Source organism: Caulobacter sp., from assembly GCF_017744445.1.
Classification (GTDB): Bacteria; Pseudomonadota; Alphaproteobacteria; order Caulobacterales; family Caulobacteraceae; genus Caulobacter.
Map to the genome: position 1 here is coordinate 288,358 of NZ_JAGIBH010000005.1, position 105,587 is coordinate 393,944.

Here is a 105,587-nt window from a genome sequence, read left to right on the forward strand (position 1 = left end):
CAGACCGTCCGCGCCCAGGTCATAGGCCATGATCACCGGCCGTTTCGGGTCCGAGATGGCGACGTAGAGCCGCTTGTTGTCTGGCGACAGGGCGACGCCGTTCGGGAACGACAGCGTGTCGTCGATCAGCGCCACCTCGCCGTTGGGCCGCAGCAGGTAGACGCCGTTGAACGGCAACTCCTTGGCCGGCGAGGCGTCGCCGCCTTCCAGGCCGTAGGGCGGATCGGTGAAGTAGTACGACCCGCGCTGGCTCTCCGAGCCGCGCAGCTCGACCAGGTCGTTGGGGCTGTTGAACTTCTTGCCCTTGTAGGCGCCGGCCAGGATCGTCTTCTTCTTGGTGGCAAGATCGATCTTGGCGATCCCGCGGTTGCCGCAATCGGCGACCACCAGCTCGCCGGCCAGGCTGATGATCGCGCCGTTGGTGCCGGCCTCGCGGAAGATCGTGGTCGGCGGGCCGTCATAGCCCGACGGCCGCAGGAAATCGGTCTTGCCGCTCTTGGCGTCCCAGCGGTGCATGACGTTGCCTGGCACATCCGAGAACAACAGGTATTTGCCTTCCCAGACCCAGGTCGGCCCCTCGGCCCACTTGATGCCGTCGGCGATCTGCTCGATCGGGGCGTTGGCGTCGATGATCGCGTCCAACTCCGGCGACAGGCGGCGGATACGGCCGATCTTGGGATAGGCCGGGGCGGCGGCGAAGGCCTGGCCCGAGGCGATCAGGGCGGCTCCAGCGCCCAGCACGGCGCGGCGGGTTGTCATGTCGAGTTCCGCTTCTTGATTGGTCTGACCCTTATGCGGAGACAGCGTTGTCGCCGCAATCCGGCATACGACTAAAGTCGTATGCGTGGCACCGCGTCCAGCCACCGCGCATAGGCGGCTTCGCGCTCGTGGTCCTTGATCGAAGGCGTAAGGGTCTCGGCGGCCGGACTGACTTCAGCGGCTTCCTCGACCGAGGCGTAGAGCCCTGCCCCGACCCCAGCGAACAGGGCCGCGCCCAGCGCCGTCATCTCCTGGTAGCTGGCGCGACGCACCGGGATGCCGGTGAGGTCGGCCAGGCGCTGCGAGAACCAGGCGCTCTTGGACATGCCGCCGTCGATGCGCATCTGCGCGGCCTCGCCGAACGCCGTCGGCGCGTCGGCCCGCATGGCCTCGATCAGGTCGCGACTCTGCAGGGCGCAGCTGTCGAAGGTGGCTGCCGCGATCTCGGGCAACCCTGCGTCGCGGGTCAGGCCGAAGATGCCGCCGCGCGCATTGGCGTCCCACCACGGCGCGCCCAGCCCCGTGAAGGCCGGCACCACGACGACGCCGTGATCGGCCTTGGCCGCTCGCGCCAGAGCCTCTGCCGCACGCGGCCCGCCGGTTATGCCCAGACCCTCGCCCAGCCACTGGATCGCAGCGCCCGCCACGAAGATCGAGCCCTCCAGGGCATAGGTCGTCTTGCCGTTCACCCGCGCCGCCACCGTGGTCAGCAGCCTCGAGCGCGAAACGGCGCGGTCCTCGCCGGTGTTGATGAGCATGAAGCAGCCGGTGCCATAGGTGGCCTTCATCTGGCCGGGGGCGACACACCCCTGCCCCATCAGCGCCGCCTGCTGGTCGCCCGCCACGCCCCGGATCGGCACGGGCCGCCCCAGCACCTCGGCGCCCGTCGCGCCATAGTCATCGACGCAGTCCAGCACCTTGGGCAGCAACGCGCCCGGCACGTTGAAAAGGTCCAGCATCTCGGCCGACCAGGCCTGCTCGGCGATATCGAACAGCAGGGTGCGCGAGGCGTTGGTGGCGTCGGTAGCGTGCACAGCTCCGCCGGTCAGCCGCCAGATCACCCAGGAGTCCATGGTGCCGGCCAGAAGTTCGCCTGCCTCCGCCCGAACCCGCGCGCCGGGAACCTTATCCAGGATCCAGGCGATCTTGGTGCCCGAAAAGTACGGGTCCAGCAGCAGACCGGTCACCTCGGTAACGCGCGGCTCGTGGCCCTCGTCCTTGAGCTTGGCGCAGACCTCGGCGGTGCGGCGGTCCTGCCAGACGACGGCTGGATGGATCGGGCGGCCCGTCTTGCGGTCCCAGATCACCACCGTCTCGCGCTGGTTGGTGATGCCGATGGCGGCGATGCGTTCGGCGCTACCGGACTTTTCCGAGGCCTCGCGCAGCACCGCCACGCAGGCGGCGTAGATCTCTTCGGCGTCGTGTTCGACCCAGCCGTCGTGCGGATAGCTCTGACGCAGCGGCCGCGAGGCCTCGGCCAGAGGCTGACCGGCGCGGTCGAACAGGATGGCCCGGGTGCTGGTCGTGCCCTGGTCTAGGGCCAGGATCAGGTCTTGGACCACAGGTTACCTCCGCTCAAGCTTGCGACATCTCGACGCGAAACGGCGCATCGGCGTCTTCGTTCTGTTTAAGCATGTTTTCATTTGGGAGCGGCAAGGTCATCCTCATCCGGTCTTCCGGATTCGAAGGAGGCGGGCCATCCAAGCCGTCGAGATCGCATCGCTCATGAAGCTGGCTCGCAGTCGCGAGGCAGGCGACCGCGAACGCCTGCTCACTGGCATCATTGACCTGTGCGAAGCCGGCCAGGCCAGTGGCGAGCCGACCCACCCCGACATTCAGGCCCTGCTGAACTCGATCTTCATGACCCTGGTGGTCGAGGCCGAGCGCGACATTCGCCATCGCCTGTCCGAGCGCCTGGCCGACGCCGACTGGGCCCCCTCGGCGCTGATCAACATCATGGCGCTGGACGAGATCGACATCGCCCGGCCGATCATCGCCCGCAGTCCGGTCCTGCAGGATCACGACCTGATCCGCCTGCTGGTCCAGGCGACCCTGGAACACCAGATCGAGATCGCCCGCCGTCCGCGCCTGCCCGGCGCCGTGGTCGAGGCGATCATCAGCCGTGACGAGCCGGCGGTGCTGACGGCTCTGGCCTCAAACGAAACCGCCGAGATCTCGCCCGACGCCATGGGCCGCCTGGTCGGCCGCTCGCGTGAAGTGGTCGCCCTGCGCTCGCCCCTGGCCCGCCATCCGAAACTCTCCAGCGATCTGGCCGAGCAGCTCTATCTGCTGGTCGGTCGCGCCCTGCGCGATGCGCTGGCCAGCCGCTTCCATCTGGATCCCGCCAAGATGCAAGCGGCGGTCAACGACGCCCTACGCGCCGCCCACCGTGGCGAGAACGACGACGAGGTCGGCCCCGTCGAGCAGGACGAGGACCGCGAGGAGATGGAGCGATCTCTGATCGAGAAGCTCGACTCCGCCGGCCAGCTTCGGCCCGGCTATTTGTTGCGCGTCCTGCGTGAAGGCCGGCTGCAGCTGTTCGTCATGGCCCTGGCGCGCCTGGGCAAGTTCGAGTCCGCTCAGATCCGCCGCGCCATCGACAGCGGCCGCCCCGAACTGCTGGCCCTGGCCTGCTCGGCCGTGGGCATCGACCGCAGCGTCTTCCCGACCATCCTGGAGCATGTCCGCCAGCTGAACGGCGGGCGTCCGGGCGGCGGCGAAGAGGGCGTGCGCCGCGCCGCCAGCGCCTTTGGCCCCTTCACGCCGGACATCGCCGGCATGGCCTTCCGCCAGGCCGTCGGCCAGGTCTGATCTGTAGTTTGACAAGGCGGCGGCCTTCCCGCCACTTGGCCGCATGTACCAGCCGCAACCGATCGTGACTCGCCTGGCGTTCAAGGCCAGCGACCGGCCTGAGGCCATCGAAGCGCGTGAACGCCTGACCGCGCGTTATGGCGACGTCGGCGACGAGAACGCCCAGGTCATCGTGGCCTTGGGCGGCGATGGCTTCATGCTGGAAACGCTGCACGAGGCGATCGCCACCCAGACGCCGATCTACGGCATGAACCGCGGCTCGGTCGGCTTCCTGATGAACGAGTACAGCGAGGACGACCTCCTGGAGCGGATCAACGCCGCCGAGCGCGCCGTCATCCATCCGTTGGCCATGGTCGCCATCGATTCGCGCCGGACCCAGCACCGGGCTCTCGCGATCAACGAGGTCTCGCTTCTGCGCCAGACCCGCCAGACCGCCAAGCTGCGCATCTCGATCGACGGCAAGGTGCGGATGGGCGAGCTGGTCTGCGACGGCGCCCTTCTGGCCACCCCGGCCGGCTCGACCGCCTACAACCTGTCCGCCCACGGCCCGATCATCCCGATCGACGGCCAGGTGCTGGCCCTCACCCCCATCTCGGCCTTCCGCCCCCGCCGCTGGCGCGGCGCCCTGCTGCCGCAGTCGGCCCGCGTGACGTTCGAGGTGCTCGAGGCCGACAAGCGTCCGGTTAGTGCGGTGGCGGACAATTTCGAGGTCCGCGACGTCATCGAGGTCCATATCTCCGAGGATCGCGGCACCTCGCTGTCGATGCTGTTCGACGCCGGCCGCAGCCTGGAAGAGAGAGTGTTGGCCGAGCAGTTTTCCGCTTGAGTTGAAGACCTCGTCGCGCCCCCTGAGACGTTGGGTCGCGGGAAACGACTGTCTCATCCAATGTTAACGCCTGCTATGTTAGCGTTCTCCAACTATCCGCCACTGGGGAGGCGCTCCGTGACGAACAAGACCGCTGAAGTCATTCAGGTTCCGAATATGCTGAAGCTCAAGGTGGGCGGACGCGGGGGCATCGACATGGCGGCGATCGCCAAGGCCGAGGCCGCGCTGAAGAGCCTGTCCGGCAACTTCGCCCAATGGCTCAACGACGAAATCGTCAAGCTGGAAGCCGCTCGCCAGGGCGTGCGCACCGAGGGCCTGAACGCCCAGACGGTCGAGACTCTGTATCTCCGCGCTCACGACCTGAAGGGCCTGGGCGCGACCTACGAGTTCCCGCTGATCACCCGCCTGGCCGCCTCGCTGTGCAAGCTGATCGACGATCCGGACACCCGCCTGTCGGCGCCGATGTTCCTGGTCGACGCCCACATCGACGCGATCAAGGCCTGCGTCCGCGACGACATCAAGGTCGACACCCACCCGGTCGGCAAGGCTCTGGTCACCGAGCTGGAAGCCCGGGTCACCGAGTATCTGGGCGCCGCGGCCTAACCCCTCAGGTTAGGCCAAACAGGCCCTTCAGGTACGGGTTCAGCATCCGGCCCTCCGGATCCAGTTCCTGGCGCACGGCCAGGAAGTCCTTCCAGCGCGGATAGATCGCCGCCAGCTGCCCGCCGTTCAGCGTGTGCAGCTTACCCCAATGCGGCCGCCCGTCGTAGCGGCGGAAGATCGGCTCGATCAGCTCGTACAGGAACGAGAAGTCGTCGCGGTAATAGGCATGCACCGCCACCGAGCCGCGCACCCCGCCCTGGAACGGCGACAGCCAGGCGTCATCGGCCGCGATGCGCCGCACCTCGATCGGGAAGAAGACGTCGGGACGCTCCTTCTCGATGGTCGCCACCACCTCGGCCAGTGCCTTCAGCTGGTTCTCGACCGGCAGATGGAATTCCATCTCGTTGAAGCGCACAGGCCGCTCGGTCGACAGCAGCTTCCAGCCCTCGTCGACAGCGGTCTCGGGCTTGGCGGTCGACAGCAGCGCCTTGGCGGCGGCCTTGCGCAGCGGCGTGGCGAAGCCCAGCAGGTTCCGCAAGCCTCGCAGCGCCAGCAGGAACTCGGTGTCCTGGTCGGGTCCGCGATCCAGGGCTGGATCGTCGGTCTCGTCGTGGCTGATATTGGCGGCCAGGCCGGTGAACGGCACGGCGTAGAACTCGAAATTGCGATGCTGGGCCCAGCGGCCCTCAGCGTTCGCGAGGGCCTCGTCGAACGGCTCCAGCCAGACCTTGCGGCGTAGGCGGCGGTTGGCGCTGGTGCGCATCCGCACTTGGCTGATCACGCCCAACGACCCCAGCGAGACGCGAGCGGCCTGGAAGACCTCGGGGTTCCTGGTCGCGTCGGCGTCGATGACCTTGCCCGAGGGCGTCACCAGCCGCAGGCCGGTGACGTCGCCGTGCATGGCCGGGATCTTCATGCCTGTGCCGTGGGTGGCCGTGCCCAGAGCCCCGCCCAGCGACTGCTTGTTGATGTCGGGCAAGTTCGGCAGGGCCCGGCCCTTCTGCGCCAGCAGCGGTCCTAGAGCGCCCAGCCGCGTGCCGGTGCGGATGATCGCCTCGTCGCCTTCCCAGCCGACGATGCCGGACATGGCGTCCAGCGAGACCAGGGTCCCGTCGGTGGGCGCCAAAGCGGTGAACGAGTGGCCAGCGCCCACGGGCCGGATCGGGGCCTGGGCGACCTTCAGGGCCGTGGCCAGCTCGCCCTCGTCCTTGGGGGCCAGGCGGGCGGCGGGATAGGCGTTCTGGATACCCGACCAGTTGCGCCACAAGAGCTTGCCGTCGGCATTGACCGAGGCCGGCGACGGCGGTTCGGGCTTGTCCCCTGTGGCGACCTTGTAGGCGGCGACGCCGCCCCCAGCGACCACAGCCGCTCCGGTTCCGCCTGCGATAAGCGCCCCACGCCTCGAGATCATGCCGCCTCCCGGTGCTATTTCGCGGAGTCTTCGCGCCCCGCCATGAATCGGATCAGACCCTGGAAATCGCCTGGTGTGCAAGCCACGCACTGGCCGGTAGCCGGCATGGCGTTGAAGCCCTGGATGGTGTGGTCCAGCAGCACGGCCTCGCCCTGCTTCCAGCGCGGGTCCCAGGCAGCGCGGTCATGGACCAGCGGCGCGCCTGTGCCGGGCGTCGCATGGCAGGCGTGGCACGAGGTCTCGTAAAGCCCGGCCAGCTTGGCGTCGGCCGGACGCAGCGCCGCCGCCTGTTCAGGCGTAGGCGGCGGCGGAGTCTTTGACCCGCAGGCAGTGAGAAGAAGGGCGGACGCGACGAAGACGAACGCCCTCCGCATCAGGCGATCCCCGACAGGCGCTTGGCCGCCGTCAGCGTGTTGGCCAGCAAGCAAGCGATGGTCATCGGCCCGACTCCCCCCGGAACCGGCGTGATGGCGCCGGCGATTTCCCTAACCTCGTCGAAGGCGACGTCGCCGACAAGTCGGGTCTTGCCCGCCGCGGCGGCTTCGGGATCGCGGGCCGGGAAGCGGCTGATGCCGACGTCGATCACCACCGCGCCCGGCTTGATCCAGTCGGCCTTGACCATCTCGGCCCGGCCGACGGCGGCCACGACGATGTCGGCCTGGCGCACGATGCCCGGCAGGTCCTGGCTGCGCGAGTGGGCGATGGTCACGGTGCAGTCGGCGGCCAGCAGCATCTGGGCCATCGGCTTGCCCATCAGGTTCGAGCGACCGATGACCACGGCGGTCTTTCCCTTCAGGTCGCCGCCGATCGCGTCCTTGATCAGCATCATGCAGCCCGTCGGCGTGCAGGGCGCCAGGGCCGGCAGGCCGCTGGCCAGGCGCCCGGCATTGGTCACGGTCAGGCCGTCGACGTCCTTGTCCGGCGACAGGGCCGCCACGACGTCCATCTGGTTGATGTGGGCCGGCACCGGGAACTGGACCAGCACGCCGTGGATCTTGGGGTCGGCGTTCAGCTTGGCGACCACGGCCAGCAGCTCGTCCTGCGTCGTCTCGGCCGGCAGGCGGTGGGTCTCGGAGTACATGCCGGCGGCCTCGGTCTGCTCGCCCTTGTTGCGGACATAGACCTGGCTGGCCGGATCCTCGCCGACCAGCACCACGGCCAGGCCCGGCGTCACGCCGTGCTGCGCCTTCAGCGCCGCGACCTCCTCGGCGACCTTGGCCCGCAGATCGGCCGCGAAGGCCTTGCCGTCGATGAGTTTGCCCTGGGCCATGGTCGTTCTCCTGCTTGGCCCGTCCCTACCGTTTGGCGACGAGACTCGCAACGCCGAGGGGTTGACCATCCTCTGGCGCCGGCGTGTCCTCGGGCCATGACCCAGCCCTCTCCCGCCGCCCATGCCCGCGAGTTGCTGACCAAGCTCGGCGTCCCCGCCCTGCCCGCCGACGCCGGCCATCCGGTGCGCAGCCCGATCGACGGCGCCGTCCTGACCCACGTGGCCTTCGACGACGCCCGCGAGATCGGCGCCAAGGTCTCGGCCGCCTGTCACGCCTTCGCCGCCTGGCGCACGGTTCCCGCCCCGCGTCGGGGCGAACTGGTCCGCCTGTTCGGCGAGGAACTGCGCGCGGCCAAGGCCGACCTCGCCGCCCTGGTCACCCTGGAGGCCGGCAAGATCGCCTCCGAGGCGGCCGGCGAGGTCCAGGAGATGATCGACATCTGCGACTTCGCCGTCGGCCTCTCCCGGCAATTGCACGGCCTGACCATCGCCTCGGAGCGCCCCGGCCATACCATGCGTGAGACCTGGCATCCGATGGGGCCGGTGCTGGTGATCAGCGCCTTCAACTTCCCCGTCGCCGTCTGGGCCTGGAACGCGTGCCTCGCTTTGGTCTGCGGCGATCCGGTGATCTGGAAGCCGTCCGAGAAGACGCCCCTGACGGCGCTGGCGACCCACGCCATCCTGCAGCGCGCCCTGGAGCGCGTCGAGGACGCGCCCGAAGGCCTGTGCAGCGTCGTCTTGGGCGGCCGCGACGCCGGCGAGCGCCTGGCTCGCGATCCGCGCATCCCGCTGGTCAGCGCCACGGGCTCGACCCGCATGGGCAAGGCCGTCGTGCCACTGGTCGCCGAGCGCTTCGGCCGTTCGATCCTGGAGCTGGGCGGCAACAACGCCATGATCGTCACGCCATCGGCCGACCTGTCGCTGGCCCTGCGCGCCATCGTCTTCTCGGCGGCCGGCACGGCGGGCCAGCGTTGCACCAGCCTGCGCCGGCTGATCGTCCATGAGAGCCTGGTCAACAAGGTCAGCGACGCGGTGGACGCCGCTTTCCAGCGCCTGCCGGTCGGCGATCCGCGCGACGCCAAGACGCTGCTGGGCCCGCTGATCGACAAGGCCGCCTACGACGCCTTCGTCGAGGCCATGAACCAGGTCCGCGCCGAGGGCGGGACCGTCAGCGGCGGCGAGCGTCTGCTGATCGACCAGCATCCGGACGCCTTCTACGTGCGCCCCGCCCTGGCCCGCCACGCCGCGCCGGCGCCCTGCATGCAGCGCGAGACCTTCGCGCCGCTGCTGCACGTCGTGCCGTACAACAGCCTGGACATGGCCGTGGCGATCCAGAACGACGTCCCGCAAGGCCTGTCCTCCTGCATCATGACCAACGACGTCCGCGAGGCCGAGGGCTTCCTGTCGGCCGCCGGCAGCGACTGCGGCATCGCCAACGTCAATATCGGCCCCTCGGGCGCCGAGATCGGCGGCGCATTCGGCGGCGAGAAGGAAACCGGCGGCGGCCGCGAGAGCGGCTCCGACAGCTGGAAGCAGTACATGCGGCGGCAGACGGCGACGGTGAACTATTCGGGGGCGCTGCCGCTGGCCCAGGGGGTGCGGTTTGATCTGTGAGGCACAGCTCCGCCCCTTCACGCGGCCAGCCGCTGAAGTCATGGAAAGGGATGCGGAGCGCCGGACAGCGTCCGGAGTGTCTGAATAGAATACCGTTTCGACGAAGCCCGACGCTCCGCGCAGCCGTTATTCGCCAGCGTCCCGGGAAGGTGGCCCTATTCAGGCCTTGCCGGGATCCGGGCGCTTCCGTTTCCGGAAAAGCCCGGTGATCAGGGAGGGACGAACCCTTTCCCCCAACCACGCCGACGGCGGGCGGGCCTGGCAGCGAACCAGGTCCCCGGACCGTCCGAGTATCCCCCTCGGACCTTCACCGCTCGACCACACCCCGCCGCCACGTTCGGTCGCTGGCCACGCGCCCTTTCCTCGCGACGAGGTGCGTAGACTGTACGGCAGGTTTTAGGGCCGAGGATAAGTTGGCGCGAATGCTCGTGCCTTGCTCACCCTCTCCCGTGGGAGAGGGCGGGGCCCATGCGCAGCATGGGAGGGTGAGGGTCAAACCGCTAACCGATAGAAATCTCGAAAAGACAGAAGCTTGCGCGGCCTGGATGACTGGCTTCGCCTATCCCCTCACCCTCCCACCGCTGCGCGGCGGGCCCCGCCCTCTCCCAAGGGAGAGGGTGACAACGCCCATGCCCCGACGGGTATTGCCGTCCGCCCCGGCAAACGGCATAAGCCCTGACCTCGGGTCGTCGACCCGTGAAACGCCGGCTTAGCACAGCGGTAGTGCAGCGGTTTTGTAAACCGAAGGTCGGGGGTTCGATCCCCTCAGCCGGCACCATTCTTCTCCAGGTACCGCCTCGATGGCCGCCATCCTCTTCATCGACGCCGACGCCTGCCCCGTGAAGGACGAGGCCTACAAGGTCGCCGCCCGCCACGGCTTCAAGACTTTCGTCGTGTCCAACAGCTGGATCCGCGTCCCGCAGACGCCGGTCATCGAGCAGATCGTCGTCGACGCCGGTCCCGACGTCGCCGACGACTGGATCGCCGAGCGCTGCGGGCCGGGCGACGTGGTGGTGACCAACGACATTCCCCTGGCTGACCGCGTGCTGAAGGCCGGCGGCGCGGCCGTGGCCCCGAACGGGCGGGTGTTCAGCCCCGATATGATCGGCTCGGCCCTGGCCTCGCGCTCGATCGGCGAGCACCTGCGGTCGATGGGCGAGGTCACCAAGGGTCCCGCCGCCTTCGCCAACGCCGATCGCTCGCGCTTCCTCCAGGCCCTGGATCAGCTGGTGGTCAAGGCCAAGCGCGCGGTCCCTCCTCGATGATCGAGATCACCTCCTGGCTGCGGATCGACGAGGACGAACTGGTCTGGAAGGCCACGCGCGCCTCGGGTCCCGGCGGTCAGCACGTCAACAAGACCTCGACCGCGGTGGAGCTGCGTTTCGACGTCAGGAACTCCCCCGCCCTGCCCGAGGATGTCAAGGCGCGGCTCGAGACCCTGGCCGGCAGCCGCCTGACCCAGGACGGCGTGCTGATCCTGTTCTCGCAAGGCTCGCGCTCACAAGAAATGAACCGCCAGGATGCGCTGGGCCGCCTGGTCGACCTGATCCGCCGCGCCACCGAACGCCCCAAGCCCCGCAAGGCGACCAAGCCGACCTATTCCAGCAAGCTGAAACGCCTGGACACCAAGGCCAAGCGCGGGACGGTGAAGTCCGGACGCGGACGGGTGAAGTTTGACGACTAATCGTCCCACCGCACCCCCACAATCAGGCATTGCACAATAGCTCTACCCATGTAGAGTTATTTCATGAACCTTCGCCAACGTCGCCCGTCCGCCCAGACTTTGGCCGTCCTCGACGCGCTGCGTGACGGCGGATGGTCGTACGGGCTGGAGATCGCGCGCATCACGGGCCTGAAGTCCGGCAGCCTGTATCCGATCCTCGTCCGCCTCGACGAACGCGGCCTGCTGGAAAGCCGCTGGCTGGAGCCGGAACGCCCCAACCGGCCGCCGCGCCACGCCTACCGCCTGACCGCCGCCGGCCATGCCGTGCTGCGTGACAATCCCCTGCCCGTCCCCACCATCTCGGCCCTGACGCCGAAGGGAGCCGTCTGATGTCGATGACCGCCTCGCTGTCCCGCGCCATCCTGAAGCTGGCCGGATGGGTCGCGCCGCCGAACCGGCAGACGATGTGCCAGGCTATGCGGGCCGAACTGGACATGCTGGACGAAGGCCGCCTGTCCTGGGCATTGGGCGGTCTGGCCAGCGCCATGGGTTGGCGTGTGCGGGTAGACGGATTGTTCTGGGCCGCCGTCCTGACCGCCGCCCTGCCGATCTGGAGCCGCGTCACCTTCCGCGCCGAGCTTCCGATCTACGACTTTCTGGAGGGCCTCAACGCGATCGCCACCTACGGCTACTGGCTGCTTCAGAAGGCCTTATTGTGCGCCCTGCTGGCCGCGTGGCGCCCACGCCTGGCCGTCCCGGCCGCGATCCTCTACGTGGTCGTAAGCCAGGCCGGCGCGGCCCTGTATTGGATCCATGTCCTGCACTGGACGTGGGACGACAGGGTCCACATCATGGACGCCCCGCCCGTAGTCGGCATCAGCGCCAACCTGTGCTGGTGCCTGATCGGCGCCTGGGCCGGCGCGACACTGCGCCGGACGCTGGCTAAGCCGTCTCCGGCGGCGCGGGCGTAGAGAACCCGATCACGTCCTGCTTCCAGTCGGGTTCGACGATCAGGCCCGTCAGCATCTTCTGCAGGTAGCGGGTCATGGCCGCCTGCTCTTCCGCCGTGAGATTGGAGCAGATCTCGCGGTTCAGCGGGCGGATCTCGCTGCGGATCTTTTCCAGCAGGCTGCGACCGGTGTCCGTCAGGCACACGACGACGATGCGGCGGTCGCTGGGCGAAGCTTCCCGGGCGACCAGGCCATCGGCGATCAGGCTGTCGATCGAACGGGTCAGGGTCGTGCGGTCGGTGGCGGCCAGCTTGGCCAGCCGGGTCATCGACAGGTCGCCGAACCGGCGCAGCGAGATCATCGCTACCCACTTGGCGAAGGTCAGGCCGTGTTGCGCCAACAGGTCGGCGGCGACCGCGCGGCGGTGCTGCTCGGTCTGATAAAGCAAGTAACTCAGATAGCTCGGCAGCGGCAGGGCGTGGTCCTCGACCAAGCCGGCGCGCTCTTCCCCCTTACGCATAGTCGTTTCCGCCCCCCAGAACGGCGCTCTGTGTCTCATAAGGTTAACGGTCACGCAATCTGCGGCGCCCATAGCCAAACGAAAAACCCCGCGAAAGGCTTCGCGGGGTTTTGTCTTTCAATTTATACGGGAAAACGCGACTAAGAAATGCGCGCCTCCAGCCCCTGCGTCAGGCAGCGGCCGCGCGATTGCGCGTGACGCCACGGGTCAACCAATCGTCCGGGTACGTCTCGCGCACGGTGATCGACTTGAACTGGGTGACGGGGATGCTGGCGTGGTCGCCGGGGTTGAGGTCGCGCGACACCGAGTGGCCGGCGAACTCCTCGATGATGGTGATCACTTGGCTGCTGCCGGCGGCGTTCTCGATCAGGACCATGTTCATGGGGGTCTACTCGGTGATCTCGAGGAAAATGAGAAACTCGTGCGGAAGGAAGGTCGGGTCAGCCTAGATCTGGCTGGGCTGGACGCGTTCCTTGAGGCCCTTCAGCGCCCAGGCTTCGACGGCCTTGGCGTTGCCCAGGCGGCGGAAGGCGCCGGCCGTGTGCTGCTCGCAGTAGGAGCCGCGGGCGGTCAGCTTGGGGCGGCCGCAGAAGCCGAAGTCGTCGCCTTCCGGATTGCCGATCGGCCAGCGGCACGAGTGGGAGCCCAGCTCCAGGATGCCCGAGGTGGGCAGCAGGTCTTCTTCGGTGCGCTCCAGACGCGGCGCGACGTGGGGCGCGGCGGTGGTCTCACGGGTCGGCCGGCGGGCCGGGATGCGCGAGGGGACGCGGACGCTGGTGACGCGCTGGCGCACCGGAACTTCGCGAACGGTGATGCCGAGGCGGTGAACCTTGCCGATCACCGCGCTGCGGCTGACGCCGCCCAGCTGTCGCGCCACCTGGCTCGCGCTGAGGCCTTCGAGCCACAGCTTCTTGAGGGTGGCGGTCCGCTCTTCGCTCCAGTCCATGGTCGTAATTCCCTGCCCGTCCGGAGCCAGCCCGCTCCGTGAGGAAAGTGGTAGATTTTATGGTTAACGCCCGTCAAACGGTTATGTGCAGACCCACGGTTTGCGATTTCACTTTTTGTCAGAAGAATCACGTAGATACCGGCGATTGTCGCAGGGGCGTGGCCAAGCTTGGATTAAGGAACATTGTTCCGTGACAAGCCCACGGCCCTGATTTTATAAGGGTTTGGAATGCGTCGCGCTGTCGCGGACCGTGCGGCGAAACGTCAGTCGGGGACCATCATGCGTACTGTGAAACTGGCCGTCGTCGCGGCCCTCTGCCTGGCCGTTTCCGCCTGTTCGAAGGACGGCGGCAGCTCCGCTGAAGCCCCCGCCGACGCGCCGGCCTCGGCGCCCAAGGTCACCGACGCGGCCAAGGCCGCGGCCCTGGCCGCCCTGCCCGCCCCCTACAACACCGGCGACCTGTCGAACGGCCAGAGCAAGTTCGCCTTCTGCCGCTCGTGCCACACCATCACCGAGGGCGGCCCGGACATGACCGGCCCCAACCTCTACGGCGTGTTCGGCCGCAAGGCCGGCTCCAAGCCCGGCTACGCCTATTCCGAGGCCGTGAAGGCCGCCGGCTTCACCTGGGACGCCGAGCACCTGGACAAGTGGCTGTCGAGCCCGCGCGAATTCCTGCCCGGCACCAAGATGACCTTCGCGGGCATCCACGACGCCAAGGACCGGATCGACCTGATCGCCTATCTCAAGGTCGAGACCGGCTACAAACCGGCTCCATAAAGCCATGCGCCCGGCCCCGCCCGAGATCGAGGCGCTGGTCCAGCGTCTCTACGACGCCAACCAGCGGCGCGACTTCGAGGCGTTCAGCGCCCTGGTCGCGCCGGACCTGCAATGGCCGGACGTCACGCGGGGCGGCGTGCTGACCTCGCCCGAGGCCGTCCGTGAGTACTGGGCCTATAACGACGCCGCGATCCGGGTGGAAACCACGCCGGTGGAGATCCATCTGGATGAGGACGGCCGCATCGTGGTCGACGCCAACCAAGTGGTCTGGAACCGCAATGGCCAGCTGTGGTCCGACATGTGCGTGCGGCATTGTTACACGCTCCGTGACGGCCTTTTCTGGCGCATGGATATGGGTTCCAGGGGGGACTCGGACTGAAGGCCCATGACGCCCGACGAAGATCGGATCGCGCAGCTCTACGCCGCCTTCAACGACCGCGCCTTCGATCGCTGCGTCGCGATGATGGCCGACGACGTCGCCTGGCCCAATGAGGTCGAGGACGGCCTAGTCGAGGGCCGCGAGGCGGTCCTGGTCTATTTCAGCGAAACCACCGCGCCGCTGCTGGCGCGCTATGACTTGCTCAGCCTGCACACCGGCGCCGACGGGCGTGTCAGCACCCTGACCCGTCAGACCATCGTCAGCGCCAATGACGGCACGACCTGGTCCAGCACCCGGGTCGCACACACCTTCTCACTGCGCGACGGCTGGATCACCGGCATGGAAGCCCAGCAGGACTGGCAGGGCCAGAGCTTCCCCGGTGTCGATGCCCTGTTGGCTCGGCTGCACGCGGGGCTGAACGCCGGCGATGTCGAAGCGGTCGCGGCCTGCTACGCCCCCGACGCCCGCTTCGCCGATACCTTGGAAGACGGCGAGATCCACGGCGCCGAGGCGGTTCGCGCGCACTTCAGCCACCTGTTCGAGACCGTCCGCCTGCAGGTCACGGTCGAAGGCTACGCGCTCGAGCCCGACGACCGCGTCCGCGCTCGCCTGCACATAGTCACGCGCGGCCTCGGCGGCGGGCTTTGGCAGGACGACGTTCTCACCGTCTGGTATCGTCTGGACCGGGGGCTGATCGCCGAACAGGATATCGACGACAGCAGTCGGGACGCGGGCGCGCCATGAACACCATGCCGGCCATGAAAACCATGCCAGAGGTCCTGGAAGAGGCCTTTCAGGCCTTCAACACGCGTGACCTGCCGCGCCTGCGGACAACCCTGCATGTCCAGGGCGTGTGGCCTGACACCCTGGGCACGGGCGGCGACGTCGTAGGCATCGAGGCCGTCATGGCCCACTTCGCCCAGCTGTTCGCCATGGCCCGCCCCGACATCCAGCTGATCCAGGTGCTGGAGACCACGCCCGACAGCGTGACCGTCGAGGCCCAGTACCTGGTCGAGGATCCCCAGGGGAACGTCTGGTCCGACACCCGCGCGACGCTGATCTACCACCTGCGCGAGGGGCTGCTGTCAGGGATGACGATCGTGAGTGGGTTCTAGCCTTCCCCCCCCCCCGATCTTCCCGGCGAAAGCCGGGACCCAGATTCATCCCCGGAAGCTGGTGTGGTCGCGCCAACGGCATCGCCACATCACCAGAGTCAGCGGGCTCGATCTGGGCTCCGGCTTTCGCCGGGGAAATCGGATTTGAAGAGCTTCTAGGCCAACAGGTCCGCGCAGGCGTCCAGGATGGCTTCGGCGTCCAGGCGGTACTTCCCATAGAGGTCCGGCAAGTCGCCGGACTGACCGAACACCTCCAGGCCCAGAGCCCGCACGCGCTGCCCACGCACCGAGCCCAGCCAGGACAGGGCCAGGGGCGCGCCGTCGGTCAAGGTGACGAGGCCGGCGTCGCGGTCCAGCGAGGCCAACAGGGTTTCAATGGTCGAAGCCTTCGCCCCCTCCCCGGTCCAGCGGGCGCGGCCAGACGCCGTCCATTCGCGGTGCAGGACGTCGGCCGAGGTCACGGCCAGCAGGCCAGCCTCGGGCATGTCCTCGGCCAGGGCCTCGAACGCCGCCAGAGCCTCTGGGGCCAGGGCGCCGCTGTAGACCAGGGCCAGGCGCGCGCCGGGCGCCGGGGCTTTGAGCCAGTAGGCTCCGTCGATCACGCCCTGGCGCCAGGCGTCGTCCGTGCGCTCGGGCTGCTGCAGCACCCGCGTCGACAGGCGCAGATAGGTCGAGCAGCCGTTCGTCGCCTGGATGCGGTCGAAGGCGTGGGCCATCAGCACCGCCGTCTCGTCGGCGAAGGCCGGCTCGTAGGTGTCCAGGCCCGGCTGGGCCATGCCGATCACCGGCGCGTTGATCGACTGGTGCGCACCGCCTTCGGGGGCGAGCGTCAGGCCCGAGGGCGTAGCGACCAACAGAAACCGGGCGTCCTGGTAGCAGGCGTAGTTCAAGGCATCGAGGCCGCGAGCGATGAAGGGGTCGTACAGGGTCCCGACCGGGAACAGGCGCTCGCCGAACAGCGGCGCGGTCAGGCCCAGCGCGGCCAGGGCGATGAAGAGGTTGTTCTCGGCGATGCCCAGCTCGACATGCTGGCCCGTCTCGGCCTTGGACCAGACCTGGGCCGAGGGGATGCGGCGGCGCTTGAAGACGTCGTCGTGGGCGCGGCGCTGGAACACGCCCCGGCGGTTCACGAAGCCGCCCAGGTTGGTCGACACCGTCACGTCCGGCGAGGTGGTCACCACGCGGCCGGCGAACTCGTCCTTCCGGGCGGCGATCTCGAACATCACCTTGCCGAAGGCGGCCTGGGTCGACTGCGCCCCGCCGCCGGTAACGGCCGCCAGCAGTTCGTCGGCCGTCGGCGTCGGGATGGTCGGCGCGACGTGCTGGCGCTCGATCTCGGCGGCGAACGGCGCGCGGGCGACCAGGCCTTTCAGCGCCGTGCGCTCGGCGGCCGACAGGCCCGACAGCGGGTCCCACTCTTCGCCCTCCACGACGCCCAGGCGTTCCCGCAGTTCGGCGATCTGGGCCGGAGTCATCAGGCCGGCGTGGTTGTCCTTGTGGCCCTGGAACGGCAGTCGCAGGCCCTTGACCGTATAGGCGATGAAGAAGCGCGGCCGGTCGTCCTGTCCCGCCTTCTCGAAGGCCTCCAGCAAGGTCTCCAGGCAGTGGCCGCCCAGCTCGGTCATCAGCTCGGCCAAGTCGACGTCCTTGTAGGCCGCGATCAGGGCCAGGGTCTTGGGACTATCGGCCAGGTCGGCGTTCAGCCGCTCGCGCCAAGCCGCCCCGCCCTGATAGGTCAGGGCCGAGAACAGGTCGTTGGGCGCCGTCTCGATCCATTCCCGCAACTTCTCACCGCCCGGCTTGGCGAAGGCGTCGCGCTGCCGCTTGGACCATTTCAGCGTCTCGACCGTCCAGCCGGCGGCCTCGAAGATATCGCCATAGCGGGTGAACATCCGGTCCTGGGTGGTCGCGTCCAGGCTCTGGCGGTTGTAGTCGACGATCCACCAGGTGTTGCGGATGTCATGCTTGCAGGCCTCGATCAGGGCCTCGTAGATGTTGCCCTCGTCCAGCTCGGCGTCGCCCAGCAGCGAGATCATCCGGCCCATCTTCTCCGGCTTCACCGCCCCGCGCGCGGCCAGGTAGTCCTGGGTCAGCGAGGCGAAGGCCGTCATGGCCACGCCCAGCCCCACCGAACCGGTCGAGAAGTCGACGTCGTCCACGTCCTTGGTGCGCGAAGGATAGGATTGCGCCCCGCCCAAGGCCCGGAATCGCTTGAGGTTGTCCAGGCTCTGGCGGCCGAACAGATGCTGGATGGCGTGGAAGACGGGGCTGGCGTGCGGCTTGACCGCCACCCGGTCCTGCGGCCGCAGCGCCTTCATGTAGAGCGCCGTCATCAGGGTGGTCATCGAGGCGCTGGACGCCTGGTGCCCCCCGACCTTCAGACCGTCTCGGCTTTCGCGGAGATGGTTGGCGTTGTGGATCGTCCACGCCGCCAACCACAGAATCCGTTCCTCGAGACGGCGCAGCAGAGCGATTTCCTGCCGCTTGGCCGTTAGATGGCCATCAGCCATGCTTCCTCACCTGCGTTATGCGGGCGAGGTTTGCCCCTCGCCGCTCTTTTCGCGGGCTTCATACTCTTCGATCTGCCGGGCCGTCCACTCCGGAGACTTCGTGAAGCGCGCCAGGAGGTCATAGAACACCGGAACGATGAACAGCGTCAGCAGGGTCGCGAAGATCGAGCCGGTGAAGATCACCGAACCGATCGTCTTGCGGCTGCCCGCGCCAGCGCCTGCCCAAAGCATCAGCGGCAGCGCGCCCATGGCCGCGGCGATCGAGGTCATGATGATCGGACGCAGGCGCAGGGCCGCCGCCTCGATCACCGCCTCGCGCACGGTCAGGCCTTCGTCGCGCAGCTGGTTGGCGAACTCGACGATCAGGATGCCGTTCTTGGTGGCGATGCCGACCAGGATGATCAGGCCGATCTGGCTGTAGGTGTTGATGGTCGAGCCCATGACCAGCAGGCCGAACAGGCCGCCCAGCGCCGCCAGCGGCACGGTCAGCATGATCACGGCCGGGTGGATCCAGCTCTCGAACTGGGCCGCCAGCACCAGGAACACCAGCAGCAGGGCCAGGCCGAAGGCGATGGCGATGCCGCCCGAGCCTTCCAGATAGTCCTTGGCCTGGCCGCCCCACTTGATGCTGACGCCGGGCGCCTGGCGCTCGTTGGCCTGCTCCTGGAAGAACTGCACGGCGTCACCGACGGTGTAGCCGGGGTTCAGCTGGGTGGTCAGGGTCACCGAACGCAGACGATCGACGCGCGGACGGTCCGGGGTGTCGCCGCGCAGCTGTGTGGTCACCACAGTCGACAGCGGCACCAGGGCGCCGGAGTTGGTGCGGACGTTCAGCCGGTTCAGGTCCTCGACGCTGCGACGCTGCTCCAGATTGGTCTGCAGCAGGACGTCATACTCCTGGCCGTTCTTGATGTAGGTCGTGACCTGGCGTGAGCCGAACATGGTCTCCAGGGCGCGGCCGACCGACTGGGCCGAGACGCCCAGGGTGGCGGCCTTGTCCAGGTCGATCTGCACCAAGAGGCGCGGCGCGGTCGGTTCGTAGTCCAGGCGCGGACGCGACAGGCCGGGGTTGTCCTGGGCCTGCGCCAGGATCGGTTTCAGCCAATCGGCCAACTGGATGTAGTCGTTGCCGACGGCGATCAGGTCGACATTGGTGCCGCCGCCACCGCCGCCACCGCCGCCGCGCTGGAACGGACCGCGCACGCTGGCGATGGCGCGCACGCTGGTGATCTTCGAGAGCTCCTTGTTCAGCTCGGCGGCCACCTGGTCGGCGGTCTTCTTCCGCTCGCCCCAGGGCTTCATGACCACGACGCTGCTGCCGCTGTTGAACGAATTGCCGCCAAAGCGCGGAATGGTCAGCAGGATGCGTTCGGCGACGCCTTCGTCGCGGTACTTGGCGACGATCTTCTCGACCTTCAGGCCAATGCCTTCGATGTAATCGTAACCCGCGCCTTCCGGCCCGTTGACCGCCACATCGACGCGACCACGGTCCTCCGGCGGCACCAGTTCCTTGGGGATGTGGGTGAACAGAAAGAAGGCGAAGGCCGCCAGGATCACCACCAGGCCGCCGGCCAGGGCCGCAGACCAGCCGCCCAGGATGCTTTCCAGCGAGGCGCGGTACGAGTTCTTCAGCGCGTCCATGGCCTTGTCGACACGGCGCGCCAGCCAGCCTTCGCCGTGGGCGGGCTTCAGCAGCTTGGAGGCCATCATCGGCGACAGGGACAGCGCCAGCAGGGCCGAGAAGCCGACGGCGGCGGCGATGGCCACGGCCAGTTCGACGAATAGACGGCCGATATAGCCGGGCAGGAACATCAGCGGCGCGAACACCGAGATCAGCACGATCGTGGTGGCGACGACGGCGAAGAACACCTGGCGCGTGCCCCGCTCGGCGGCGACCAGGGCCGGCTCGCCCTCGTCCACCCGGCGCTGGATGTTCTCGACCACGACGATGGCGTCATCGACGACCAGGCCGACGGCCAGCACCAGGGCCAACAGGGTCAGCAGGTTCAGCGAGAAGCCCAGCGGCGCCAGGACGATGAAGGTCGACAGGATGCAGATCGGCGCGACGATCGACGGGATCAGGGCCGAACGCCAGCTGCCCAGGAACACCAGGTTGACCAGCACGACCAGGCCGATCGACAGGCCCATGGTGATCCAGACCTCGTGGATGGCCTCGGCGGTGAACATCGAGTTGTCCACGGCCACGACCATCTTGGTGCCGGGCGGCAGGCTCTGGTTGATGGTCTCGACTTCCTTGCGCACGGCCTCGGAGATGGCGACGTCGTTGGCCTGCGACTGACGGGTCAGGCCGATGCCGACCTGATCGACGCCATTGCCGCGGAACAGACGGCGGCGCTCGTCCGGGCCTTCCTCGATACGGGCGACGTCGCCAAGCCGCAGCACGAAGCCGGAGGCGTCGGCAGGCCGCAACGGCAGGCGGGCGAAGTCCTCGGGCTTGGCGTAGCTGCGAGCCACGCGGATCGTGTAGTCCTTGGCCGCGCTTTCCAGCGAGCCGGCCGGCAGTTCCAGGTTCTGGGCGTTCAGCGCGGTCTCGACGTCGTCCACCGAGACGCCGCGAGCGGCCATCTCGTTGGCGTCCAGCCAGATCCGCATGGCGTAGATCTTGGCCCCGAACAGGTTGGCCTGGGCCACGCCGTCGATGGTCGACATCCGCTCGACCAGGTAGCGGTCGGCGTAGTCGGCCAGCTGCAGCGGATCCAGTGTGGTCGAAGTCAGGTTCAGGATGATGATCGGCGCGCTGTCAGCGTTGGCCTTGGCGATCTGCGGCGGATCGGCCTGGTCCGGCAGGTTACTGGTCACCCGGCTGACGGCGTCGCGCACGTCGTTGGCGGCCGCATCCAGGTCGCGGTCCAGGTTGAAGGTGATGGTGATCTGCGAGCGGCCGTCACGGCTGCTGGAGTTCACGCGGTCGATGCCCTGGATGCCGGCCACCTGGCGCTCGATCACCTGGGTGATGCGCTCTTCGATGACTTCGGCCGAGGCGCCGCGATAGCTGGTCGAGATCGAAACGACGGGCGGATCGACATTGGGCAGTTCGCGGATCGGCAGCGACGTGAACGCCGCGAAGCCGATGACGCAGAGGATGATCGCCGCGACGGCGGCGAAGACGGGGCGACGGACGGAAAGATCGGACAGCATCAGCCGGCCTTGCTTTCGTTTTTCTGGCCTTCGCGCTTCTTGCCTTCGCCCTTGCCACCGCCTTGGCCGCCGCCGATCGGGGCGCCGTCCTGGACGCGGTTCAGACCGTCGGCGACGATCTTGTCACCGGCCTTCAGGCCACTGCGGATCTCGACGAAGCCGTTTTGGGTGATGCCGGTGTCGACGTCGGTGCGACGCGCGACCATGCCCTTGGGACCCTTGGCGATGCGATAGACCGAGGCCTGGGCGCCTTCGAACTGCACGGCCGCTTCCGGCACGGCGGGAGCGTTGCGCACGCCTTGGTCGATGGCGACCTTGACCAGCATGCCCGGCTTCAGGCGGCCACCGGCATTCGGGAACTCGGCGCGGGCCTTGATGGCGCGGGTGGCGGGATCGATGCGGGTGTCGATCTGGGCGATCTTGCCCTGGAAGGTCTCGCCCGGCAGCGCGTCGGGACGCGCGGCGATGGGCAGGCCCACGCGCAGGGTCTGCAGGTAGCGGTCCGGCACCGAGAAGTCGACGCGGATGACCGAGGCGTCGTCCAGGCTGACGATCGGGGTGCCCGCGGCGATCAGCATGCCCGGCGCGACGTCCGAAATGCCGACCCGGCCCGAGAACGGCGCGCGCAGCACGCGGTCCAGCTTCTGGGCCTGGGCGGTGCCGACCGAGGCGCGAGCGACCTCCAGGGCCGACAGGTACTGCTCGGCCGTGGCGCGCGGGGCGATGCCCTTGTCGGCCAGGGTCTTCCAGCGGGCGTAGTCGCGCTCGGCCTGGGCCAGGCGGGCCTTGGCCTCCGAGACGCCGGCGTCTTCCTGGTCGGCCTTCAGCGTGACCAGCACCTGGCCGCGCGAGACGGCCTGGCCGTCGCTGAAGTGCACCGAGGTGATCAATTCCGGCGTGTTGGAGGTGATCGTCACCGACTGACGGCCCTTGGCCGCGCCCAGCACCTCGATGCGGTCGGTGAACGGCTTTTCGCCGACCACCGTCTGCGAGACAGCCGTCGCCCGGCCGCCGCCGCCCGCGCCCTTGGCTTCCTTATCGGCGAAGGCCAGCTTGAAGCCACCCACGACCAGCATGAGGACAACGGCGGCCAGCGCCACCACGAGGAAGAAGTGCCTGCGGATCAAGAAAACGCTCCGGGCGCCGATGACTCGGCGAAGCTAATAAGTGCGGCGAGATATGCACCGCAGCCTAAAGCGGCGTCCAGTGACACGCGGATGACCAACTGTTTCAGTTCTGAAACAAGCTACAGACGTCGCCACAAAGCGAGCACGACGCCGCGATCGCGGGCGGTTTCGCGCCCCGAAAGCGTATCACGCCATCCGGCCTGGACGCTCCAGATTCCCAACGATCGGACGACGGAGAGTTCGGCCTTCAGCCAGCGCGCCTTGATCGTGTCGCGGTCGGTCTGGCCGCCATAGGTTTGCGCCAGCAAGAGCCAGCCCTTGGCGGGTCGCAGGCCCAGCGTGGTGTCGATGCGGGTCTCGTCCGCCAGCCCCTGGCGCTGCAGCCGCGCGGCCTGCAGGTCGACATAGACCTCACGGCCCTTCCAGACGCCCGAGCGGCCGTAGAGGACGCGGGCTTCCAGATCCAAGCTCCCCTGCCCTGGCGCGGCGTAGCCAGCGTTGCGACCCGCCCCCGCCTCGCCCGCGCCGACATAGACGGCCAGGGCCGAGCGGTCGTCCTGCCGGACCGTCCAGCGCAACCCGGCCTCGACCGGTCCGCGCCCGGAGTACTTCACCCACTGATCATGCCCACGCGTGACGCCAGCCTTGGCCTGCAAGGTCAGGCGCGGCGACAAGCCGTGCTCGACGAACACCGAGAAGTTCTCGTCGCGGCGATGGCCGATGTCGACCATCACGCCATCGGGATCGAAACCCTGGTCGGCGGTGGAGCCCTCATACTTGACGATGACCAGCGTGCGCCCCTTCTCCACCGGCCAGGCGCCGGCCAGCGCGGCAGCCGGGCACAGAAAAGCCGCCGCGATCGCCAGGACCGCGACGGCTTTCCAAACCTTCGAAACAAAGCCTAGTCCGCGTAGCCCGGCAGCTCGCGATCCAGCTTGCGCAGGCAGCCCGGCCACGCCAGGCCGCCAATCAGGCCCATGCCCATTCCGGTCTGCTTGCGCACCTCTTCCTGCGCCGCATCGGGCGCCAGGAGGACGTTGTCGCGTCCGATCGAAAGCGCCATGACCTGCTGCGCGCACGCCCGCTCCAGGAAGAACATCCCCAACCAGCACTCGGCCGCCGAGCTGCCCACCGACAGCGTGCCGTGGTTGCGCAGCATCATCAGCTTCTTGGTCTCGCCCAGGTCGGCCACCAGCCGCTCCCGCTCGTCCAAGTTGAGAGCAATGCCTTCATAGTCGTGATAAGCGAGCTGAGGCAAGACAATCAGTGAATGTTGCGTCAGCGGCAGCAGGCCTTCCTTGTGCGCCGACACCGCCACGCCCTGGTCGCTGTGCAGGTGCATGACGAACTGGGCGTCCTCACGCGCGGCGTGGATGGCCGAGTGGATCGTGAAGCCCGCCGGATTGATGTAGTACGGCGTCTTGTCGATGACATTGCCGTCCAGGTCGATCTTGACCAGGCACGAGGCCGTCATCTCGCCGAAGAACATCCCGTACGGATTGATCAGGAAATGATGCTCGGGACCCGGGATGCGGGCCGAGATGTGGGTGAAGATCATGTCGTCCCACCCGTGCAGGGCCACGAGACGATAGAGGGCGGCGAGATCGACCCGCGCCTGCCACTCCGCTTCGCTGACCTTGCCCTTGAGGGACGTGATAGGCAGGGCGCCATCGGCCATGGTGAGCCTCCCGTAGGTTATCATTGTTACCTTGAGGGTCGCGCCGAGGCGAACAGCCGTCAAGAGGCCCGATAAACCCGCCTCTCCGCTTGCCAGCCTGATCCCGCCGTCGGACCGTGCCTTCGAACTAAAGGGGACGAGTCGGAATTCATGCTGACCCTGCTGGGCGTGGCGGTGATCGTGCTGGGCTTTGCCTTGCGCTTCAATCCGCTGCTGGTCGTGATCGCCGCGGCCCTGACCTCGGGCCTGGCCGCCGGTCTCGCGCCGCTGGAGGTGCTGGCCGCCTTCGGCAAGGCCTTCACCACCAACCGCTATGTCACCGTCGCCTGGCTGGTCCTGCCGGCCATCGCGGTGCTGGAGCGGGCCGGCCTGAGGGAACAGGCCCGTCGGACGATCCAGGGGCTGAAGGCGGCCACGCCGGGCAGGCTGCTGATCGCTTATCTGGCCCTGCGCCAGATCTCGGCCGCCCTGGGCATGACCCAGGTGGCCGGCCACGCCCAGACCGTCCGCCCCCTGGTCGCCCCCATGGCCGAGGCCGCCGGCGAGCCTCTCGACGACGAGCAACGCGAGCGGGTCAAGGCGATGACCGCCGCCACCGACAATGTCGGCCTGTTCTTTGGCGAGGACATCTTCCTGGCCATCGGCTCGATCTTGTTGATCGTCGGCTTCCTGGACCAGAGCGGCATCACCGTCGAGCCGCTGCACTTGTCGATGTGGGCCATCCCCAGCGCCATCGCCGCCTTCGCCATCCACGGAGGCCGGCTGATGCTGTTCGACCGCAAGGTCCGCGCATGATCGGCCTGCCGCTCGTCTACCTGCTGGCCGGCCTGATGTTCGCCGCCTTCGCCGTGCTCAGCGCCCTGGACCGCGAGAACCGCAAACGCTTCGGCAACGCCGCCTTCTGGGGCCTGTTCGCGGCCAGCTTCCTGTTCGGCGATCGCTTCGGAGACCTGGGCAACGGCTTCCTCGCCGTAGCCCTGGCCCTGATCGCCGGAACCGGCCAGTTGGGCGTCGGCGCTCCGAAGACCACCAGCGCCGCCGAGCGCGAGAGCCTGGCGGCGACCTACGGCGCGCGCCTGTTCATCCCGGCCCTGGTTATCCCGGTGCTGGTCCTGGTCGGCTCCCTGACCCTGAAGCGCCTGCCGTTCGTCGATCCCAAGCAGGCGACCCTGGTCTCCCTGGCCCTGGCCGCTTTGGTCGCGGCGATTCTGGCCAAGGTCATGTTCCGCCAGCCGGCCCCTGCCCCACTCCAGGAAGGTCGCCGCCTGATGGACCTGGTCGGCTGGGCCGCTCTGCTACCGCAGATGTTGGCCGCCCTGGGCGCGGTCTTCGCGCTGGCCGGGGTCGGCAAGACCATCGGCGAGATCGCGGTGCAGCTGACGCCGGTCGACAGCCGCTTCGCCGTCGTCGCCGCCTACTGCCTGGGGATGGCCGCCTTCACGGTGATGATGGGCAACGCCTTCGCGGCCTTCCCGGTGATGACCGGCGGCATCGCGCTGCCCCTGGTCATCGGCCGCTTCGGCGGCGATCCGGCCGTGGTCTGCGCCATCGGCATGCTGTCGGGCTTTTGCGGCACGCTGCTCACGCCCCTGGCCGCCAATTTCAACCTTGTGCCGGCCGCCCTCCTACAGTTGAAGGACCGCTACGCCGTGATCCGCGCCCAGGCGCCAACCGCGGTGTTGATGCTGGTCGTCAACGTGGTCCTGATGAACGCCCTCGCTTTTCACAAATGAGCCTCGCCCGCTCCACCGCCTCGCGCTTCGCCAAGATCGCCCTGGGCCACCTGACCCGCGAGTATCCCAACAAGCTGGACCACGTGATGGGCAGCGCGGACGACGTCCGCTCGCCGCGTGAGCTGCATCCGATCTTCTTCGGCAGCTTCGACTGGCACTCGTGCGTGCACGGCTACTGGCTCTTGGCCACCCTGTTGCGCCTGCGCCCCGAGATGGCCGAGGCCGAGACCATCATCGCCCTGTTCGACGACGCTTTCACCGACGAGAAGGTCGCCGGCGAGGTCGCCTACCTGGCCCGCCCGGAAAGCCGCGGCTTCGAGCGCCCCTACGGCTGGGCCTGGAGCCTGATGCTGCAAGCCGAACTGCTGCGCCACGACCGTCCCTGGGCCAAGGCCCACGCGCCGCTGGCCGCCGCCTTCAAGGCGCGGTTCGAGACCTTTCTGCCGATCGCCGACTACCCGGTCCGCACGGGCACGCACTACAACACCGCCTTCGCGCTCGTATTGGCCTACGAGTTCGCCGAGATGACCGGCGACCAGCCGTTCTTCAACCTTCTGCAGAGCCGGGCATTGATCTGGTACGGCCAGGACGCCGCCTGCCCGGCCTGGGAGCCGTCCGGCGACGACTTCCTCTCCCCCGCCCTGATAGAGGCCGAGGCCATGCGTCGCCTGCTGTCGCATGAGCGCTTCCAGATCTGGTTCCCGCGCTTCCTGCCCGACCTTGGCCAGAAACAGCCCGCCACCCTGTTCAATCCGGTCCGGGTCAGCGACCGCAGCGACGGCAAGATCGCTCACCTGGATGGCCTGAACCTGTCGCGCGCCTGGTGCTGGCGCACCCTGGCCAGCGCCATGTCCGAGGCCGATCCGGGCAAGTCCCACGCGGTCAACGCGGCCCTGAACCACCTGGCCGCCGCCATCCCGCACGTGTCCGGCGACTATATGGGCGAACACTGGCTGGCCACCTTCGCCCTGCTGGCCCTGGAGAACGGCTAGCGGAGCCATGCAACCCAGGCGATAAGAGCGCTTGCACGAATGTCCGCACACGGTTTACAATCGTTGACAATGCAAGGCGACAAGCACGCGTTAAGGATGAACGCGCGCTCGAGCTCAGGGGCGCGATTCTAGTTCGGGGAGTTCGTCGTCATGCCTGACGCCGCCCACTGCCAGCGTATAGAAATCGCCCACGTCTCCGAAGGTTGGGTCGTCACCGAGGACGGTCGACTGGCCGGACACTTCGACAGCGTCGAAACCGCCTACAAACAGGCCCTCGCTATCTGTGGCGACCTGTTCGAGCGCGGTGTGGCGTCGAAGGTCTACGAGATCCCGGCGCTGGCCTGAGGCTGAACCACGGCGGCGGCCAAGACTCGACGCGCGACCACCGCGTTGGTCGAGCTCGTGCCGCCCTTCGCCAGCCATAGCCGTATCTGGCTGACTAACTTCGCCCGGCGTCGCGGACCTTCACGGGATAAAGCGCGGCCTGGCGGTCCTCGGTCAGGAATACGGCGTCCTCGACGATGGCTTGGGCGATCAGCAGATGGTCGAACGGATCGCGGTGATGTATTGGCAGGCCTCCCAGCGCCCGCAGGTGCGCCGACGCGATACCTAGGAGCGCTACTCCCTCCTGGTTCAAAATCCGCTCGATCTCCTCCAAATCAGCCTCAAGCTTGCCTATTCGGACCTTGATGGCGATCTCCCACAGCGAGACCACGCTGACGATCACTTCGTTTTGGGGCCCATTGATCGTGGCCGTGGCCGCGTCATCCAGTCGAACGTCGTCCAGCAGCCACCACAGCAAAACGTTCGTATCGAGTAGGACCTTCACTCGTTTCGACCTTCGATCGCATCCAGCATGTCATCCGGGAAACGATCGAAGTCATCGGCCATGACGATGCGGCCTTTCAGCAGTCCCGAACGGCGGGGACGGATGGCTATTTTGGTCGGAGCTCGCAGCTCCGCCACGACCTCGCCACGCGACATCACGACAAACGACGCCCCTTGCTGCGTCCGGCGGAGATAATCGCTGAGGTTCTCGCGCAAGGCGCGGACACCCACGGGGATCGCATCGTCAGCCATAATCGGCCTTCCTGTGTACACAAAAGTGTACACCAAGACGCCACAGACCTCAACGCGCCGCACGAGCCCCTGTCGCCACCGCCCATCGAGGCTGCCAGCGACCCTACGGCTGTGTCACAGAAAACAGTACTGCACTCGACCGATGACCAATGTCATTCCCCCTATCGCGTCCTGAAGGTCGCCCCCATCACGTCAATTGGCCTTGTCTTCCTTCTCCTTCTTGGCCTGGTCATGATGCCATTTGATGGAGAAGAACATGCCGACGCCCAGCACTATGATCTTCAATGGGAAGAAGACGATAGGAAACCAATCCACCCAATTCACGATGTCACTCCAGGATGGCATAGAAATAATGCGCATCGCTATTTTCTAAGTGACGGGCTCTCTACCAGCTTCCTTCGCTTGGACATCCTGGACAAAGTGTCCAAGCGCTACATTCAGTTTGATGCTGACTCTGCACGCCTGCTTCTCAGCGGCTGCGGGACCATGCCCGCCGCCAAGAGCGACATGGCGCATCCGGTAGCGCGCAACGGGGATGCGCGCCCCCACCCAACCCTTTACAATCGTTGACAATCGCCAGGCGCTGGTAGGGCTAACATATTCATCAGGGACTGATTTGACGCGCCCGGGAAGGCGCGGACAGCCGGAGCCGCACCATGGCCCAGACCACGCGTAACCAGTTGCGTACCGAAATCCGCACCTACCTGCTGGTCAGCGCCGGCGCTTTCGCCCTGGGCCTGGCTATCGGTTTCGTGGGGCTGGGCGGCCTCTCCTAGGAGAGGCCCCTCAATCGCCAAGGCTAGTCGTCCCGGCCGCCGCTCTTCATCAGGCGCGCCTTGTCGCGCTGCCAGTCGCGCGCGGCTTCGGTTTCACGCTTGTCGTGGTTCTTCTTGCCCTTGGCCAGACCGATCTCCAGCTTGGCCAGGCCCTTGTCGTTCCAATAGAGCTTCAGCGGGATCATCGTCCGGCCGTCGCGCTGCACCGCGCCGATCAGCTTGTCGATCTGCTTGCGGTGCAGCAGCAGCTTCCGGTGACGGCGCGGCTCGTGGTTGAAGCGGTTGGCGTGGCCATACGGCGGGATGTCGGCGTTGATCAGCTTGATCTCACGCCCTTCCACCGAGGCATAGGATTCGGCGATGTTGGCCCGGCCGACGCGCAGCGACTTCACCTCGGTGCCGGTCAGCATGATGCCGGCCTCGAAGACCTCCTCGATGAAGTAGTCGTACCGGGCGCGCCGGTTCTCCGCGATCGGCTTGGTCATTACTCGAGGCCAGCCTCGCGCATGGCGTCCAGGATCGTCGGACGCACGGCGTCGGCGCACGGGACGATCGGCAGGCGAACGTCTTCCGAGCACAGGCCCAGATGCGCCAGGGCGAACTTGGTCGGGCCAGGCGACGAATCCAGGAACAGGGCCTTGTGCAGGCGCACCAGGCGGTCCTGCCAGTAGAGGCCGGTTTCCCACTGGCCCTGCATGCAGGCGTTCATGAAGGCCGCGCAGGCGTCCGGGGCGACGTTCGAGGTCACCGAGATCACGCCGTGGCCGCCATGGGCCATGTAGCCCAGGGCCGAGGGGTCGTCGCCCGTCAGCAGCACCCAGTCGGGACCGCACAGCAGGCGCTGCATGCTGATGCGGGTCAGGTCGCCGGTGGCGTCCTTGATGCCGATGATGTTGGGCAGCTTGGCCAGGCGCGCCAGGGTCTCGTTGGAGATGTCCACGCCCGTGCGGCCCGGCACGTTATAGACGAACACCGGCAGCTCCACGGCGTCGTTGATCGCCTTGTAGTGCTGGTACATGCCCTCTTGGCTGGGGCGGTTGTAGTACGGGGTCACCACCAGGGCGGCGTCGGCGCCGACGGCCTTGGCGTGCTGGACCAGCATGATGGCTTCGTCGGTCGAGTTGCTGCCCGCGCCCGCGATCACCGGCACGCGGCCGGCGGCGGTCTTCACGCACAGCTCGACGACGCGCTTGTGCTCCTCGTGCGACAGGGTCGAGGTCTCGCCGGTGGTGCCGACCGGCACCAGGCCGTGGACGCCGCCCGAGATCTGGCGCTCGACCAAAGCCACGAACGCTTTTTCGTCCACCTCACCGTCGCGGAACGGCGTGACGAGGGCCGGAATGACGCCCTTGAAGTGAGACTGGACCATGACTTGCAAATTGCCGTGAGGAGACGCCGCTTTGCTTGCGGCTGGATGATGGGGGCGGACAATATGTCCCTGCCCCTCGGTCCCGCAATGGGCGCCGCTGGGCAGGTGCGGGATTTGATGGGCCAAGCCGGTCCGGTCAAGCCCCGCCAACCGGTCTTTAAACCTATTAGGGCCTGAATCGTCGCATAGGGGACGGCCTGAGATTCGAGTACAAGCTCTTCGGGGGCTTGGTTAGGAGAGCGTTTTGGCTTCAGTGACGCGTCGGATTCTGCTCGGAGGAGCCTGCATCGTGGCCTTGGTCGTGGGCGCTGCTGACGCCCAGACGACGACGGGCTATGCGACTCCCTACCAGAGCCAGGCCGGCCTGATCACCACGCCGCCGACCGCCGTGACCGGCGCCCTGTCCGACACCGACAGCGCCAACCTCCAGACCGCCCTGGCCGCCGCCAAACGCGGCGACGTCTCGGGCGCGCGCATGGCGATGGATAGCCTGCAAGATCCGATCGCCAAGAAGATCGCCCAGTGGCAGCTGGTCGACAGCAATGCCGAGGCCTTGAGCTTCTTCGAGCTGGACGCCGCCCGCCGCGACCTGGCCGGCTGGCCGCGCGGCGCCCGTCGCGATTCCGCCGCCGAGAAAGCCCTGTCGACCTCGGGCCTGGACCCGGCCCGCGTCATCGCCTGGTTCGGCGGGTCCCAGCCGGCGACGGCCGACGGCGCCATGGCCCTGGCCAGCGCCTGGCAGGCCACGGGCCGAAGCCAGGACGCCACCAACCTGATCCGCCGCACTTTCCGCGACAAGGTGTTCGAGGCCGATGCCCAGCGCAGCATGATCGCGCGCTTCGGCGGCATGCTGACCGCCGACGACTACGCCCGCCGCGCCGACATCCTGCTGTACGGCCAGCAAGGCCCGGCCGCCCGCGACATGGTCGCCATGCTGTCCGACACCGGCCAGGCCGCCGCCCGCGTGCGCATGGCCTATCGCTCGAACTCGGCCAGCGCCAACACGCTCTACAACGGCCTGACGCCGGACCTGCAAGCCTCGCCCGGCGTGGTGTTCGAGCGCGCCGCCTATCTGCGCCGCGCCGGCATGGACAGCCTGGCCCTGCCGATGGTGGTCAACTTTCCGGTCCCGCCGACCGAAGAAGCCTCGACCGCCATCTGGAAGGAGCGCAAGCAGCTGATCGTCGGCGCCCTGAAGGCCGGCAATAGCGCGGGCGCCTATGCCGCCGCCGACAACACCCACGCCTTGGCCCCGGCCGACATCGCAGAGAGCGAGTTCTACGCCGGCTGGATCGCCCTGACCCGCCTGAAGAACCCCGACGCCGCGGCCGCCCACTTCGCCGAGATCGCCGCCGTCGGCGCCTCGCCGATCACCAAGGGCCGCGCCCTGTACTGGCAAGGCCGCGCGGCCGAGGCGCAAGGCGACCCGATCGCCGCCCAGGCCTTCTATGGCGAGGGCGCGCGCTACATCACCACCTTCTACGGCCAGCTGGCCGCCGAGAAGGCCGGCATCAAGGAACTGCGGCTGGACCGCGACCCGGTGATCACCCAGGCCGACCGCGCCCGCTTCTATGGCCGCGAGCAGGTGCGCGCCGCGCGGATCCTGGCCGACATCGGCCAGCGCGACCTGTTCCGCAGCCTGGTCCTCTATATCGACGACACTTTGCCCAACGCCGAGGAGTCGGCGCTGCTGGTCGACATGGCCCGCGGCTATGGCGACCAGGACCTGGCCATGCGCGCGGTCCGCACCGCCGCCCAGCGCGGCATGCAGCTGCCCGAGCGCGGCTATCCGCTGCTGGACCACCATTTCACGCCCGGCGCCGGCGCGGCCGAGACGGCCTTCGTCTATTCGATCTCGCGCCAGGAAAGTAACTTCGACCCGGCCGCCCGCTCGGGCGTCGGGGCGCGCGGCATGATGCAGCTGATGCCGGCCACCGCCGCCATCGTCGCGCGCAAGCTGGGCGAGGCCCACACCGTCGATCGCCTGTCGGACGCCCCCTACAACATGCGCCTGGGCTCGGTGTATCTGGGCGACATGGTCCGCAGCTTCAGCGGCTCGTACATCATGGCTGCTGCGGCCTACAACGCCGGCCCCGGCCGTCCCGCCGCCTGGGCGGGCCTGTGCGGCGACCCGCGTGGCGCGGGCACCGACCCGCTGGACTTCATCGAGTGCATCCCGTTCTCCGAGACCCGCAACTACGTGATGCGGACCCTGGAGACGACCATGGTCTATCGCGCCCGCCTGAACGGCGGCGTCAGCCCGCTGACCCTGTCGTCCGACCTCAAGCGCGGCGGTTATGTCTACACGCCGTCGGTGGCCTCAGCGGACATCGGATCGGCGCAGCCCTAGTCTCCACCATCCGTTTCCCCGGCGAAAGCCGGGGCCCAGATGAAGAGCGCTGCGGCGGGCTCTAGAAGTGCTGCGTCATTCCGGTCAGTCCTGCGCCTTGAGATCTGGGTCCCGGCTTTCGCCGGGAAGATCGGATTGGGGTTAAGCCCGGCGGGCCGCCAGCACCGGCCCGACCTCGGTCTCGACCAGCTCGCCATCCAGCCGGAAGACGTGGCTGAGGATGAACCGCGACAGCGCCTCGCGCGGCTTGCCTTCGGCGACGATGCGGCCGTGATCGACGACGATGATCCGGTCGCAGGACCGGGCCGCCAGCCCAAGGTCGTGCAGGGTCACCACGACGGCCGCGCCGCGCTTGGCCTCGGCGCGTAGCAGATCCAGGGTCAGCAGTTGGGCGTCCGGATCCAGCCCCGCCACCGGCTCGTCGGCGACCAGCAGCGGCGCGCGGGTGGCCAGCAAGCGGGCGAGCAGCACCCGCGCCCGCTCGCCGCCGGACATGTCCAGCACGCCGCGATCTGCCAGGTCCCTGGCGCCCACCCGATCCAGGCATTGCAGCGCCAGAAGGTCGGCCGCTGTGTCGGCCAGGTCGCTCGCGCCCAGGGCCGCGACCATGCGGGCCGGCAGGTTCCAGGCCACACGGCGGTCTTGCAGCAGGTAGCCGACCAGCTTGGCGCGTTCGTCCGGCTTGAGGGTCGCCAAGGCCTTGCCCGACAGCCTGGCCTCGCCCGCCGTCAGCGCCAGCAGGCCCAGGCCCGCGCGCAGCAGGCTGGTCTTGCCCGCGCCGTTGGGGCCGACCACGCCGACCACCTCCCCTGCGGCGACGCTCAGCGAGGCGGCTTCCAGCACCGTCTTGCGCCCTTGGCGGGCGGAGAGGTCCATGAGGGTCCAGGCGCTCATGCCCGCCAGCTCCGCGAGGCGCGCCAGGCCAGCAAGGCGAAGGCCGGAGCGCCGAACAGAGCCGTGACAACGCCCAGCTTCAGCTCCTGCTCGGTCGGGATCAGGCGGGCGGCCAGATCGGCCAGCACCAGCAGGAGCGCCCCGGCCAGGGCGGAGGGCCACAAGATCCGGCGAGGATCATCCTTGACCAGCGCCCGCACCAAGTGCGGCGCGGCCAGACCCACGAAGCCGATCACGCCCGCCGCGGCCACAGCCGCGCCGGTCAGCAGGGCCGAGCCGGCCACGGCATAGACTCGCAGGCGCGACATCGGCAGGCCCGACATCCGCGCGGCCTCCTCGCCCAGGGTCAGCATGCGCAGGCCCTGCCCAGCCCGCACGCACAGAGCCGCCCCCAGGGCCATCGGGACCAAAGCCCGAGCGGCGTCGGTCCAGTCGCGGTTCTGCACCGAGCCCATAAGCCAGGCCAGGATCTCGGCCGTCGCCACTGGCGAGGGCGAGAGGTTGAACACCAGCGCCGTCAGCGCCCCGCCGAACGCCGACAGGGCCACGCCGAACAGGATCAGCGCCTCGGGCTCGCGGAAGCGCGCGGCCAGGGCCACGACCATCGCGCCGGCGGCCAGGGCGCCGACCAGGGCCGACAGCTCGATGCCGCCCGGGACCAGGGCCAACCCCGCCGAAATGGCCAAGGCCGCGCCCAAGCCGGAGACGGCCGAAACACCCAGCACGCCGGGATCGGCCAGCGGATTGCGCAGCAGCCCCTGCATGGTGGCGCCCGCCAAGCCCAGGGCCGCCCCGACCAGGGCGGCGACAGCGACGCGCGGCGCGCGGATGGTCCACAGCACCTCGCCCGGCGGCGAGGCCGGATGGCTCAGCGCCTGGGCGTACTGGGCCAGGGTCAATGGCGTCTCGCCCAGCAACACGGCCAGGATCGCCGCGCCAGCCAGGGCCAGCAGCATCAGGAGACAGAGGCGCACCAGGCTCATCGCGCCGCCCTCGCCAGGGCCTCGGTTCCATCGGCGGCGAACCAGCCGGCGCAGCCGACCACCGACGCCGGCAGCGAGGCCACGGTGCGGGTCTTCACCGCTTTCTGCAGCGCGGCGTGACGGCCAGGCCCCCAGCGGTCGGCGCCGGCCCGGACCATGTCGAACAGCCCCAGCACCACCGCCGAAGGCGGCTGCATGACCATCCGCTCCAGCGACACCGGCGCGAAGTACGGGTCCTTGGTCGCGTTCGTGTAGCCAGCGGCCTTGAACATGGCGTCGACCAGCGTGCCTGAACCGGCCGTAAAACCGCCCGGCGTCAGATACAGCGCCGCCCGCCCCTGCCCCGCGCCCGCCGAGCGGGCCAGTTGGGCGTCCATGCGGGCGATCAGCGCCTCGCCTTCGGGTCGACGGTCCAGGGCGACGGCCACCTTGCGAACATTGGCCCGCAGGCCGTCGAAGTCGGCGGCATCGTCCAGGGCGACGGTGGTGATGTCCTTCTTTTCCAGGGCCTTGGACAGCCGCGCGTCACCGCCCCACAGGCGCACCACGACCTCAGGTCGGGCAGCGATCAGGCTCTCAAACGTCGCGCGCCGCAGCGGCAGGCCAGCGGCCCGGTCACGCATGTAGCTGTCGCGGGAAGCGGCCCGATACGAGAGGCCGACAATCGTCTCGCGCGGCGCCAGGGCCAGAACGTACTGGTCGGCGCACGAGTCGAGCGACATCACGCGCGGCCCAGCCACCGCCACGCCGGGCGCAGCCGCCATCACCGCCAGAAGCGCTAGCAAGGCCTTGGCGGCGCTCATGAAATCAGTCCGTGACCAGGCCGTGCAGCAGGCCGTCCAGCATCACCTTCATCAGTTGGTCGGGATCCGACCACCCACGTCCGGGCTTGGTGATCAAGAGCGAGACCAAGCCGTGGCAGCCGCTCCACAGCACCTCGGCGGCCTCCTTGGCCGAGCCCGAGCGCAGGCGGCCCTGGGCGGCGATCTGGTGCACCGGTTCACTGAACTTCTCGAAGCACCGGTCGCCCAGCGCCATGACATCGGCGCTCTTGTCCTGCGAGATGTGGTCGCCCGTGCTGCAGAACACCAGCTGATAGGTGTTGGGATTGTCGAGGGCGAACTGCATGTACGCCTCCAGCATCACCCGCACCCGCGACACCGGGTCGATCGGCTGGGCGGCGATCTGCGTATTCAGTTCCAGCAGACGCTCGATGGCGTCGTTGCTGATTTCCAGCAGGATCTGGTCCTTGTCGCGGAAGTGCATGTAGAGCGCCGTCGACGACACCCCCACCGCGTCGGCGATCTTGCGGATCGTCGCGCCAGCATACCCCTCGGCGATGAAGATTTTCTCGGCCGCCGCCAGGATCTCGCCTCGGCGCAAGTGCCCGTCACCCTTGGGCTTTCGCGCGGACTTGTGAGGCTTCTTCAGAACGACCGTCACGGACTTGGCTTCCCCTGCATTTCCCCGGTCCGACACTAAACGGGAATCACCCAGCCGTCGCAAGAACGTGCGTCGCAGGAGAATTTCGGGCGAGTCTCGCCTCGCGCGCGCGAGGAGCGCGTCGCAAAACGCGCATTTTTCCATTTGACAGCTTTTGGTTGCGATTCCGTTATGCGCGCCGTTGGGGCGAGCAGCGTTCAGGGAAACTCCATGGCGCGCGAGGAAAGACGGCTGGACTTCGGGTCCAGGCCGATGGGCGGACCTGTGCCTGTCGCACAGGAAGGACCGGCGGAGACCGCCGCGCGGCCAGAGGGGCGTGACGGCGCTCACCAGACGCTTTCGCGCGGCCAGGCGGCCTTCGTGGCCCTGGCCGGGCTGCTGGCGGCCTTGGGCGTGGCGCTGGATCCGAACGGCGCCATGACCGTGATCCATCACCTGTTCTTCGGCGTCTTCCTGCTGGGCGGCGCGACACGCCTGGCGGCGGCCTGCACGCCACTCCCGCCGGTCGGCGTTCCGCCGCTGGCCGAGGCGGACCTGCCGACCTACACCATCATCGCCCCGCTCTATCGCGAAGCCGAGGTGGTGGCCGAACTGATCGAAAACCTGATCGCCATCGACTATCCGCGTGACCGGCTGCAAGCCCTGATCGTGCTGGAGGCCGATGACGAGGTCACCAAGGCCGCCGTGCGCGCCATCGACTTGCCCGCCCTCGTCCAGGTGCTGATCGCCCCGCCGGGCGTCCCCAAGACCAAGCCGCGCGCCTGCAACCACGCCCTGGACCGGGCGCGCGGCGAGCTGGTGGTCATCTACGACGCCGAGGACATGCCCGATCCCAGTCAGCTGCGCGAAGCGGCCGCCCGCTTCGCCGCCTCGGACCCGCGCACGGCCTGCCTGCAAGCGCCTCTGCGGATCGAAGATCCGGGCTTTTCGCTGTTCCTGCCCCACCAGTTTCGGCTGGAATACGCAGCCCATTTCGAGGTGCTGCTGCCGGCCCTGGCCCGCTGGGGCCTGGCCTTTCCGCTGGGCGGCACCAGCAACCATTTCAGGACCGCGCCGCTGCGGGCGATCGGCGGCTGGGATCCCTACAACGTCACCGAAGACGCCGATGTCGGCTTCCGCCTCGCCGCCGCCGGTCATCGCCTGGGCGTGATCGGACGGCCGACCTGGGAGACCGCGCCGACCACGATCGAGCAGTGGTTCCCGCAGCGCGCCCGCTGGATCAAGGGCCACATGCAGACCCTGGCGGTCCACGCGCGCGGCCCGGTTCCGCGCCAGCCACGCAACGCTGTGGCGCTGGTCCTGACGCTGGCCCAGTCGGTGGCGTCTTCCCACCTGCACGGGCCGGTGATGGTCATCGCCATCACGGCGGCGGTGATCGACTACATCCCTGACGCGGCGTTCGGCATCCCTGCCTGGGACCTGATGCTCTACATGCTGGGCTGGGGCTCGGCGGCCATCGCGGGCGCGCGCGGCGTGATGCGGGCCGGCGGCCAGCCCAAGTCGCTACACCTGCTGGGCATGCCCGCCTACTGGCTGCTCCAGAGCGCGGCGGCGGTCAAAGCCCTGCACCAGTTCATCACCGCGCCGCATCGCTGGGACAAGACCCGGCACACGCCCCGCTCTGGACCTCACCACCTCTAAAAAGGTATGGGCGGGCGATGGCTCCCAAGATCGCTCCCGCCCCTCTCGTCATGCGCACCACCGGCTGGGCCGACTACGCCCTGCTGGACAGCGGAAACGGCAAGAAGCTGGAGCGCTACGGCCGCTACACGGTCGTGCGTCCCGAGCCGCAGTGCTTCTGGGCCCCGCGCCTGGACCAGAAGGTCTGGGACAATGCCGATGCCGTCTTCGATCCCACCGACGAGGATGAGGCTGGCCGCTGGCGCTTCAAGGGCAAGCCGATCGAAAAGTTCGATCTGGGCTGGGGCAAGGCCAGGTTCCACGGCCAGTTCACGCCCTTCCGCCACCTGGCCTTCTTCCCCGAGCAGGCGGCCAACTGGGCCTGGCAGGACGAACGGGTGCGGGCGCTGTGCAGCGTGTCAGGCCCTCAGCCGAAGATCTTGAATCTGTTTGGCTATACGGGCGTGGCCTCGCTGGTCTGCGCCGCCGCCGGCGCGGCCGTCACCCACGTGGACGCTTCCAAGAAGTCGGTCGGCTTCGCGCGTGAGAACGCCGCCTTCGCCGGCCTCGCCGACAAGCCGATCCGCTGGATCGTCGAGGACGCCCGCAAGTTCGTGGCCCGCGAGGTTCGGCGCGGCAACACGTACGACGGCATCATCCTTGACCCGCCGAAGTTCGGCCGCGGCGCTGATGGCGAGGTCTGGCGCCTGTTCGAGGACCTGGCCGCCCTGACCAAGGACTGCGCCGCCCTGCTCAGCGACGACGCTTCGTTCCTGCTGATGAACGCCTATGCCGCCCGCGTCTCGGGCGCGGCGATGTCGGGCCTGCTGGCGCAAGAGCTGGAAGGCCGCGGCGGCGTCATCGACTGGGGCGAGCTGTCGCTGGTCGAGGAAAAGGGCGACCGCCAGATCGGCCTGTCGTTCTTCGCCCGCTGGTCGTCGGAGGGGTAAGGGATATGAACGCCAAGACCGTCACCTCTCTGACCAACAACACCGTCAAGGCCGTCCGCGCCCTGCACATGCGCAAGGAGCGCGAGGAGAGCGGCCTGTTCCTGGCCGAGGGCCTGAAGATCGTCATCGAGGCGATCGACTGCGGCCACGCGCCCAAGATCGTCATGTACGGCCCCGACGCGGCCGACCACCCGATGCTGAAGAAGGCCGTCGCGTCTTGCGTGAAGGCCGGCGGCGAGGTCATCGAGGTCAATCGCGAGATCCTGGAAAAGGTCTCGCGCCGCGATAACCCCCAAGCGGTCGTCGCCGTCTTCCGCCAAGTCTACACGCCGCTGTCGGCGATCGTGCCGGAAAGCGCGCCGTGCTGGGTGGCGATGCAGGCCGTCCGCGATCCGGGCAATCTGGGCACCGTGATCCGCACCGCCGACGCGGCCGGCTGCGGCGGGGTGATCCTGGTCGGCGACTGCGTCGACCCCTACTCGGTCGAGGGCGTGCGGGCGACCATGGGCTCGATCTTCGCCGTGAAGATCGCCAAGGCCACGGTGGCCGAGTTCCTGGCCTGGCGCGAGACCTGGCCCGGCAGCGTGGTCGGCACCCTGCTGACCGCCACGGTCGACCACAAGAGCGCCGACTATGTGAAGCCGTCGCTGATCCTGATGGGCAACGAGCAGCAGGGCCTGCCGCCCGAACTGGCCGCCGCCTGCGACGTCAACGTCAAGATCCCGATGCGTGGTCGCGCCGACAGCCTGAACCTGTCGGTTGCCACGGGGATCATGATCTACACGGTCACGGGGTAGCGCTGATGCGGTCGAGGATCCTGACAGGCGCGCTGCTGGCCATCGCCCTCTCCTCCTCTGCCCACGCCAACGACACCTCGGCCGAACTGGCGGCCGGCGGGCTGGTCATCACCAAGAACGACGCCATCGAGATGCGGTCGGAAGACCTCTTCATCTCGCAGGAGGCCGTGCGGGTGACCTACGGCTTCCTCAACACCAGCGGCCGCGACGTCACCATCCGCGTAGCCTTCCCGATGCCCGACATCGGCGGGCCGTACGCGTTCGAGAGCGACATCGCGATCCCTGTGGAGAGCGCGCCCGCCAATATCCTGGCCTTCTCGACCCTGGCCGACGGCAAGCCGGTCAAGACCGAGCTGGAACAGAAGGCCCTGGCGGATGGCGTCGATCGCACCGCCTGGCTGGCCGCCAACCACGTGCCGCTGGCCGTGCACCTGCCCAGCGCGGCCAAGGCGATCGAGGCGCTCTCCCCGGCCAAGCGCGACGAGGCCCGCAAGCTTGGCCTGATCGACGACAATGACGGCCCGGCCTGGGTGTTGCGCTCGACCTATCACTGGCTGCAGACATTCCCGGCCGGAAAGCCGGTGACCATCCAGCACCGCTATACGCCCTCGGTCGGGGCCACGGTCGGCACCATGCTGGGCATGGGCAAGGACACCGACCAGGACACCGTCAAGAAGTACTGCGTCGACAGTTCGATCCAGAGCGCCGTGGCCCGCACCGTCCGCAATGGCGAAGGTCCGCGTTATTTCGAGCGCTGGATCCAGTACGTGCTGGTCACCGGCGGCAACTGGAAAAAGCCGATCGGCGACTTCCGCCTGACGATCGACAAGGGTGCGACCGGCAACCTGGTCAGCTTCTGCGGCGATGGCGTACGCAAGGTCGGGCCGACCCGCTTCGAGATACGCAAGACCAATTGGCGGCCGGAGAAGGATCTGTCGATCCTGTTCCTGATCCCGTTCGAGCAGGCCCGGTAGGAGACACGCGATGCGTTGGCTGGTTCTGTCCCTGGCGCTGCTCGCCTCGCCTGCCCTCGCCCAGCAGATGGCTGACGGCAAGGCCGATGTCAGCGTCGCCGCGCCCGCCTGGGCCAAGGACGCCGGACCGGTGCTGGCCATCGACGCCGCGCACAAGAACTTCCACACGATCGATGGGCGATACGCCCCGTTCGCGGCCCTGGCCCGTAACGACGGCTTCCAGGTGGTCGGCAACGACGCGCCATTCACCGAAGCCAGCCTGGCCAAGGTCCAGTTGCTGGTCATGGCCAATGCGGCGCAGGACCTGAGGCCGGACGAGATCAAGGCCGTCCGCGCCTGGGTCGAGGACGGCGGATCCCTGCTGATCGCCGACCACATGCCCTTCAGCCGCGCCGCCGACGGCCTGGCGCGGGCTTTCGGCTTCCAGTTCGAGAGCAGCTTCGCCTTTGAGCCGGTGCGTGGCCCGGAACTGTTCTCCAGGGCCAACGGCCGGCTTGCCGACAGCCCGGTGACGCCGAAGGACATCAATGCGGTCTACGCCTTCACCGGCACGGTGCTGCATGCGCCGCCAGCCGCCACCGTCGTCATGCGCCTCGGCGCGGGCTGGTCGATCCTTTACCCCACCGAGCCCTGGAAGTTCGACGGCGTCCCGTCCCGCCCTTCTGACGACAAGGACCTGCGCGGCGCGCTCATGGCCGTCGGCAAGGGCCGCGTTGCGATGTTCAGCGAGGCGGCCATGTTCAGCGCCCAACGCCAGGCGGGCGACAAGACCATGGGCTTCAACTATCCGCCGGCCAGGCAGAACAAGGCGTTCATCCTGAACATTCTGAACTGGCTGGGCGGCGCGCCCTAGGTTCCCAGACTACGTCCCTCTGGGCTTGGCCCGCGTGGTCGGCGCCGTGTTGGCCGGATCGTCCGGCCAGACGTGGCGGGGGTAGCGGCCCTTCATCTCGACCTTCACCTCGCGCCAGGAGCCCTTCCAGAAGCCCGGCAGGTCGCGGGTGATCTGGATTGGCTTGTGGCCGGGCGACAGCAGCGACAGCACCAGCGGGACCTTGCCGCCGGCGATGCTGGGATGCTCGGTCAGGCCAAACAGCTCCTGCACGCGGATGTCGATGCGCGGCCCGGCCTCGGCGGCGTAGTCGATGGCCACCGTCGTGCCGGTCGGGGCCGTGAAGCGGGCCGGCAGCATGGCGTCGATCTTCTGCTGCAGGTCCCAAGCGACCAGCGACCGGATCGCGCCGTCCAGGCTGCTTTCGTCGAGACTGGCCAAGGACGAGCGGCCGTGCAGCAGCGGCTCCAGCCACTCGTCCAGGCGGGCGATCAGGGCGGCGTCCGACAGGTCGGGCCAGGCAGCTTCGTCGAGCGCCCGCAGGAAGGCCACCCGGCTGCGGAAGCTCTCGACGCCTTTGCCTAGCCGCAGGGCCGAGAGGCCGTCGGCGCGGACCTGGTCCATCAAGGCGCCGGCGATCATGGCCGGGTCGGGATTCTCGATCAGCCGCTCTTCCAGCACCAGCCGGCCCAGGCGCAGCAGGCGCTTGGCGCGGACCTTGCCGCCGGCGGTCTCCAGGCGGTCCTCGGCGACCAGGCGATCGGCGAAGGTCTCGCGCAGGTCGGCCTCGTCGACGGCGGCGGCCAGCAGGATGCGGTCGCGGCTGTCGCCCCCGCCTAGTTCGCCGACGGCCAGCCACGCCTCGCGGGCCAGGGGATCGGTCGGTTCCAGATAGACGCCGCGCCCGCCGGCCAACTGGAACTCGCCGGGCTTGCCTCGCGCCTTGGCCACGCGCTCGGGATAGGCCTCGGCCAGCATCAGGCCGGTTTCGAGCGTCTTGGCGCCGGAGGGACGACCAGCGGCGCGCGACCAGCGTTCGACCAGGGCCATGGCGTCGCGGCTTCTCGGCGAGCGGTCGCGGTGTAGGTTCTCGAGTCGTCGACGCAGGTCGACATCCTTGCCGCCCAGGCCCTGCTCGGTCAGCACGGCGGCGATCTCGGCCGCCTCGCGGGCCTGCCCGGACGCGGCGGCGCGGACGACCATGTGCGCCAGGCGCGGCGGCAGCGGCATCTCGGCCAAGGCCTTGCCGTGGGCGGTCAAATCGCCCTGCCCGTCCAGCGCCTGGATGCGGGTCAACAGGGTCCGCGCCTCGGCGAAAGCGGCGGCCGGCGGTGGGTCCAGGAAGGTCAGTCCCGAGGGATCCCGCGAGCCCCAGCGGGCCAGGTCCAGGGCCAGGCGCGAAAGGTCGGCCTCCAGGATCTCGGGCCGCGCGAAGGCCGGCAGCGACCGGGTTTCCGGCTCGTCCCACAGGCGATAGCAGACGCCGGGCTCGGTGCGGCCGGCGCGGCCCCGGCGCTGATCGGCGGCGGCGCCGCTGACGCGGACGGTCTCCAAGCGGGTAATGCCCGAGGCGGGATCGTAGCGCGGCACACGCGCCTGGCCGGCGTCGATGACGACGCGGACGCCCTCGATGGTCAGGCTGGTCTCGGCGATCGAGGTGGCCAGCACCACCTTGCGACGCCCGGCCGGCGACGGGCTGATGGCGCGGTCCTGGGCGGCGGGCTCCAGAGCGCCATACAGCGGAGCGATGTCGACATCCGGCCGACGCAGGCGCTCGTTCAGCCAGCTCTCGGCCCGGCGGATCTCACCCTGCCCCGGCAGGAAGACCAGGATCGAGCCCCCCTCCTCCGCCAGAGCCCGCTCGACGGCGCGGCCGACGCGCTCTTCGAGTCGCTGCCGTTCGTCGCGACCCAGATAGCGGGTGTCGACCGGGAACATCCGCCCCTGGCTCTCGACCACCGGCGCGTCGGCCAGCAGTGCTGAGATCCGTGCGCCGTCCAAGGTCGCCGACATCACCAGCAGACGCAGGTCGTCGCGCAACACGCTCTGCACGTCGCGCGCGAAGGCCAGGCCCAGATCCGCGTCCAGGCTGCGCTCGTGGAACTCGTCGAACAGCACCGCGGCGACGCCGTCCAGGCCCGGATCGTCGAGAATCATCCGCGTGAACACGCCCTCGGTGACCACCTCGATCCGCGTCCTGGCCGAGACCTTCGATTGCAAGCGCACGCGGAAGCCGACCGTCTCGCCGACGGATTCGCCCAAGTTGGCGGCCATGCGCGAGGCGGCGGCGCGAGCGGCCAGGCGTCTGGGCTCCAGGACGATGATCTTGCGGCCCTGAACCCACGCCTCGTCCAGCAGGGCCAAGGGAACGGCCGTGGTCTTGCCCGCGCCGGGCGGCGCGACGAGAACAGCGGTTTCCCGTTGTGCGAGGGCGCCTTTCAGCGCCGGAAGGGCCTCGAAAATGGGCAACATCGCGCTCGCTTTAGCGTCAGGCGCACGCGCCGCCAAGCAGCGCTGGACTAGCCAGGGGCGCGGAGAACATTTACGCGCATCCGCTGCTCCACCTTGACCCCATGCTCATAAACGGGTCACGGTCCGCAAAATTTTCTAAAGGCGACCCCCGGGGGGGATCCTTGCCTATCAGGAGGAACTATGTGGCGCGTTAAATCGCTCGATGCGATCCTAGCGACGGCTGAGAAAAAATCCCTTCACCGCTCGCTTGGTCCCATCCAGCTGACGCTGCTGGGTGTCGGCGCGATCATCGGTACGGGGATCTTCGTTCTGACCGCCGCCGCCGCCCAAAAGGCCGGCCCGGGCATGATGTGGTCCTTCGTGATCGCCGGCGCCGTCTGCGCCTTCGCCGCCCTCTGCTACTCCGAACTGGCCTCGATGGTCCCGGTGTCGGGCTCGGCCTACACCTACTCCTACGCCGTGATGGGCGAGCTGCTGGCCTGGATGGTTGGCTGGGCGCTGATCCTGGAATACGCCGTGGCGGCCTCGGCCGTGTCGGTCGGCTGGTCGGGCTACTTCTTGGGCCTCATTGAGAACGCCCTCGGCTTCCACTGGCCCGACGCGCTTCGAGCCGGTCCGGCCTGGTCGATGAACGGCTTCATGCCGGTGGCCGACTTCAGCGCCGGCATCGTCAACGTCCCGGCCATCATCGTGGCCCTGACCGTGACCGCCCTGCTGGTCATCGGCACCACCGAAAGCGCCCGCGTCAACGCCATCCTGGTGGCCATCAAGGTCACCGCCCTGACCGTGTTCGTCGTCATGGCCCTGCCGGTCCTGAAGACCGGCAACTTCTCGCCCTTCACCCCGAATGGCTGGTTCGGCCCGGCCGGCACCACCGGCATGGGCGTGGTCGGCGCCGCCGCCTCGATCTTCTTCGCCTATGTGGGCTTCGACGCCGTCTCGACGGCCGCCGAAGAGACCAAGGACCCGCAACGCAACGTTCCGATCGGTCTGATCGGCTCGCTGGCGCTCTGCACCGTCTTCTACCTGCTGGTCGCCGCTGGCGCGATCGGCGCCGTCGGCGCCCAACCGGTGCACGGTCTGGACGGCTCGGTCGTCCAGCCGGGTTCGGCCGCCTTCACCGCCGCCTGTAACCTGGCCGCCAACAAGGAAGCCCTTGTCTGCTCGAACGAGGCCCTGGCCCACGTCCTGCGCCAGATCAACTTCCCGGTCCTGGGCAACTTCCTGGGCCTGGCTGCCAACCTCGCCCTGCCCTCGGTCATCCTGATGATGATCTACGGCCAGACCCGCATCTTCTTCGTCATGGCCCGCGACGGCCTGCTGCCGAAGAGCTTCGCCACCATCCACCCGAAGTGGAAGACGCCCTACGTCGTCACCATCTTCACCGGCCTCTGCGTCGCCCTCGCCGCCGCCTTCTTCCCGGTGGGTCAGCTGGCCGACATCTCGAACTCGGGCACGCTGTTCGCCTTCTTCATGGTGTCGATCGCCGTGATGGTGCTGCGCGTGAAGGATCCGAACCGTCCGCGTCCGTTCAAGACGCCGCTGGTCTGGGTCATCGCCCCGATCGCCATGGTTGGCTGCGCGGTGCTGTACCTGAACCTGCCCTTCGAGGCGATGGCCGTGCTCCCCGTCTGGGGCGCCATCGGCCTGGTGATCTACTTCGCCTACGGCTTCCGCAAGAGCCACGTCGGCAAGGGCCTGCGCGGCGAAGTCCACGAACTGGACGACGACGCTCCGCCCACCGGCCTGCCCGGCGCGGAATGATCTTGATCTAGGGCCAATAGCCTTTAGGTCGGAAAGGGCGGGCGCTTCGGCTCCCGCCCTTTTTCTTTGGAGGTCGGTCTCATGACCATGCCTATCGGCGCCGTGATCGCCCCGGTCACCCCGCTGCAGCAGAACTGCACGATCGTCTGGTGCACGAAGACCATGAAGGCCGCCGTCATCGACCCGGGCGGCGAGGTCGACCGCCTGCTCAAGGCCATCGCTGACAAGGGCCTGACCCTGGAGAAGATCTGGATCACCCACGGTCACATGGACCACGCCGGCGGCGCGGCCGAGCTGAAGGTGCGCACCGGCGTCCCGATCGAGGGCCCGCACGAGGACGACCAGTTCTGGATCGACCAGATCCAGCAGTCCGGCGAGATGTACGGCATGCCCGAGGCTCGGATCTTCGTCAGCGACCGCTGGCTGAAGGACGGCGACACCGTCACCCTGGGCGAGACCGAGTGGGAGGTCTTCCACTGCCCCGGCCACACGCCCGGCCACGTGGTGTTCTTCCACCGCGAGACCAAGTTCGCCCAGGTCGGCGACGTGCTGTTCCAGGGCTCGATCGGCCGCACCGACTTCCCGCGCGGCAATCACCAGGACCTGATCGACTCGATCACCCAGAAACTGTGGCCGCTGGGCGAGGACGTGCGCTTCGTGCCGGGCCACGGGCCGATGTCGACCTTCGGGGCCGAGCGGCGCAGCAATCCGTTCGTCGCGGATCGGGTGGTCGCAGCGATGCAGGCTCAGGGAAGCGCCTACCAGGCTCCGAAGAACCATTCGCCAGGCTAGCGGGATCATCGAGACCCGGCCCGTTCAAGGGGGGCTAAAACGGGCCAGGCCTCAACGCCGTCGGCCCGCTTAGGGTGGGGGAAAGCGGCCCGCCGGTGCGACACTGGATCGCACGAGCGGGTTGCGTCGCTGTTTCAGGCGTGAAATCTGAGCGTGACGGGGGCGTGACAGGAACGATCCATGGAAAATGTCCAGAACACCGCCCCAGGCGCCATCGGCCAAGGTGACCTCGACGCTCCCCGCGGCGCGGCCCCGCGTATCCTGATCGTCGATGACGATCCCGGCATCCGCGACGTCGTTTCCGATTTCCTGACCCGCCACGGCTACGCGGTCGAGACGGCCCAGGACGCCCGCACCATGGAGCAGGTCCTGGCGCGCGGCCCGATCGACCTGATCGTGCTGGATGTCATGCTGCCCGGCGAAGACGGTCTGGCCATCTGCCGCCGCCTGTCGGCCGCCGCCGACGGTCCGGCGATCATCATGCTGTCGGCCATGGGCGAAGAGACCGACCGCATCGTCGGCCTGGAGCTGGGCGCCGACGACTACCTGCCCAAGCCCTGCAATCCCCGCGAACTCCTGGCCCGCGTCCGCGCCGTGCTGCGCCGCCGCCAGGAGCCGCGCGCGGTCGACGACGCCATGGGTGCGGCCTGCGAGTTCGCCGGCTGGCGCTTGGACCTGGTGCGCCGCGAACTGCGCTCGCCCCAGTCCGTGGTCGTGAACCTCTCCAGCGGCGAGTTTTCGCTGCTGCGCGCCTTCGTCGAGCGTCCGCAGCGGGTCTTGACCCGCGACCAACTGCTGGACCTGGCCCGCGGCCGCGACAGCGACGCCTATGACCGCGCTATCGACGTTCAGATCAGCCGTCTTCGCCGCAAGCTGGATGACGGCGGCGGCAGCGAGCTGATCCGCACGATCCGCAGCGAAGGCTACATGTTCACCGCAAAGGTCGTCCGCACCCCATGACCCTGCTCCGGCGCGGCGCGCCGCTGTTCGTCCAGGCCCTGGGCCTCGTCATCATCACCCTGGTGGCGGCCCAGCTGATCTCGATCGCGGTTATCTTCAACCTGCCCCCGCCCCCGCCGGAGTTCTACCGGTCCAGCGAGATCGCGCGCGCGATCAAGACCGGCCAATCCGTGCCCAGCCGCGACGGCCGCGCCCTGGTCGTCCGCCACCACGGCTCGGTCCGCGCCATCGGCCCCGACAACCCGCGCCGCGCCGAGTTCAAGGCCGAGATGAGCCGTCTGCTGGACGTGCCGGTCAACCGCATCGAGATCCAGATCGACAACGGCCCGCGCTTCTTCGTGCGCCGCCAGCCGGTCACCCCGCCCAAGACCGATCCCGCGCCGCCGCCGAACCGCGCCCGCGAGCCCTTCGCCCGCGAGCCGGGCGGCAAGCCGCAGGGCAAGGACGAACAGCTGATGTTCGGCGACTTCAAGCTGGGCGTGCGCCAGAGCGACGGCCACTGGCTGATCGTCGAACCCAAGCCGACCTTCTTCCGTTTCGACAGCTGGCAGCAGCGCGTGCTGCTGATCCTGTTCCTGTCGGTGGCCGCCGTGACGCCGCTGGCGTGGCTGTTCGCCCGCCGCCTGGCCCAGCCGATCACCGCCTTCGCCGACGCCGCCGAGCGCCTGGGCAAGGACCCGCGTACGCCGCCGCTGGCCATGTCCGGCTCCAGCGAGGTGCTGGCCGCCGCCACCGCCTTTAACATGATGCAGGAGCGCCTGCGCCGCTACGTCGAGGACCGCACGGCCATGGTCGGGGCCATCGCCCACGACCTGCGCACGCCCCTGACCCGCCTTAAGTTCCGCATCGAGGCCGCGCCAGACGATGTGCGGCCCAAGCTGGCCGCCGACATCGACCAGATGGAGGCGATGATCGCCGCCACCTTGGGCTTCGTGCGCGACACCAGCCGTCCGGCCGAACGCACCAAGCTGGAACTGTCCTCGCTGCTGGAAAGCGTGATGGACGAAGCGGCCGAGACCGGTGGCGACACCACGGTCGATCGCTCCGAGAAGGTGGTGATCGAAGGTGACCCTGTGGCCTTGAAGCGCCTGGTCGCCAACCTGGTCGAGAACGCCCTGAAATACGGCGGGACGGCGCGCGGCCGGGTCTATGCCGAGGGCCACATGGCGATCATCGAGATCGAGGACAACGGCCCCGGCGTGCCGCCGGCCGAGCTGGAGCGGGTGTTCGAGCCCTTCTATCGCGGCGAACCATCGCGCAACCGCGAGACCGGCGGCATCGGGCTGGGCCTGGCGGTCGTCCGCTCGCTGGCCCGCGCCCATGGCGGCGACGTGACCCTGCACAATCGCACGGGCGGCGGCCTGCGCGCCTGCGTCTTCCTGCCGGCCTGATAGCCGCCAGCAAGGCTGAGTGGCGCTTTGCGGCGAAAGCTGGGCGGATGTTGCCGCCTGGCAAGGCTCTAGGCCAAGCCTGACATCGCCGGGAAATCCAGACGAGCTTCAAAGCTCGGCTGACAGGAGACCCCATGCGTATGACCCTTCGCTCGCTCGGCCTGACCGCCCTCCTCGCCGTCTCGCTGGCCGGCTGCGCGTCCGCGCCGCCGGAACGGCCGCACGGACGAGGCGGCCCTCCGCCAGGCGAAGGCGCCGGCGCCATGCGTGGCCCGCAGCTGTTCATCAGCCCGGCCGGCGAACCCTTCCGCGCGCCGCCCGGCGCTCCCTACCCGGTCAAGACCTGGTTCGACGGCGCCGACGCCAATCACGACGGCGCGCTGAGCCGGGACGAGTTCGTGGCCGACAGCCTCCGTTTCTTCGCCGTGGTCGATGTCGACAAGAACGGCGTCATCGACGGCTTCGAGGTCTCCAACTACGAAACCCGTATCGCGCCCGAGATCATCGGCGGCGTGGCGCCCGGCTCCATGCGACGCGGGCCGATGGGCCAGGGTCCGGACGGCGACGACGACGCCCCACGCCGGCGCCCGCAAGGGACCAACGTGCTGCAGGGCGCGGCGCTGTTTGGGCTGATCGCCGAGCCGGAACCGGTCATGGCTTCGGACGGCGACTTCGACCGCCGGATCACCCAGGCCGAGGCGACCAAGGCGGCCAAGACCCGCTTTGCCCTGCTCGACACCGACAAGGACGGCGTCCTGAAGCTGGAGGAGCTGCCCAAGACCCCCGCCCAGACGGGCCTGCGCCCCGGCGCCAAGGGCAGCAAGGGCAAGGGCGGCGGCATGGGCCGTCGCGGCGGTGGCGGCGGTCGCGGGGGCGGTCACCGCCGTGGTTAGCCGCCGATCAGGCCCGCGATGATGTTGATGCCTAGAGCCAGGATGGCGGTGTTGTAGAAATAGGCCGCCGCGGCGTGGGCGGTGACCAGCTTGCGCAGCTTCGAGGTCAGGATGCTGTTGTCCGACACCTGGAAGGTCGCCCCCACGCTGAAGGCCAGATAGGCGAAGTCCATGTAACTGGTGGGCGGCTCGCCCGGAAAACCGATGCCGCCCTTGCCCTTCCCGTCACCGAAGTGGCGATGGGCGTAGTGCAGGACAAAGGCCGACTGCAGCACCAGCCACGACAGCACCAGGGTCACCCCGGCGCAGGCGCCGATGAAGGCCTTCGTCGCGTCGGCAGCGCTCTTGACAGCGATCATGGCGTCGACCACCGCGCCCAAGCTCGCGGCGATGGCGGCCAGGACGATCAGCAGCAGAATCGGCACGCCCTCGTCTTCCTGCGCCGCCCGCGAACGAACCTCGGCCTCATCGGCCTTGAGAAACAGCAACCACGTCGTGAACAGATAGACCAGCGCGGCGGCGTCCCAGCCCAGCAACAGGTGCGATCCCTTCGGCGCGCCAAAATATTTCGCCGCGCTCCAACTGATTATTCCGGCGGCGAGACCGGCGGCCAAACGCCAGTGGGACGCGGCGCGATCGACCATCTGCTTGGACTTTCGGGTCATTCTCCGACGACTCCTTAATGGCCGGTCTGTCTCGGTGCGGCGTAATTAGTGTGATCCGCGTGTGAACCGAAAGCGTCTTCGCTGGTTACTTCACCGGAACGATCAGGAAACGACACCAGTGACCGACCCAGACGCCCCGCCTCCGCCCGAGCCTAAACCGCCCGAGTACGAGCCTGGCGTCATCCCCGTCGAGGAGCCCCCCACCTCGCCGCCGGTCGATCCAGGGGACGACCGTCCCTATGGCGCCGCGACCTGAACATCCGTCCAGTACAAGACCCGACCAGGAGCCCCCACATGGACATCGATAGCGAACGTCCCCGCGGTCGTCGCGGTTTCGCCGCCATGGACCCGGAACGCCGCCGCGAAATCGCCAGGAAGGGCGGAGCTAGCGTGCCCAGCGAAAAGCGCAGCTTCGCCAAGGATCGAGACCTGGCGGCCAACGCCGGACGCAAGGGCGGTTCGTCCTCGCGCGGCGGTCGTCCCGGCGAACGCCTCTAAGGGGCGACAAGCGGAACACGATCCAGACGCGCCGGTCCCGATCTTCGGAACCGGCGCGTTTTCGCGCGTGTGTGGGAGGCTTAATGCCTGACCGTCGCCCTAGGCGGTCAGGGCGTAAACCGCGAAGGTGGGATTCTCGCTGACCCAGCGCTGGGCCACGGTCCAGCCGGCGCGCTTGGCGATCTGTTCGAAGGCTTCGGCCGGATACTTGTACGAGTTCTCGGTGTGGATGGTCTCGCCGGCGGCGAACCGGAAGCCGTAGTCGCCGACCATGACGATCTGGTCGCGCGTGCTCTCCAGATGCATCTCGATGCGGCTCTCCTGCGCGTTCCACACCGCCTTGTGAGTGAAGGCGGCCGGGTCGAAGGTCCCGCCCAGCTCGCGATTGATGTGCACGAGGACGTTGCGGTTGAACGCCGCCGTTACGCCCTGCGCGTCGTCATAGGCCGGGATCAGCACGGCCGGGTCCTTGGCGACATCGGCCCCGACGATGAACAACGAGCCCTCGCCCAGCAACGTCCGCGCCTGGCGCAGCAACGCCTCGGCCTCGTCCGGCGCGAAATTGCCGATGGTCGAGCCGGGGAAGAACCCGACGGGCGTGTGGCCCTTGGCGCCTTCGGGCAGGGTCATGGCCTTGGTGAAGTCGTCAACCAGCGGGGCGACAGCCAGGTTCGGATAGGCCTTGCGCAGGCTGGTGGCGGCCTCGTCCAGGGCGGTCGGGCTGATATCGATCGGGGCGTAGACGGCGATCTGCGGCGCGGCGTCCAGCACGATGCGGGTCTTGGTGCTGGCCCCGCTGCCGAACTCGACCAGGGCCGCGCCATCCGGGATGCGCGCGGCGATCTCCGGCGCGATCTGGCGCAGCAACGCTGTCTCGGTGCGGGTCAGGTAGTATTCCGGCAGCTCGCAGATCGCCTCGAACAGGCGCGAGCCTTCGGCGTCGTAGAAGTACTTGGCCGGCAGGGTCTTGGGCGAGGCCGACAGACCTTTCACCACCTCGTCCAGGAAGCTGTCGCCCGGCTTGACCTCGCTGAGACGATCATCGTCGGCCAGGCGCACCCCGCCGAACATCCAACGGCTGCCCGGATGGAAGAAGTTGCGGTAGGTCGAGCGCGTATGCCCCGGCGGCGTGGCCTCACAGCCGCCGCGCAGGGTCATCTGGCTGACCATGAACTTGCCGTTGTACTCGCCCAGCGCGCCGGGCCCGGGCTTGAAGCCGGGATACGCGCCGTAGGCGCTGGCGGTCCACTGCCACGCGCCGCCATAGAGCTGGCGCAAGGCGGTCATGCCGCTGGCGGTGGCGGCGGCCTCCCACTCAGCCTCGGTCGGCAGGCGGCGCCCGCTCCAGGCGGCGTAGGCGGCGGCCTCGTAATAGCTGACATGGACGACGGGCGCGTTCGGATCGACCGGATGGCGGCCGCGCAGGGTCATGGTGGTCCAGGCGCCGTCCTCGTCGCGGCGCCAGTAGCCAGGAGCTTCCCAGCCCTCGGCATTGACCGTGGCCCAGCCCTCGGACAGCCACAGGTCGGCGCGGCCATAGCCGCCGGCCTCGATGAAGGCTAGCCACTCGCCATTGGTCACCAGGCGGTCCGATAGCCGGAACGGCGCGACATAGGTCTTGTGGCGCGGGCGCTCGTTGTCGAAGGCGAAGCCGGCTTCGCAAGCGCCGATCTCGACCAGGCCGCCGGCGAAGCGGTGGAAGCGCTGCGGGCCGGGATCCGGCCGCGCCGGCGCGGCGCCGGGCTGGTAGGCCGGGCTCAGCGGCGACTGGGCGAAGAGGTGCAGGATGTCCATCAGGATCAGCTCCTGGTGCTGCTCCTCATGGTTCAGGCCCAGCTCCAGCCGTTCACGGATCTCGGGCGTCAGCGGACCTTCCAGCAGGCGGACCATGGCCGCGTCGACATGGGCGCGATAGGCGCCGACTGCCTGGGCCGACGGACGGGTCAGGAGGCCCCGCTGCGGGCGCGGCTGACGCGGACCGACGGCCTCGTAGTACGAATTGAATAGGTAGCCGAAGGCGGGGTCGTAGACCGTGTAGCCCGGCAGGAACGGCGTCAGCAGGAAGGTCTCGAAGAACCAGGTCGTATGGCCCCGGTGCCATTTGGTCGGGCTGGCGTCGGGCATCGACTGGGCCGATTGGTCCTCGGGAGACAGCGGCGCGGCCAGGGTCTCGGTGCGTCGGCGCACCATCTGATAGCGATCCACGAGCGCTTCAACGGAGCATTCCGCGACAGTCATCGCGGGCATATCGTCCGGGGTCATGAGCACTCCTGCGGGAACCGGCGGGCCAAGCTTAAGCCCAGGCGACGACAACGTTCCCGGAACTTCGGTGTTCCGCCGCGCCCTGACAAGGACGCTACCCGCGCGCTGCTGCCAGGATGTGACAGGAGCAGACACGCAAGGCTTGAACGGAAAAACTCAAATCGAGCGCAGAAACCTTGGAGGGCGCCGGTTTGCGGAGACGTCTACCTAGTGGAGGACGTCGGCAGCCCCTTACGTCGACGGACCTGCCGGTCGGGGAATTGAGCAGCTCCGACCGGCGATCCCACCCAGCAAAAGCTAATCTTGCCCCTCACTCTTCGAGCGGCGCGTCCAGCAGAGCGTCGATCATCGCCTGCAGCACTTCGGTGGCGCGCTTGGGCGAAAGCTCCTGGTCGCGGCGCAGCCGGTTCCAGGCGTCGAAGCTGAGCAGCAGGTCGATGGCCTCGAAGCGGACGCGATCCTTGGCCAGTTCCGGCGGTAGCTGATAGCGCAGGATCTCGCGCGAGATCTCGACCATCTTGGCGCTGTCCAAAGCCAGGGCCGGCGAATGATGGCGATGAGCTTCAGAGGCCCGCTTGAACGGCCCGACCTTCTCGTAGGCCCCGCCCCGGCGCTCGACCAGCTCCAGCACCCGCTCGCGCCAGGTGACACCCTTGAAGGGGGTGTGGACCAGGGCCATCAGCTCGGCCTCGATCACCGCCGACATCTCGCGATACAGGCTCTCGAGATCCTTGAAGTGACGGAAGACCGTGCGCAGACCGACATCGGCGCGGGTGGCCACCAGCTCGGCCGACGGCGAGGGATCACCCTCGCGGACCAGTTCCAGCATGGCGGCGACGATGCGGGCCCGGCTGTCCTGCGAGCGCCGGCGGCGGCCATCCGCCTCCACGATCTTTGGGGACGGCGCCTCGACGTCTGGATGGACTTGGCGCTTGGCGGCGCTCACGATCCGGCTTCTCCCTGCTGCTCCGCTTGAGTAGACCGCCCGCGCGCGCTCGGCCACCTAAAACGGAAGAAGGTTCAGCCGGTTCGACCATAGGACGTCCTGGCCGCCCACTGGCAGCGAGGCGAAATCGCCGTCGTGGCCGACCTTCAGAGGTCCGCCGAAGATGGCCCTCGAGCGCCCCAGGAACGGCCCCTCCAGCGCCTTGACCGGCAGCGGCGGGATGACGTGGTAGAACATCAGCGCCTTGACCCCCGCGTCCTTGGCCTCGCGCGCGGCCACCTCGGGCGGGGTGTGGTAGCTGAGGATGTCGTGGAAGATACGGGCGTAGTTCTCGCGCCCCGCGGCCAGGGCGGCCGCGCGCTGGTCGGCCACCAGGTTCGGAGCCAAACCTTCGTGCAGCAGCATGTCGGCGCCCTTGGCGGCGCGGACCAGGCGCTCGGACGGCCCTGTGTCGCCGCTGATCACGACGCTGCGCCCTTTGTATTCGAAGCGGTAGCCGACCGCGCCCTCGACCGGATGGTGCGAGACCGGGAAGGCCCAGACCTTCAGGCCGGGCTTTTCCAAAACCAGCACGTCGGGCCCATTCGGATCCGCGACGAAGGCGTGCGGCGTCCCGCCGAAACCCGACGGCGGCGCGACGGTCTCGCCATGGTGGGCGATGCGATAGCCGCGATCGGGGCCATAGGCTTGCTGGAAGCCCTGGACGACCGGCTCCAGGCCCGGGGGGCCGTGGATCGGCAGCGGCGCCCTGGCCGCCCCGGCCGCCCAGCGCTGCAGCATCAGCTCGCCCAGGTCGCCGATGTGGTCGGAGTGGTAGTGGGTCAGGAAGACGCCCGAAACGCGTGGCGGCGGGAGGTTCATCAAGAGCAGGTTGCGGGTCGAGCCCGGCCCGGAATCGACGACGAACAGGTCCCTGCCCGCCACTACCGCTACGCAGGGTCCGCTTCGCGTCGGATCGGCCATGGGCGAGCCCGAGCCGCACAGGCCGACATGCAGCCCGTCCGGCAGCGCCGCGATCGGATCCTCGGCCATGATCTGCCGATAGACCTTGCTCATCCCCGCCTCGGCCAGGCGACCACGCAGCAGCCAGCCGCTTCCTGCCGCCAGCACGGCGATGGCGCCCACGACACCAAGACCGATCCAGACCTTACGCATATTCCGCCTCCCCTCGTCTTCATCGCGAGCCTTGACCGAATGACCACATAATGACACTCGTAGTGTCAATATGAATCCGCGATGCGGACGGGAGGAAACGCCATGGACGTGTTGCGGACGCCGGACGAGCGGTTCGAGGGACTGGCAGACTGGCCCTATGCGCCGCGCTACACCCCGGTATTCGACGCCGACGGCACGGCGCTGCGCATCCATCACGTGGATGAAGGCCCCAAGGACCAGCGGCCGATCCTGCTGATGCACGGCGAGCCGTCCTGGGCTTACCTCAATCGCCACGTCATCGCCGACCTGACCAAGCGCGGCCGGCGGGCGATCGCGCCGGACCTGGTGGGCTTTGGCCGCTCGGACAAGCCGGCCGCCCGCACCGACTACACCTATGAGCGGCACGTCGCATGGATGAGCGACTGGCTGGTCCGCAACGAGCTGACCGACATCGTCCTGTTCTGCCAGGACTGGGGTGGCTTGATCGGCCTGCGCCTGGTGGCGGCCTTCCCCGATCGGTTCGCCGCCGTGGTGGTGTCCAACACCGGCCTGCCGATCGGCGTGGGCAAGAGCGAGGCCTTCGAGGCCTGGCTGAACTTCAGCCAGAACGTCCCGGAGCTGCCGATCGGCCTCCTCCTGAACGGCGGCTCGGCGCGTGAGCTGACGGAGGCCGAGCGCGCCGCCTACGACGCCCCCTTCCCCGACGAGACCTACAAGGAAGGCGCGCGCATCTTCCCGGCTCTGGTGCCGATCACGCCCGAGCACGCCTCGGTGGCCGAGAACAAGGCCGCTTGGGCCGTGCTGGAGCGGTTCGACAAGCCGTTCGTCACGGCCTTCAGCGACGCCGACCCGATCACGCGCGGCGGCGAGACGGTGTTCCAGGCCCGCGTGCCGGGGGCAAAAACGGTCGCTCACACGACGCTCAAGGGCGGGCACTTCGTCCAGGAAGACAGTCCGGGCGAAATCGCCGCCCTGCTGGACGCCCTGGCGGGGTCATTACCCGTTTCCAGTTCGGATGCGCTGGAAACCGTCTAACTTCACCTTATACCCCGTTTTGGGGTCGCGCCGCTCACCGCGCGATCCGAAGCGTTCGCGGAGCCCGCTGAATGAAGGTTGTCAACGCCGTCTTCCCGTCCTCCGACCAGTTCGAAGACTTCTTCGGCGCGCCGGATGATGGTCCCTTCGTGATGGTCAACCTGTTGAAATTCAAGGACAAGGCTGAGTACGCGGACGGCTCGGACGCCGACCTGTCGGGCCGCGAGGCCTATGGCCGCTATGGCGCGGTCGTCACCGGCCTGATCGAGGCTCTGGGCGGGCGAATCCGTTACAGCGGCGCGGTCACCGGCCTGCTGCTGGGCGAGGTCGACGACCTGTGGGACGCCGTGGCCCTGGCCGAGTACCCATCCCTGGCCGCCTTCCAGGCCATGGCCGTCTCGCCCGAGATGCACGCCATCGAGCACCACCGCAAGGCGGGCCTGGCCGGCCAGCTGAACATCCGCACGCGCCCGGCCCAGGGCTATGAGCCGCGCGGCCTGCACAACGACGACCGGATGTGGAAGCCGGAGCTGGCGGGTGCGCTGAACTAGTCCCGCAATACCGTGCGGAAGCCCACGTGCGAGGCCCCGGTGTCGGGTGGCCCCGGCGTGCGCGCGGCTGGCCGGTAGCGGAAGCAGAAGTCGTCCGTGCACAGGAATGAACCGCCCTTGACCACGTGCTTGGGCGTATTGGGCTCGTCAGGATCCAGGGCGCGCGCCTGCGGCGGACCGCCGGTCTCCACGACCTCCGGCGCTTCCAGGCCCGGCCGGAACCAATCCTTGGTCCACTCCCAGACATTGCCGGCCATGTCGACCAGGCCAAAGCCGTTGGGCGGATAGCAGCCCACCGGCGCGGGACTGGCCTTGTAGCCGTCGGTCCCGAGATCCTCCGCCGGGAATGGGCCCTGCCAGGTATTGGCCTTGGGATGCGCCTCGTCCTGCGGCTGGTCGCCCCAGGCGTAGCGCTTGCCGACCAGGCCGCCGCGCGCGGCGTATTCCCACTCGGCCTCGGTCGGCAGGTCGCGGCCCAGCCACCGGGCGTAGGCCATGGCGTCCGCCCAGGCGATGTGGACGACCGGCCAGGCGTCCTTGCCGCGAATGTTGGAGCCAGGCCCGGCCGGATGGCGCCAGTCGGCGCCCGGGACCACCTGCCACCACTGTGAGGGATCGTCCGACCTCGCCGCCTTCGCCCCCACGAAGACAAGCGAGGCCGGACGCCGCTGCGCCGCCGTCAGCTGGGCGTAGCGCGCGGGATCGAGCGGCCGCTCGGCCACGGTGCGATAACCCGTGGCCTCGACGAACCGCGCGAAGGCGGCATTGGTGACCTCGGTGCGGTCGATCCAGAATGGCGCGACCTTCACCGCTTGCGGCGGCCCCTCCTCGGGTCGCAGCGGCGCCGCACCCATCAGGAAATCGCCCCCGGCCAGCCGGACCATGCCCGCCGTGCGGTGGGCCGGATCGGCGATCGGCAGGTCGGCCAGGCAAGCCTTGGGCGCCGGCTTGCACGCCGCCAGCGCCAGGACGCCCAGAACCGCAAGCGCCTTCAGTTGTCCCAATAGACGTACTCGTCGCTGGGCTTGGGCTTCTGGCCGCCCGGATGGTCGATGTAGAAGGCGCCCGAGATCAGCGACGGCCAGGCCGGCTTGACCATCTGGCCGTCCAGTTGGGCCAGGGTGGCCTGCAGCTCGCGCAGCTTCTCAGGCCTGGCCTTGGACAGGTCGTGACGCTCGGTGGGGTCGGTCGACAGGTCGAACAGCCAGGTCCGGTTCGGCTCCTGCGCGACCTGCAGCTTCCAGCCGCCCGCCAGCACGGTCTTGTAGCGGCCCGAGCGCCAGTAGATCGCCTTGTGCGGATCGCCGCTGGCCTGCCCCTTCACGAGGGGCACGAGGTCGACGCCGTCCATCACCCGGTCCTTGGGCGCGGCCGCGCCGGCCGCCCCGGCGGCGGTGGCGAAGATGTCCACGTGGCCCACGGGGCTGCGATAGACCGCGCCGGCCGGCAGCTGGCTCGGCCAGCGCAGCAGGAACGGCACGTGGATGCCGCCCTCGAAGAAGGTCGCCTTCCAGCCGCGATACGGCCGGTTGATGTCGGGCAGGCCGATATAGTTGGCCCCACCGTTGTCGGAGGTGAAGATCACCAGGGTGTTGTCGTCCAGGCCCTTGTCCTTCAGCGCCTGCAGCACCCGACCGATGTTGCGGTCCAGGTTGCGGACCATGGCGGCATAGACCCGCATCCGGTGGTCCTTGATCTGGCTCAGGGCGTCATAATCGGCCTTGGGCGCCTGCAGCGGCGTGTGGACGGCGTTGTAGGCCAGATACAGGAAGAATGGCCGGTTCTTGTTGGCGTCGATCGACTTGATCGCCTCGTCCGTCAGGTAGTCGGTCATGTAGCTGGACGGCTTGAACATCTTGCCGCCGTTGTACTGCACGGCGAACGGCAAGGCGCCCCACAGGAACTTGTCGATCGGGTCCCAGTCCTGGCGCGACTCCTCGACCGTCTTGTCGCCCACCGGCGCGAACAGCGAGGCGCCGGCCATGAAGCCCAGGCTCTCGTCGAAACCCTGGTCCTCCGGCCGCGAGCCCTTCACCCCGCCCAGGTGCCACTTGCCCAGGTGGATGGTGTGGTAGCCGCGGGTCTTCAGCGCCTCGGCGATCGTGATCTCGGTCGATGGCACGGCCTCGGTGTTGTCGTCCTTGGGCGTGTTCTTCACCTCGTCCTTGTTGAAGTGCGAGGGATGCAGCGGGTCGCCCGCATGACCGCCGACGACGCGGGAGAAGGCCACCGGCGTGGGCGTGAACTCGAAGCCGAAGCGGGTGGCGTAGCGGCCGGTCATGATCGCCGCCCGCGACGGGGCGCAGGTGGCGTTGCCGCTATAGCCGTTGGCGAAGGTGACGCCCTGGTGGGCGATCGAGTCGATGGCCGGGGTCGGCACGGCCCCGCCCGCGACGCCGCCGCCGTTCAGGGTGATGTCGTTGTAGCCCAGGTCGTCGGCCAGGATGAACACCACGTTCGGCGGTCGCTGCCCTTCCGGCGGCGCGGCCGGCCCCTGGATCCAGGTCACCGGCTGGTTGGCCTCGATCTTGGGCTGCCGCGACTTGGCGATCAGGATGATCAGGTCGAAGCGGAACCACCAGGCTAGGCCGCCGACGACCGCCAGCGTCCCGACCGCCGCCAGGAGCCCTTTCCAGGCCTTCATCACGCGCCTCCCTGTTTGAGTCAGACCATATATTGACATTCATCGTGCCGCTAGATGTCATCCACCCGACACTTGGAGGCTCAGCCCTTGTCTCTGCGCACCGCCCTCATGCGCGGCGTGACCGCCGCCCTGACCAGCCCCGCCCGGCGCAAGCTGGCGCGCGACCTCGCCGCCCTGCGAGCCAAGCTGCGCGGCGAAAAGCCGGCCGTCCGCTATTTCCATCAGGCCGACGACCCTTATTCGCACTTGGCCGCGCAGATGCTGCCGCGCCTGCGGGCCCGCTACGACGTCGAGATCACGACCTGGCTGGTCCCGCCACCCGAGGACTCGGCCGCGCCGGACCGCGAGCGCCTGCGAGACTACGGCCTGCGCGACGCCGCCCGCCTGGCGCGCGCCCGGGGCCTGGGTTTCCCCAACAAAGCCGCCCTGCCCGATCCGGAAGCCGTGCGCCGGCTGGAGGTCGTGCTGGCCGACGCCCTGGAGCGCGGCCGCCTCGAGGAGGTCGCCTCCGCTGCTGGAGCAGCTCTCTGGTCCGGTGATACGCGCACCCTGGCCGGCATGGCCGCCTGGGCCAGCGGCCAGGACCCTCGCCTCGTGGACGACATCCTGATCGCCGGCGAGATGCAGCGTGCGCGGATGGGCCACTATCTGGGCGGCATGTTCCACTTCGAGGACGAGTGGTTCTGGGGCGTCGACCGCCTGGGCTGGCTGGAACGCCGGCTGGCCGACCGGGGCCTGGACCGCGAAGCCGGAACGCCGCCGCTGGCCCCGGCCCTGGAGCCCACGCTGAGCCCGCCCTTGGGCCTGGCCGCGCCGACGATCGAGCTGTGGTTCTCCTTCCGCAGCCCCTATTCCTGGCTCGTGCTGCCGCGCATCCGGCAACTGGCGCAGGCCTATGGCGCCAAGCTCGAGCTGCGCCCCATCCTGCCGATGGTCATGCGCGGCCTGGCCGTGCCGCGCGTCAAGACCCTGTACATCGCCCTGGACTGCAAGCGCGAAGCCGAGCGCCTGGGGCTGCCGTTCGGCAAGATCGTCGATCCGGTCGGCGCGGGGGCCGAGCGCGCCCTGGCGATGTTGCACCATGCAATCCCGCTGGGCCTGGGCGAAGACTTCGCCGAGCTGGGCCTGAAGGCCGCCTTCGCCGATGGTGTCGCCCTGGCCGAGGACGCGGGTCTCTATGCCGTCGCCCGCCGCGCCGGCCTAACCAACGCGCAAACCACTGCCGCCCTTGCCGACGAGAGCTGGCGCGACCGGGTCGAGACCAACCGCGCCGCCCTGCTGGACGCGGGCCTGTGGGGCGCGCCCAGCTTCCGGGTCAGCGGCCAGCCGGCGCACTGGGGCCAGGATCGCCTCTGGATGCTGGAGGACGACATCCGCGCGGCTATGGAGCCGATGCGGGGTTATGCGCCGAACGGATTGTCGGGATAGACCGACGAGCCCTTTGCCGCCTCGCCTAGCTCTGCCCGACCGCAGATCTCCAGCGCCGTCAGGGCGTAGATCAAGGCGCTGTCGGCCAGGTCCTTGGGCCTCGGCCGCCAGCGGCGCGGGCCTGTGGTGATGGCCGGTACGCGGTGCATGTTGAAGACGTTGTGGTCGCGCCACATGCTCGAATAGACAGGGTTGGCGCGTTCGGCGGCATGGCCCAAGCCCAGCCGCGTGGCGGCGTCCACCGCCCCGACCAGCGGCGCGACCTCGCCCGCATCGGCCTCGAAGCCATGGCGAACCACCACCGGCTCGACCTCGAACCGCCCGACGCCGGCCGCGCGGGCCATGGCCTCCAGGGCATGCTGCACGTCGGCGACCTTCTGGCGCGGGTTCAGGCCGACCTCCAGATAGAGGCTGACCACCTCGGTCCCGTCGCCGAACTGGAACGGCACGCCGCCCCGGATGGCGCACAGCTGCACCTTGGGCTCGGCGATCCCGCCGGTGCTCTCGAAGCGGCTGGCTGCTTCCCACTGGCGGGTCCAGGCGTGGATGGCGTCGGTCAGCTTGCCGACGCGATAGATCGGGTTCGGATGGTCGCCAGCGGCGTCCGGATGGCGCAGCAGCGGGGTGAAAGTCCCCTCACCCCAAAGCCTTAGGCGGAATACCGCATAACCGCAGCCGACGCTGGTCCAGCCGAAGTCGCAGCCCTCGGCGGCGATGGCGTAGTCCGGCGCGACGCCGCCGTGGTGGAACAGGTAGTGGGCGCCGATGTCCTTGCCCAGGAAGGCGATCCCGCTGTGCTCCTCGATCGGCTCAGGCCCGATCTCGCCGGGGCAGGCCGTCAGATACATCTTCCCGGCCAAGCCGTAGCCGGCCTTCTTCAAGGCTTTCGCCGCGATCAGGAAGCAGCTCATCGGCCCGCGATCATTGGCGATCGGATAGCCGCGCAGCTGGCCGTCCTCCAGCCAGCAGCGCTCCCACTCCGGATCGGCCAAGCTGGCGGGGCTGTACTTGTGGACGTCGAGGTTCGGGTCGCGGGTCGGGCTCTCGGTGTCGAGGTGCGCCGTGAACAGCAGGTTCTTGCCGACACCCAGGCCGCCATAGGTCCCGATGACGTTGAACCGCTCCGGCGTCGCCCCGACCTTGCGCGGGGAAAAGCCCTCGCGCGCCATCCAGTCATGGACGAACTCACCGGCCGCCTTCTCTTCGCCCGAGCGGCTGGGGATGTTGCCCAGGGTCAGGGCCAGCTCGGTGAGCTCAGCTTCATCGATGGCGGCGGCGATCGCATCGCAATCGACTTGAGTGACCATCAGGCGCCCCAGACGGCGGCGACGCTGTCCGCATCGGTCAGGATCGCAGTGTTCAGCGCCATCATCTTCAGGGCCCCGGCGTGCAGGTCCGGCTCATAGGCCGCGCAGGCGTCGGCGGCGATGAACACATGGTAGTCGTGGTTGAAAGCGTCCTTGGCCGTGTCGGCGACGCAGCATTCCGTCGTCAGGCCGGCGATCACCAGCGTGTCGACCTCCAAGGCCGTCAGCTGTGCATGGATGTCCGTATCCCAGAACGGGCTGTAGCGGGTCTTGCGGAAGAGCAGTTCGCCCGGCGCGGGCCGCGGGCCGACGAAGTCGCTGCCGGGCGAGCCCGCGCGGCACAGCGCCGGACCCGCCTCGGGATCGTTGCCCAGCCGTCGCATCCGCTCGTCCCAGGCGTCGGAGTCGGTCTCCGGCGTCGTGAACAGGCCCACGAAGACCACCGGCACACCTGCCGCCCGGGCCGAAACCGCCAGGCGCTCGGCCGCCGTCAGGGCCGCTGGCACGGTCGAGAGATCCAGTCCCCACTGGCCGCTCAAGCCCTCGGGCGAGGCGAAATCGACCTGCATGTCGACGATCACCAGCGCCGTGCGGTCGGGCGCGATCCAGTGTTCCAGGTTCACGAGAACACCGAACGCAGCTGCGGCAGGATCTCGGAGCCGAACATCGACAGTCCCTCCACATAGTCGGGGAAGATCAGCATCAGGCCGTCCAGCTCGCACTCGGTCATGAAGGCCTCGACCTGCTCGCGACAGGTTGCGGGTGACCCGACCATGGTCTGGGTCATGAACGCGCCCTGCTTCTGGGCCACGGCGTCCAGGCGCTCGGGCGGCACGCCCCAGCTGGCCAGCATGGCCACGATCGCCCCCATGTCCGCGCCCTGCGCATAGCGCCGGGCCAGGGCCTCGGCGCTGGCGTCGCTCTCGGCGTGGATGATCGTGCACATGGCGTAGGTGCGGACGGTCTTGCCCAGGGTCGCGGCCAGGGCCTTGGCCCGCCGCGAGGCTTCGCGGTGCTCTTCGCGCGAGCGCCCGCCGATGAAGCAGGCGTCGGCCTCGCGCACCGAGAACTGGAAGCCCCGGTCGGACATGCCCGCGCAGATCAGCTCGGGACGCGGCGCCGACATCGGCTTGGGCTTGGACTGGCAGTCCTTCATCGTGAAGTACTTGCCGGCGAAGTCGACGCTGTCCTCGGTCCACAGGCGCTTGACGATGGTCGTCCATTCCTCGGCCAGGGCGTAGCGGTCGTCGTGGGAGAGCGAATCGTCCCAGGCGCTCATCTGGTCGAACTCGGCCTTGTAGGCGCCGGCGACGATGTTCAGCCCGGCCCGGCCGCCGCTGATGTGGTCCAGGGTGGCGATCATCTTGGCGGCCACCGCCGGGTTCTGCAGCAGCGGATGCACCGTGGCCCAGATGCGCACGCGCTTGGTCGCCTCGGCGATAGCGGCCATCAGGGTCACCGACTCGAGCGAGGTTCCCCAATGGTCGGTCTCGCCGCCAAAGCCGCGGAACTTGCCCATCGACATGACGAAATCCATGCCGACCTCGTCGGCCTTGATCGCGGCGGCCCGGTTCTGGGCGTACAGCCCGTCCAGCGTGGGCGTGGTCTTGGAGACGATCCAGCCGCCGTTAGCCACCGGCAGGAAGACGCCGAAATCCTTGTGTTGCGCGGGTCGATCGAACATGGCGCGGATCATCACGCGCTTCGGTGACGTAAACAACACATGCGGCGCCCGCACTTGACGCTGCGTCAGCGACCGCCATCTGCAAGCAACTTACATGCGCCAGGACCGCGCACCGGAAAACAAAGGTCTTGGGCGAACGGCGGCGTAGGACTATCCATTCCCCAAATGCTCACCCAGACCGATGGCGTCTCCGCCGTCCCCCCTGTTGAAACCGCCGCAGAACGGGCCCGCAATCGCCGCCGGGCGCCGGTCCGTCGCCTGCGCTTCGCTTTGGCCGTCTTCGCCATCGGCATTGGCGTGGCCGTGGTCGGCCAGGCGTCGCTGCGCAGCTTCGCCTCGAACAAGACCCAGACCCAGGCGGCCAACACGCCCCTGGTCCTGGACAAGCCGCGCTTCACGGGCGTGCTGAAGGACGGCCGAGCCTTCCTGATCACCGCCCAGCACGCCGAGCGCGACGCCAAGGACCAGAACCTGGTGCGCCTGACCTCCCCGCTGCTGGTGCGCGGTTACGGCGCGGCCGATCCCAGCCAGGCCACGGCCAAGACCGGCCTCTATCGCGAGGCCGAACACACCCTGCTGCTGTCCCAGGACGTGAAGATCACCAGCGCCGAGGGTTACGCCTTCGACGCCCCGCAGGCGCTGATCGACATGCGCACCGGCGAGGTCAGCGGCAATTCGGGCATCGCCGGCGAAGGTCCCAAGGGCAGCACCCAGGCCAACAGCTACAACGTCACCGACAAGGGCGACCGCGTCGTGCTGAAGGGCCGCGTGCGCACGCGGCTGGAGCCCGGGCGCTGACGTGGCCGCCGCCAAACGCGTCTGCTTCCTCTACATCGCGCAACACCATCAGGTCTGGCACAGCCTGTCGGTGGCCGTCGCCATGGCTAGACGCTGGCCGACCATCAAGGTCGAGATCGCCGCGACCACGCCCGAACTGATCGACTATGTCGCCAGCCTGCTGGCCGAGCTGGGCGGCGCGCCGATCGAGCTCGTTTTGCTGCCGCCGGCCTGGCTGCGTCGCCTGGGCAGCGGGGCGCCGCCCAAGGCGCCGATGCTGATCGCCAACGCCCTGCGCCTGGCCCGCTATGACGCGGTGATCACACCCGAGCGCACCACTGCCCTACTCCGCCGCATCGGCGTGCGCCATCCGCTGCTGGTCTACACCCAGCACGGGGCCGGCGACCGCGAAGGTCCGTTCGAGCCGCGCCTGAAGTTGTTCGACCTGGTCATGGCCGCCGGCCGCAAGCAGCGCGACCGGATGATGGACGAGGGCTGGGTCACCGAAGACACCTGCGCCATGGTCGGCTACCCCAAGTTCGACCTGGTCGACGAGCTGCCCCAGCGCGAAGTCCCGCGTTTCGACAAGCCCGGCCCGGTGGTGCTGTACAACCCGCACTTCCATGCTGAACTCGGCTCGTGGCCCAAGTGGGGCCAGCAGGTGCTGGAATATTTCGCGGCCAACGACCGCTACAACCTGATCTTCGCCCCGCACATCCGGCTGTTCGAGACCGCCTCGATGGACGAACGCGGGGCGTTCAAGCGCTTCGCCGAGAACCCACGCATCCATGTCGACCTGGGCGGCCCGGCGGCGGCGGACATGACGTACACCAAGGCCGCCGACCTCTATCTGGGCGACGTCTCTAGCCAGGTCTACGAGTTCCTGCGCACGCCCAAGCCGTGCCTGTTCCTCAACAGCAGCGGCGCGTCCTGGTGTGGCGATCCCAGCTTCCATCACTGGCTGTACGGCCCGGTGCTGGAGAACGTCGACAATCTGGGCGAAGCGCTGGACCAGGCCTTCGCGACCCACGACGACTATCGCGAGACCCAGGCCTGGGGGATCGACGAGACCTTCGACGTCAGCAACACCCCCGCCTCGTTGCGCGCGGCTCGCGCCATCGTCGACAAGCTGGAGCGCGCGGCATGACCGACGCCGCGCCGCCGCCTGTTTCCCCGCTCAAGAAGGTGCTGAGCAATGCCGGCCAGCTGCTGAGCGGCCGCGTGGTCAACGCCGTCGTCGGCCTGGCCTACATCGCCCTGACCGCCCGGAGCCTCGGCAAGGAAGCCATGGGCGTGGTGGTGCTGATCAACGCCTTCGCCCAGTTCCTGGGCGAGGTGGCGCACTTCCAATCCTGGCAGACCCTGATCACGTACGGCACGGCCCCGGCCATGGACGACGACAAGCCCAAGTTCCAGCAGGTGCTGCGGCTGTCGCTGCTGCTGGACCTGATCAGCGGCGTGCTGGGCACGGCCCTGGGCATCGGCGGGGCCTTCCTGTTCTGGCGGCAACTGCAATGGCCGGCGGACATGAGCGGCTATGGCGCGCTGTATGCCCTGTCGATCGGCGTGATGACCTCGGCCACGGGCGTGGGCCTGCTGCGTCTGTTCGACCGCTTCCGCTTCCTGGCGGCCCAGCAGGCGGTCAGTTCGCTGGTGCGGATGATCGGTTGCGCGATCTGCGCCGTGACCAATGCCCCAATCCAGTGGTTCCTGCTGGCCTGGGCGGCCGGCACCTTCGTCTCGTTCTTCTACATCGCTGGCATCGCGATCTGGGACCTGAACAAGCGCGGCCTGCTGCAGGGCTTCACCCTGGTGGGCCCGACCAGCCAAGGCATGCCCGGCGTCTGGCGCTTCGCGATGGCCACGAACTTCTCCAGCACGGTCGATGTCGGCTTCACCCACGTGTTGACCCTGGTGGTCGGCGCCATGCTGGGTCCGGTGCAGGCGGCCTACTGGCGGATCGGCAAGCAGGTGGCCGACGGCATGGCCAAGCCGGCCCGGCTGATGGTGCCGGCCATGTATCCCGAACTGGCCAAAATGCGTACGACGGGCGGCCAGCAGGCCATGACCAAGCTGGCCATGCAGATCGGCCTGATCGGCGGCGCGGCCGCCGGCGTGCTGCTGCTGGTCAGCCTGGTCGCCGGCAAGTGGATCCTCGAGATCGTGATGGGCAAGGCCTTCGGTGACGCCGCCGGCGTCATGAACTGGCAGGTGGCCGCCGCGGCCATCGCCATCCTGTCCCTGCCGCTGGAGCCCATGCTGGTCTCGATGCGCGCCGCCGGCGCCGCCTTGGCCGTTCGCCTGGTGGTCGTTATCGCCTATCTCGCGGCCCTCGCACCGCTTATCAACGCCTTCGGCCTGACCGGAGCGGGCGCCGCACTGGTTGCGTCCGCTTTGGCGATGGCCGTGGGCATGTATTTCATGGCGCGTCACAGGCTCGCCCGACTCGCGACGGAGGAAGGCTCCGCGCGCACCGACAAAGACGATGAAAGACTATCCTATGATCACCCCCACGGCGCCTGAGCGTACTGTCCGGTTCGCCGACTTCCCGACCCTGACCCAGGCGCTGGACTTCGCCGCCAAGGGTGAGACGGGCGTCAATCTGTACTCGCTGCGCGGCGAGCTGGTCGAAGCCATCCCCTACGCCAAGCTGCGCGAGGACGCCCTGGTGCTGGCGCGCCGCCTGCTGGCCACGGGCGCCAAGGTCGGCGACAGCGTGGCCCTGCTGGCCGAGACCGACACCGACTTCGTGCGGGCCTTCTTCGCCTGCCAATATGCCGGGCTGCTGCCGGCGCCGATGGCCCTGCCGACCCCGCTGGGCGGCCGCGCGGCCTATATCGAGCAGATCAAGAACCTGGTGACCTCGGCCAAGGCCAAGATCCTGATCGGCCCGGTCGGCCTGAAGGACTGGATCGCCGAGATCGGCGAGGCCGCGGGCCTGGAATTCGCCGGCGTCCTGGCAGACCTGCCGGAAGACGGCGGCGCCGAACTCCCCACGATCACCCCGGACAGCCCCTGCTATCTCCAGTTCTCGTCGGGCAGCACCCGCACCCCGACCGGCGTTCTGGTCCTGCACAAGGCCCTGATGGCCAACTGCGTGGCGATCACCCGCGATGGCCTGCAGGTCGTGCCGAGCGACCGCGCCATCTCGTGGCTCCCGCTCTACCACGACATGGGCCTGATCGGCTTCCTGCTGGCCCCGCTGAGCTGCCAGATGTCGGTCGACCTGCTGCCGACCGGCGCGTTCGTGCGCCGTCCGCTGCTGTGGATCGACCTGATCTCGCGCAACAAGGCCACCACCGCCTATAGCCCCACCTTCGGCTACGAGCTGTGCGCCCGCCGCGTCCAGGGCCAGTCGCTCGAGAGCTACGACCTCAGCCACTGGCGCCAGGCGGGCCTGGGCGGCGACATGATCCGCATGCCGCCGCTGAAGGCCTTCGCCGAGGCGTTCGGTCCGGCCGGCTTCTCGGACAAGGCGTTCGTGGCCAGCTACGGCATGGCCGAGGCGACCCTGGCCCTGTCGATGGCCCCGCTGGGCAAGGGCCTGCGCGCCGAGACCCTGGATGTCGAACGCCTGGAACGTGACAACCTCGCCGTCGACGCCCCGGAAGGCTCGGACCGCGCCCGCGACTTCGCCCGCTGCGGCCCCGCCCTGCCCGATCACTTCCTGGAAGTCCGCGACGAGAACGGCGCGGTCCTGCCCGAGCGCGGCGTCGGCCGCATCTTCGCCAAGGGCCCCTCGATCATGAGCGGCTACTTCGCCAATCCGGACGAGAGCGCCCGCGTGCTGTCGGCCGACGGCTGGCTGGACACCGGCGACATCGGCTTCAAGATCGAAGGCGAGATCGTCATCACCGGCCGCGCCAAGGACCTGATCATCCTCAATGGCCGCAACATCTGGCCGCAGGACCTGGAGTGGACCGCCGACCACGAGATCGACGGCCTGCGCAGCGGCGATGTCTGCGCCTTCGCCATCCCGGCCGAACCGGAAGACCAGATCGTGGTGCTGGTTCAGGCGCGCGGCGGCGACGCCGACAGCCGCGCGGCCCTGGTCGAACAGGTCACTACCCTGCTGCGCACGCGCCACGGCGTCGACGCCAAGGTGAAACTGGTCGGCGCCCACGCCCTGCCCCAGACCTCGTCGGGCAAGCTCAGCCGCTCCAAGGCCAAGGTCGCCTACCTGGCCGGGAACTACGGTGACTAGGCGTATCGCAGCCGTCACCGGCGCCACGGGCTTCCTGGGCCGTCACCTGGTCCGCGCCCTGGCCCGGGACGGCTGGACGCCCCGCGTCCTGGTGCGCCGCGACCCAGTCCACCCGTTCTGGCGCGATATCGAGGTCGAGGTCGTCGTCGGCGACCTCAAGACCCCTGGCGCGCTGGATCGCATGAGCCAAGGCGCCGAGGTCGTCATCCACGTGGCCGGCCTGATTAAGGCCGCCTCGCTGGAAGGCTTCAACGCCGTCAACCGCGACGGAGCCGCCGCCGCCGCCCAGGCCGCCAAGGAGGCCGGCGCGCGCTTCATCCTCGTTTCCAGCCAGGCCGCCCGCGAGCCGCAGCTGTCGAACTACGCCGCCAGCAAGCGTGCGGGCGAGGATGCGGTCCTCGAAGTCCTGCCCGACGCCCTGATCGTGCGTCCGCCGACCATCTATGGTCCTGGCGACACCGAGACCCTGGTCCTGTTCAAGCTGGCCGCGAAAAGCCCGGTCCTGCCAGTGCTGTCGCCCGATATGCGGATCGCCATGATCCACGTCCAGGACGCGGCGGCCAAGCTTGCAAGCTATTGCAAAAACCCGATTTCGGGCCTGGTAGAGCTCTCGGATGTGCGGCGCGACGGTTACACCTTGGCGGAAATCATGAGCGCGGCGGGTGCGACAATGGGCGCAAACCCGCGCCTAGCAAGGCTTCCCGACGGCGTACTGGCTTTGGCCGGAAACCTAGCGGACGCTTGGTCTTTCGCCACAAGAACCCCGACAGTTTTCGGCTCCGGCAAGGTTCGGGAGTTGCTTCACCGCGATTGGTCCCTATCTAGCGCTCCGATGTCTGAGGGAGTACCCAGCGTGTTCGGCCTGATGGACGGGTTTGCTCACACCGTCGATTGGTACCGAACTGAGGGCTGGTTGCCTGAAAATATCGTCGCCTAATTCGAATAAGGCGGAAATCTGACAGACTCGCCGTTACAGTAGTGTCACGGGTGGGGCTCCCGGAGGTTTGATTTAGAATGGAAACGGTGACGGATCTCAGCTTGCGCGAGATCGGTGTGGCTGCGAGCAAGGTTCTAGGACGGCCCGTCGAAGTGCGCGCAGAGTCGCATATTGGCCGTGACCTCGCTGTCGACTCCCTGGCCCTCATGAACATCATCATGGAGCTCGAAGACACCTTCGACATCTCCGTTCCCCTGGATCGCCTGGCTTCGGTCGAGACCGCCGGCGATCTTTCCAAACTGATCAACGATCTCCGGACTAGGGCTTAACGAATGGGGCTGTTTGATAAGCACCTGGCCTATCGCGACGCGTACAAGGCCATTCAGGACGCCGGCGCCGACCCGTTCAAGGTCCGCTTCGACAAGGTGATCTCGCCGACCGAAGGCGTCGTCGAGGGCCGCCCGACCATCCTGCTGGGCACCAACAACTATCTGGGCCTGACCTTCGACCAGCAGGCGATCGACGCCTCGGTCAAGGCCGTCCAGGAACGCGGCACCGGCACGACCGGCTCGCGCATCGCCAACGGTTCGTTCGAGGCTCACGTCGAGCTCGAGCAGGAACTGGCCAAGTTCTACGGCCGTAAGCACGCCATGGTCTTCACGACCGGCTACCAGGCCAATCTGGGCGTGCTGTCGACCCTGGTGGGTCGCGGCGACCACCTGATCCTGGACGCCGACAGCCACGCCTCGATCTATGACGCCTCGCGTCTGGGCCAGGCCGAGGTCATCCGCTTTCGCCACAACGACCCCGAAGACCTGGCCAAGCGCCTGCGCCGCCTGGGCGACGCGCCGGGCGAACGCCTGATCGTGGTCGAAGGCGTCTATTCGATGATCGGCGACGTCGCGCCGCTGAAGGAAATCGCCGCCGTGAAGCGTGAGCTGGGCGGCTATCTGCTGGTCGACGAAGCCCACTCGATGGGCGTGCTGGGCGCGACGGGCCGCGGCCTGGCCGAAGCGGCCGGCGTGGAAGACGACGTCGACTTCATCGTCGGCACCTTCTCCAAGAGCCTGGGCGCCATCGGCGGCTTCTGCGTCTCGAACGTCGACGACTTCGACGTCATGCGCGTCGTCTGCCGTCCCTACATGTTCACCGCCTCGCTGCCGCCGGCCGTGGTCGCCTCGACCATTACCGCCCTGCGCCGCATGATCGAGCAGCCCGAGCTGCGCGACCGCCTGAACCAGAACGCCAAGCGCCTGTATGACGGCCTGACCGCCATGGGCTTCCACACCGGCCCGACGGCCAGCCCGGTGGTCGCCACGACCATGCCGGACCAGGAGCGCGCCATCGCCATGTGGAACGGCCTGCTGCAGGCCGGCGTCTACCTGAACCTGGCCCTGCCCCCCGCCACGCCCGACAGCCGTCCGCTGCTGCGCGCCAGCGTCAGCGCCGCCCACACCGACGAGCAGATCGACGCGGTCCTCAAGACCTTCGCCGAAATCGGCGCGGCCCTGGGCGTCATCGAGCCGCTGAAGCGCGCGCGCGCCTGAGACCGCTCACGTCGCTGAAAACGAAAACGCCCGGGCTTTGCGGCCCGGGCGTTTTTGTTTGTCAGGCCGCCTTGCGCCGGCTCTTCCAGACCTTCAGCAGCACGCCCGGCGCCGCCAGGATCGGATGCCGCTCCCGCCAGGGCGTGACCTCGACGGCCACGCCGGTGTGGCGCTCGATCTTCCAGGCGGCGTAGCGGGCCGCACCCTGGAAGGTGAAGGACGCCTTCATCAGCCGCGCGGCGTTCAACGGCTTGCCCAGCAGCTTGCGCGGGGTCCAGGCCTGGCGGACGCGGATCCGCTCGGCCTCGCCCATCGCCCCGCCCTGGTCGGCCTGCACGGCCTCCATGACACGGTCGTAGCGGGCCGGATCGAAGGTCAGGATGGATACCTCGCGGCCGGCCTTCTCGACCCGCAGCTCGGCCTTGTAGGTCTCCTGGAACAGCGCGGTCCACAAAGCGTGCGGAGACCCGCCAGCCGGACCCAGCGCCTGGGCGTAGCCGGCGGCCGTGCGGCAGGCGTCCGTCACCGCATCGATCACCGTCTCGCGCGCGCCCTCGCCCGCCCAGATCAAGGCGCAGGGCTGGACAAAGCGCGCCCAGATCGTGGTGTCGTAGTCGCCGCCGCCAACAGTCTTGCGGAACTGGCTCAGGGTCATGGACGCGACCTTGGCCCGCAGCACCTCTCCGCCGTGTTCCAGCTCGTGGTAGCTGACGTCCGGCCACAGGATGCGGGTGAAGAACCCGCGCCAGCCCGCGGGCGGCTTCTCGGTCAGCACGTAGTAGTCCAGCACCCCGGACAGGTCGCCGGTCCGCAGGATCGAGCCGTAGAACAGCACCGCCCGCGCATCGGGAAAGATCGTCGCCAGATGCTCGGCGAAGGCGGTGATCGGCGCGGGGGTCGAAACGGACAGCTCGGCCGCGACCTGGTCGCGAAGCCGGCTCATCCGACCAGGAACCTCAGGGCCGGCCCTAGGCCGATGGTCAGCTCGCCGCCCTCGAACACCTCGCCGTCCAGCACGAACGGCGCGCCGCCGGCCAGGCTGATCTCGCGCGGGTCACGGCGGCGATAGCCCATGCCTTCCAGGGCCGGCACGACCTTGCCACTCAGCACCATCGGGAAGGCCTTGAGCAGACGACGCGGGGGCGCGTCGACATCCAGCATCTTCAGCCCCTCGCGCGGCGCGCCGAAGGGCATGACGCCGAACGGCAGGCGCTTCAGCGCCGTGGCCAGCACCGCGAAACGCTCGCCCTCGGGCTGGGCCTCGCCGTCCAGGGCGATCTTGGCCGGCACGCCTTCGCGCCACTCGTCGCGGCTACCGCCGAACACGGCCCGCAGCGCGGCGGTGACGATGGTCACGGCCACGGCCAGGTTATGGAAAAAGCCGACCTTGTGGACCCGCTGGGCCAGGGTCGTGGCCTTCACCGGCGCGCCGACGCCGAAGAAGAAGCCCTGCAGGCACGGCCGATGGCCGTCGGCCCAGGTGACCCGCAGCGGCGGCCGCGACTTGACGGTCGGCTCGGCGCGGCGGGCGGCGATCAGGGCTTCCTCCAGCCGCCAGTCGTCGGGCGTGCCCAGGTCGATGGCCAGCACGTTGGTCTTGCCCGAGGGCAGCACCGCCAGCATCGGCAGGTTCTCGCCGAAGGTATGGGGCAACAGGCTGATGACGTCGCGAACGGTGCCGTCGCCGCCGTCGATGACCAGCAGATCGAGGCCGTCGCGGGCAAAAGTCTCCAGCTCGGTTCGCAGGGCGTCGCGACCGAACGGCTCGACCAGGATCACCCCCTCGGGCGTGGGCCCGGGCGGATGTAGCCGATTACCGTGGCTCTTCGGATTGCGGACGACCCCGATGCGCGTCATTTCGACAGCCACGATTGGATGGAGCCCTTCGGCGCGGCGAAGCCTTGCAGGATCTGGATGGCGTGCACGATCAGGCACAAGCCGGTCCAGATGGCCACCAAAGTGAAGCCGACGTCCGGACGCCCGACGATAGCGCAGGCGGTGAGCAGGATCAGGTTCGGGTTCCGGCGCGCCGTGATCAGGCGGAAGAAGCTGTCGAACGGCCGCCAGGCGTGCACTTCCAGCTTGAAGAGCGCCAGGAAGATCCCCTCCTCCACGCGTTGCAGCACGTAGCCGGCGAGCACGATCGCCAGGCTGATTTCGGCGTAGGGGATCGACTGGCCGACCGCATAGACGCCGACGAACCAGGCCCACCACCAGAACGGCGGGTGCAGCAGGTCGATGCCGTGGTCGAAGACATTGCCCCACTTGGACGAGGTCAGGGTCACGCGGGCCAGCTTGCCGTCGACGGTGTCGAGGAAGGTCATGATCCAGGCGCAGACCAGGCCCCAGCCGAAATGGCCGGTCCAGAACAGGTACATGGCCGCCAGCACCAGCAGGAAGCCGATGCCGGTCACCTGGTTCGGCGTCATCTTGGCGATCGCCGCCCAGCGGGTGACGATCCGCGCCGGCGTCGGCCAGACGTACTTGGTGACGAGGTCGGTGACGCCCTTGTACGAGCCCTGGAACAGGCGGGCTTCGACAGCGCGCACAGTCTCCGGCGTCAGGCGCTCCAGAACCGGCGGTTCGCGCTTGCGCAGGGCGCTGTTATAGGCCGAGCCCAGCTCCAGCGCGGTCAGCCGGGTGAGGCGCGGGTCCAGGCCCGACGGATCCTGGCCCGCGCTCAGGGCTTCGGTAGCGGCATAAGCCAGCTCGGCGGGGGCGTGTACGGCCACGGCGCGGCCGGCGTCGTCGACCAGCACCGCGCCTTCGCGGCCGGCCAGGGCCTTGATCAGCGACTCGTCGAACACCCAGCCGGCGTCGACCGCCACGACGGCGTTCGACAGGTCCACGGCCGGCGTTTCGACAAGGCCGATACGGCGATAGATGCGCGACAGGCGCTCGGGCGAGCTCATGCCCCAGATGCGGCCGCCGGCTTGCCCGACGGTCAGAGCACGCGGCCCGTTATGAATTTCGCTGCTCAAAGACAGATATACCCCTTGAATCTCAAGCCGATTGATACGCAGCTTCGCGCGCTTCGACCAGAACGACCCGAACCGTCTTGTCCATATATCGCATCGCTCACCTCTCCGACCCCCACCTGCCGCCGCCGCCGGGCGCGTTTCGGTGGAAGGACGTCTTCACCAAGCGCCTGCTGAGCCGCATCGCCTGGCGCCGGAAACGCAAGGTCCACCGGCCCGAAGTGCTGGCGGCGCTGGTCGCCGACCTCAAGGCCGCTGGCCCCGATCATGTGGTGATCAGCGGCGATCTCACCAACTTTGCTTCGCGTACGGAGATCGCGGCCGCGCGCACGTGGCTGGAATCGCTGGGCAATCCCACCGACTTCACCGTCAGCCCCGGCAACCACGACGCCCTGGCCGGCTCGGCCGAGGTCGAGCGCTTCGCCACCTGGACGCCCTGGCTAGGCGATAACGGCGCGACCGACTTCCCACAGGTGCGGGTGCGGGGTCCCGTGGCGATCTTCAACCTGTGCTCGGCCGTCCGTACCGCCCCGCACCTGGCCACCGGCCGCCTGGGCGAGGAGCAGCTGAGCCGCCTGGACGCCCTGTTGGGCGATCCGACCTACAAGAATCTCTTTCGTCTGGTGACGCTGCACCACCCGCCGCAGAAGGGCGCGGTGGCCAAGCGCAAGGAGCTCGAGGACCAGGCGGAGCTCCGCAAGATCCTGGCCAAGCACGGCGCCGACCTCGTCCTGCATGGCCACGCCCACGAATCCCTGATCGGCTCGGTCCCCGGTCCGAACGGCGCGGTCATTCCGGTGCTGGGCGTGCCATCGGCCTCGTCAGGCCCACGCGGCCACTCGCCGGCCCGCTGGCACATGATCGAGATCGAAGGCCGGCAGGTTCGCGTCGTCGCGCGCGGCGTCGAGCCCGACCGTGAGGGTTTATCCGAGCTGGGTCGCTACACCCTGACCGACATCAGCGGCTAGACGGGTAGCGCACCTTCACGCGGATGACGGTCTCGCCCACCGGCTTGACCCCGAAGCGCACGGCGTCGAACGCTGGCGAAGCGAACTTGGTCGGCGCGTCGTTCGAGAAGCCGTAGCCTTCCGTCGGCATGCCGCCCGGGCTGCGGCTCAGATCACCGTTGCTATCAGCGTCATGATAGACCTCGACCGCGTAGGCGTCCTCGGGTGAAGGCAGGAAGAAACAAGCCTGGCTCATCGGGGCCGACGTCTTGATCTTGGCGCGGGCCACCTTGCCCCGCGCGGTCAGGAAACGGCTGGGATCGCCCGGATAGACCACGATCACCACATCGCCAGCATTCGAACGCAGCGCCCCGACCTGGACGGTCAGCCGGGTGGCGCTCTTGCGGCCTACGCACTCCTTGTCGACCAGCGCGCGGGCCACGCCCTGGGCGCGCGGGGTCCCCGTCGTCGCGATCATCGCGAACATTACGCCGACGAGAACGGAACGTGCTTTCATCTAAAAGGCCGCATCCTTATTGTTACGCGCAGGTGATATCGCCTGAAGTTCCGGCTTTCTCATGACCAATCCCACCGCCCTGGCGTTCGGCTATCCCGCTTCGAAGGTCGCGGAGACCGATCACTGGCTGATTCTGGTTCGTCCGAAGCAACCGACATTTGGGTCTTTGGTCCTTGTGTGCAAGGAAGCTGTCCAGGCCTTCTCCGACGTGAGTCCCGCCGCCTTCGCCGACCTGCAGGTCGCGGTGGCCGGGATCGAGCGCCTTCTGAAAGCCAAGATCGCCTACCAGAAGATCAATTACCTCATGCTGATGATGGTCGACAAAGACGTCCATTTCCACGTGCTTCCGCGCTACGAAGGCGTTCGCGAGCATGATGGTCAATCGTTCCCTGACGCCGGTTGGCCCGCTGCCCCCGCCCTGGGCTCGGCCGTGCCCCTGTCGGACGAGGCCGTCCAGCGCCTCGCCCAAGACTTCGCGCAAGCCTGGGCCGCCGCGTGAGCGCCAAGGACCTGACCGCCGGGCCGATCCGCCTGATCGACCGCTATCTGTTGCGCCTGCTGTTCTGGCCGCTGGTCGGCTGCCTGGGCGTCACCGTCGTGGCCTTGCTGCTGGAACGCGTCCTGCGCCTGTTGGACGTGCTGTCGCAAAGCAGCGCCCGCTTCGGCTACGTCACCCAGCTGGCCGCCAACCTGGTGCCGCACTATCTGGGCCTGGCCCTACCCGTCGCGTTCTTCGTGGCGCTGTTCATCGTCATCGTGAAGCTGTCCGACGGCTCGGAGATCGACGCCCTGCTGGCCAGCGGCCAGTCGCTGGAGCGCATCGCCGCGCCGTTCTTCATCGTCGCCATCTTCCTCAGCGTCTTCAGCGTGGGCGTATTCGGCTACATGCAGCCCTACAGCCGCTACGCCTATCGCGCCGTGATGCACGCGGCAATCAACGCCGGCTGGAACGGACGCCTGGCCGGCGGGGCCTTCATCGACGACAAGGGCTCGCTGCTCACCGCCGACAGCGCCGACCTGGCCGGCCAGCGCCTGACGCGGGTGTTCATCCGCCGCCTGGACGCCAAGGGCCAGGAAGAGATCATCACCGCCGCCTCGGCCGACCTGAAGATGGACGCCGGCGGCAAGACCATCACCATGGACCTGAAGGACGGCCGCCGCATCGCCCGCGACGCCGCCGGCCAGTACCGCAACCTGGCCTTCACCAGCCTGACCACCCAGACGCCCCTGGCCGCCGCGGCGGTGCTGCTGCGTGATCGCGGCAGCGACGAGCGGGAGCTGACCCTGGGCGAGCTGTACAAGCAGGCGCATTCGCCCAATCCGGTGGTCTCCAAGGAGACCCTGCTGGGCGAGTTTTACGGCCGCTGGGCGCGCGCCATCTTCCTGCCGTTCCTGCCGCTGCTGGCCTTCCCGCTGGGCCTGGCCTCCAAGCGTGGCAACCGCGCGCCGGGCCTGGTGATGGCGGGCATCCTGCTGTTGGCCTTCCAGCACTCGCTGCTGCTGGGCCAGGGCCTGGCCAAGGCCGGCAAGATCGCGCCGTTCCCGGCCATCTGGATCCCCTTCAGCCTGTTCGCAGCCCTGGCCGTCTGGCTGTTCGTGGGCAGCCGCACGCGCCCCGGCGACACCCCGGTCTCGCGCCTGGTCCGCCGTATCAACAAGGTCGTCACCAAGATCGTCCGCGCCCTGCCCCTGCCGAAGAAGCGACAAGCCGCATGAGACTGCAGCTCTACGTCCTGAAGACGGTCGCCACCCGGATCCTCGGCGCGGCCCTGATCCTGATGTCCATCCTGCAGGTCCTGGACCTGCTGGATGTCACCTCCGACATCCTGGACCGGGGCCTAGGGATGGCGGGCGTCGCCTTCTACGCTGGCATGCGCCTGCCGCGCCTGTTCGAGCAGGTGGCGCCGATCGCCGTCCTGGCCGGCGGCCTGTTCGCCTTCTCAGGCCTGGCTCGCGAGAGCGCCGTCGTGGCCATGCGCGCCAGCGGCATCTCTGGCTATCGCATCGTTGGCATGGCCATCCCCGCCGCCGTGGCGGTGATGCTGCTGGACGCCCTGTGCGGCCAGTACCTGGCCCCGCGCGCCGATCCGGCCCTGGCCGACTGGTGGAAGAACACGACCCCGGTCGCCGAGCGCAAGGTCCCCGCCCCGCGCACCTTCCGCGCCGGCGGCGACCTGGTCATCGGAGCCAGCGCCTCGGCCAGCGGTCGCGAGATCACCAGCGTCACCATCTTCCGCCGCGACGCCAAGGGCATCCTGATGGAGAAGGTCGAGGCCCCGACGGCCCGCTACGCCAACGGCAAGTGGACCCTGGACCAACCTAAGACCACCCGCTTCACCGGCGACCTGGCGCAGACCTCGACGGCCGCGTCGACCAGCTGGCCCAGCGGCCTCCGCCCCCGCGACGTCCAGAGCCTGTTCGGCGACGACGCCGTGCCCACCGCCGCCTCGGCCCAGCGCGCCCTGCAGAACGGCGCCTCGGACCGACCGGAAAGCTTCTACGCCACCCACCTGCAGGCCGCCTTCGCTGGCCCGTTCGTATCGCTGGTCATGCTGCTGCTAAGCGCGCCCGTCGCCCTGGCCAATTTCCGCAGCGGCCAAGGCGCGGTCCTGCTGACCGGCGGCCTGGCCGCCGGCCTGATCTTCCTGGTGGCCAACGGCATGCTGACCGCCTTGGGCGAGTCCGGCTCGCTCTCCCCGATCCTGGCCGTCTGGGCCGCCCCCGCGATCTTCGGCGCCCTCGCCATTCGCACATTCCTTGCCCTGGAGGGGTGATGCCTTTCGACTCCGCGAACGCCGACCTGCAGGTCATCCCCGTCCAGACTCCGGACGAACTGAAGCGCTTCATCGCCCTGCCCGCCCGCCTGAACGCCAGGGATCCCAACTGGATCACGCCGCTGTTCATGGAGCGCACCGAGGCCCTGACGCCCAAGACCAACCCGTTCTTCGCCCATGCCGAGGTCCAGCTGTTCCTGGCCACGCGCGGCGGCCGTGACGTGGGCCGGATCAGCGCCCAGATCGACCAGCTGACGCCGCAGCCGACGCCGGGCCGTCTGGACGGCCACTTCGGCATGATCGCCGCCGAGGACGACGGGGCGATCTTCCAGGTGCTGTTCCGCGCCGCCGAGGACTGGCTGCGCGCTCGCGGCCGCACCCACGTGGTCGGCCCGTTCAACCTGTCGATCAACGAAGAGGTCGGCCTGCTGGTCGAAGGCTTCGACACCCCGCCGATGATCCTGATGGGCCATGACCCGGCCTATACCGGCAAGCGCGTCGAGGAACAGGGCTACGCCAAGGCCAAGGACGTCTTCGCCTATCGCGCTGGCGAAGACGGCGACATTCCCGAGGTCGCCCGCCGCCGCGTCAAGCGCGGCCTGCCCGAGGGCGTGGTCCTGCGCCAGCTGGATATGAAGCGCTACGACGAGGAGGTCCGGACGCTGACGGACATCCTCAACGACGCCTGGAAGGAAAACTGGGGCTTCACCGCCACCACCGAGGCCGAGACCGCCCAGCTGGGTAAGGCGCTGAAGCAGGTGATCGACAAGCGCCTGATCTGGTTCGCCGAGATCGACGGCGAAGCCGCCGGCGTCGTGGTCTTCCTGCCCAACGTCAACGAGGCCATCGCCGACCTGAAGGGCAAGCTGCTGCCGTTCGGCTGGGCCAAGCTGTTGTGGCGTCTGAAGGTCAAGGGCGTGAAGTCGGCCCGCATCCCGCTGATGGGCGTGAAGAAGAAGTTCGCCAACACCCAGCGCGGCCGCATGCTGCCGTTCTGGATGATGAAGGCCAGCCGCGATATGGCGATGAGCCTGGGCTATAACCGCTACGAAATCTCGTGGGTCCTCGAGGACAACAAGGCCATGTGCCACATCGCCGAGAACGTCGGCGGCACGCATTACAAGACCTACCGCATCTACGAGAAGGCGCTTTGACTCCCTTCAAGGCCCTGATCCTGGCCGGCTCGCGCGGCGGCGAGGTCGATCCGGCCGCCGCCTATGCCGGGGTCAGCCACAAGGGCCTGATCACCGTGGAGGGCCGGACCTTGCTGGACCGGGTGCTGGACGCCGTCCGCGCGGCGGGTCCGGAGACGATCGGCGTCGCGGCCAATGACGATGCGATCAAGGCCCGCCTAGCCGACGCCGGCGTCGTCATCCTGCCCACCGCTTCGGGTCCTAGCCAGAGCGTCGAGAACGCCGCTCACCAGTTGGGCTTCCCGCTGGTGGTGACCACGGTCGACCATGCGCTGCTCAAGCCCGAATGGATCACCAGCTTCCTGGCCGACTGCCCCGACTGGGCCGACGTCGCCGTGCTGCTGGCCCCGGAAGAACGCGTCCAGGCGGCCGCCCCTCAGACCAAGCGGACCTATCTGCGTTTCCAGGACGGCCGCTATTCGGGCTGCAACCTTTTCCTGCTGCGCAACGAGAACGCGCTGCGCGTGGTCGAGACCTGGCGCAAGGTCGAGGCGCTGCGCAAACAGCCCTGGAAGATCGCCGCCATGCTGGGGCCATCCTTCCTGATCCGCTACCTGCTGAACTGGCTGACTCTGGACCAAGCCGTGCTGAAGCTGGGCAAGCTGGCGGGCGTGAAGGCCGCCGCCGTACGGGCGCACGATGGCCTAGCGGCGGTGGACGTGGATAAGCCTTCGGACCTGGATCTGGTCAGAGAATTGGTCGGAGAGACCATTTCCCAATAGCCGAGCATCCCCGCGAAAGCGGGGATCCATACTGAGGCGCCGCTTGGGTCCCCGCTTTCGCGGGGACAGTCGGATTTGGGATTAAGCGGAGATCGCTTCTTTCTCGGCCCACTGCGCCGTCAGGGCGCGGTTGTGGACGAGGTCCGCCGGGAAATCCATTTCGGACCATTCCAGACCCTGGATCGAGCGCACGCGCACGACGTCGTGCTTCTGGGCGACCTCGTTGATGACGCTGAGATACCAGCGCTTCAGGCCTTCCGGCGTGCGCATGATGCTTTCCAGCGTCTCGACGAACAGTTTGGAGCCTTCTTCGTTGAAGCGCAGGAAGCCGATGGACTCGGCGTCATACTCGGTGATCGTCTTGCCGATGGCGCGCAGAGCGTCGCCGTCGGTCAGCACCTTCATGTCGTCGCTGTCGTAGACGCCGTCGTCCTTGCGGTCGACCGTCACGGTGATCGGCGCGTCCGGGGCGCTGATCAGGCGTTCAGCGATGCCCGGCTCGAACAGGGTGTCGCCATTGAGGATCATGAACGGCCCGCCGCGCATCTCTTCACGCGCCAGCCAGCAGGTCGCGAGGTTATCGGTCACGCTGTAGAACGGGTTGTAGAGCGTGCGGATGGTCATGCCCGGCAGCTCCAGGCGCGCGACCTCGGCCTCGACCAGGTCGGCGCGGAAGCCGGTCACCACCACAGCCTCGGTCACGCCCGCCTGATGCAGGTGGCGCAGCTGCCATTCCAGCACCGTGCGGCCGGCCAGCTCGACCAGGCACTTGGGCCGGTCGTCCGTCAGGGGCGACAGGCGCTTGCCCTGACCGGCGCTGAGGATGAGAGTCTTGACCGGCTGCATGACGTTTTACAAATCTCGCTGGATCGGGGCTGTCTTCGCCCCTCTTAGGAATCGTTGGACCGCGAGCCTGCGGCCACGGGCGCATAACTGAGCACGAACCCGCCCCACGGCAAGTGCGATCGGCCCGCCAGAAGCCTGTCATGACGTCGCGGCGCAACCCCTGCCCGCTCTTTTTCCAAAACCGCGTCCAACGGGTGACGGTGAGGCCCGGTTCCGCCAGCCGTCCTTTCACACGCCTCATGGTTCAGCTTGGGTTCAGCTTGACCTGAAGATTGTCCGCTCTCCGACAGAAGCGCCCCTTCCGGAAACTGAACCATTCCACCATATGCCCATTGTCATACGGAGGATTGGGCGGGGGCCTCGGAGCGTAACCAACGGAGGCGTCGTGCTGCTCGCGGAAAGATCCATTCGTCAGTTTACTGAGGAAAAACCGGCCCAAGGCCTGCGCCTGGCGTTGTTTTCCGGGAACTACAACTACACGCGAGACGGTTCCAACCAGGCCCTCAACCGCCTCTCGGCCTATCTGATCAGCCAGGGCGCGGAAGTGCGTGTCTACTCGCCCACCACCGACACGCCGGCCTTCGAGCCCGCCGGCCAACTGGTCTCGGCTCCGTCGGTGGCGATCCCTGGTCGCGGCGAATACCGCCTGGCCCTGGGCCTGAACCGCGCCCTGCGCGCGGATCTCGCCCAGTTCCAGCCGACCGCCGTCCACCTCTCGGCCCCCGACATCCTGGGCGCCCAGGCCGGCAAGTGGGCGCGCCGCCAGGGCCTGCCGCTGGTGGCCAGCCTGCACACGCGGTTCGAGACCTATCTCTCGTACTATGGCCTCGACTGGCTGCGCCCCCGCGCCGAGCGTTATCTGGACGGCTTCTATCGCGGCTGTGATCGTGTACTCGCGCCCAACGCTCCGATCGCCGACCTGCTGCGCGAGCAAGGGCTGGGCGAGCGCGTGGCCGTCTGGGGTCGTGGCGTCGACCGCGACCGCTTCGCCCCCGCCCGCCGCGACGCCGAGTGGCGCCGCGCGCAGGGGATCGCCGACAACGAGATCGTCGTCGCCTTCCTGGGTCGCCTGGTCATGGAAAAGGGCCTGGACGTCCTGGCCGAGACCCTGACGCGCCTGCGCGGCCAGCCGATCCGCCCGCTGATCATCGGCGAGGGCCCGGCTCGGAGCTTCCTGGAAGAGCGCCTGCCCGAAGCCATCTTCACCGGCCACCTGGACGGCGAGGGCCTGGGCCGCGCGGTCTCCAGCGCCGATATCCTGTTTAACCCCAGCCTGACCGAGGCCTTCGGCAACGCCACCCTGGAAGGCATGGCGGCTGGCCTGGCCGTGTTGTGCCCCCGCGCGCCTAGCACCAGCGCCCTGGTCGCCAACGGCCAAGACGGCGTACTGGTCCCGCGCGCGGACGCGCAAGCCTATGCCGCCGCGATCTTGGCCCTCGTCAACGAGCCGATGCGCCGCCTGCGCCTGGGCCGCGCCGCTCGCGTCTCCAGCGCCCGCTACGACTGGAACGCCATCTGCGCCGCGGTGCTGGACGTCTATCGTGATCTGGGCGCCGCCCCGACGTTGCGGGCGCGCTCGGCGGCATGACGGCAGAGGCGGCGAAGAAGGCCTCACCGCTCAGGGGTTGGCTGCTGACGATCGGCGTCGGGTTGCTGGCGGTCATGCTGGCCACCCACGGCGTCGGCGCGGTGCGCGAGATCCTGGCCCAAGTCGGCTGGCAGGCCTTGATCGTCATCGCCGCCCACTTACCCGTGACCTTCCTGGCCACGGTCAGCTGGCAGGTGCTGCTGCCACCGGATCGCCGCCCGCCGCTGTCGTTCCTGTTCCGCGTCCGCTTCATCAAGGAAGCCGTCAACGCCCTGCTGCCCGTCGCCCAGGTTGGCGGCGATGTCGTGCGGGCCAAGCTGTCGGCCCGTAACGGCCTGACCCTGGCCGAGGCCACCGCCAGCTGCATCGTCGATGTGCTGGCCGGCACGGCAGGTCTAGTGCTGTTCGTCCTGACCAGCCTGATCGTCGCCATGGTCACCCTGCACGACCCGCGCCTGGCCCAGGCGGGCCTGGCCCTGGTCGGCATCGTCGCGGCCATCGCCGTCAGCGCCTATGTCGCCCATCGGGCCGGGGTTGGCCGGCGGCTGGGCCAGTTCTCGCAGCGCTGGACCGCCGTGGCCGGCCAGGTCGGCGCGCTGGGCGAAGCTTTCCGAGGCATCGGCCGCCAGCGCAAGAACCTGTTCGCCTCCTGGGCCTGGCATATGGCCGCCTGGATCGCCGGCGCGTTCGAGACCTATATCTCGATGTGGGCCTTGGGCTTGAACCCCACCCTGCTGCAGGCCCTGATCGTCGAGGGCCTGGCCCAGACGGCCAAAGTGGTCGGCTTCGCCATCCCCGGCGCCCTGGGCGTGCAGGAAGGCGGCTACCTGCTGCTGGGCGGCGCCATGGGCCTGCAGCCCGATCAGGCCCTGGCCCTGTCGCTGCTGCGCCGCCTGCGCGAGCTGACCCTGGGCGGTATCGGCCTGGTGCTTTGGCGCATGACCAAGCCCGAGACGCCCACACAGGCCCCAGAACCGGCAAGCGCATAAATCCTACATTGCGGGACACTATCCTGCATTTTGACATTGAACCCATCGCCTAGCAGCGCTACCAAAGTGCCCGGACTTTGCACGCGATAGGGAGGCGGCATGATCCTGGATCGGCGCACGCTGCTGGCTGGCCTCGTTCTCGCGCCGAGCGCCGCGCTCGCCAGGGAGGACGCCCCCGTGTGGGCCTTCGATTTCACAACGACATCCATCGGAGCTTACGATCCCGCCGTCGGTCACGGCTTCGAGCCGGGTCCGGGCCGCTTGTTCTCAGTGAGGGTCCCTGAGGGCGACTATCGCGTCACCCTGGACTTAGGCGGCGACAAGGCGTCCGAGACCACGGTCAAGGCCGAATCCCGACGCCTGATGCTGGAGACCGTCCGCGTCGGCGCCCGCAAGAGCGAGACGAGGGAAATCGTCGTCAATGTCCGCCGGCCCGAGCTGGCCCCGCCGCCGCCCAACGCCCCCGGTGGCAAGCGCGTGGCCCTGAACGCCCGCGAGGACGGCAGCTACGACTGGGACGACAAGCTGACCCTGGAGTTCTGCGGTCCCACCGCCGCCGTGCGCCGGTTGAAGATCGAGGCCGTCACGGTCCCGACCGTATTCTTGGCCGGCGACTCCACCGTCACCGACCAGCGCTTCGAACCCGCCGCCGGCTGGGGCCAGATGCTGCCGCGCTTCTTCAAGCCCGACCTGTCAGTCTCCAACCAGGCCGAGTCGGGCGAGACGCTCAAGGCGTTCCTGGTCGAGCGGCGCTTCGACAAGATTCTCAGCAAGATCAAACGCGGCGACTGGCTGCTGATCCAGTTCGGCCACAACGATCAGAAGCAGCAATGGCCCCAGACCTATGTCGAGGCCGCCACCACCTATCGCGACTATCTGCGCGCCTATGTCGGCGAGGCGCGCCTGCGCGGCGCGACGCCGGTGCTGGTCACCTCCATGCACCGGCGCAAGTTCGATGAAGCCGGCAAGATCGTGAACACCCACGGCGACTATCCGCAGGCGGTGCGCGAGACGGCCCAGGCTCTGGGCGTGCCGCTGATCGACCTGCACACGATGAGCGCGGCCTTCTACGAGGCGCTCGGCCCAGACAACGCCTGGAAGGCCTTCAACGACGGCGGCAAGGACGCCACCCACCACAACAATTACGGCGCCTATCAGCTGGCGCGCTGCGTGGTCGAAGGCATCCGGGCCAATGTGGCCGACCTGGCCGCCCACCTCGCGGCGGACCTGCCAGCCTTCGATCCGGCCAAACCGCCCTCGCCCGAGACCTTCGCCGTGCCCGCCAGCGCCGCGTCCAGCCAGGAAATCCCCCGTGGAAACTGATCGCCGCACCCTGCTGGGTCTCGCCGCCAGCCTCGCGGCGACCCCAGCTCTGGCGAGAACCGCCGAGACTTCCGTCGAGACCGTCGACCTGTGGCCCGGCGCAGCGCCCGGCGGCGAAAGGGTCACCGTCACCGAGAGCGTGATCCTGCGCACGCCGGGCGGCGATCCGAATGACACCGCCTTCCTGAACGTGACCAAGCCCTGGCTGACCATGCGCCGCCCGGCCAAGCCGAACGGCGCGGCGGTGCTGATGATCCCCGGCGGCGGCTATGTGCGCGTGGCCGTGGGCAAGAAAGGCGGCTCGATCGACGCTTGGCTGGCAAGCCTGGGGATCACCGCCTTCGTCATGGACTACCGCCTGCCCGCCGACGGCTGGGCGGCCGGCCCCGACGTCGCCTTGCAGGACGCCCAAAGAGCGATGCGCCTGATCCGCGCCCGCGCGCCGTCGCTGGGCGTCGATCCGGCTAAGGTGGCGGCCATCGGTTTTTCGGCCGGCGGCCACGTCGCCGCTCGCCTGGCGACGCAGTTCGCCCGTGAGACCTACGCCCCGATCGACGAGGCCGATAAGTTGCCAACTCGGCCGTTCGCGGCGGGCCTGTTCTATCCAGTGATCACGGGGACGGCGCCCTACGCCCACGGGCAGTCGCTGAAACAGCTTCTGGGCGCGAACCCGACGGACGCTCAACGCCAGGCGATCTCGGTCGAGCTGAACACGCCGGGAGACACGCCGCCGACCTTCATCGCCGCGGCGGCGGACGACAAGACCGTGCCGGTCGAGAACAGCATGCTGATGTGGCAAGCCCTACGCGCCAAGAAGGTCCCGGTAGAGATGCACCTGCAAGAGGTCGGCGGTCACGGCTTCGGACTCAAGGATCGCAGCGGCCAGATTGCGCCAGTCGCCCTGGCCCTGGACGCCTTCTTCAAGCGCCACGGCCTCTACGCGTGACGCTGGCGACCGACACGATCAACGCCGCAATCCTCCACGCCCACGCGCGAGGCGGCGGCGAGGTCGTGCTGCCCGCCGGCCGGCACCTGTCGTTCTCGATCCGCCTGCTCAGCGGCGTGACCTTGAGGCTGGAAGAAGGCTGCGTGCTGGAGGCCGCCGATCCGACCCTGCACGGTGGGAGCTATGACGCCGCCGAGCCCAATCCGCACGACCTGTGGCAGGACTTCGGACACAGCCACTGGCGCAACAGCCTGATCTGGGGGGAGGACGTCGAGGAGGTCGCCATCCTGGGTCCCGGCTGCATCGACGGCGCCGGCCTGACCCGCGAAGGCCCCGGCTCGCGCTGGAAGAAGCAGGCCGGCGAATTCCCGCTCAGCATGGCCGGTCTCTCGGCCGAGGCGATGGCCGAGCTGTCGCCGCAAGTCGAGGCCATGGCGGGCCAGGGCAACAAGGCCATTGCCCTCAAGCGCGCCAAACGGGTGCGGATCGAGGGCCTGACGATCTTCCAGGGCGGCCATTTCGCGGTGCTGGCCACCGGCTGCGAGGACCTGGTCCTGCGCGACCTGATCGTCGACACCAATCGCGACGGGCTGGACATCGACACCTGCCGCCGCGTGCTGGTCAGCGGCTGCCGCGTGAACACGCCCAACGACGACGCCATCGTGCTGAAGAGCTCGCTGGCCCTGGGCGAGCTGATCCCGACCCAGGACGTCGTCGTCGAGCACTGCGAGGTCAGCGGCTTCGATCCCGGCACAATGCTGGACGGGACCTTCGGCCGGACCCAGCTGGTCTCGCCCGATCAGGACCGCGTCACCGGCCGCATCAAGCTGGGCACGGAGTCAAACGGCGGCTTCAAGGACGTGACGATCCGCGACTGCCGCTTCGTTCGCTCACGAGGCTTGGCCCTGGAGGTCGTGGACGGTGGGACGATGGAGAATATCACCTGCGAGCGCCTGCACCTGCAGGAGGTGACCACCGCCCCGATCTTCCTGCGCGTCGGTGATCGACGCCGCGGACCCGAGGGCACGCCGCTGGGGGCCATGCGCAACATCGTGCTGCGCGACATCGAGGCGTTCGATGTCCTGCCCGACTACGCCGCCACGATCGCGGGTCTACCGGACTCGCCGATCCAGGACGTCACCCTGTCGAACATCCGCCTGTCCTACCGCGGCGGCGGCCCGGCTGAGTGGGCCGAGCGACGGCCGGGCGACCTGCCCGAAGCCTATCCCGAGCCCAGCATGTTCGGCCCCTCCCCGGCCCACGGCCTGTGGGCGCGGCACGTGGACGGCCTCAGGATCGACAACCTGGTCATCGAAACCACGACCCCGGACGCCCGCCCCGAGCGCCGCTTCGAGAACGTCCGCGAGATCGACGCATGATCCTGGATCGCCGCGCCCTGCTCGCCGGCCTGGCCGCCACGCCCTTCGCGGGCCAGGGCAAGCGCTTGCACGCCGACGAATTCCGCGACCTGAAGCACTGGACGATCGAGGCCGAGAAACCGGCGACCGTGACGACCAAGGACGGCGTGCTCGACATCGTCGCCCCGGCTGGCTTCACCGCCTGGTTCAAGCCCGAGCTGATCGGCCCCGTGGCGATCACCTACCAGGCCCAGGCGGTGTCGGAGGGTGGCCCCCTGGACCGGGTCAGCGACCTCAATTGCTTCTGGATGGCGCGCGAGGCCGATGGCGGTTCGCCGCTGGACCGTCCGCGCTCGGGCGCCTTCGCCGACTACGACACGCTGAAGACCTACTATGTGGGTCAAGGCGGCAATTCGAACACCAGCACCCGCTTCCGGCGTTATGTCGGCCGCGCCGGCGACAGGCCGATGCTGCCGCAGCACGATCATTCAGCCGCCGACGAGCTGCTGACGCCCAACCGCTGGACTAACGTGCAGCTGATCGCCGACGATCAGCGCATCGAATACTGGAGCGACGGCCGGCGACTGTTCGAGCACCAGGATCCGCAGCCCTACACGCGCGGCCGGTTCGGCTTGCGGACCACGCAGAGCCATCTGCGGGTCCGCCAGTTCGAGGTCTTCAGCCTACTCCCAACCGGCCGGTAGGCTGTCGGGCGCGGCGTGGCCGACAAGGGCCAGCAGCTCGAACAGGTTCAGCGCCCACTGGGCCGACTGGTTGGTCGAGACGCCTTCCATCTCGTCGATCGGGTTCAGCACCGACGGCCCGGTCACGCGGGTGATCGGCTCGGGGCTGTTTTCCTGGCCGGTCTTGGTCTTGGCCAGGAACTCCGTCCAGGCCCGCTTGGCCAGCACCGGATCCTTCAGCTTCACCGCCGCCCAGGCCGTCAGGCGCGCGTGCCAGACCGGATAGGCGAAGTGACGGTCGATCGCTGCCGGTCCCAGCGCCGCCTGCCGCTCGGCCAAGGGCGCGTTGTAGTAGGCGCAGAAGCGGACCCAGGCCTTGCTCCAGGCCGGATCGTCGATCAGCCCGTCCAGCTCGAACACGAACTCAGCCCCGCCCATGATCGTCACCAGGTGGTAGCTGGTCGTGAAGGCGCTGCCGAGATCGTACAGGGTCGCCGTGGCTGGGTCGTAGCCGAACGGCGGACCGGTGAACATGCCGTGCGACGAGGCCGCGATGGCGTCCAGGCCCTTGACGATCTTGTCCCGCCATTTCGTGTCGCCGGTCCGCTCCCAGGCCACCAGCCAGTTGCTGGCGAAGGCGAACCAGTCCGGGCCGCTGCGGGCCTGGGTCGGATAGTTGGTCTTGGCCGCGACCTTGCGCACCGGGTTGACGGCCAACAGCGCATGGTCGCCGTCATAGAGATCGGCCATCAGGTCGCCGGTCCGCTCGTCGGCGGTCAGGTAGTAGTAGTGGCGACGCAGCAGCGACTGGCTGATCCGCGCCTCCTTGGCCCCGTCGCCCCAGTGGCTGACATTGTGCCGCGAGCCCAGCCCCTTGAGCGGACCCAGGTGGTGGACGTCGACCTCGCCAGTGTGACGGGTCATGGCCTCGGCCATTCGGAAGACGTCGGCGCGGCCGGTGCGCATGAAGGCGGTCCACAGCCACAGGTCCGGGACCAGCTCGCTGTTGGCCCACGCATAGCCGCCGACGTCGTAGCGCCAGACGTGCCGGTCCTGGTCATAGCTGTGCATCACGTCGCCGTGGTCCCAGAACCCGTACCAGCGGCGCTGCTCGATCTCCTTCTTGTAGAAGCCCAGCAGACGCTCGTGGGCGGCCTCCAGCTTGGCCTTCACCGGCGTCGAGGTGTCGACCGGGGTGAAGACGCCGCCGAACGCGCCGACGCTCCGATAGTAGGCCGGAGTTGCGACCGGCAGAGCCGGATCGGTGGTCGCCTTGGCCATGCCCGACAGCGTCTCGCGCGTCGGCGTGGCGGCCATGGGCCACAGGAAGACCTGGTTGGTGCGAGCGACGCCCAACGGCGTGCTGTGGCCTTCCTCGACGTCCTCGTACTGGATCTCCAGGCCGTGAGCCTTGTCGCTGTAGTGGCGCAGATCCATCGGGCCAGCCTGCGGCGACCACAGCCACAGGGTCACGGTGGCGGCGTCGGTCGTCGCGCCATCGATCTCCAGCCCCGTCGGATGGCGCTGCCAGAAGTGGCGCAGGCCGAAAGCGACCCCGCCCGAGACGCCGCCCACATAACCCAGGCCCGGCGCGCGGCCGCCATGGTCGGCGCGCAGCCATCTGCTCTTGGTGCTGGTCCTCTTGTCGATCGCGAAGGCGTCGGCGTCGCCCTGGAACAGGCGGTAGCCATTCCAGACGGGCACGGTCAGCAGCTGGTCGCGGGTCTTGGCGTCCATCGCGGCTAGGTCCGGCACGCGCTCGCCGCGCAGCTGGTCCTGGAACTTCCCCGCCAGGGCGAACTTGGTCGGCTGCCAGCCGGGGATGTTGCGAACGGCCTCGCCCCACATCCCCTCGCCTTCCCCGGCGAAGCGGACATGGCGGTTGTGCAGCTCGTCGGTCAGCGGGACGTCGAAGCGGATCCCCAGGCCGGCGATGAAGTCCTTGTTACCGTCGCCGTCGAACGCGAAGCTGTGAGTCAGGGCCAGCCGCCCGTCGGCGTCGACCGCGACGCGAACGGTGAACGGCAGCCAGTCGCGGCCCGCGCCGCGATGCTTGCCCTCGAAGCGAACCACCGCCCGCACGGGGCCGCGCTGCTCGACGGTGACCGCGTCGATCACGCCGTCGAAGACCTGGGTCTCGCGCGGCGACAGGTCGCCGGGAGGGATGTTCTGGTTCAGGGCGACCAGACGGCCGCCGCGCAGGGTCTCGCGGCCGGCCAGGCTGACACTCTCGATCAGCGCTCCGCCCATCCGTGCGAACCGGCAGACGAACTCGCCGGCGACGACCTCGATCCGTTCAGCCGTCTCGCGCACCTGGACAGACTTGGCCGGCGCGACGGGTTTTCCCGGCGTGAGCTGGAAGCCCTTGGCGGAGCCCGCCAGCGCGTGACCGGTCCACTTCAGCGAACCATCGGGCCAATAGGCCAAAGGCCAGGTCTGCAAAGGCAGAGCCTGGCCGTCGGCGCCGATCGCCGTCAGGGTCGTCTTGGGCTTGACCGCCCCCCGTGGCCAGGGCGCGCCCCAGACCGCCGCGCCGGGCGCGGTCGGCGGAGCGTCGCTCAGCCAGTGGAAGTCGGCCGAGGCCGGCGCGGGCTTTGCGGCCCGCGCCACGCCTCCGCCGGCCAGCGCCGCGACAGGGATTACCAAACTCGAACCCAGCAAACCCCGTCGCGATACCGTCACGCCACTTACTCCCTGACCTAGTTCTTGTAGACGAAGCCGACCGCGAAACGCGCGCCGCCGAACTGCACCGACCACGGGTTCGGGGCGTTGGCGAAGCCGGCCCGCTCGGAGCCGACGCTGAGACGCGCGGCGTTCAGCAGGTTGCGGCCTTCGGCGTAGATCTCGAGGTTCGGATTGATCTTCCGCGAGATCTTGGCGTCCAGGTACTCGTACTTTTCCGAATAGAGCGGCTCGCCCGGATTGTACGGGAAGCCCACGAAGTTGCCGACATTGGTGTTCGGCGAGTTGCGGACCGGCGAGGACGAGGTGTTGTTGCACGGCGAGATGCAGGTCAGCACCCGATCGCGGGTCTGGTAGGCGATCCGGATCTTGGTGACGTCATCGTCGTACCACAGCACCAGGTTGGCGAAGTACTTGGACTGGCCTGCCGGATCCAGCGCCTCCGCGGTCAGCGGGTCGATATAGGCCGCCGCCGTGCCCGACTTGGTGGTCGAGATGTTGAAGTCCACGCCCGTGTGCTTGAACTCCCACGGCAGGAAGGTGAAGGCCGTCCGCGCCACGAACTCCCAGCCCGACTGCACATAGCCCGGACCGTTGATGAAGGTGTTCACGCCGAACTCATAGTCGGACAGGCGCTTGTTGGTGCCCGGAACCACTTCGTCGCTGCCGGCGAAGATGTTGCCGTTCTTCAGCGGCACCTGGACGGGCGCGCCGATCCGAACCTTCTGGCGGTAGTAGGCCAGGCTGAACGAGGTGTCGCGGTTCGGGTACCACTCGATCGAGGTGTTGTTCTTGGTCGCCGTATAGGGCTTCAGGTCCGGATTGCCGAAGGTGTTGGCGCAGGCCATGTCCTGCTCGCTGCCGTCGCTGTCCTGGAAGCCTTCGCGGCGTTCGTCGTAGGTGCACGACCCGGCCGGGAACAGGCGGTTCAGCGGCGGCGGGGCGATGGTCTTGGCCCAAGAGTAACGGATCACCAGCTTGTCCGGGATCGTCCACAGGGCCGCGTTATAGGCTGGCATCCAGCCCGTATATTCGCGGTTGATGCTGACCGGCTTGGTGAAGGTCGCGCTGGTGAAGCCCAACGGATTGGTCGGGTCGGCCGCGTTGAAGGCCGGGGTCTTCAGCGTATAGGTCAGGCCCACATAGCCCGAGCCCGAGACCTGGGTCTTCAGCATGCGCATGCCCAGGTTGCCGTTCAGCTCCATGTTCAGCGGCAGCTGCTGCTCGAACTCGGCCATCCAGTACCAGGATGTATACTTCTCCAGCGCCTTGTTGACCGGCTGGTCGTAGGTCTGGCCGTCGCTGCCCTTGCACGACTTCACGCAGCTGAAGTTGTAGTTCGCAGCGCTGGCCAGTTCGCTGAAGGCCTTGGGCACATCGATGCTGTCCCAGACCGTCAGGCCCTTGGTGCCTTCATAGCCCTTCATGAAGGCGCCGGAGTTATCCTGCAGGCTGTTCTGGAAGATCGAGATCAGCTTGGCCTGCGGCACGGTCTCGATGCCGTACAGGAAGGTGTTGCCGGTCGTCGGGTTGGGCGCATAGCCGTAGACGCAGGCATTCGCCGCCGTCGTCGTCGGCAGGTTTTCGCAGGCGCGGACGTCGCTGCGCAGCGCCATGGTCGGGACGAACACCCCGGCCGAGGGCGTGTAGCCGCCGGCGCCCCACGAGTTGGTGTTGGCCTCGCGATAGAAGCCGCCGATCTTGAAGCGGGTGAAGAATGGGATCTTGCCGTCGGTCAGGTAGCTGACGTCCAGCTTGTACTGATCCTCGCCGCTCTCGACGATCCGCGGGTTCCACTGCAGACGCGACAGGGCGCTGTAGCTGGCCATGCCCGGCGCGGTCGGCGCCAGCATCTGCACGAAGTTCGTCATGTTGGTTTCGTCGTAGCCGGCCGGCGTCTTGATATCCCAGATGCCGTTCTCCAACGCCGTCATGGTGGCGTTGCCGTAGGTGTAGCTGCGCGCGAAACGGCGGTCGTAGCGGCTGTAGGTCGCCTCGGTGCGGCCGCCGCGGAACTCAGCATGGATCGGGCCGCGGTCGTAGTCGGCGCCGTAGGTCAGGTAGTTGGTCTTCCAGTCCTGGGTGTTCTCGATGTGGTCGATGCCGACGGCGGCGTTGGTGATGTCGAACGAGGTCAGGTGGTGGGCGCTGTCGACCTTGATCGAGCCCGGGATGATGTTGGCGGCGATGCCGTAGGTCGGGAACGAGTTGTTGGTGACCACCGTGCCCGGCGTGGTGTCGAGCGCCAATACCCCGGTCGGGACGCCGCCGTTGTAGATGTAGTAGCCCGAGCCGGCGACCGCCGAGAGCGGGTTGATCGTGCCGGTCGGATAGAAGGTGTTGGTGACCAGCGGCGAGGTCACCTGGTTGGCCGTGGCCACGCCCAGCGAGGTGATGCCGCCGCGCGTGCGCTGGCGGTTGTCCTCGTGCTGACTGCGATTGGCGACCTGGTACTTGCCGAAGATCGTCAGGTTGTCGGTGACGCGGTAGTCCAGGCGCAGGTCCCACTCCAGGCGCTTTTCGTACTGTGACCAGTTCTGATCCCGGATCAGGTTGGGCGTGTAGTCGTTCCACTGGTTCAGACAGCTGATCTGCGAGTTGATCATCGCCGCCTGGGCCGCCTGGCGGTTGGCGTTGTTGGTCCCGGCCGAGATGGTGTTCAGCTGGGCGTCGGTCAGCAGCGGGAACGCGGCCAGACAGTCGGCCTTGGTCTTGGCGTTGGCCGACTTGGTGACGATGTCCAGCGGCGTCGGGGCGTTGAAATTGCCCGAACCGCTAGCCAGGGCCCACGTGCCGACCGGCGTGCTGGCGTCGGGACCATTGGTCGCCGCGGGATTGAAGGCCCAGGTCTTGTCGGGCGAATTGTCGAAGTCGGCGAAGCGCGTATAGCCCTGCTGGTTGTTCGAACCAGCGCTATTGAGCGCGTGGCTGTCGTTGTAGCGCTTGGTCGAATTGATGTTGCCCATCACGCCCAGGCGGTCGTCGAAGAACTTGCGCGTGGCCACGACGCCGATCTCCGGGCCGTACTTCTTCGAGAGGGTGTTACCGGCGGCCGCGCCGCGCACCGAGATGAAGGGCTTCTTGAAGTCCAGGCCCGTGCGGGTCTGGATCTGCACCGTGGCCCCCAGGCCGCCAGGCGTCATGTCGGCCGTCTGGCCCTTGATGACGTCCAGGCTCTTGATCATCTCGGCGGGCAGTTCGCGCATGTCGGCCGAGCGACCATCGCCGGCGCCGGCCGCGAGGCTGAAGCCCGAGGCCGCGACGCCCAGGCCGTCCAGCTCGACGCGGGTCAGGTCGGCGCCGTTGCCGCGAATGGCGAAGCCGTCGCCTTCGCCGAAGCCGTTACGCTCGATGGCCACGCCGGCGATGCGCGACATGGCTTCGTTGACGTTGCTGTCCGGGAACGAGCCGACGTCGTCGGCGACGATCGAGTCCTGGGCCGTCTTGCTGCGCTTCTTGCGCTGGATCGACGACTGTTGCGAGGCGCGGGCCCCGACGACGATCACCTCGACGGTGTTGTCCTCGGCGGCGGTGTTGGCAGGCGCCGAGGATTGCGCCAGGGCCGGCTGGCTCATGGCGAGGCCAGCGCTCAAGGCCAGGATTGATACGGTGGCGGCGGCCGCGCGGCGGCGAGCCCTGATGAGCTGCATGAAGTCCCTCCCTGTATGGCCGGAACCCCGTCCCCACGCGGCTCCGCACGCCTCCCGAACCGCGACGGACCCGAGGGATCCGAACCGGACACGACGACGCATTATTAGTACAAATACCGTAGTGCCATATGTTGAGATGTCAACGCAATTTGTGGGAAGACATAACGGAGGTTTCGTGATGTAACCTCAGCGATCCTGACGCGCCCTTCGCGGGCGTGGATTCTAGAGAAGCCGCCGCACGCGGCCCGGGATCGCGTAAGGCCTTTCAGGGAGGGCGCGTCTATGACTCCGAGGAAGAAGACACTCGTCGCGACCGCATGCGGGATCGCGCTCATGGCGACGGGAGCCGCGCACGCCGCGCCCCGCTGGATGGAATCACTGGATCGCGGCGTGGTGGCCGTTCCCGCCCAAGGCGGCGGAGTGTTGGTCAGCTGGCGGCTGCTGGGCGACGACCCGGCCGGCGCGGCCTTCAACCTCTACAAGGACGGGACGAAGCTGAACGCCAAGCCGCTGACCGGCGGCACGGACTTCGTCGACAAGACCGCCGGCGCGGGCGCCTACACGGTCCGCCTGGTCGCCAAGGGCAAGGAAGGCGCGGCCAGCCGGCCCGCCCAGGTCTGGACCGACGGCTACCTGTCGATCCCCTTGGATCCGCCGCCCGCCGGCGTGACGCCCACGGGCGAGGCCTATTCCTACACCGCCAACGACGCCAGCGTCGGCGACCTGGACGGCGACGGCCGTTACGAGGTCATCCTGAAGTGGGACCCGACCAACTCCAAGGACAACGCCTTCGGCGGCTATACGGGCGACGCCTATCTCGACGCCTATACCCTGGAGGGCAAACGCCTGTGGCGCATCGACCTGGGCAAGAACATCCGGGCCGGCGCGCACTACACCCAGTTCCAGGTGTTCGACTATGACGGCGACGGCAAGGCCGAGATCGCCGTGCGCACCAGCGACGGCACGATCGACGGGACTGGCAAGGTGCTGGGCGACGCCAATGCCGACTGGCGCGAGAGCGGCGGCGAGCGGCCCCAGGCCGACCGCACCGGGGCGTTCGTCCAACCGGACGGGACCAACGTCGCCAAGGTCCAGGGCCGTATCCTGAAGGGCCCCGAATATCTGACCGTCTTCGAGGGCGCGACCGGCAAGGCCCTGGCCAGCGCCCCCTACGCGCCGCCCCGCGATCCGCGCACCGATGCGCCCAGCGTCGAGCAGATGACCGAGGTCTGGGGCGACGGCTACGCCAACCGCTCCGACCGTTTCCTGGCCGGCACCGCCTATCTGGACGGTCAGCGCCCCAGCATCGTCATGGCCCGCGGCTATTACGGCCGCTCGACCCTGGCGGCCTGGGACTTCCGGGACGGCAAGCTGACGCCGCGCTGGTTCTTCGACAGCGCCGCGCCGGGCAACGAAGCCTTCGGCGGCCAGGGCAACCACCAGCTCAGCGTCGCCGATGTCGATGGCGACGGCCGCGACGAGATCGTCTACGGCTCGATGACCGTCGACGACAACGGCAAGGGCCTGTGGAGCGCCCGCCTGTTCCATGGCGACGCCATGCATGTCGGCGACCTGGATCCCACTCATCCGGGCCTGGAGAAGTTCGGCGTCCACGAGAGCCCCCGCATGAACGGCGGCATCGGCGCGGCCATGCTGGACGCCAAGACCGGCAAGGTCCTGTGGAGCACGCCCACCGACAAGGACACCGGCCGCGGGCTGGCCGCCGACATCGACCCGCGCTTCCCCGGCGACGAGGCCTGGGGCACGAACCAAGAAGCGCTCTACACCGCCCAGGGCAAGGCCATCGACGGCGTGAAACATCCGCGCCAGACCAACTTCGCGATCTGGTGGGACGGCGACGACCTGCGCGAGCTGCTGGACAAGAACCAGATCAGCAAGTGGGACTGGAAGACCGGCCAGGCCACGCCCCTGCTGACCGCCGAAGGCATGACCTCGAACAACGGGACCAAGGCCACCCCGCCCCTGTCGGCCGACCTGCTGGGCGACTGGCGCGAGGAGGTGATCTGGCGAGCCGAGGACAACCGGTCGTTGCGGATCTACGCCACGCCCTACCCGACCGACCGCCGGCTGGTGACCCTGATGCACGACCCGCAGTACCGCGTCTCGATCGCCTGGCAGAACACCGCCTACAATCAGCCGCCGCACACCAGCTTCCACCTGGGCGAAGGCATGAAGTCGCCCAAGCCCACGGCCATCGTCACCCGGAAAGCCTCGCAATGAAGTCGTTCGTCATCGGCGGTCTGGCCGCCCTCCTCCTGGTTGGTCCCGCGAGCGCCCAGGACGTCATGACCCTGGGCAAGCCCGGCGCGCCCGAGCCGCCGCTGGAGTGGGTGGACAAGACCACCGGCCACCGGATCGTCCGCCTGTCGCGCGAGCCCGGCAGCTCCAGCCTGTACTTCAACTACAACGGCTATACGCCCAAGGGCGATCGGCTGGTCTTCGCCACGCCCACCGGCATCGTCGCCATGGACTTGAAGACCCGCGCCCTGACCAAGATCGTCGAGGGCAAGGTCCGGCTGCTGTATGTCGGCCGCAAGACCGGCTCGGTCTATTACGAGAAGTCGCTGACCGATAACCCCGGCGGCCCCAAGGCCGTGATGGCGGTCGATCCCTACACCAAGGCCGTCCGCGAGGTCGCCAAGATGGATCGCGGCTCCCTGCAGACCATCAATGCCGACGAGACCCTGCTAGCCGGCGTGGTGGTGCGCAACGACGTGCCGATCCCGCCGAACATGATGGACGCCCTGCCCAAGAACCCCGACGACGTGAAGAGCGCCGACGGCAAGGAGCTGTCCTATGCCGAGGGGCGCGAAGTGCAGCTGAACGCTCGCCTGGACAGCCGCATCCCTATGGAGATCTTCACGATCAACACGGTCACCGGCGAGCGCAAGGTTGTCCACCAGGCCACCGACTGGCTGAACCACCTGCAGTTCTCGCCGACCGATCCGGGCCTGCTGATGTTCTGCCACGAGGGTCCCTGGCACAAGGTCGACCGTCTGTGGCTGATCCGGACCGACAAGGCCGGCGATCAGCCGGTCAAGATCCACACCCGCACCATGAACATGGAGATCGCGGGCCACGAATGGTTCAGCGCCGACGGCAAGACCGTCTGGTACGATCTGCAAACCCCGCGCGGCGAGGACTTCTGGGTCGCCGGCTATGACATCGCCACCGGCAAGCGCAACTGGATGCACGTCCAGCGCAACGACTGGTCGGTGCACTTCAATAGCTCGTCGGATGGCAAGCTGTTCGCCGGCGACGGCGGCGACAGCGAGATGGTCGCCCATGCGCCGGACGGCAAATGGATCGTGCTCTTGAAGCCCCGCACCGTACCGGACGTGGCGGGCATCCACGCGCCGGGGGCCGAGCACCTGATCGCTCCGGGGGTGCTGGACTCCGAGCGCCTGGTCGACATGCGCGAGCATGACTATCGCCTGGAGCCGAACGTGAACTTCACGCCGGACAACAAGTGGCTGGTGTTCCGCTCGAACATGCACGGCCAGAGCCAGATCTATGCGGTGGAGGTGGCGAAGGCGCAGCCCTAGCGCTCAACCTCCTACTCAAAATCGTCATCCCGGAAGCCTCGCAGAGGCTATCCGGGACCCAGGGGCCGGCGCAGCGCGGTTGCCCCTGGGTCCCGGCTCTCCGCTTCGCTACGGCCGGGATGACGAGTTTTGTAGTTACTGAAGGAGCTTGTGCAGCTCCGCCTCAATGATGCCCAGCCGTCCGCCGGCCGCCACCTTCTCGGCCCCAGTGTCGAAGCTGGCCTTGGCGCCATTCACCTCGACGATCTTGCCGAAGGCGTCGCGGTCCACCGTCGGTTCGGTCAGAGCGATCCGTAGGCGCGAGCCCTTCGTCGGCTTCAAGGGCAGGACCACATAGCCCAGGCTCTTGGCCGGCACGCCCTCATAGACCGTCACGCCGTCCATGGTGATACGCAGCGGATACGAGCGCAGGCGCCAGCCGATCAGTTTCAGCTCCAGTTCGTCGACCATCTGGGGCCTGTCCAGGCGGTATTCGATCCAGGCGTTGGCCAGCTGGCCGTCGCTGGCCCAGTGGGTCATCTCGTCGTCGTCCATCGCCAGGCGGGCGTCGGCGGCGTTGGAGCCGGCAACCGTCTCCGCCGGGCGCACCGAGACGCGCCAGGGCTTGAACGACGGGGTCGCCGGCGTCGGGCCGCGGACCAGGCTGACCGGCAAGGCGTCGTCGCCCACGGGCCAGCGACCGTCGGCCTTGGGCGGCGCGGCGACGTCCAGGGTGATCGAAGCGTCCGGCAGGCCGTCGGCCTTGGCGGTGACGACCACCCTGCCCGCCTCCAGCGTCGAACGCAGGGAGACGCGGTTCACACCCGCCTCGACCGGCAGGGTCTTGGACAGGATGAAGTTGTCGTCCGACCGCGATGCGCCGGGGAACTTGGTCACCTGATCCGCGCCAGCCGCTTTCTCCTCGCCAGAGGCCGGCGGCGCGGGCTTGCGGCCCAGGCTGTCGCCCTGGGCGATGCCGCCGCGCCATTCCACCGGTCCCGTCGTGGAGAAGCTGACCGTGTTCAGCGCCGTCGGCACACGGCGGCCCTGGCTGTCGACGACCTCGACATCGACCAGCGCCACGTCCGAGCCATCGGCCTTCCAGCCGCCCGGCCCCACGCGCGGCGTCAGGCGCAGGGCGGCGGGCTCACCGGTGGTCTCCAGCGCATGGCGCGAGACGACCCTGCCCTTGGCGTCGTAACCGACCGCATCGAGTTTCCCAGGCCGCCAGGCGACCTGCGGGAAGGTGAACAGGAACCCGTCGCTCTTCTTGCCGAAGCCCAACGCGCGGCCGTTCAGACTCAGCGCCACCTTGTCGGCGCTGGAGACGACCAGCACGTTCTTCACCGTGCCCGGGGCGTAGTTCCAATGGCCGATGATGTGGCTGCGCGGCCGCTCGACATCGACCCAGCCGTCCCACATCACCTGATGGGCGTAGAATCCCTCCTTGGGCAGGCGCATGCCGTCGACCTCGCCGCTGCGACGATAGTTGTTGTCGCCGCGGAAGTGGGTGTTGCTGTCGGAGAAGACGATGTTGACGCCGCCCGAGCTGACCCGGTCGCCGCCGCCCGGCCGCTCGCGCCAATAGTCATACCAGCGGCGGACGTTCTCGGCTGCGTGGCTGTCCTGGTTGCGGTTGTAGTCGGGGCTGTCCTTGTGGAACGGCGGGGTGAAGTCGTCCTGGAACTTCCGCGCGCCCTCGTCGCGAGAATACTCCATGGCCCAGACGGGCTTGGAGCCGCTCTTGTTGATGTACAGCATCTCGCCGCCGTACTCGGCGACCTTGCTGGACAGCATCTCGCGCGAGCCTATGGCGCGGCCGCCGTGCGGGTCGAGCTTATCGCGGATGGCCTTCAGCTCGGCCATGTGCTCGTCGCTGATGTTCTCGTTGCCGCCCTCGTAGAAGACGATCGAGGGGTTGTTGCGGAAGCGGACGATGGCGTCGGCCATGACTTCCTTGCGCTGCTCCCAACGGCGGCCCGTGACGTCGCTCTCGGCGTCGCCGGCGGGCATGGCCTGCAGCAGGCCCACGCGATCGGCCGAGGTCACGTCCTGACGCGCGGGCGTGATGTGCATCCAGCGCACCAGGTTGCCCCCGCTCTCGACCATCAGGGCGTTGGAGAGGTCGCTGATCCACGGCGGGATGTCGGTCCCCAGGGCCGGCCACTCGTTGCTGGTGCGCTGGGCGTAGCCGTGGACCTGGATCACCCGGTCGTTCAGCCGGATCATGCCTTGGCCAAAGCCGGTCTTGCGGAAGCCCGTGCGGGTGGTGACCTCGTCGACCGCCTTGCCGTCCTCAACCAGCGCCGTCGAGACCGCGTAGAGATAGCCGTAGCCCCAGCTCCAGAAGTTCAGGCCGGTCAGCCGCTGCTTGGCGGTGACGACGCGGGTCTCGCCGGGCGCCAGGGTCACGGTCGGGCCGGCGAACTCACCGACCGCTTTGCCGTCGACGTCGCGGATAGTGACCCGGTAGCTGAACGTTCGCGGCCGGTCGGTCTCGTTGCGGACCTCGGACTCGGCGTGGATGGTCGCCGCCCGCCGCTTGATGTCGAAGTCGTCGGCCCAGATGTAGACGCCGGTCGTGCCCAGGCTGGAATATAGCGGCAGGGTCTGGCGCAGGCCGCCCGTCAGGTGCAGCCGCACGGCGCGGTGGATGCCGCCGTAGTTCACATTGAAGTTGTTGTTGTTCCACTGGAAGCCGCTGCCGGTGGCCTTTTCCTTGTACTTCCAGTCGCTGTCGACGCGGACGGCGACCACGTTCTCGAACGGCGCGGGTCGCAACAGCTTGGAGGCGTCGACGCCGAAGGCCGTGACGCCGTTCTCGTGGCCGCCGGCCAACACGCCGTTGACATAGACGTCGCCCGCCTGGCGTACGCCCTCGAACTCCAGAAAGGCCTTGTCGAAGCCGGCCGGCAGGACGAAGCGCTTGCGGTACCAGGTGATCCCGCCCTTCAGGTCGTGGATGTCGACCTTGAACGCCTCGTCCTCGTTGAAGGCGCGCGGCAGGGTGACGGCCTTCCAGGCGGCGTCGTCGAAGTCGGGCTTCTCGGCCCCGGCGATCTCGCCCGTCGCCATGCGCCAGCCGTCGTTGAAGGTGAACTCGGCGCGCTGGGCCAAGGCATGGGCTGGGACGACAGCGGCCAGGACGGCGCAAGCGAAGGGCACGGGCCGGAACGGGCTCGACATACGACACCTCCCATTGGTCAGGCCACTTTAGGCTCTTATGCACCTTTGGCTTGACACCCGGCGAGCTGTCAAGCAATCTCATTATATCGGATGATATCTCATATTTTGAGATATTCTCGGTCAGCGGTCTGTCGCCTCCTCGGGCGCCGCTGCGCACTTTTCACCGGCCATCCCCCGTGCCGGCCTATGGAGCGCCTCCCTCCCGGGGCGCTCCATTTTTCTATCTGTCTAGGGGCAGCTCGGCCCACCCAAGCGCGCCTGGTTGTCCAGCGGCGCGGGATGGACGTAGCGCGAGAGCGGCAGCTTCAGCTTGGCCAGGCGCGTGGCGACCAGCGCCGCCCCCAGGCGCGCGCCCTGCTCATTGATGTGGGTATCGTCCTTGATGCCCTCGGGAAAGCGGGCGATCCCCTCATAGGGCTGGTACTGCATGTAGAGCCCACGCGAAGCCAGCTGCCCCCTCGCCTTCAGCGCCGCCATCATGTCGCCGTCCAGGTCGACCAACGGGACCTTCAGGTCGGTCGCCACGCGGTGGATCGTAGCCGCATAGGCGGCGTGGGCGTCCTTGGGCGCGCCGTTCTCCCACAGCCAACGAGCGATCGGGGTCACCAGCACGGCAGTCGCGTCCTTGGCCCGCACGTCGGCCACGAACCGGCGCAGATTGACGTCATAGGCGCCGTTCGGATCGGTGAAGCGGACGATCTTCTTGGTATCGGCGTCGTTGTGGCCGAACTGGATCAGGACGGTGTCGCCGGGCTGGAGCTGGGCGACCAATTGATCCCACAGCCCCTCCTCGATGAAGGTCTTGGTCGAGCGGCCGCCACGCGCCAAGTTCACGACCTCGACGCGCGGATCCAACGAGCACTTCAGCACCATGCCCCAGCCCATCTGAGGATACTGGGACGGGCCGTAGTTGGCGGCGGTGGAGTCGCTGGCGATGACGATGCGCGGCGGCGTTGCCGACACCGCGGCCGCCAAGGCCAGTGCGGCGATCACCGCTCGAGCTCTGCCAGGATGGAACGATCGATCGAGGCCACATCGCGCACGCCCGTCAGGGCCATGGCCACGCGCATCTCCTTCTCGATCAGGTCCAGCAGCTGGGTCACGCCCGCTTCGCCTCGCGCCGCCAGGGCGTAGACGAAGGCCCGGCCCAGCAAAACGCCCTTGGCGCCCAGGGCCAGCATCCGCACCACGTCCAGGCCCGAGCGCACGCCGCTATCGGCCAGCACAGTCAGTCGGTCACCCACCGAGTCGGCGATGGCCGGCAGCGCGCGCGCCGACGACAGCACGCCGTCCAGCTGGCGGCCGCCGTGGTTGGAGACCACGACCCCGTCCGCGCCGATATCGGCGGCGGCCTTGGCGTCCTCGGGATCCAGCACGCCCTTGATGATCAGCGGCCCCTTCCAGAGGTCGCGGATCCACTCCAGGTCCTTCCACTGGATCGAGGGGTCGAAGTTCGCCCCCAGCCAGCCCATGAAGTCCTCGAGGCCCGAATTGGCGCCCAGCACCGGCGCGACATTGCCCAGGGTGTGCGGACGGCCCATCACCCCGACGTCCCAGGCCCATTGCGGCTTGAACATCGCCTGGACCATGCGGCGGGCGGCGGCGTTAGGACCGCTCATGCCGGAATGGGCGTCGCGATAGCGAGCGCCGGGCACGGGCATGTCGACCGTGAACACCAGGGCCGTGGCCCCGGCCGCGCTGGCGCGGGCCAGGAGGTCGCGCATGAAGGCTCGGTCGCGCAGCACGTAGAGCTGGAACCAGATCGGATTGGACGAGGCCTTGCTGACCTCGTCGACGTCGCAGACCGAGACGGTCGAAAGGCAGAACGGTACGCCCTTCTTGGCGGCGGCGCGGGCAGCCTGGCACTCGCCCCGGCGGGCGTACATGCCCGTCAGGCCGACCGGGGCCAGGGCCACCGGCAGGGCCTGCTTGACGCCAAACAGCGTGGTCGACGGATCACCGGCCGAGACGTCCTTCAGCACCCGCTGACGCAGGGCGATGTCGGCCAGGTCCGAGACGTTGCGGCCAAGCGTCCGCTCGGCATAGGCGCCGCCATCGATATAGTCGAACAGGAAGCGCGGCAGCTTGCGCCGCGCCGCCTCACGGAAGTCCGTCGTGGACGAGACGATCACGGGACTACTGCAGGTTCACGAACGCGCCGCCGTCGACCAGCAGGGCCGCGCCGGTCACGTACTTGGCCAGGTCCGAGGCCAGGAACACGATCGGGCCGGCCAGGTCGTCGGGCTCACCCAGGCGGCCCAGCGGGATGCGGCCGGCCATATATTCGCGCTTGGCGACGTCGGCCAGGTCTTCCTTGTTGATCGCCGTCTCGATGGTGCCCGGCAGCACCGAGTTGCAGCGGATGCCGTACTTGCCCAGCGCGATGGCGGTCGACTGCATCAGGCTGTGCACGCCAGCCTTGGTCGGGGTGTAGTGCGTCTGCATGCCGCCGCCGACCAAGGCGCTGATCGAGCTGACGGCGATGATGGCGCCGCCGTTGCCTTGCTTGACCATCTGGTTGGCCGCCGCCTGGACCATGTAGTAAGCGCCGAACAGGTTGACCTTCATCGTCCGCTCCATGACCTCGGGCGGCATGTCGAGGAAGGCGTGGAACGGGCAGATGCCGGCGTTGTTGACGAACACGTCGACCTTGCCGAACGCGTCCACGGCGGCCTGCACGAAGGACTGGGCGGTCTCGACGTTCGCCACATCGCCCTTGATGGCGATGGCGCGGCGGCCCAGGGCCTCGATCTGGGCGACGGCGTCGGCGGCGCCGGCCTCGTCGGAGTGGTAGTTGATCGCCACGTCCGCGCCGTGCTGAGCGCAACCGATCGCGGCGGCCTTGCCGATCCCCTGCGAGGCGCCGGTCACCAGCACCACCTTGTCCTTCAGCAGCATGCCTACCTCTTTAAGTTACTCATCAGCGGGCCAGCCGCTTTCCGTTCCAGCCCAGATCGCGGCCGATGGCGTTGGCCGTGTCGCGCACGTCGTCGACCAGCGTGGTCATGCGGTCGTCGTCCATGTACTGGGCCGCGCCCGAGACGCTGATCGCGCCGACGATCTGGCCCGAGGCCCCACGGATCGGCGCGGCGACGCAGCGGATCCGGTCCTCGTTTTCTTCAAGGTCGAAGGCGATGCCGCGCTGGGAGTAGTCGCGCATCCAGTCGATCCACTGCTTCTCGTCCGGCGCGCCCGGCAGGGCCTGGCCTTCCGAGCGGTACAGAGTGCGCCAGCGGTCCTCGGTGTCGTCCAGCACCAGCGCCTTGCCCAGGCCCGTCGAGCGGATCGGCTGGCGATCGCCCACGCGCGAGCTGATGTTGATGCGGCGACGGCCGGTCAGCTTGTCGAGGTACAGAGCGCGGTCATCGTCGAGCACCCCCAAGTGGACGGTGTCCTCGGTCTCTTCCCACAGCTTTTCCAGATGCGGGCGCGCGATCCGCGGCAGATCCATCTGCTGGCTGGCCAGGTAGCCCAGCTCCAGAAGCTTGCTGCCCAGGCTGTAGCCTTCGCGCGGCGCCTGCGAGAGCAGACGGCGCTCGACCAGGGCCGTGGCCAGGCGGTGAGTCGTGCTGCGGGTCAGGCCCAATTGCTTGGCGAGGGCCGGCAGAGCGATGGTCCCGGACTCGGCGACCACGTCCAGCAGATCCAGGCCCCGGAACAGGGTTTGGCTGCCGCTGGGAGACTTGGTCGTCGCGTTTTCGTCCGCCGCCACCGGTTCCGCTCCCCTTGACGCTGGTTTCATTTTGTAGCACTACCTCTCATATTGTGGAACGCAAGGCAAGCGGAACGACGGCGACTCTGTACGAGCCAGCCGGCCTCGCGAACCGATAGCGTGACATAGGTTATGTTGGGGAGGTAGGCGCGGTCTAAAGGCGGCGTCACGGGCCTGTCGGAACGCTTCCGGCAAGCGCATCTCCCTTGTCCCCAGGCGGCGTCCAGAACGACCGCCTCCAGGTTGGAGCCTCGTCGTCCATGGCGTTTCCGGTCATCAAGCATGTGCGCGCGTTCGTCGTCCGAGGGGGCGGCGCCGACTATCATGACCAAGGTGACGGCCACTGGATCGACGACCACATCGCCACGCCGATGTCGCGCTACCCGGAATATCGCCAGAGCCGCCAGTCGTTCGGCATCAACGTGCTGGGCACGCTGGTCGTCGAGATCGAAGCCGCCGACGGCACGATCGGCTTCGCGGTGACCACTGGCGGCGAGCCCGCCGCCTACATCGTCGAAAAGCACCTGGCCCGTTTCCTGGAAGGCCGCGACCCGACCGAGGTCGAGAAGATCTGGGACCAGATGTACTTCTCCACCCAGTACTACGGCCGCAAGGGCCTAGTCGTGAACGCCATCTCGGGCGTCGACCTGGCGCTGTACGACCTGCTGGGCAAGCTGCGCCAGGAGCCGGTCTACGCCCTGCTGGGCGGCAAGGTCCGTGACGAGCTGACCTTCTACGCCACGGGCGCGCGCCCAGACCTGGCCAAGCAGATGGGCTTCATCGGCGGCAAGATGCCCCTGCACCACGGCCCGGCCGAGGGCGAGGAAGGCCTGCGCAAGAACCTCGAGGAGCTCGCCACCATGCGCGAGCGCTGCGGCGAAGACTTCTGGCTGATGTTCGACTGCTGGATGTCGCTGGACCTGAACTACGCCACCAAGCTGGCCCACAAGGCCCACGAGTACGGCCTGAAGTGGATCGAGGAAGCGCTGAGCCCCGACGACTACTGGGGCTATCGCGACCTGAAGAAGAACGCCCCCAAGGGCATGCTGGTCACCACCGGCGAGCACGAGGCCACCCGCTGGGGCTTCCGCATGCTGCTGGAGATGGAGTGCTGCGACATCATCC

At 68.3% G+C, this 105,587-nt stretch carries 98 protein-coding genes, 1 tRNA gene and 3 pseudogenes (1 of these 102 running past the window's edge); 57 read left to right on the forward strand and 45 right to left on the reverse strand.

Annotated elements, in window-relative coordinates; genetic code table 11:
- Together J7528_RS09490 and glpK are read right to left on the reverse strand one after the other, a co-directional pair.
- A protein-coding gene (locus J7528_RS09490; protein ID WP_291873286.1) for an SMP-30/gluconolactonase/LRE family protein crosses the window boundary here: on the reverse strand, positions 1 to 759 show its 5' portion. It extends 279 nt beyond the left edge of the window; 759 of the gene's 1,038 nt are visible here — the first part of the coding sequence; it begins with the start codon at positions 757 to 759; its stop codon lies off the left edge, out of view.
- A 71-nt stretch (positions 760 to 830) separates the two neighbouring features.
- Positions 831 to 2,321, reverse strand: a complete 1,491-nt coding sequence (gene glpK / locus J7528_RS09495; protein ID WP_291873288.1) for a glycerol kinase GlpK — start codon at positions 2,319 to 2,321, stop codon at positions 831 to 833.
- 163 nt (positions 2,322 to 2,484) lie between these two features.
- Here glpK and J7528_RS09500 point away from each other — a divergent pair, with 163 nt between their 5' ends.
- The 3 genes from J7528_RS09500 to J7528_RS09510 all read left to right on the forward strand — a co-directional run bounded on the left by J7528_RS09500 (position 2,485) and on the right by J7528_RS09510 (position 4,999).
- Entirely contained in the window at positions 2,485 to 3,570 is a 1,086-nt protein-coding gene (locus J7528_RS09500; protein ID WP_291873292.1) for a DUF2336 domain-containing protein, read from the forward strand.
- Between the two features lie 43 nt (positions 3,571 to 3,613).
- Positions 3,614 to 4,396 (forward strand): NAD kinase, encoded by a 783-nt coding sequence (locus J7528_RS09505; RefSeq protein ID WP_291873295.1) that lies wholly within the window; start codon positions 3,614 to 3,616, stop codon positions 4,394 to 4,396.
- A gap of 117 nt (positions 4,397 to 4,513) precedes the next feature.
- Positions 4,514 to 4,999: an Hpt domain-containing protein gene (locus J7528_RS09510; RefSeq protein ID WP_291873298.1), complete on the forward strand. Its 486-nt coding sequence runs from the start codon at positions 4,514 to 4,516 to the stop codon at positions 4,997 to 4,999.
- A 4-nt stretch (positions 5,000 to 5,003) separates the two neighbouring features.
- On the opposite strand, the gene J7528_RS09515 is transcribed toward J7528_RS09510, so the two are convergent.
- Genes J7528_RS09515 through folD form a run of 3 tightly spaced genes read right to left on the reverse strand, consistent with a single transcriptional unit; the run spans position 5,004 to position 7,680 of the window.
- Entirely contained in the window at positions 5,004 to 6,410 is a 1,407-nt protein-coding gene (locus J7528_RS09515; protein ID WP_291873301.1) for a D-arabinono-1,4-lactone oxidase, read from the reverse strand.
- Between the two features lie 14 nt (positions 6,411 to 6,424).
- Entirely contained in the window at positions 6,425 to 6,784 is a 360-nt protein-coding gene (locus J7528_RS09520) for a cytochrome c5 family protein (RefSeq protein WP_291873304.1), read from the reverse strand.
- The gene (gene folD / locus J7528_RS09525; protein ID WP_291873307.1) at positions 6,784 to 7,680 is read right to left on the reverse strand and encodes a bifunctional methylenetetrahydrofolate dehydrogenase/methenyltetrahydrofolate cyclohydrolase FolD; all 897 of its coding nucleotides are present in this window, start codon (positions 7,678 to 7,680) and stop codon (positions 6,784 to 6,786) included. Before folD ends, J7528_RS09520 begins: the two co-directional genes overlap by 1 nt.
- Before the next feature lie 96 nt (positions 7,681 to 7,776).
- Between folD and J7528_RS09530 the strand changes: the two genes are divergently transcribed.
- The 7 genes and pseudogenes from J7528_RS09530 (at position 7,777) to J7528_RS09560 (ending at position 11,928) form a co-directional block, all read left to right on the forward strand.
- Positions 7,777 to 9,294, forward strand: a complete 1,518-nt coding sequence (locus J7528_RS09530; RefSeq protein ID WP_291873310.1) for an aldehyde dehydrogenase family protein — start codon at positions 7,777 to 7,779, stop codon at positions 9,292 to 9,294.
- Positions 9,295 to 9,526: 232 nt separating this feature from the next.
- Positions 9,527 to 9,669: pseudogene (locus tag J7528_RS09535) on the forward strand (hypothetical protein); the annotation flags it as partial.
- A gap of 328 nt (positions 9,670 to 9,997) precedes the next feature.
- Positions 9,998 to 10,072, forward strand: a tRNA-Thr gene (locus J7528_RS09540).
- 22 nt (positions 10,073 to 10,094) lie between these two features.
- On the forward strand, positions 10,095 to 10,559 hold the full coding sequence (locus tag J7528_RS09545) for a YaiI/YqxD family protein (protein ID WP_291873313.1): 465 nt from the start codon (positions 10,095 to 10,097) through the stop codon (positions 10,557 to 10,559).
- On the forward strand, positions 10,556 to 10,978 hold the full coding sequence (gene arfB / locus J7528_RS09550) for an alternative ribosome rescue aminoacyl-tRNA hydrolase ArfB (RefSeq protein ID WP_291873316.1): 423 nt from the start codon (positions 10,556 to 10,558) through the stop codon (positions 10,976 to 10,978). Before J7528_RS09545 ends, arfB begins: the two co-directional genes overlap by 4 nt.
- A 63-nt stretch (positions 10,979 to 11,041) precedes the next feature.
- On the forward strand, positions 11,042 to 11,347 hold the full coding sequence (locus J7528_RS09555) for a helix-turn-helix transcriptional regulator (RefSeq protein ID WP_291873319.1): 306 nt from the start codon (positions 11,042 to 11,044) through the stop codon (positions 11,345 to 11,347).
- The gene (locus tag J7528_RS09560) at positions 11,347 to 11,928 is read left to right on the forward strand and encodes a hypothetical protein (protein ID WP_291873322.1); all 582 of its coding nucleotides are present in this window, start codon (positions 11,347 to 11,349) and stop codon (positions 11,926 to 11,928) included. The genes J7528_RS09555 and J7528_RS09560 overlap by 1 nt, the downstream gene beginning before the upstream one ends.
- On the opposite strand, the gene J7528_RS09565 is transcribed toward J7528_RS09560, so the two are convergent.
- The 3 genes from J7528_RS09565 to J7528_RS09575 all read right to left on the reverse strand — a co-directional run bounded on the left by J7528_RS09565 (position 11,900) and on the right by J7528_RS09575 (position 13,373).
- Positions 11,900 to 12,427: a MarR family transcriptional regulator gene (locus J7528_RS09565; protein ID WP_291873324.1), complete on the reverse strand. Its 528-nt coding sequence runs from the start codon at positions 12,425 to 12,427 to the stop codon at positions 11,900 to 11,902. The genes J7528_RS09560 and J7528_RS09565 overlap by 29 nt on opposite strands.
- A gap of 169 nt (positions 12,428 to 12,596) precedes the next feature.
- Entirely contained in the window at positions 12,597 to 12,809 is a 213-nt protein-coding gene (locus J7528_RS09570) for a hypothetical protein (protein WP_291873326.1), read from the reverse strand.
- A 63-nt stretch (positions 12,810 to 12,872) separates the two neighbouring features.
- Positions 12,873 to 13,373, reverse strand: a complete 501-nt coding sequence (locus J7528_RS09575; protein ID WP_291873329.1) for a GcrA family cell cycle regulator — start codon at positions 13,371 to 13,373, stop codon at positions 12,873 to 12,875.
- 279 nt (positions 13,374 to 13,652) lie between these two features.
- Between J7528_RS09575 and J7528_RS09580 the strand changes: the two genes are divergently transcribed.
- Genes J7528_RS09580 through J7528_RS09595 form a run of 4 tightly spaced genes read left to right on the forward strand, consistent with a single transcriptional unit; the run spans position 13,653 to position 15,644 of the window.
- Complete coding sequence (locus J7528_RS09580; RefSeq protein WP_291873331.1) at positions 13,653 to 14,150, forward strand: cytochrome c family protein; 498 nt, start codon at positions 13,653 to 13,655, stop codon at positions 14,148 to 14,150.
- A 4-nt stretch (positions 14,151 to 14,154) separates the two neighbouring features.
- Complete coding sequence (locus J7528_RS09585) at positions 14,155 to 14,529, forward strand: nuclear transport factor 2 family protein (protein ID WP_291873334.1); 375 nt, start codon at positions 14,155 to 14,157, stop codon at positions 14,527 to 14,529.
- A gap of 6 nt (positions 14,530 to 14,535) precedes the next feature.
- Positions 14,536 to 15,273 carry a nuclear transport factor 2 family protein gene (locus J7528_RS09590; RefSeq protein WP_291873337.1) on the forward strand — a complete coding sequence of 246 codons (738 nt, stop codon included), beginning with the start codon at positions 14,536 to 14,538 and terminating at the stop codon, positions 15,271 to 15,273.
- Complete coding sequence (locus J7528_RS09595; protein WP_291873340.1) at positions 15,270 to 15,644, forward strand: nuclear transport factor 2 family protein; 375 nt, start codon at positions 15,270 to 15,272, stop codon at positions 15,642 to 15,644. Before J7528_RS09590 ends, J7528_RS09595 begins: the two co-directional genes overlap by 4 nt.
- Positions 15,645 to 15,799: 155 nt before the next feature.
- On the opposite strand, the gene J7528_RS09600 is transcribed toward J7528_RS09595, so the two are convergent.
- From J7528_RS09600 to J7528_RS09620, 5 genes are all read right to left on the reverse strand, one after another.
- Complete coding sequence (locus J7528_RS09600; RefSeq protein WP_291873342.1) at positions 15,800 to 18,154, reverse strand: transketolase; 2,355 nt, start codon at positions 18,152 to 18,154, stop codon at positions 15,800 to 15,802.
- Between the two features lie 15 nt (positions 18,155 to 18,169).
- Positions 18,170 to 21,313 carry an efflux RND transporter permease subunit gene (locus tag J7528_RS09605; RefSeq protein ID WP_291873343.1) on the reverse strand — a complete coding sequence of 1,048 codons (3,144 nt, stop codon included), beginning with the start codon at positions 21,311 to 21,313 and terminating at the stop codon, positions 18,170 to 18,172.
- The gene (locus J7528_RS09610) at positions 21,313 to 22,440 is read right to left on the reverse strand and encodes an efflux RND transporter periplasmic adaptor subunit (RefSeq protein WP_291873344.1); all 1,128 of its coding nucleotides are present in this window, start codon (positions 22,438 to 22,440) and stop codon (positions 21,313 to 21,315) included. The genes J7528_RS09605 and J7528_RS09610 overlap by 1 nt, the downstream gene beginning before the upstream one ends.
- 119 nt (positions 22,441 to 22,559) lie before the next feature.
- A complete protein-coding gene (locus J7528_RS09615) occupies positions 22,560 to 23,249 on the reverse strand; it encodes a hypothetical protein (RefSeq protein WP_291873345.1) in 690 nt (229 codons plus the stop codon).
- Between the two features lie 92 nt (positions 23,250 to 23,341).
- Positions 23,342 to 24,118: a class II aldolase/adducin family protein gene (locus tag J7528_RS09620; RefSeq protein ID WP_291873346.1), complete on the reverse strand. Its 777-nt coding sequence runs from the start codon at positions 24,116 to 24,118 to the stop codon at positions 23,342 to 23,344.
- Between the two features lie 150 nt (positions 24,119 to 24,268).
- Between J7528_RS09620 and J7528_RS09625 the strand changes: the two genes are divergently transcribed.
- The 4 genes from J7528_RS09625 to J7528_RS09640 all read left to right on the forward strand — a co-directional run bounded on the left by J7528_RS09625 (position 24,269) and on the right by J7528_RS09640 (position 27,188).
- Positions 24,269 to 24,913 (forward strand): DUF969 domain-containing protein, encoded by a 645-nt coding sequence (locus J7528_RS09625; protein ID WP_291873348.1) that lies wholly within the window; start codon positions 24,269 to 24,271, stop codon positions 24,911 to 24,913.
- Complete coding sequence (locus J7528_RS09630; RefSeq protein ID WP_291873349.1) at positions 24,910 to 25,851, forward strand: DUF979 domain-containing protein; 942 nt, start codon at positions 24,910 to 24,912, stop codon at positions 25,849 to 25,851. Before J7528_RS09625 ends, J7528_RS09630 begins: the two co-directional genes overlap by 4 nt.
- Complete coding sequence (locus J7528_RS09635) at positions 25,848 to 26,843, forward strand: DUF2891 domain-containing protein (protein WP_291873350.1); 996 nt, start codon at positions 25,848 to 25,850, stop codon at positions 26,841 to 26,843. The genes J7528_RS09630 and J7528_RS09635 overlap by 4 nt, the downstream gene beginning before the upstream one ends.
- A gap of 150 nt (positions 26,844 to 26,993) precedes the next feature.
- Entirely contained in the window at positions 26,994 to 27,188 is a 195-nt protein-coding gene (locus J7528_RS09640) for a hypothetical protein (protein WP_291873351.1), read from the forward strand.
- A 94-nt stretch (positions 27,189 to 27,282) separates the two neighbouring features.
- On the opposite strand, the gene J7528_RS09645 is transcribed toward J7528_RS09640, so the two are convergent.
- The 3 genes from J7528_RS09645 to J7528_RS09655 all read right to left on the reverse strand — a co-directional run bounded on the left by J7528_RS09645 (position 27,283) and on the right by J7528_RS09655 (position 28,283).
- Positions 27,283 to 27,672 (reverse strand): type II toxin-antitoxin system VapC family toxin, encoded by a 390-nt coding sequence (locus J7528_RS09645; protein WP_291873352.1) that lies wholly within the window; start codon positions 27,670 to 27,672, stop codon positions 27,283 to 27,285.
- Positions 27,669 to 27,923, reverse strand: a complete 255-nt coding sequence (locus tag J7528_RS09650; protein WP_291873354.1) for a hypothetical protein — start codon at positions 27,921 to 27,923, stop codon at positions 27,669 to 27,671. The genes J7528_RS09645 and J7528_RS09650 overlap by 4 nt, the downstream gene beginning before the upstream one ends.
- A 192-nt stretch (positions 27,924 to 28,115) precedes the next feature.
- Positions 28,116 to 28,283 carry a hypothetical protein gene (locus J7528_RS09655; RefSeq protein WP_291873356.1) on the reverse strand — a complete coding sequence of 56 codons (168 nt, stop codon included), beginning with the start codon at positions 28,281 to 28,283 and terminating at the stop codon, positions 28,116 to 28,118.
- Between the two features lie 256 nt (positions 28,284 to 28,539).
- On the opposite strand from J7528_RS09655, the pseudogene J7528_RS09660 reads away from it, so the two are divergent.
- Positions 28,540 to 28,699: pseudogene (locus tag J7528_RS09660) on the forward strand (hypothetical protein).
- A 23-nt stretch (positions 28,700 to 28,722) separates the two neighbouring features.
- Here the strand turns inward: J7528_RS09660 and smpB are convergent.
- Both smpB and dapA read right to left on the reverse strand, forming a co-directional pair.
- Entirely contained in the window at positions 28,723 to 29,184 is a 462-nt protein-coding gene (gene smpB, locus J7528_RS09665; RefSeq protein ID WP_291873358.1) for an SsrA-binding protein SmpB, read from the reverse strand.
- Entirely contained in the window at positions 29,184 to 30,068 is an 885-nt protein-coding gene (dapA, locus tag J7528_RS09670) for a 4-hydroxy-tetrahydrodipicolinate synthase (RefSeq protein ID WP_291873360.1), read from the reverse strand. Before dapA ends, smpB begins: the two co-directional genes overlap by 1 nt.
- A 244-nt stretch (positions 30,069 to 30,312) precedes the next feature.
- Between dapA and J7528_RS09675 the strand changes: the two genes are divergently transcribed.
- Positions 30,313 to 32,418 carry a lytic transglycosylase domain-containing protein gene (locus J7528_RS09675; RefSeq protein WP_291873362.1) on the forward strand — a complete coding sequence of 702 codons (2,106 nt, stop codon included), beginning with the start codon at positions 30,313 to 30,315 and terminating at the stop codon, positions 32,416 to 32,418.
- Positions 32,419 to 32,559: 141 nt separating this feature from the next.
- Here the strand turns inward: J7528_RS09675 and J7528_RS09680 are convergent, their stop codons facing one another.
- From J7528_RS09680 to J7528_RS09695, 4 genes are read right to left on the reverse strand one after another with little or no spacing between them, the layout of a single operon-like run.
- A complete protein-coding gene (locus J7528_RS09680) occupies positions 32,560 to 33,312 on the reverse strand; it encodes an ABC transporter ATP-binding protein (RefSeq protein ID WP_291873363.1) in 753 nt (250 codons plus the stop codon).
- Complete coding sequence (locus J7528_RS09685) at positions 33,309 to 34,349, reverse strand: iron ABC transporter permease (RefSeq protein WP_291873500.1); 1,041 nt, start codon at positions 34,347 to 34,349, stop codon at positions 33,309 to 33,311. Before J7528_RS09685 ends, J7528_RS09680 begins: the two co-directional genes overlap by 4 nt.
- Entirely contained in the window at positions 34,292 to 35,098 is an 807-nt protein-coding gene (locus J7528_RS09690) for an ABC transporter substrate-binding protein (protein ID WP_291873364.1), read from the reverse strand. Before J7528_RS09690 ends, J7528_RS09685 begins: the two co-directional genes overlap by 58 nt.
- Positions 35,099 to 35,102: 4 nt before the next feature.
- Positions 35,103 to 35,738, reverse strand: a complete 636-nt coding sequence (locus J7528_RS09695; RefSeq protein WP_291873366.1) for a TetR/AcrR family transcriptional regulator — start codon at positions 35,736 to 35,738, stop codon at positions 35,103 to 35,105.
- Positions 35,739 to 35,948: 210 nt separating this feature from the next.
- Here J7528_RS09695 and J7528_RS09700 point away from each other — a divergent pair, with 210 nt between their 5' ends.
- Genes J7528_RS09700 through J7528_RS09720 form a run of 5 tightly spaced genes read left to right on the forward strand, consistent with a single transcriptional unit; the run spans position 35,949 to position 40,932 of the window.
- Positions 35,949 to 37,379, forward strand: a complete 1,431-nt coding sequence (locus J7528_RS09700; RefSeq protein WP_291873367.1) for a glycosyltransferase — start codon at positions 35,949 to 35,951, stop codon at positions 37,377 to 37,379.
- Positions 37,380 to 37,396: 17 nt separating this feature from the next.
- Positions 37,397 to 38,308 (forward strand): class I SAM-dependent methyltransferase, encoded by a 912-nt coding sequence (locus J7528_RS09705; RefSeq protein WP_291873368.1) that lies wholly within the window; start codon positions 37,397 to 37,399, stop codon positions 38,306 to 38,308.
- Between the two features lie 5 nt (positions 38,309 to 38,313).
- Positions 38,314 to 39,105, forward strand: coding sequence for an RNA methyltransferase (locus J7528_RS09710; protein ID WP_291873370.1), 792 nt, complete (start codon positions 38,314 to 38,316; stop codon positions 39,103 to 39,105).
- A gap of 5 nt (positions 39,106 to 39,110) precedes the next feature.
- Complete coding sequence (locus J7528_RS09715; RefSeq protein ID WP_291873372.1) at positions 39,111 to 40,079, forward strand: DUF4424 domain-containing protein; 969 nt, start codon at positions 39,111 to 39,113, stop codon at positions 40,077 to 40,079.
- Positions 40,080 to 40,089: 10 nt separating this feature from the next.
- Complete coding sequence (locus J7528_RS09720) at positions 40,090 to 40,932, forward strand: DUF4350 domain-containing protein (RefSeq protein ID WP_291873373.1); 843 nt, start codon at positions 40,090 to 40,092, stop codon at positions 40,930 to 40,932.
- Between the two features lie 9 nt (positions 40,933 to 40,941).
- Here the strand turns inward: J7528_RS09720 and hrpB are convergent, their stop codons facing one another.
- The gene (gene hrpB, locus J7528_RS09725) at positions 40,942 to 43,383 is read right to left on the reverse strand and encodes an ATP-dependent helicase HrpB (protein WP_291873375.1); all 2,442 of its coding nucleotides are present in this window, start codon (positions 43,381 to 43,383) and stop codon (positions 40,942 to 40,944) included.
- A gap of 180 nt (positions 43,384 to 43,563) precedes the next feature.
- On the opposite strand from hrpB, the gene J7528_RS09730 reads away from it, so the two are divergent.
- From J7528_RS09730 to J7528_RS09750, 5 genes are all read left to right on the forward strand, one after another.
- Positions 43,564 to 45,147, forward strand: a complete 1,584-nt coding sequence (locus J7528_RS09730; protein ID WP_291873377.1) for an amino acid permease — start codon at positions 43,564 to 43,566, stop codon at positions 45,145 to 45,147.
- Between the two features lie 81 nt (positions 45,148 to 45,228).
- Positions 45,229 to 45,939, forward strand: a complete 711-nt coding sequence (locus tag J7528_RS09735; protein WP_291873379.1) for an MBL fold metallo-hydrolase — start codon at positions 45,229 to 45,231, stop codon at positions 45,937 to 45,939.
- Between the two features lie 180 nt (positions 45,940 to 46,119).
- Positions 46,120 to 46,899, forward strand: a complete 780-nt coding sequence (locus J7528_RS09740) for a response regulator (protein ID WP_291873381.1) — start codon at positions 46,120 to 46,122, stop codon at positions 46,897 to 46,899.
- On the forward strand, positions 46,896 to 48,290 hold the full coding sequence (locus J7528_RS09745) for an ATP-binding protein (protein WP_291873383.1): 1,395 nt from the start codon (positions 46,896 to 46,898) through the stop codon (positions 48,288 to 48,290). Before J7528_RS09740 ends, J7528_RS09745 begins: the two co-directional genes overlap by 4 nt.
- Positions 48,291 to 48,430: 140 nt before the next feature.
- Positions 48,431 to 49,183 carry a hypothetical protein gene (locus tag J7528_RS09750; protein WP_291873503.1) on the forward strand — a complete coding sequence of 251 codons (753 nt, stop codon included), beginning with the start codon at positions 48,431 to 48,433 and terminating at the stop codon, positions 49,181 to 49,183.
- Here the strand turns inward: J7528_RS09750 and J7528_RS09755 are convergent.
- Complete coding sequence (locus J7528_RS09755) at positions 49,180 to 49,848, reverse strand: DUF1345 domain-containing protein (RefSeq protein WP_291873385.1); 669 nt, start codon at positions 49,846 to 49,848, stop codon at positions 49,180 to 49,182. The two genes, J7528_RS09750 and J7528_RS09755, sit on opposite strands and share 4 nt — an antisense overlap.
- 118 nt (positions 49,849 to 49,966) lie before the next feature.
- Here J7528_RS09755 and J7528_RS09760 point away from each other — a divergent pair, with 118 nt between their 5' ends.
- Positions 49,967 to 50,104, forward strand: a complete 138-nt coding sequence (locus J7528_RS09760) for a hypothetical protein (protein ID WP_291873387.1) — start codon at positions 49,967 to 49,969, stop codon at positions 50,102 to 50,104.
- A gap of 38 nt (positions 50,105 to 50,142) precedes the next feature.
- The gene (locus J7528_RS09765; RefSeq protein ID WP_291873389.1) at positions 50,143 to 50,346 is read left to right on the forward strand and encodes a general stress protein; all 204 of its coding nucleotides are present in this window, start codon (positions 50,143 to 50,145) and stop codon (positions 50,344 to 50,346) included.
- 99 nt (positions 50,347 to 50,445) lie between these two features.
- On the opposite strand, the gene egtB is transcribed toward J7528_RS09765, so the two are convergent.
- The 3 genes from egtB to J7528_RS09780 all read right to left on the reverse strand — a co-directional run bounded on the left by egtB (position 50,446) and on the right by J7528_RS09780 (position 54,709).
- On the reverse strand, positions 50,446 to 52,608 hold the full coding sequence (egtB, locus tag J7528_RS09770; protein ID WP_291873391.1) for an ergothioneine biosynthesis protein EgtB: 2,163 nt from the start codon (positions 52,606 to 52,608) through the stop codon (positions 50,446 to 50,448).
- Between the two features lie 310 nt (positions 52,609 to 52,918).
- Positions 52,919 to 53,500, reverse strand: coding sequence for a TetR/AcrR family transcriptional regulator (locus tag J7528_RS09775; protein ID WP_291873505.1), 582 nt, complete (start codon positions 53,498 to 53,500; stop codon positions 52,919 to 52,921).
- Between the two features lie 111 nt (positions 53,501 to 53,611).
- Positions 53,612 to 54,709, reverse strand: a complete 1,098-nt coding sequence (locus J7528_RS09780) for an MBL fold metallo-hydrolase (RefSeq protein WP_291873393.1) — start codon at positions 54,707 to 54,709, stop codon at positions 53,612 to 53,614.
- A 102-nt stretch (positions 54,710 to 54,811) separates the two neighbouring features.
- On the opposite strand from J7528_RS09780, the gene J7528_RS09785 reads away from it, so the two are divergent.
- Positions 54,812 to 55,744, forward strand: coding sequence for a haloalkane dehalogenase (locus J7528_RS09785; RefSeq protein WP_291873395.1), 933 nt, complete (start codon positions 54,812 to 54,814; stop codon positions 55,742 to 55,744).
- Positions 55,745 to 55,815: 71 nt separating this feature from the next.
- Complete coding sequence (locus J7528_RS09790; protein WP_291873397.1) at positions 55,816 to 56,295, forward strand: DUF1330 domain-containing protein; 480 nt, start codon at positions 55,816 to 55,818, stop codon at positions 56,293 to 56,295.
- Here J7528_RS09790 and J7528_RS09795 read toward each other — a convergent pair.
- Both J7528_RS09795 and J7528_RS09800 read right to left on the reverse strand, forming a co-directional pair.
- Positions 56,292 to 57,299 (reverse strand): formylglycine-generating enzyme family protein, encoded by a 1,008-nt coding sequence (locus J7528_RS09795; protein ID WP_291873399.1) that lies wholly within the window; start codon positions 57,297 to 57,299, stop codon positions 56,292 to 56,294. The two genes, J7528_RS09790 and J7528_RS09795, sit on opposite strands and share 4 nt — an antisense overlap.
- Entirely contained in the window at positions 57,287 to 58,939 is a 1,653-nt protein-coding gene (locus tag J7528_RS09800) for a sulfatase-like hydrolase/transferase (RefSeq protein WP_291873401.1), read from the reverse strand. Before J7528_RS09800 ends, J7528_RS09795 begins: the two co-directional genes overlap by 13 nt.
- Positions 58,940 to 58,993: 54 nt before the next feature.
- Between J7528_RS09800 and J7528_RS09805 the strand changes: the two genes are divergently transcribed.
- Positions 58,994 to 60,367 carry a DsbA family protein gene (locus J7528_RS09805; protein ID WP_291873403.1) on the forward strand — a complete coding sequence of 458 codons (1,374 nt, stop codon included), beginning with the start codon at positions 58,994 to 58,996 and terminating at the stop codon, positions 60,365 to 60,367.
- Here the strand turns inward: J7528_RS09805 and J7528_RS09810 are convergent.
- From J7528_RS09810 to J7528_RS09820, 3 genes are read right to left on the reverse strand one after another with little or no spacing between them, the layout of a single operon-like run.
- On the reverse strand, positions 60,340 to 61,674 hold the full coding sequence (locus J7528_RS09810; RefSeq protein ID WP_291873405.1) for a peptidase M20: 1,335 nt from the start codon (positions 61,672 to 61,674) through the stop codon (positions 60,340 to 60,342). The genes J7528_RS09805 and J7528_RS09810 overlap by 28 nt on opposite strands.
- Positions 61,674 to 62,297 (reverse strand): cysteine hydrolase, encoded by a 624-nt coding sequence (locus tag J7528_RS09815; protein ID WP_291873407.1) that lies wholly within the window; start codon positions 62,295 to 62,297, stop codon positions 61,674 to 61,676. Before J7528_RS09815 ends, J7528_RS09810 begins: the two co-directional genes overlap by 1 nt.
- Positions 62,294 to 63,358, reverse strand: a complete 1,065-nt coding sequence (locus J7528_RS09820) for an LLM class flavin-dependent oxidoreductase (RefSeq protein WP_291873410.1) — start codon at positions 63,356 to 63,358, stop codon at positions 62,294 to 62,296. The genes J7528_RS09815 and J7528_RS09820 overlap by 4 nt, the downstream gene beginning before the upstream one ends.
- A 165-nt stretch (positions 63,359 to 63,523) precedes the next feature.
- On the opposite strand from J7528_RS09820, the gene lptC reads away from it, so the two are divergent.
- The 7 genes from lptC to spt all read left to right on the forward strand — a co-directional run bounded on the left by lptC (position 63,524) and on the right by spt (position 70,823).
- Positions 63,524 to 64,156 (forward strand): LPS export ABC transporter periplasmic protein LptC, encoded by a 633-nt coding sequence (gene lptC, locus J7528_RS09825; protein WP_291873411.1) that lies wholly within the window; start codon positions 63,524 to 63,526, stop codon positions 64,154 to 64,156.
- 1 nt (position 64,157) lies between these two features.
- Positions 64,158 to 65,282, forward strand: coding sequence for a glycerophosphotransferase (locus J7528_RS09830; RefSeq protein WP_291873413.1), 1,125 nt, complete (start codon positions 64,158 to 64,160; stop codon positions 65,280 to 65,282).
- Positions 65,279 to 66,658, forward strand: coding sequence for a lipopolysaccharide biosynthesis protein (locus tag J7528_RS09835; protein WP_291873415.1), 1,380 nt, complete (start codon positions 65,279 to 65,281; stop codon positions 66,656 to 66,658). The genes J7528_RS09830 and J7528_RS09835 overlap by 4 nt, the downstream gene beginning before the upstream one ends.
- Positions 66,621 to 68,339 (forward strand): fatty acyl-AMP ligase, encoded by a 1,719-nt coding sequence (locus J7528_RS09840; protein ID WP_291873418.1) that lies wholly within the window; start codon positions 66,621 to 66,623, stop codon positions 68,337 to 68,339. Before J7528_RS09835 ends, J7528_RS09840 begins: the two co-directional genes overlap by 38 nt.
- Positions 68,332 to 69,276 (forward strand): ceramide reductase, encoded by a 945-nt coding sequence (gene cerR / locus J7528_RS09845; RefSeq protein WP_291873420.1) that lies wholly within the window; start codon positions 68,332 to 68,334, stop codon positions 69,274 to 69,276. The genes J7528_RS09840 and cerR overlap by 8 nt, the downstream gene beginning before the upstream one ends.
- Before the next feature lie 77 nt (positions 69,277 to 69,353).
- Positions 69,354 to 69,605: an acyl carrier protein gene (locus J7528_RS09850; RefSeq protein ID WP_291873422.1), complete on the forward strand. Its 252-nt coding sequence runs from the start codon at positions 69,354 to 69,356 to the stop codon at positions 69,603 to 69,605.
- A 3-nt stretch (positions 69,606 to 69,608) separates the two neighbouring features.
- Positions 69,609 to 70,823: a serine palmitoyltransferase gene (spt, locus tag J7528_RS09855; RefSeq protein ID WP_291873424.1), complete on the forward strand. Its 1,215-nt coding sequence runs from the start codon at positions 69,609 to 69,611 to the stop codon at positions 70,821 to 70,823.
- A 61-nt stretch (positions 70,824 to 70,884) separates the two neighbouring features.
- Here the strand turns inward: spt and J7528_RS09860 are convergent, their stop codons facing one another.
- From J7528_RS09860 to J7528_RS09870, 3 genes are read right to left on the reverse strand one after another with little or no spacing between them, the layout of a single operon-like run.
- The gene (locus tag J7528_RS09860) at positions 70,885 to 71,766 is read right to left on the reverse strand and encodes a hypothetical protein (protein WP_291873426.1); all 882 of its coding nucleotides are present in this window, start codon (positions 71,764 to 71,766) and stop codon (positions 70,885 to 70,887) included.
- Positions 71,763 to 72,758, reverse strand: coding sequence for a diacylglycerol kinase family protein (locus J7528_RS09865; protein WP_291873428.1), 996 nt, complete (start codon positions 72,756 to 72,758; stop codon positions 71,763 to 71,765). Before J7528_RS09865 ends, J7528_RS09860 begins: the two co-directional genes overlap by 4 nt.
- A complete protein-coding gene (locus J7528_RS09870; RefSeq protein ID WP_291873430.1) occupies positions 72,677 to 73,804 on the reverse strand; it encodes a CDP-alcohol phosphatidyltransferase family protein in 1,128 nt (375 codons plus the stop codon). Before J7528_RS09870 ends, J7528_RS09865 begins: the two co-directional genes overlap by 82 nt.
- Before the next feature lie 77 nt (positions 73,805 to 73,881).
- On the opposite strand from J7528_RS09870, the gene J7528_RS09875 reads away from it, so the two are divergent.
- Positions 73,882 to 74,769, forward strand: a complete 888-nt coding sequence (locus J7528_RS09875) for a metallophosphoesterase (RefSeq protein WP_291873431.1) — start codon at positions 73,882 to 73,884, stop codon at positions 74,767 to 74,769.
- Here J7528_RS09875 and J7528_RS09880 read toward each other — a convergent pair.
- Complete coding sequence (locus tag J7528_RS09880) at positions 74,759 to 75,265, reverse strand: DUF2141 domain-containing protein (protein WP_291873433.1); 507 nt, start codon at positions 75,263 to 75,265, stop codon at positions 74,759 to 74,761. The genes J7528_RS09875 and J7528_RS09880 overlap by 11 nt on opposite strands.
- Positions 75,266 to 75,326: 61 nt before the next feature.
- Between J7528_RS09880 and J7528_RS09885 the strand changes: the two genes are divergently transcribed.
- From J7528_RS09885 to J7528_RS09905, 5 genes are read left to right on the forward strand one after another with little or no spacing between them, the layout of a single operon-like run.
- Entirely contained in the window at positions 75,327 to 75,764 is a 438-nt protein-coding gene (locus J7528_RS09885; protein WP_291873436.1) for an HIT family protein, read from the forward strand.
- Entirely contained in the window at positions 75,761 to 76,981 is a 1,221-nt protein-coding gene (locus J7528_RS09890) for an LptF/LptG family permease (RefSeq protein WP_291873438.1), read from the forward strand. The genes J7528_RS09885 and J7528_RS09890 overlap by 4 nt, the downstream gene beginning before the upstream one ends.
- Entirely contained in the window at positions 76,978 to 78,039 is a 1,062-nt protein-coding gene (locus tag J7528_RS09895; RefSeq protein WP_291873441.1) for an LptF/LptG family permease, read from the forward strand. The genes J7528_RS09890 and J7528_RS09895 overlap by 4 nt, the downstream gene beginning before the upstream one ends.
- Positions 78,039 to 79,193, forward strand: a complete 1,155-nt coding sequence (gene bcerS / locus J7528_RS09900) for a ceramide synthase (RefSeq protein ID WP_291873443.1) — start codon at positions 78,039 to 78,041, stop codon at positions 79,191 to 79,193. Before J7528_RS09895 ends, bcerS begins: the two co-directional genes overlap by 1 nt.
- Positions 79,097 to 79,954, forward strand: coding sequence for a nucleotidyltransferase family protein (locus J7528_RS09905; RefSeq protein WP_291873444.1), 858 nt, complete (start codon positions 79,097 to 79,099; stop codon positions 79,952 to 79,954). Before bcerS ends, J7528_RS09905 begins: the two co-directional genes overlap by 97 nt.
- Before the next feature lie 81 nt (positions 79,955 to 80,035).
- On the opposite strand, the gene J7528_RS09910 is transcribed toward J7528_RS09905, so the two are convergent.
- A complete protein-coding gene (locus J7528_RS09910) occupies positions 80,036 to 80,800 on the reverse strand; it encodes an NTP transferase domain-containing protein (protein WP_291873446.1) in 765 nt (254 codons plus the stop codon).
- 385 nt (positions 80,801 to 81,185) lie between these two features.
- Here J7528_RS09910 and J7528_RS09915 point away from each other — a divergent pair, with 385 nt between their 5' ends.
- From J7528_RS09915 to J7528_RS09940, 6 genes are all read left to right on the forward strand, one after another.
- A complete protein-coding gene (locus J7528_RS09915) occupies positions 81,186 to 82,388 on the forward strand; it encodes a glycosyltransferase family 1 protein (RefSeq protein WP_291873448.1) in 1,203 nt (400 codons plus the stop codon).
- Positions 82,385 to 83,377 carry a flippase-like domain-containing protein gene (locus J7528_RS09920; protein WP_291873451.1) on the forward strand — a complete coding sequence of 331 codons (993 nt, stop codon included), beginning with the start codon at positions 82,385 to 82,387 and terminating at the stop codon, positions 83,375 to 83,377. Before J7528_RS09915 ends, J7528_RS09920 begins: the two co-directional genes overlap by 4 nt.
- Positions 83,378 to 83,476: 99 nt before the next feature.
- Positions 83,477 to 84,700, forward strand: coding sequence for a rhamnogalacturonan acetylesterase (locus J7528_RS09925; protein ID WP_291873453.1), 1,224 nt, complete (start codon positions 83,477 to 83,479; stop codon positions 84,698 to 84,700).
- Positions 84,690 to 85,646, forward strand: coding sequence for an alpha/beta hydrolase (locus J7528_RS09930; protein ID WP_291873456.1), 957 nt, complete (start codon positions 84,690 to 84,692; stop codon positions 85,644 to 85,646). Before J7528_RS09925 ends, J7528_RS09930 begins: the two co-directional genes overlap by 11 nt.
- Positions 85,643 to 87,025, forward strand: coding sequence for a glycosyl hydrolase family 28 protein (locus J7528_RS09935; RefSeq protein ID WP_291873458.1), 1,383 nt, complete (start codon positions 85,643 to 85,645; stop codon positions 87,023 to 87,025). The genes J7528_RS09930 and J7528_RS09935 overlap by 4 nt, the downstream gene beginning before the upstream one ends.
- Entirely contained in the window at positions 87,022 to 87,708 is a 687-nt protein-coding gene (locus J7528_RS09940) for a DUF6250 domain-containing protein (protein ID WP_291873459.1), read from the forward strand. Before J7528_RS09935 ends, J7528_RS09940 begins: the two co-directional genes overlap by 4 nt.
- Here the strand turns inward: J7528_RS09940 and J7528_RS09945 are convergent.
- A complete protein-coding gene (locus J7528_RS09945) occupies positions 87,688 to 90,333 on the reverse strand; it encodes a Tat pathway signal sequence domain protein (protein WP_291873462.1) in 2,646 nt (881 codons plus the stop codon). The genes J7528_RS09940 and J7528_RS09945 overlap by 21 nt on opposite strands.
- Positions 90,334 to 90,386: 53 nt before the next feature.
- Positions 90,387 to 94,019 carry a TonB-dependent receptor gene (locus J7528_RS09950; protein ID WP_291873465.1) on the reverse strand — a complete coding sequence of 1,211 codons (3,633 nt, stop codon included), beginning with the start codon at positions 94,017 to 94,019 and terminating at the stop codon, positions 90,387 to 90,389.
- A gap of 333 nt (positions 94,020 to 94,352) precedes the next feature.
- Between J7528_RS09950 and J7528_RS09955 the strand changes: the two genes are divergently transcribed.
- Both J7528_RS09955 and J7528_RS09960 read left to right on the forward strand, forming a co-directional pair.
- The gene (locus J7528_RS09955) at positions 94,353 to 96,260 is read left to right on the forward strand and encodes a rhamnogalacturonan lyase (protein ID WP_291873468.1); all 1,908 of its coding nucleotides are present in this window, start codon (positions 94,353 to 94,355) and stop codon (positions 96,258 to 96,260) included.
- Positions 96,257 to 97,585 (forward strand): oligogalacturonate lyase family protein, encoded by a 1,329-nt coding sequence (locus J7528_RS09960; RefSeq protein ID WP_291873470.1) that lies wholly within the window; start codon positions 96,257 to 96,259, stop codon positions 97,583 to 97,585. Before J7528_RS09955 ends, J7528_RS09960 begins: the two co-directional genes overlap by 4 nt.
- 50 nt (positions 97,586 to 97,635) lie before the next feature.
- Here the strand turns inward: J7528_RS09960 and J7528_RS09965 are convergent.
- From J7528_RS09965 to J7528_RS09990, 6 genes and pseudogenes are all read right to left on the reverse strand, one after another.
- A pseudogene (locus J7528_RS09965) lies at positions 97,636 to 97,707 on the reverse strand (hypothetical protein); the annotation flags it as partial.
- A gap of 13 nt (positions 97,708 to 97,720) precedes the next feature.
- Complete coding sequence (locus J7528_RS09970) at positions 97,721 to 100,750, reverse strand: DUF4982 domain-containing protein (protein ID WP_291873473.1); 3,030 nt, start codon at positions 100,748 to 100,750, stop codon at positions 97,721 to 97,723.
- Positions 100,751 to 100,978: 228 nt separating this feature from the next.
- Positions 100,979 to 101,743: a rhamnogalacturonan acetylesterase gene (locus tag J7528_RS09975; protein ID WP_291873475.1), complete on the reverse strand. Its 765-nt coding sequence runs from the start codon at positions 101,741 to 101,743 to the stop codon at positions 100,979 to 100,981.
- The gene (gene lldD / locus J7528_RS09980) at positions 101,740 to 102,882 is read right to left on the reverse strand and encodes an FMN-dependent L-lactate dehydrogenase LldD (RefSeq protein WP_291873477.1); all 1,143 of its coding nucleotides are present in this window, start codon (positions 102,880 to 102,882) and stop codon (positions 101,740 to 101,742) included. The genes J7528_RS09975 and lldD overlap by 4 nt, the downstream gene beginning before the upstream one ends.
- Before the next feature lie 4 nt (positions 102,883 to 102,886).
- Positions 102,887 to 103,648 carry an SDR family NAD(P)-dependent oxidoreductase gene (locus tag J7528_RS09985; protein WP_291873479.1) on the reverse strand — a complete coding sequence of 254 codons (762 nt, stop codon included), beginning with the start codon at positions 103,646 to 103,648 and terminating at the stop codon, positions 102,887 to 102,889.
- Positions 103,649 to 103,670: 22 nt separating this feature from the next.
- Positions 103,671 to 104,462 carry an IclR family transcriptional regulator gene (locus tag J7528_RS09990; RefSeq protein ID WP_291873482.1) on the reverse strand — a complete coding sequence of 264 codons (792 nt, stop codon included), beginning with the start codon at positions 104,460 to 104,462 and terminating at the stop codon, positions 103,671 to 103,673.
- Positions 104,463 to 104,722: 260 nt separating this feature from the next.
- Here J7528_RS09990 and rhmD point away from each other — a divergent pair.
- The coding region (gene rhmD, locus J7528_RS09995) for an L-rhamnonate dehydratase (protein ID WP_291873485.1) at positions 104,723 to 105,587 on the forward strand (865 nt) is incomplete at its 3' end.

What these genes read in the sequence shown, in the direction of transcription:
- J7528_RS09500 (WP_291873292.1), top strand. Translation starts at nt 2,485, where the DNA reads ATGAAGCTGGCTCGCAGTCGCGAGGCAGGCGACCGCGAACGCCTGCTC.
- J7528_RS09505 (WP_291873295.1), top strand. Translation starts at nt 3,614, where the DNA reads ATGTACCAGCCGCAACCGATCGTGACTCGCCTGGCGTTCAAGGCCAGC.
- J7528_RS09515 (WP_291873301.1), bottom strand. Translation starts at nt 6,410, where the DNA reads ATGATCTCGAGGCGTGGGGCGCTTATCGCAGGCGGAACCGGAGCGGCT.
- J7528_RS09520 (WP_291873304.1), bottom strand. Translation starts at nt 6,784, where the DNA reads ATGCGGAGGGCGTTCGTCTTCGTCGCGTCCGCCCTTCTTCTCACTGCC.
- folD (WP_291873307.1), bottom strand. Translation starts at nt 7,680, where the DNA reads ATGGCCCAGGGCAAACTCATCGACGGCAAGGCCTTCGCGGCCGATCTG.
- J7528_RS09530 (WP_291873310.1), top strand. Translation starts at nt 7,777, where the DNA reads ATGACCCAGCCCTCTCCCGCCGCCCATGCCCGCGAGTTGCTGACCAAG.
- J7528_RS09545 (WP_291873313.1), top strand. Translation starts at nt 10,095, where the DNA reads ATGGCCGCCATCCTCTTCATCGACGCCGACGCCTGCCCCGTGAAGGAC.
- arfB (WP_291873316.1), top strand. Translation starts at nt 10,556, where the DNA reads ATGATCGAGATCACCTCCTGGCTGCGGATCGACGAGGACGAACTGGTC.
- J7528_RS09555 (WP_291873319.1), top strand. Translation starts at nt 11,042, where the DNA reads ATGAACCTTCGCCAACGTCGCCCGTCCGCCCAGACTTTGGCCGTCCTC.
- J7528_RS09560 (WP_291873322.1), top strand. Translation starts at nt 11,347, where the DNA reads ATGTCGATGACCGCCTCGCTGTCCCGCGCCATCCTGAAGCTGGCCGGA.
- J7528_RS09565 (WP_291873324.1), bottom strand. Translation starts at nt 12,427, where the DNA reads ATGCGTAAGGGGGAAGAGCGCGCCGGCTTGGTCGAGGACCACGCCCTG.
- J7528_RS09570 (WP_291873326.1), bottom strand. Translation starts at nt 12,809, where the DNA reads ATGAACATGGTCCTGATCGAGAACGCCGCCGGCAGCAGCCAAGTGATC.
- J7528_RS09575 (WP_291873329.1), bottom strand. Translation starts at nt 13,373, where the DNA reads ATGGACTGGAGCGAAGAGCGGACCGCCACCCTCAAGAAGCTGTGGCTC.
- J7528_RS09580 (WP_291873331.1), top strand. Translation starts at nt 13,653, where the DNA reads ATGCGTACTGTGAAACTGGCCGTCGTCGCGGCCCTCTGCCTGGCCGTT.
- J7528_RS09585 (WP_291873334.1), top strand. Translation starts at nt 14,155, where the DNA reads ATGCGCCCGGCCCCGCCCGAGATCGAGGCGCTGGTCCAGCGTCTCTAC.
- J7528_RS09590 (WP_291873337.1), top strand. Translation starts at nt 14,536, where the DNA reads ATGACGCCCGACGAAGATCGGATCGCGCAGCTCTACGCCGCCTTCAAC.
- J7528_RS09595 (WP_291873340.1), top strand. Translation starts at nt 15,270, where the DNA reads ATGAACACCATGCCGGCCATGAAAACCATGCCAGAGGTCCTGGAAGAG.
- J7528_RS09600 (WP_291873342.1), bottom strand. Translation starts at nt 18,154, where the DNA reads ATGGCTGATGGCCATCTAACGGCCAAGCGGCAGGAAATCGCTCTGCTG.
- J7528_RS09605 (WP_291873343.1), bottom strand. Translation starts at nt 21,313, where the DNA reads ATGCTGTCCGATCTTTCCGTCCGTCGCCCCGTCTTCGCCGCCGTCGCG.
- J7528_RS09620 (WP_291873346.1), bottom strand. Translation starts at nt 24,118, where the DNA reads ATGGCCGATGGCGCCCTGCCTATCACGTCCCTCAAGGGCAAGGTCAGC.
- J7528_RS09625 (WP_291873348.1), top strand. Translation starts at nt 24,269, where the DNA reads ATGCTGACCCTGCTGGGCGTGGCGGTGATCGTGCTGGGCTTTGCCTTG.
- J7528_RS09630 (WP_291873349.1), top strand. Translation starts at nt 24,910, where the DNA reads ATGATCGGCCTGCCGCTCGTCTACCTGCTGGCCGGCCTGATGTTCGCC.
- J7528_RS09635 (WP_291873350.1), top strand. Translation starts at nt 25,848, where the DNA reads ATGAGCCTCGCCCGCTCCACCGCCTCGCGCTTCGCCAAGATCGCCCTG.
- J7528_RS09640 (WP_291873351.1), top strand. Translation starts at nt 26,994, where the DNA reads ATGCCTGACGCCGCCCACTGCCAGCGTATAGAAATCGCCCACGTCTCC.
- J7528_RS09650 (WP_291873354.1), bottom strand. Translation starts at nt 27,923, where the DNA reads ATGGCTGACGATGCGATCCCCGTGGGTGTCCGCGCCTTGCGCGAGAAC.
- J7528_RS09655 (WP_291873356.1), bottom strand. Translation starts at nt 28,283, where the DNA reads ATGCGCATTATTTCTATGCCATCCTGGAGTGACATCGTGAATTGGGTG.
- smpB (WP_291873358.1), bottom strand. Translation starts at nt 29,184, where the DNA reads ATGACCAAGCCGATCGCGGAGAACCGGCGCGCCCGGTACGACTACTTC.
- dapA (WP_291873360.1), bottom strand. Translation starts at nt 30,068, where the DNA reads ATGGTCCAGTCTCACTTCAAGGGCGTCATTCCGGCCCTCGTCACGCCG.
- J7528_RS09680 (WP_291873363.1), bottom strand. Translation starts at nt 33,312, where the DNA reads ATGAGCGCCTGGACCCTCATGGACCTCTCCGCCCGCCAAGGGCGCAAG.
- J7528_RS09690 (WP_291873364.1), bottom strand. Translation starts at nt 35,098, where the DNA reads ATGAGCGCCGCCAAGGCCTTGCTAGCGCTTCTGGCGGTGATGGCGGCT.
- J7528_RS09700 (WP_291873367.1), top strand. Translation starts at nt 35,949, where the DNA reads ATGGCGCGCGAGGAAAGACGGCTGGACTTCGGGTCCAGGCCGATGGGC.
- J7528_RS09705 (WP_291873368.1), top strand. Translation starts at nt 37,397, where the DNA reads ATGGCTCCCAAGATCGCTCCCGCCCCTCTCGTCATGCGCACCACCGGC.
- J7528_RS09710 (WP_291873370.1), top strand. Translation starts at nt 38,314, where the DNA reads ATGAACGCCAAGACCGTCACCTCTCTGACCAACAACACCGTCAAGGCC.
- J7528_RS09715 (WP_291873372.1), top strand. Translation starts at nt 39,111, where the DNA reads ATGCGGTCGAGGATCCTGACAGGCGCGCTGCTGGCCATCGCCCTCTCC.
- J7528_RS09720 (WP_291873373.1), top strand. Translation starts at nt 40,090, where the DNA reads ATGCGTTGGCTGGTTCTGTCCCTGGCGCTGCTCGCCTCGCCTGCCCTC.
- hrpB (WP_291873375.1), bottom strand. Translation starts at nt 43,383, where the DNA reads ATGTTGCCCATTTTCGAGGCCCTTCCGGCGCTGAAAGGCGCCCTCGCA.
- J7528_RS09730 (WP_291873377.1), top strand. Translation starts at nt 43,564, where the DNA reads ATGTGGCGCGTTAAATCGCTCGATGCGATCCTAGCGACGGCTGAGAAA.
- J7528_RS09735 (WP_291873379.1), top strand. Translation starts at nt 45,229, where the DNA reads ATGACCATGCCTATCGGCGCCGTGATCGCCCCGGTCACCCCGCTGCAG.
- J7528_RS09740 (WP_291873381.1), top strand. Translation starts at nt 46,120, where the DNA reads ATGGAAAATGTCCAGAACACCGCCCCAGGCGCCATCGGCCAAGGTGAC.
- J7528_RS09745 (WP_291873383.1), top strand. Translation starts at nt 46,896, where the DNA reads ATGACCCTGCTCCGGCGCGGCGCGCCGCTGTTCGTCCAGGCCCTGGGC.
- J7528_RS09750 (WP_291873503.1), top strand. Translation starts at nt 48,431, where the DNA reads ATGACCCTTCGCTCGCTCGGCCTGACCGCCCTCCTCGCCGTCTCGCTG.
- J7528_RS09755 (WP_291873385.1), bottom strand. Translation starts at nt 49,848, where the DNA reads ATGACCCGAAAGTCCAAGCAGATGGTCGATCGCGCCGCGTCCCACTGG.
- J7528_RS09765 (WP_291873389.1), top strand. Translation starts at nt 50,143, where the DNA reads ATGGACATCGATAGCGAACGTCCCCGCGGTCGTCGCGGTTTCGCCGCC.
- egtB (WP_291873391.1), bottom strand. Translation starts at nt 52,608, where the DNA reads ATGACCCCGGACGATATGCCCGCGATGACTGTCGCGGAATGCTCCGTT.
- J7528_RS09780 (WP_291873393.1), bottom strand. Translation starts at nt 54,709, where the DNA reads ATGCGTAAGGTCTGGATCGGTCTTGGTGTCGTGGGCGCCATCGCCGTG.
- J7528_RS09785 (WP_291873395.1), top strand. Translation starts at nt 54,812, where the DNA reads ATGGACGTGTTGCGGACGCCGGACGAGCGGTTCGAGGGACTGGCAGAC.
- J7528_RS09790 (WP_291873397.1), top strand. Translation starts at nt 55,816, where the DNA reads ATGAAGGTTGTCAACGCCGTCTTCCCGTCCTCCGACCAGTTCGAAGAC.
- J7528_RS09800 (WP_291873401.1), bottom strand. Translation starts at nt 58,939, where the DNA reads ATGAAGGCCTGGAAAGGGCTCCTGGCGGCGGTCGGGACGCTGGCGGTC.
- J7528_RS09805 (WP_291873403.1), top strand. Translation starts at nt 58,994, where the DNA reads ATGTCATCCACCCGACACTTGGAGGCTCAGCCCTTGTCTCTGCGCACC.
- J7528_RS09810 (WP_291873405.1), bottom strand. Translation starts at nt 61,674, where the DNA reads ATGGTCACTCAAGTCGATTGCGATGCGATCGCCGCCGCCATCGATGAA.
- J7528_RS09820 (WP_291873410.1), bottom strand. Translation starts at nt 63,358, where the DNA reads ATGTTCGATCGACCCGCGCAACACAAGGATTTCGGCGTCTTCCTGCCG.
- lptC (WP_291873411.1), top strand. Translation starts at nt 63,524, where the DNA reads ATGCTCACCCAGACCGATGGCGTCTCCGCCGTCCCCCCTGTTGAAACC.
- J7528_RS09835 (WP_291873415.1), top strand. Translation starts at nt 65,279, where the DNA reads ATGACCGACGCCGCGCCGCCGCCTGTTTCCCCGCTCAAGAAGGTGCTG.
- J7528_RS09840 (WP_291873418.1), top strand. Translation starts at nt 66,621, where the DNA reads ATGAAAGACTATCCTATGATCACCCCCACGGCGCCTGAGCGTACTGTC.
- J7528_RS09850 (WP_291873422.1), top strand. Translation starts at nt 69,354, where the DNA reads ATGGAAACGGTGACGGATCTCAGCTTGCGCGAGATCGGTGTGGCTGCG.
- spt (WP_291873424.1), top strand. Translation starts at nt 69,609, where the DNA reads ATGGGGCTGTTTGATAAGCACCTGGCCTATCGCGACGCGTACAAGGCC.
- J7528_RS09860 (WP_291873426.1), bottom strand. Translation starts at nt 71,766, where the DNA reads ATGAGCCGGCTTCGCGACCAGGTCGCGGCCGAGCTGTCCGTTTCGACC.
- J7528_RS09880 (WP_291873433.1), bottom strand. Translation starts at nt 75,265, where the DNA reads ATGAAAGCACGTTCCGTTCTCGTCGGCGTAATGTTCGCGATGATCGCG.
- J7528_RS09885 (WP_291873436.1), top strand. Translation starts at nt 75,327, where the DNA reads ATGACCAATCCCACCGCCCTGGCGTTCGGCTATCCCGCTTCGAAGGTC.
- J7528_RS09895 (WP_291873441.1), top strand. Translation starts at nt 76,978, where the DNA reads ATGAGACTGCAGCTCTACGTCCTGAAGACGGTCGCCACCCGGATCCTC.
- bcerS (WP_291873443.1), top strand. Translation starts at nt 78,039, where the DNA reads ATGCCTTTCGACTCCGCGAACGCCGACCTGCAGGTCATCCCCGTCCAG.
- J7528_RS09910 (WP_291873446.1), bottom strand. Translation starts at nt 80,800, where the DNA reads ATGCAGCCGGTCAAGACTCTCATCCTCAGCGCCGGTCAGGGCAAGCGC.
- J7528_RS09920 (WP_291873451.1), top strand. Translation starts at nt 82,385, where the DNA reads ATGACGGCAGAGGCGGCGAAGAAGGCCTCACCGCTCAGGGGTTGGCTG.
- J7528_RS09925 (WP_291873453.1), top strand. Translation starts at nt 83,477, where the DNA reads ATGATCCTGGATCGGCGCACGCTGCTGGCTGGCCTCGTTCTCGCGCCG.
- J7528_RS09940 (WP_291873459.1), top strand. Translation starts at nt 87,022, where the DNA reads ATGATCCTGGATCGCCGCGCCCTGCTCGCCGGCCTGGCCGCCACGCCC.
- J7528_RS09950 (WP_291873465.1), bottom strand. Translation starts at nt 94,019, where the DNA reads ATGCAGCTCATCAGGGCTCGCCGCCGCGCGGCCGCCGCCACCGTATCA.
- J7528_RS09955 (WP_291873468.1), top strand. Translation starts at nt 94,353, where the DNA reads ATGGCGACGGGAGCCGCGCACGCCGCGCCCCGCTGGATGGAATCACTG.
- J7528_RS09960 (WP_291873470.1), top strand. Translation starts at nt 96,257, where the DNA reads ATGAAGTCGTTCGTCATCGGCGGTCTGGCCGCCCTCCTCCTGGTTGGT.
- J7528_RS09970 (WP_291873473.1), bottom strand. Translation starts at nt 100,750, where the DNA reads ATGTCGAGCCCGTTCCGGCCCGTGCCCTTCGCTTGCGCCGTCCTGGCC.
- J7528_RS09985 (WP_291873479.1), bottom strand. Translation starts at nt 103,648, where the DNA reads ATGCTGCTGAAGGACAAGGTGGTGCTGGTGACCGGCGCCTCGCAGGGG.